Annotated in this window: 94 protein-coding genes and 21 pseudogenes (2 of these 115 running past the window's edge); 65 read left to right on the forward strand and 50 right to left on the reverse strand. The window is 61.7% G+C overall.

Annotation, left to right across the window (positions count from 1 at the left end; translation table 11 throughout):
- Window positions 1-751: pseudogene (locus L0Z65_RS03065) on the forward strand (TIGR00282 family metallophosphoesterase) (it extends 64 nt beyond the left edge of the window).
- Between the two features lie 278 nt (window positions 752-1029).
- Entirely contained in the window at window positions 1030-2808 is a 1779-nt protein-coding gene (locus L0Z65_RS03070) for an SLC13 family permease (protein ID WP_167385677.1), read from the forward strand.
- A 41-nt stretch (window positions 2809-2849) separates the two neighbouring features.
- Here L0Z65_RS03070 and L0Z65_RS03075 read toward each other — a convergent pair whose 3' ends face one another.
- On the reverse strand, window positions 2850-4520 hold the full coding sequence (locus tag L0Z65_RS03075; protein ID WP_405110660.1) for an FAD-binding dehydrogenase: 1671 nt from the start codon (window positions 4518-4520) through the stop codon (window positions 2850-2852).
- Between the two features lie 111 nt (window positions 4521-4631).
- Window positions 4632-6407 carry an SLC13 family permease gene (locus L0Z65_RS03080; protein WP_102896687.1) on the reverse strand — a complete coding sequence of 592 codons (1776 nt, stop codon included), beginning with the start codon at window positions 6405-6407 and terminating at the stop codon, window positions 4632-4634.
- Window positions 6408-6586: 179 nt separating this feature from the next.
- Here L0Z65_RS03080 and L0Z65_RS03085 point away from each other — a divergent pair, with 179 nt between their 5' ends.
- Entirely contained in the window at window positions 6587-7327 is a 741-nt protein-coding gene (locus tag L0Z65_RS03085; RefSeq protein WP_405110664.1) for a YebC/PmpR family DNA-binding transcriptional regulator, read from the forward strand.
- Between the two features lie 99 nt (window positions 7328-7426).
- Window positions 7427-7897, forward strand: coding sequence for a GNAT family N-acetyltransferase (locus tag L0Z65_RS03090; protein WP_405110667.1), 471 nt, complete (start codon window positions 7427-7429; stop codon window positions 7895-7897).
- A 10-nt stretch (window positions 7898-7907) separates the two neighbouring features.
- On the opposite strand, the gene L0Z65_RS03095 is transcribed toward L0Z65_RS03090, so the two are convergent.
- Both L0Z65_RS03095 and L0Z65_RS03100 read right to left on the reverse strand, forming a co-directional pair.
- Entirely contained in the window at window positions 7908-8825 is a 918-nt protein-coding gene (locus tag L0Z65_RS03095) for a hypothetical protein (RefSeq protein WP_096871736.1), read from the reverse strand.
- Window positions 8826-8844: 19 nt separating this feature from the next.
- Window positions 8845-9729 carry a LysR family transcriptional regulator ArgP gene (locus tag L0Z65_RS03100; protein ID WP_405110670.1) on the reverse strand — a complete coding sequence of 295 codons (885 nt, stop codon included), beginning with the start codon at window positions 9727-9729 and terminating at the stop codon, window positions 8845-8847.
- Window positions 9730-9843: 114 nt separating this feature from the next.
- On the opposite strand from L0Z65_RS03100, the gene L0Z65_RS03105 reads away from it, so the two are divergent.
- The 3 genes from L0Z65_RS03105 to L0Z65_RS03115 all read left to right on the forward strand — a co-directional run bounded on the left by L0Z65_RS03105 (window position 9844) and on the right by L0Z65_RS03115 (window position 12692).
- A complete protein-coding gene (locus L0Z65_RS03105; RefSeq protein ID WP_405110673.1) occupies window positions 9844-10449 on the forward strand; it encodes a LysE/ArgO family amino acid transporter in 606 nt (201 codons plus the stop codon).
- Window positions 10450-10574: 125 nt separating this feature from the next.
- Window positions 10575-11522, forward strand: coding sequence for a DMT family transporter (locus L0Z65_RS03110; protein ID WP_405110676.1), 948 nt, complete (start codon window positions 10575-10577; stop codon window positions 11520-11522).
- Window positions 11523-11588: 66 nt separating this feature from the next.
- Complete coding sequence (locus tag L0Z65_RS03115; protein WP_405110679.1) at window positions 11589-12692, forward strand: DUF1036 domain-containing protein; 1104 nt, start codon at window positions 11589-11591, stop codon at window positions 12690-12692.
- A 32-nt stretch (window positions 12693-12724) separates the two neighbouring features.
- Here L0Z65_RS03115 and betI read toward each other — a convergent pair whose 3' ends face one another.
- On the reverse strand, window positions 12725-13300 hold the full coding sequence (gene betI, locus L0Z65_RS03120) for a choline-responsive transcriptional repressor BetI (protein WP_096871732.1): 576 nt from the start codon (window positions 13298-13300) through the stop codon (window positions 12725-12727).
- A gap of 160 nt (window positions 13301-13460) precedes the next feature.
- On the opposite strand from betI, the gene L0Z65_RS03125 reads away from it, so the two are divergent.
- The 6 genes from L0Z65_RS03125 (at window position 13461) to L0Z65_RS03150 (ending at window position 20679) form a co-directional block, all read left to right on the forward strand.
- On the forward strand, window positions 13461-14669 hold the full coding sequence (locus tag L0Z65_RS03125; protein WP_096871731.1) for a BCCT family transporter: 1209 nt from the start codon (window positions 13461-13463) through the stop codon (window positions 14667-14669).
- A 183-nt stretch (window positions 14670-14852) separates the two neighbouring features.
- On the forward strand, window positions 14853-16361 hold the full coding sequence (gene betC / locus L0Z65_RS03130; protein ID WP_405110683.1) for a choline-sulfatase: 1509 nt from the start codon (window positions 14853-14855) through the stop codon (window positions 16359-16361).
- 62 nt (window positions 16362-16423) lie between these two features.
- Window positions 16424-17881, forward strand: coding sequence for a betaine-aldehyde dehydrogenase (gene betB / locus L0Z65_RS03135; protein WP_405110686.1), 1458 nt, complete (start codon window positions 16424-16426; stop codon window positions 17879-17881).
- Between the two features lie 210 nt (window positions 17882-18091).
- Window positions 18092-19747: a choline dehydrogenase gene (gene betA / locus L0Z65_RS03140; protein ID WP_405110689.1), complete on the forward strand. Its 1656-nt coding sequence runs from the start codon at window positions 18092-18094 to the stop codon at window positions 19745-19747.
- Between the two features lie 180 nt (window positions 19748-19927).
- Window positions 19928-20167, forward strand: coding sequence for a YdcH family protein (locus L0Z65_RS03145; protein ID WP_014875165.1), 240 nt, complete (start codon window positions 19928-19930; stop codon window positions 20165-20167).
- Between the two features lie 323 nt (window positions 20168-20490).
- Entirely contained in the window at window positions 20491-20679 is a 189-nt protein-coding gene (locus tag L0Z65_RS03150) for a hypothetical protein (RefSeq protein WP_040170432.1), read from the forward strand.
- Between the two features lie 104 nt (window positions 20680-20783).
- Here the strand turns inward: L0Z65_RS03150 and L0Z65_RS03155 are convergent.
- From L0Z65_RS03155 to L0Z65_RS03165, 3 genes and pseudogenes are all read right to left on the reverse strand, one after another.
- Window positions 20784-22173, reverse strand: a pseudogene (locus tag L0Z65_RS03155) (short-chain fatty acyl-CoA regulator family protein).
- A 137-nt stretch (window positions 22174-22310) separates the two neighbouring features.
- A pseudogene (locus L0Z65_RS03160) lies at window positions 22311-23523 on the reverse strand (multidrug effflux MFS transporter).
- A gap of 47 nt (window positions 23524-23570) precedes the next feature.
- The gene (locus L0Z65_RS03165) at window positions 23571-24800 is read right to left on the reverse strand and encodes a M10 family metallopeptidase (RefSeq protein WP_405110694.1); all 1230 of its coding nucleotides are present in this window, start codon (window positions 24798-24800) and stop codon (window positions 23571-23573) included.
- 217 nt (window positions 24801-25017) lie between these two features.
- Here L0Z65_RS03165 and L0Z65_RS03170 point away from each other — a divergent pair, with 217 nt between their 5' ends.
- The 7 genes and pseudogenes from L0Z65_RS03170 (at window position 25018) to L0Z65_RS03200 (ending at window position 31771) form a co-directional block, all read left to right on the forward strand.
- Window positions 25018-26550 (forward strand): acyl-CoA carboxylase subunit beta, encoded by a 1533-nt coding sequence (locus tag L0Z65_RS03170; RefSeq protein WP_040170441.1) that lies wholly within the window; start codon window positions 25018-25020, stop codon window positions 26548-26550.
- Between the two features lie 431 nt (window positions 26551-26981).
- On the forward strand, window positions 26982-27350 hold the full coding sequence (locus L0Z65_RS03175) for a DUF6497 family protein (protein WP_405112441.1): 369 nt from the start codon (window positions 26982-26984) through the stop codon (window positions 27348-27350).
- The gene (locus tag L0Z65_RS03180) at window positions 27350-27775 is read left to right on the forward strand and encodes a hypothetical protein (protein ID WP_405112618.1); all 426 of its coding nucleotides are present in this window, start codon (window positions 27350-27352) and stop codon (window positions 27773-27775) included. Before L0Z65_RS03175 ends, L0Z65_RS03180 begins: the two co-directional genes overlap by 1 nt.
- A 69-nt stretch (window positions 27776-27844) precedes the next feature.
- Entirely contained in the window at window positions 27845-28201 is a 357-nt protein-coding gene (locus L0Z65_RS03185; protein WP_405110697.1) for a hypothetical protein, read from the forward strand.
- Window positions 28202-28753: 552 nt separating this feature from the next.
- A pseudogene (locus L0Z65_RS03190) lies at window positions 28754-28959 on the forward strand (hypothetical protein).
- 200 nt (window positions 28960-29159) lie between these two features.
- Window positions 29160-31204: pseudogene (locus L0Z65_RS03195) on the forward strand (acetyl-CoA carboxylase biotin carboxylase subunit).
- A 9-nt stretch (window positions 31205-31213) separates the two neighbouring features.
- On the forward strand, window positions 31214-31771 hold the full coding sequence (locus L0Z65_RS03200) for a hypothetical protein (RefSeq protein ID WP_405110700.1): 558 nt from the start codon (window positions 31214-31216) through the stop codon (window positions 31769-31771).
- A gap of 54 nt (window positions 31772-31825) precedes the next feature.
- Here L0Z65_RS03200 and L0Z65_RS03205 read toward each other — a convergent pair whose 3' ends face one another.
- Complete coding sequence (locus tag L0Z65_RS03205) at window positions 31826-32431, reverse strand: DUF4174 domain-containing protein (protein ID WP_405110703.1); 606 nt, start codon at window positions 32429-32431, stop codon at window positions 31826-31828.
- A gap of 130 nt (window positions 32432-32561) precedes the next feature.
- Here L0Z65_RS03205 and L0Z65_RS03210 point away from each other — a divergent pair, with 130 nt between their 5' ends.
- From L0Z65_RS03210 to L0Z65_RS03240, 7 genes and pseudogenes are all read left to right on the forward strand, one after another.
- Entirely contained in the window at window positions 32562-33569 is a 1008-nt protein-coding gene (locus L0Z65_RS03210) for a hypothetical protein (RefSeq protein WP_405110706.1), read from the forward strand.
- Window positions 33532-35656: pseudogene (gene scpA, locus L0Z65_RS03215) on the forward strand (methylmalonyl-CoA mutase). The gene L0Z65_RS03210 and the pseudogene scpA overlap by 38 nt, the downstream one beginning before the upstream one ends.
- 142 nt (window positions 35657-35798) lie before the next feature.
- Complete coding sequence (locus L0Z65_RS03220; RefSeq protein ID WP_405110708.1) at window positions 35799-36389, forward strand: VOC family protein; 591 nt, start codon at window positions 35799-35801, stop codon at window positions 36387-36389.
- Window positions 36386-36910: a GNAT family N-acetyltransferase gene (locus L0Z65_RS03225; protein WP_405110711.1), complete on the forward strand. Its 525-nt coding sequence runs from the start codon at window positions 36386-36388 to the stop codon at window positions 36908-36910. Before L0Z65_RS03220 ends, L0Z65_RS03225 begins: the two co-directional genes overlap by 4 nt.
- A 9-nt stretch (window positions 36911-36919) precedes the next feature.
- Window positions 36920-37618: a TerB family tellurite resistance protein gene (locus L0Z65_RS03230; protein WP_405110714.1), complete on the forward strand. Its 699-nt coding sequence runs from the start codon at window positions 36920-36922 to the stop codon at window positions 37616-37618.
- A complete protein-coding gene (locus tag L0Z65_RS03235; RefSeq protein ID WP_405110717.1) occupies window positions 37599-38594 on the forward strand; it encodes an endonuclease/exonuclease/phosphatase family protein in 996 nt (331 codons plus the stop codon). Before L0Z65_RS03230 ends, L0Z65_RS03235 begins: the two co-directional genes overlap by 20 nt.
- A gap of 121 nt (window positions 38595-38715) precedes the next feature.
- Window positions 38716-39156, forward strand: a complete 441-nt coding sequence (locus tag L0Z65_RS03240) for a hypothetical protein (RefSeq protein WP_405110719.1) — start codon at window positions 38716-38718, stop codon at window positions 39154-39156.
- On the opposite strand, the gene L0Z65_RS03245 is transcribed toward L0Z65_RS03240, so the two are convergent.
- From L0Z65_RS03245 to L0Z65_RS03255, 3 genes and pseudogenes are all read right to left on the reverse strand, one after another.
- On the reverse strand, window positions 39153-40712 hold the full coding sequence (locus L0Z65_RS03245; protein WP_405110722.1) for a Ppx/GppA family phosphatase: 1560 nt from the start codon (window positions 40710-40712) through the stop codon (window positions 39153-39155). The two genes, L0Z65_RS03240 and L0Z65_RS03245, sit on opposite strands and share 4 nt — an antisense overlap.
- A gap of 47 nt (window positions 40713-40759) precedes the next feature.
- Entirely contained in the window at window positions 40760-41542 is a 783-nt protein-coding gene (locus tag L0Z65_RS03250) for a chromosomal replication initiator DnaA (RefSeq protein ID WP_405110725.1), read from the reverse strand.
- A gap of 8 nt (window positions 41543-41550) precedes the next feature.
- Window positions 41551-42619: pseudogene (locus L0Z65_RS03255) on the reverse strand (AI-2E family transporter).
- Window positions 42620-42848: 229 nt separating this feature from the next.
- Here L0Z65_RS03255 and proS point away from each other — a divergent pair.
- A pseudogene (gene proS, locus L0Z65_RS03260) lies at window positions 42849-44205 on the forward strand (proline--tRNA ligase).
- A gap of 131 nt (window positions 44206-44336) precedes the next feature.
- Complete coding sequence (locus L0Z65_RS03265; RefSeq protein WP_096871714.1) at window positions 44337-44852, forward strand: hypothetical protein; 516 nt, start codon at window positions 44337-44339, stop codon at window positions 44850-44852.
- Window positions 44853-44870: 18 nt separating this feature from the next.
- On the opposite strand, the gene L0Z65_RS03270 is transcribed toward L0Z65_RS03265, so the two are convergent.
- Entirely contained in the window at window positions 44871-45359 is a 489-nt protein-coding gene (locus L0Z65_RS03270; RefSeq protein ID WP_096873157.1) for an HPP family protein, read from the reverse strand.
- A 249-nt stretch (window positions 45360-45608) separates the two neighbouring features.
- Between L0Z65_RS03270 and L0Z65_RS03275 the strand changes: the two are divergent.
- Together L0Z65_RS03275 and L0Z65_RS03280 are read left to right on the forward strand one after the other, a co-directional pair.
- Window positions 45609-46902 (forward strand): annotated as a pseudogene (locus L0Z65_RS03275) (lipoprotein-releasing ABC transporter permease subunit).
- Window positions 46895-47611: an ABC transporter ATP-binding protein gene (locus tag L0Z65_RS03280; protein WP_405110728.1), complete on the forward strand. Its 717-nt coding sequence runs from the start codon at window positions 46895-46897 to the stop codon at window positions 47609-47611. Before L0Z65_RS03275 ends, L0Z65_RS03280 begins: the two are co-directional and overlap by 8 nt.
- A 10-nt stretch (window positions 47612-47621) precedes the next feature.
- Here L0Z65_RS03280 and L0Z65_RS03285 read toward each other — a convergent pair whose 3' ends face one another.
- The 3 genes and pseudogenes from L0Z65_RS03285 to L0Z65_RS03295 form a co-directional block, all read right to left on the reverse strand.
- Window positions 47622-48308, reverse strand: coding sequence for a hypothetical protein (locus tag L0Z65_RS03285; protein ID WP_405110731.1), 687 nt, complete (start codon window positions 48306-48308; stop codon window positions 47622-47624).
- A 62-nt stretch (window positions 48309-48370) separates the two neighbouring features.
- Window positions 48371-50452 (reverse strand): molybdopterin-dependent oxidoreductase, encoded by a 2082-nt coding sequence (locus L0Z65_RS03290; RefSeq protein WP_405110734.1) that lies wholly within the window; start codon window positions 50450-50452, stop codon window positions 48371-48373.
- A gap of 103 nt (window positions 50453-50555) precedes the next feature.
- Window positions 50556-51309 (reverse strand): annotated as a pseudogene (locus L0Z65_RS03295) (hypothetical protein).
- Window positions 51310-52065: 756 nt separating this feature from the next.
- Between L0Z65_RS03295 and L0Z65_RS03300 the strand changes: the two are divergent.
- Window positions 52066-53121: a hypothetical protein gene (locus tag L0Z65_RS03300; protein ID WP_405110737.1), complete on the forward strand. Its 1056-nt coding sequence runs from the start codon at window positions 52066-52068 to the stop codon at window positions 53119-53121.
- 5 nt (window positions 53122-53126) lie between these two features.
- On the opposite strand, the pseudogene parE reads toward L0Z65_RS03300, so the two are convergent.
- Window positions 53127-55086: pseudogene (parE, locus tag L0Z65_RS03305) on the reverse strand (DNA topoisomerase IV subunit B).
- Between the two features lie 200 nt (window positions 55087-55286).
- Here parE and L0Z65_RS03310 point away from each other — a divergent pair.
- The 3 genes and pseudogenes from L0Z65_RS03310 (at window position 55287) to L0Z65_RS03320 (ending at window position 57940) form a co-directional block, all read left to right on the forward strand.
- Window positions 55287-55661, forward strand: a complete 375-nt coding sequence (locus L0Z65_RS03310; RefSeq protein WP_405110740.1) for a hypothetical protein — start codon at window positions 55287-55289, stop codon at window positions 55659-55661.
- Between the two features lie 151 nt (window positions 55662-55812).
- Window positions 55813-57231 (forward strand): pyridoxal phosphate-dependent decarboxylase family protein, encoded by a 1419-nt coding sequence (locus L0Z65_RS03315; protein ID WP_405110742.1) that lies wholly within the window; start codon window positions 55813-55815, stop codon window positions 57229-57231.
- 99 nt (window positions 57232-57330) lie between these two features.
- A pseudogene (locus L0Z65_RS03320) lies at window positions 57331-57940 on the forward strand (peroxidase-related enzyme).
- 39 nt (window positions 57941-57979) lie between these two features.
- On the opposite strand, the gene L0Z65_RS03325 reads toward L0Z65_RS03320, so the two are convergent.
- Entirely contained in the window at window positions 57980-58714 is a 735-nt protein-coding gene (locus L0Z65_RS03325; protein WP_405110745.1) for a DUF2461 domain-containing protein, read from the reverse strand.
- A gap of 167 nt (window positions 58715-58881) precedes the next feature.
- Between L0Z65_RS03325 and L0Z65_RS03330 the strand changes: the two are divergent.
- Window positions 58882-60277 (forward strand): annotated as a pseudogene (locus L0Z65_RS03330) (MATE family efflux transporter).
- Between the two features lie 789 nt (window positions 60278-61066).
- Here the strand turns inward: L0Z65_RS03330 and L0Z65_RS03335 are convergent.
- From L0Z65_RS03335 to L0Z65_RS03345, 3 genes are all read right to left on the reverse strand, one after another.
- The gene (locus L0Z65_RS03335) at window positions 61067-61933 is read right to left on the reverse strand and encodes a delta-class carbonic anhydrase (protein ID WP_405110748.1); all 867 of its coding nucleotides are present in this window, start codon (window positions 61931-61933) and stop codon (window positions 61067-61069) included.
- Window positions 61934-62182: 249 nt separating this feature from the next.
- Window positions 62183-62605: a hypothetical protein gene (locus L0Z65_RS03340; protein ID WP_405110751.1), complete on the reverse strand. Its 423-nt coding sequence runs from the start codon at window positions 62603-62605 to the stop codon at window positions 62183-62185.
- 13 nt (window positions 62606-62618) lie between these two features.
- Complete coding sequence (locus L0Z65_RS03345) at window positions 62619-63821, reverse strand: pyridoxal phosphate-dependent aminotransferase (protein WP_405110754.1); 1203 nt, start codon at window positions 63819-63821, stop codon at window positions 62619-62621.
- A gap of 109 nt (window positions 63822-63930) precedes the next feature.
- Between L0Z65_RS03345 and L0Z65_RS03350 the strand changes: the two are divergent.
- From L0Z65_RS03350 to L0Z65_RS03360, 3 genes and pseudogenes are all read left to right on the forward strand, one after another.
- Window positions 63931-64327: pseudogene (locus tag L0Z65_RS03350) on the forward strand (helix-turn-helix domain-containing protein).
- Window positions 64324-64584 carry a succinate dehydrogenase assembly factor 2 gene (locus L0Z65_RS03355; protein ID WP_405110757.1) on the forward strand — a complete coding sequence of 87 codons (261 nt, stop codon included), beginning with the start codon at window positions 64324-64326 and terminating at the stop codon, window positions 64582-64584. The pseudogene L0Z65_RS03350 and the gene L0Z65_RS03355 overlap by 4 nt, the downstream one beginning before the upstream one ends.
- 73 nt (window positions 64585-64657) lie before the next feature.
- A complete protein-coding gene (locus tag L0Z65_RS03360; RefSeq protein ID WP_175304819.1) occupies window positions 64658-65155 on the forward strand; it encodes a MarR family winged helix-turn-helix transcriptional regulator in 498 nt (165 codons plus the stop codon).
- A gap of 566 nt (window positions 65156-65721) precedes the next feature.
- Here L0Z65_RS03360 and L0Z65_RS03365 read toward each other — a convergent pair.
- The 3 genes from L0Z65_RS03365 to L0Z65_RS03375 all read right to left on the reverse strand — a co-directional run bounded on the left by L0Z65_RS03365 (window position 65722) and on the right by L0Z65_RS03375 (window position 68650).
- Window positions 65722-66150, reverse strand: coding sequence for a VOC family protein (locus L0Z65_RS03365; protein ID WP_096706279.1), 429 nt, complete (start codon window positions 66148-66150; stop codon window positions 65722-65724).
- Between the two features lie 132 nt (window positions 66151-66282).
- Entirely contained in the window at window positions 66283-67707 is a 1425-nt protein-coding gene (locus L0Z65_RS03370; protein WP_405110761.1) for a hypothetical protein, read from the reverse strand.
- A gap of 4 nt (window positions 67708-67711) precedes the next feature.
- Entirely contained in the window at window positions 67712-68650 is a 939-nt protein-coding gene (locus L0Z65_RS03375) for a thymidylate synthase (RefSeq protein ID WP_096871701.1), read from the reverse strand.
- A 324-nt stretch (window positions 68651-68974) separates the two neighbouring features.
- Here L0Z65_RS03375 and L0Z65_RS03380 point away from each other — a divergent pair, with 324 nt between their 5' ends.
- On the forward strand, window positions 68975-69808 hold the full coding sequence (locus tag L0Z65_RS03380; protein WP_405112444.1) for a thymidylate synthase: 834 nt from the start codon (window positions 68975-68977) through the stop codon (window positions 69806-69808).
- Between the two features lie 12 nt (window positions 69809-69820).
- Window positions 69821-70297, forward strand: a complete 477-nt coding sequence (locus tag L0Z65_RS03385) for a dihydrofolate reductase (protein ID WP_405110764.1) — start codon at window positions 69821-69823, stop codon at window positions 70295-70297.
- A gap of 84 nt (window positions 70298-70381) precedes the next feature.
- On the opposite strand, the gene L0Z65_RS03390 is transcribed toward L0Z65_RS03385, so the two are convergent.
- From L0Z65_RS03390 to L0Z65_RS03410, 5 genes are all read right to left on the reverse strand, one after another.
- A complete protein-coding gene (locus tag L0Z65_RS03390; RefSeq protein WP_405110767.1) occupies window positions 70382-71539 on the reverse strand; it encodes a M24 family metallopeptidase in 1158 nt (385 codons plus the stop codon).
- Between the two features lie 91 nt (window positions 71540-71630).
- Complete coding sequence (locus tag L0Z65_RS03395; RefSeq protein ID WP_405110770.1) at window positions 71631-72425, reverse strand: arylmalonate decarboxylase; 795 nt, start codon at window positions 72423-72425, stop codon at window positions 71631-71633.
- A 51-nt stretch (window positions 72426-72476) separates the two neighbouring features.
- Complete coding sequence (locus L0Z65_RS03400) at window positions 72477-72899, reverse strand: carboxymuconolactone decarboxylase family protein (RefSeq protein WP_052465652.1); 423 nt, start codon at window positions 72897-72899, stop codon at window positions 72477-72479.
- Between the two features lie 11 nt (window positions 72900-72910).
- Window positions 72911-73204: a DUF1330 domain-containing protein gene (locus L0Z65_RS03405; protein ID WP_040170504.1), complete on the reverse strand. Its 294-nt coding sequence runs from the start codon at window positions 73202-73204 to the stop codon at window positions 72911-72913.
- On the reverse strand, window positions 73197-73907 hold the full coding sequence (locus tag L0Z65_RS03410; protein WP_405110774.1) for a GntR family transcriptional regulator: 711 nt from the start codon (window positions 73905-73907) through the stop codon (window positions 73197-73199). Before L0Z65_RS03410 ends, L0Z65_RS03405 begins: the two co-directional genes overlap by 8 nt.
- Window positions 73908-74007: 100 nt before the next feature.
- Between L0Z65_RS03410 and L0Z65_RS03415 the strand changes: the two genes are divergently transcribed.
- From L0Z65_RS03415 to L0Z65_RS03435, 5 genes and pseudogenes are all read left to right on the forward strand, one after another.
- Window positions 74008-74610 carry an amino acid synthesis family protein gene (locus tag L0Z65_RS03415; protein ID WP_405110777.1) on the forward strand — a complete coding sequence of 201 codons (603 nt, stop codon included), beginning with the start codon at window positions 74008-74010 and terminating at the stop codon, window positions 74608-74610.
- Entirely contained in the window at window positions 74582-75400 is an 819-nt protein-coding gene (locus L0Z65_RS03420; protein WP_405110780.1) for an alpha/beta fold hydrolase, read from the forward strand. The genes L0Z65_RS03415 and L0Z65_RS03420 overlap by 29 nt, the downstream gene beginning before the upstream one ends.
- Entirely contained in the window at window positions 75387-76310 is a 924-nt protein-coding gene (locus L0Z65_RS03425) for a flavin reductase (RefSeq protein ID WP_405110783.1), read from the forward strand. The genes L0Z65_RS03420 and L0Z65_RS03425 overlap by 14 nt, the downstream gene beginning before the upstream one ends.
- A 13-nt stretch (window positions 76311-76323) precedes the next feature.
- On the forward strand, window positions 76324-77361 hold the full coding sequence (locus tag L0Z65_RS03430; RefSeq protein WP_405110786.1) for an LLM class flavin-dependent oxidoreductase: 1038 nt from the start codon (window positions 76324-76326) through the stop codon (window positions 77359-77361).
- 11 nt (window positions 77362-77372) lie between these two features.
- Window positions 77373-78840 (forward strand): annotated as a pseudogene (locus L0Z65_RS03435) (aldehyde dehydrogenase).
- Window positions 78841-78937: 97 nt separating this feature from the next.
- On the opposite strand, the gene L0Z65_RS03440 reads toward L0Z65_RS03435, so the two are convergent.
- Window positions 78938-79144 carry a cold-shock protein gene (locus tag L0Z65_RS03440; protein ID WP_014875099.1) on the reverse strand — a complete coding sequence of 69 codons (207 nt, stop codon included), beginning with the start codon at window positions 79142-79144 and terminating at the stop codon, window positions 78938-78940.
- Window positions 79145-79364: 220 nt separating this feature from the next.
- Between L0Z65_RS03440 and L0Z65_RS03445 the strand changes: the two genes are divergently transcribed.
- Together L0Z65_RS03445 and L0Z65_RS03450 are read left to right on the forward strand one after the other, a co-directional pair.
- A complete protein-coding gene (locus L0Z65_RS03445; protein WP_405110790.1) occupies window positions 79365-79685 on the forward strand; it encodes an arsenate reductase family protein in 321 nt (106 codons plus the stop codon).
- Window positions 79686-79725: 40 nt separating this feature from the next.
- On the forward strand, window positions 79726-80094 hold the full coding sequence (locus tag L0Z65_RS03450; RefSeq protein WP_102896727.1) for a hypothetical protein: 369 nt from the start codon (window positions 79726-79728) through the stop codon (window positions 80092-80094).
- Window positions 80095-80173: 79 nt separating this feature from the next.
- Here L0Z65_RS03450 and L0Z65_RS03455 read toward each other — a convergent pair whose 3' ends face one another.
- The 6 genes and pseudogenes from L0Z65_RS03455 to L0Z65_RS03480 all read right to left on the reverse strand — a co-directional run bounded on the left by L0Z65_RS03455 (window position 80174) and on the right by L0Z65_RS03480 (window position 86046).
- Window positions 80174-80710: a DoxX family protein gene (locus L0Z65_RS03455; RefSeq protein WP_118068207.1), complete on the reverse strand. Its 537-nt coding sequence runs from the start codon at window positions 80708-80710 to the stop codon at window positions 80174-80176.
- A 3-nt stretch (window positions 80711-80713) separates the two neighbouring features.
- Window positions 80714-81469 carry a putative DNA-binding domain-containing protein gene (locus tag L0Z65_RS03460; protein WP_405110793.1) on the reverse strand — a complete coding sequence of 252 codons (756 nt, stop codon included), beginning with the start codon at window positions 81467-81469 and terminating at the stop codon, window positions 80714-80716.
- Window positions 81466-82314: a DUF692 family multinuclear iron-containing protein gene (locus L0Z65_RS03465; protein WP_405110796.1), complete on the reverse strand. Its 849-nt coding sequence runs from the start codon at window positions 82312-82314 to the stop codon at window positions 81466-81468. Before L0Z65_RS03465 ends, L0Z65_RS03460 begins: the two co-directional genes overlap by 4 nt.
- Window positions 82315-82381: 67 nt before the next feature.
- Window positions 82382-82688: pseudogene (locus L0Z65_RS03470) on the reverse strand (DUF2282 domain-containing protein).
- Window positions 82689-82922: 234 nt separating this feature from the next.
- On the reverse strand, window positions 82923-84869 hold the full coding sequence (thrS, locus tag L0Z65_RS03475) for a threonine--tRNA ligase (RefSeq protein WP_405110799.1): 1947 nt from the start codon (window positions 84867-84869) through the stop codon (window positions 82923-82925).
- A gap of 172 nt (window positions 84870-85041) precedes the next feature.
- Window positions 85042-86046 (reverse strand): DUF4105 domain-containing protein, encoded by a 1005-nt coding sequence (locus tag L0Z65_RS03480; RefSeq protein ID WP_405110802.1) that lies wholly within the window; start codon window positions 86044-86046, stop codon window positions 85042-85044.
- A 242-nt stretch (window positions 86047-86288) separates the two neighbouring features.
- Here L0Z65_RS03480 and L0Z65_RS03485 point away from each other — a divergent pair, with 242 nt between their 5' ends.
- The 3 genes from L0Z65_RS03485 (at window position 86289) to L0Z65_RS03495 (ending at window position 88500) form a co-directional block, all read left to right on the forward strand.
- A complete protein-coding gene (locus L0Z65_RS03485; RefSeq protein ID WP_405110803.1) occupies window positions 86289-87068 on the forward strand; it encodes an alpha/beta hydrolase in 780 nt (259 codons plus the stop codon).
- 106 nt (window positions 87069-87174) lie between these two features.
- Complete coding sequence (locus tag L0Z65_RS03490; RefSeq protein WP_405110805.1) at window positions 87175-87618, forward strand: VOC family protein; 444 nt, start codon at window positions 87175-87177, stop codon at window positions 87616-87618.
- Window positions 87619-87624: 6 nt separating this feature from the next.
- Window positions 87625-88500 (forward strand): alpha/beta fold hydrolase, encoded by an 876-nt coding sequence (locus L0Z65_RS03495; protein ID WP_405110808.1) that lies wholly within the window; start codon window positions 87625-87627, stop codon window positions 88498-88500.
- Between the two features lie 20 nt (window positions 88501-88520).
- Here the strand turns inward: L0Z65_RS03495 and L0Z65_RS03500 are convergent, their stop codons facing one another.
- Both L0Z65_RS03500 and phaZ read right to left on the reverse strand, forming a co-directional pair.
- Entirely contained in the window at window positions 88521-89093 is a 573-nt protein-coding gene (locus L0Z65_RS03500) for a DUF6151 family protein (protein WP_405110811.1), read from the reverse strand.
- A gap of 74 nt (window positions 89094-89167) precedes the next feature.
- Window positions 89168-90442, reverse strand: a complete 1275-nt coding sequence (gene phaZ, locus L0Z65_RS03505) for a polyhydroxyalkanoate depolymerase (protein ID WP_405110814.1) — start codon at window positions 90440-90442, stop codon at window positions 89168-89170.
- Between the two features lie 145 nt (window positions 90443-90587).
- Between phaZ and phaC the strand changes: the two genes are divergently transcribed.
- The 8 genes and pseudogenes from phaC to L0Z65_RS03545 all read left to right on the forward strand — a co-directional run bounded on the left by phaC (window position 90588) and on the right by L0Z65_RS03545 (window position 100058).
- Window positions 90588-92426 (forward strand): class I poly(R)-hydroxyalkanoic acid synthase, encoded by a 1839-nt coding sequence (phaC, locus tag L0Z65_RS03510; protein WP_405110817.1) that lies wholly within the window; start codon window positions 90588-90590, stop codon window positions 92424-92426.
- 132 nt (window positions 92427-92558) lie between these two features.
- Window positions 92559-93002 carry a hypothetical protein gene (locus L0Z65_RS03515; protein ID WP_040170543.1) on the forward strand — a complete coding sequence of 148 codons (444 nt, stop codon included), beginning with the start codon at window positions 92559-92561 and terminating at the stop codon, window positions 93000-93002.
- A 274-nt stretch (window positions 93003-93276) separates the two neighbouring features.
- Window positions 93277-93837, forward strand: a complete 561-nt coding sequence (phaR, locus tag L0Z65_RS03520) for a polyhydroxyalkanoate synthesis repressor PhaR (protein ID WP_096789376.1) — start codon at window positions 93277-93279, stop codon at window positions 93835-93837.
- A gap of 209 nt (window positions 93838-94046) precedes the next feature.
- Window positions 94047-95056: pseudogene (locus L0Z65_RS03525) on the forward strand (XdhC family protein).
- Window positions 95053-96057 carry a molybdopterin-binding protein gene (locus L0Z65_RS03530; RefSeq protein ID WP_405110822.1) on the forward strand — a complete coding sequence of 335 codons (1005 nt, stop codon included), beginning with the start codon at window positions 95053-95055 and terminating at the stop codon, window positions 96055-96057. Before L0Z65_RS03525 ends, L0Z65_RS03530 begins: the two are co-directional and overlap by 4 nt.
- A gap of 118 nt (window positions 96058-96175) precedes the next feature.
- Window positions 96176-96661, forward strand: a complete 486-nt coding sequence (locus L0Z65_RS03535) for a (2Fe-2S)-binding protein (RefSeq protein ID WP_405110825.1) — start codon at window positions 96176-96178, stop codon at window positions 96659-96661.
- Between the two features lie 154 nt (window positions 96662-96815).
- Window positions 96816-99183: pseudogene (locus tag L0Z65_RS03540) on the forward strand (xanthine dehydrogenase family protein molybdopterin-binding subunit).
- An 86-nt stretch (window positions 99184-99269) separates the two neighbouring features.
- Window positions 99270-100058, forward strand: a complete 789-nt coding sequence (locus L0Z65_RS03545) for an FAD binding domain-containing protein (protein WP_405110827.1) — start codon at window positions 99270-99272, stop codon at window positions 100056-100058.
- Window positions 100059-100125: 67 nt separating this feature from the next.
- On the opposite strand, the gene L0Z65_RS03550 is transcribed toward L0Z65_RS03545, so the two are convergent.
- From L0Z65_RS03550 to infC, 3 genes are all read right to left on the reverse strand, one after another.
- The gene (locus tag L0Z65_RS03550) at window positions 100126-100440 is read right to left on the reverse strand and encodes a methyl-accepting chemotaxis protein (protein ID WP_405110830.1); all 315 of its coding nucleotides are present in this window, start codon (window positions 100438-100440) and stop codon (window positions 100126-100128) included.
- A 100-nt stretch (window positions 100441-100540) separates the two neighbouring features.
- Window positions 100541-100768 carry a hypothetical protein gene (locus L0Z65_RS03555; RefSeq protein ID WP_405110833.1) on the reverse strand — a complete coding sequence of 76 codons (228 nt, stop codon included), beginning with the start codon at window positions 100766-100768 and terminating at the stop codon, window positions 100541-100543.
- Between the two features lie 201 nt (window positions 100769-100969).
- Window positions 100970-101518 (reverse strand): translation initiation factor IF-3, encoded by a 549-nt coding sequence (gene infC / locus L0Z65_RS03560; protein ID WP_040170869.1) that lies wholly within the window; start codon window positions 101516-101518, stop codon window positions 100970-100972.
- A gap of 310 nt (window positions 101519-101828) precedes the next feature.
- Between infC and L0Z65_RS03565 the strand changes: the two genes are divergently transcribed.
- Both L0Z65_RS03565 and L0Z65_RS03570 read left to right on the forward strand, forming a co-directional pair.
- Window positions 101829-101951: a hypothetical protein gene (locus tag L0Z65_RS03565; RefSeq protein WP_405110836.1), complete on the forward strand. Its 123-nt coding sequence runs from the start codon at window positions 101829-101831 to the stop codon at window positions 101949-101951.
- Window positions 101935-102621, forward strand: a complete 687-nt coding sequence (locus L0Z65_RS03570) for a hypothetical protein (protein WP_405110839.1) — start codon at window positions 101935-101937, stop codon at window positions 102619-102621. Before L0Z65_RS03565 ends, L0Z65_RS03570 begins: the two co-directional genes overlap by 17 nt.
- Before the next feature lie 82 nt (window positions 102622-102703).
- Here L0Z65_RS03570 and L0Z65_RS03575 read toward each other — a convergent pair whose 3' ends face one another.
- The 8 genes from L0Z65_RS03575 to cobA all read right to left on the reverse strand — a co-directional run bounded on the left by L0Z65_RS03575 (window position 102704) and on the right by cobA (window position 110117).
- Window positions 102704-103357, reverse strand: coding sequence for a metal-binding protein ZinT (locus L0Z65_RS03575; protein ID WP_405110841.1), 654 nt, complete (start codon window positions 103355-103357; stop codon window positions 102704-102706).
- Between the two features lie 220 nt (window positions 103358-103577).
- Window positions 103578-104879: an MFS transporter gene (locus L0Z65_RS03580; protein ID WP_405110844.1), complete on the reverse strand. Its 1302-nt coding sequence runs from the start codon at window positions 104877-104879 to the stop codon at window positions 103578-103580.
- 226 nt (window positions 104880-105105) lie between these two features.
- The gene (locus L0Z65_RS03585; RefSeq protein WP_040170874.1) at window positions 105106-105984 is read right to left on the reverse strand and encodes a ferredoxin--NADP reductase; all 879 of its coding nucleotides are present in this window, start codon (window positions 105982-105984) and stop codon (window positions 105106-105108) included.
- Between the two features lie 148 nt (window positions 105985-106132).
- Window positions 106133-106531, reverse strand: coding sequence for a DUF934 domain-containing protein (locus L0Z65_RS03590; RefSeq protein WP_040170555.1), 399 nt, complete (start codon window positions 106529-106531; stop codon window positions 106133-106135).
- Window positions 106532-106534: 3 nt separating this feature from the next.
- Window positions 106535-107314, reverse strand: coding sequence for a phosphoadenylyl-sulfate reductase (locus L0Z65_RS03595; protein WP_040170556.1), 780 nt, complete (start codon window positions 107312-107314; stop codon window positions 106535-106537).
- A gap of 4 nt (window positions 107315-107318) precedes the next feature.
- Entirely contained in the window at window positions 107319-108983 is a 1665-nt protein-coding gene (locus L0Z65_RS03600) for a nitrite/sulfite reductase (RefSeq protein ID WP_405110849.1), read from the reverse strand.
- A complete protein-coding gene (locus L0Z65_RS03605) occupies window positions 108976-109284 on the reverse strand; it encodes a DUF2849 domain-containing protein (protein ID WP_024096783.1) in 309 nt (102 codons plus the stop codon). Before L0Z65_RS03605 ends, L0Z65_RS03600 begins: the two co-directional genes overlap by 8 nt.
- Window positions 109284-110117 (reverse strand): uroporphyrinogen-III C-methyltransferase, encoded by an 834-nt coding sequence (gene cobA, locus L0Z65_RS03610; RefSeq protein ID WP_405110853.1) that lies wholly within the window; start codon window positions 110115-110117, stop codon window positions 109284-109286. Before cobA ends, L0Z65_RS03605 begins: the two co-directional genes overlap by 1 nt.
- A 146-nt stretch (window positions 110118-110263) precedes the next feature.
- Here cobA and L0Z65_RS03615 point away from each other — a divergent pair.
- Together L0Z65_RS03615 and L0Z65_RS03620 are read left to right on the forward strand one after the other, a co-directional pair.
- Window positions 110264-110744, forward strand: a pseudogene (locus L0Z65_RS03615) (Lrp/AsnC family transcriptional regulator).
- Between the two features lie 181 nt (window positions 110745-110925).
- Window positions 110926-112026 (forward strand): MFS transporter, encoded by a 1101-nt coding sequence (locus L0Z65_RS03620; protein WP_405110856.1) that lies wholly within the window; start codon window positions 110926-110928, stop codon window positions 112024-112026.
- Window positions 112027-112196: 170 nt separating this feature from the next.
- Here L0Z65_RS03620 and L0Z65_RS03625 read toward each other — a convergent pair.
- Window positions 112197-113382 (reverse strand): annotated as a pseudogene (locus L0Z65_RS03625) (cytochrome P450).
- Between the two features lie 61 nt (window positions 113383-113443).
- Here L0Z65_RS03625 and L0Z65_RS03630 point away from each other — a divergent pair.
- Window positions 113444-115248: pseudogene (locus tag L0Z65_RS03630) on the forward strand (ATP-binding protein).
- On the forward strand, window positions 115245-115343 hold the 5' portion of the coding sequence (locus L0Z65_RS03635) for a sigma-54 dependent transcriptional regulator (RefSeq protein ID WP_040179941.1). It continues 1137 nt past the right edge of the window; 99 of the gene's 1236 nt are visible here — the first part of the coding sequence; its start codon is at window positions 115245-115247; the stop codon falls past the right edge of the window. The pseudogene L0Z65_RS03630 and the gene L0Z65_RS03635 overlap by 4 nt, the downstream one beginning before the upstream one ends.

Consider the following 115343-nt stretch of genomic DNA (forward strand, 5'->3'; position numbering starts at 1 on the left):
TCCCGCAGATGCGCAAGGACTGGCGACTGGATTTTGTCGTGGTCAATGGCGAGAATGCGTCCAATGGCATGGGGCTGAATGGCGAACATGCCAAGGCGCTGCTGGATGCGGGGGCCGATTGTCTGACCCTTGGCGACCATGCCTTTGATCAAAAGGACATGTTGCAGGCCATCGAGAAAGAGCCGCGCATTATCCGGCCGCTGAATTTTGCCAAAAACGCACCGGGGCGCGGCTACCGGCTGTTCAACGCCCCCGGCGGGCGCAAGGTGCTGGTGGTGCAGGCGCTGGGGCAGGTGTTCATGAAACGCGCCTATGATGATCCCTTTGGTGCGGTTGAGGCGGTGCTGAAATCGCATCCACGTGGCGGTCTGGCGCAGGCGGTGATCGTCGACATGCACTGCGAAGCCACGTCTGAGAAAATGGCCATGGGGCATTTCTGTAACGGCCGCGCCTCGCTGGTGGTGGGCACCCATACCCATGTGCCAACGGCCGATGCCCAGATCCTGTCTGGCGGGACCGGGTATCTGACAGATGCTTCGGCATGTGCGGCGATTATAACTCCGTGATCGGGATGGAGAAATCCGAACCGATGCGCCGTTTCCTGACCGGCATGCCCAAAAACCGCTTCACCCCCGCCGAAGGGCCAGCAACGCTCTCCGGTGTTTTTGTGGACACCGATGATCGCACCGGTGCGGCGAAATCGATCCGCATGATCCGGGTGGGTGGCTTGCTGGAAGAGGCCGCGCCCTGACGCTGGCTTTGTCTCGGGCGGCTCGCAACGTGCCTAGCTCCGCAAAAATACACGCAGGGCAGGGGGATACTTGCCTGTCTATATGCGGAAAATCCAAACCCTGTTCGCAAACAGCCGGTAAATCAGGACCATGCCAACCGGTTGCACCGCGAAACACTTGCCTCGGGTGGCGGGATCAGGTTCACTCGCTTGGGCCGTGCGCTGTCTGATGCGGTTCCAGCCGGTCTTGCAGGTCACCGATGACTGATCTTTCAACCTCATGGATGTCGTTACCCTTGATGCAGTTTCTACCCCTTGGCGAGACCGGCGGCGCGGTTCTGACACTGCTGATCGTGGCGGCGATGTTTGCAGCCTTCCTGCGAGAAACCTTCCCGACTGAGGTGGTGGCGCTGGCAGGTGTCTCAACAATGCTGGCAACAGGCGTGCTGCCCTATCAGGCGGCGCTGCCGGTGTTGTCAAATCCGGCGCCCTGGACCATTGCGGCCATGTTCATCATCATGGGGGCCCTGGTGCGCACCGGGGCACTGGATGCCTTTACCGCGCAGGCGCGCAAGCAGGCGGAGGTCAGCCCGAAGCTGGCCATCGCGCTCTTGATGGTCTTTGTCGTTGCCGCCTCTGCCGTTGTGTCGAACACGCCGGTAGTTGTGGTGATGATCCCTGTGTTCATCCAGATTGCCCGCACGATGAAGGTTTCGGCCTCTAAGATGCTGATCCCGCTGAGTTATGCAGCCATCTTGGGTGGCACGCTGACGCTGATCGGCACCTCTACGAACCTGCTGGTGGACGGGGTTGCACGGGCGCAGGGGCTGGCGCCTTTCACTATTTTCGAGGTCACGCCGCTGGGCATCATTCTGGTGATCTGGGGCATGATCTACCTGCGCTTCGTCGCACCGCGCCTGTTGCCGGACCGCAGCAGCATGGCCAGCTTGCTCAGCGACCGCTCGCGGATGAAATTCTTCACCGAGGCGGTGATCCCTCCGGACAGCAATCTGATCGGGCGCGAGGTCACCGGCGTGCAATTGTTCAAACGCCCCGGCGTGCGGCTGATCGACGTCATTCGCGGCGATATCTCGCTGCGCAACGCGCTGAAAGGCGTGGAGCTGCAGGTCGGTGACCGGGTGGTCCTGCGCACCCAGATGACCGAACTCCTCAGTCTGCAACGCAACAAGGAGCTGAAGCGCGTCGATCAGGTCTCCACCGTTGAAACCGAAACCGTTGAGGTGCTGATCACCCCCGGCTGCCGCATGGTCGGCCGCTCGCTTGGCGCGATGCGTCTGCGCCGCCGCTATGGCGTCTACACGTTGGCGGTGCATCGTCGGAACCAGAACATCGGCGTCCAGCTGGAGGATCTGGTGGTGCGGGTGGGCGATACCCTGCTTCTGGAGGGCAACACCGAAGATATTCAGCGCCTTGCGGCAGATATGGATATGGCGGCGGTGTCGCAGCCCTCTGTGCGCGCCTACCGGCGCCGCCACGCGCCCATTGCCATTGTCGCGTTGATCGGCATCGTGCTTCTGGCGGCTCTGGGTGTGGCCCCGATCTTGATGCTGTCGGTCCTGGCTGTCTCACTGGTGCTGATCACCCGCTGCATTGATGCCGACGAGGCGTTTTCTTTTGTCGACGGTCGCCTGCTCACGCTGATCTTTGCCATGCTGGCCATCGGTGCCGCACTTGAAAGCTCCGGCGCTGTGCGGCTCATTGTGGACGCCATTGCGCCGTCACTCTCTGTTCTGCCGCCGTTTCTTCTGGTCTGGGCGGTCTATCTGCTGACCTCGATCCTGACAGAGCTGGTCTCCAACAATGCGGTGGCCGTGGTGGTGACCCCGATCGCAGTGGGGCTGGCGCAGGCCATGGGCATTGATCCACGCCCCCTTGTGGTGGCGGTGATGGTGGCGGCCTCAGCCTCCTTTGCGACACCGATTGGCTATCAGACCAACATGCTGGTCTACGGTCCGGGCGGATATAAATTCACCGACTTTCTGCGGGTGGGCATTCCGCTGAACTTTAGCGTTGGCCTCTTGGCATCCATCCTGATCCCGGTCTTCTGGCCACTTTAACAGCGGCCAGTAAGGTTCTGTTAATCATGATTTATGCCAGTTCAGGCAATCGCACGTGATTGCCCGGCTTGGCGACCGGTAAACAGACACCCACCAAGGAAACTGCCCTCCAGCGCGTTATAGCCGTGATAGCCACCACCGCCAAAACCCGCGACCTCTCCAGCGGCAAACAGCCCTGGTACAGACGTGCCATCCGCGCCAATCAGCTGCCCGTCCAGATCGGTCTGCAAACCGCCCAGTGACTTGCGCGTCAGGATGTTCAGCCGCACTGCAATCAGCGGCCCATTGGCATGGTCCAGCAGGCGGTGCGGCTTGGCGGTGCGGATCAGACGATCGCCCCGGTAGTTGCGCGCGGCATGGATCGCAATCAGCTGCGCGTCCTTGGCAAAGGGATTATCCGCCTGCGCATCCCGCGCCTCAATCTGCCGACGCAAATGGCTTTCCTCCAGCGGCAGCTCCCCCAATTCATTCATGCCCTTGACCAGATCACTCAGCGTGCCGGCGACGACGAAATCCGCACCATGTTTCTTGAACGCCTCCACCGGGGCCGGGGCCTTGCCCCGCGACAACAACCGCGCGCGAAGCACCTCGCCCCATTTGCCAGAGGTCAGATCCGGGTTCTGTTCGGATCCGGAGAGGGCAAATTCCTTTTGGATGATCTTCTGGCTCAGGATGAACCAACTGTAATCCTGCCCGGTCTTCAGGATTTCGCGCAGGGTGCCCAGCGTGTCGAACCCCGGCAAATAAGGCGCGGGCAGGCGGTCGCCTTTGGCGTCAAACCACATCGAAGAAGGCCCCGGCAGGATGCGGATGCCGTGGTTGGGCCAGATTGGATTCCAGTTGCGCAGCCCCTCGGTGTAGTGCCACATCCGGTCGGCATTGATGACATGGCCGCCAGCGGCCTCCGCGATGGGGATCATGCGGCCATCCACGTGAAGGGGCACACCCGACACCATGCGGCGCGGCGCCGGGCCGAGCCGCTCCACCGGCCAGTTCTTGCGCACCGCATCCAGATTGCCGCCAATCCCGCCCGAGGCGACCAGCACCGACGGCGCATAGACCTCAAACTCGCCGATTTCCTGCCGATTGGTGCGTGCGCCCTGCGGGGCCTCATCTGCGGCCAGAACCTCGCCGGAGACACCTTTGACGATGCCGCCCTGGGTGATGATATGGCTGACCTGATGGCGAAACCGCGGCTGGATCAAACCAGCCTCAATATGGGCCTCAACCCGCGCGGCAAAGGGGGCGACCACTCCGGGTCCGGTGCCCCAGGTGAGGTGAAAGCGCGGCACTGAATTGCCGTGGCCTTCGCCATCGCCGCCGCCGCGTTCGGCCCAGCCCACCACCGGAAACCAGCGCATCCCCAGCCCGTGCAGCCAGGCCCGCATCTCGCCACTGGCAAAGTCCAGATAGGCCCGCGCCCAGCGTTGCGGCCAGTGATCCTCGGGGCGATCAAACTGGGCGCTGCCGAACCAGTCGCGCCGCGCCAGATCGGGGCAGTCGCGAATGCCCATGCGGCGTTGCTCTGGCGTGTCGATCATGAACAACCCACCAAGGCTCCAATGCGCCTGACCGCCCAGGAAATGCGCAGGCTCCTGATCCAGCAGGATCACCCGCTTGCCCCGGTCGCCCAGTTCGGCTGCCGCCACCAGTCCGGCCAGCCCGGCGCCGATAATGATCACATCTGCGCTGTTGTCCGTTGCCTGTCCCATGGTGTGCCTCCGCTATTGGTCCCCGTGGTGGGATCAGCCTAAGCGTGCAGAGGGCACAGGCGCAAACCCTGCGCGCCCTGCCGTTGGGTCATATCCGCGTGATCCGCCCGTTCAAAGCGGCCAGAACAGCAAGATTGACGGGATAGAGACGGCGATGATCAACACCTCAAGCGGCAGGCCAATGCGCCAGTAATCACCGAACTGATAGCCGCCCGGGCCCAGCACCAGCGTGTTGTTCTTATGCCCGATAGGGGTGAGGAAGGCCGCAGAGGCCGCGACAGCCACTGCCATCAGGAACGGATCAGGTGACACCCCAAGGCCATTGGCCATCTGTATGCCGACAGGGGCTGCAACAATGGCTGTGGCTGTGTTGTTCAGCACATCCGACAGCGTCATGGTAACCACCATCAACACCGTCAGAATGGCCCAGGCGGGCATCCCATTGGTCAGTGTGAGCAGGCTTTCAGCAATCAGAGCCGTTCCACCGGCGCTGTCTAAGGCTGCTCCCAATGGGATCATGGATCCCAGCAGCACAACCACCGGCCATTCAATGTGGTCATATAATTCCGCCAGCGGCAGGATCTTGGTCAACACATAGGCCACCACCACCAGCCCCAGCGCAATCGGCAGATAGATAATCCCCAGCGAGGCGGCGAGCACCGCCCCCGCAAAGAGGCCAATCGCCAGCCAGGTCTTGTCATTGGCGGTTACCGACAGGCCACGCTCGGCCAGCGGCAGGCAGCCCAGCCATTCTGTCACATCGGCGCCCCGTTCCCGCGGGCAGAGCAGCAGCAGGATATCCCCGGCCTCAATCTGTTCCTGGCGGATATGGCGGGTCAGGCGGCGACCCTGCCGCGCCAGCCCCATCAGAACTGTGTTCTGCCGCCAGGCCAGCCCCAGCGCCTGCGCGCTGCGCCCCTTGATGCGGGCGGTTTCCGGCACCACCACCTCAACCAGTTCAAGCCCATCGCCTGCGGCCGCCAGTTTCTCCTGGCGCGCGGCATCGGCAAAATCGAGGGAGGCGGCGCTGCGAAACTCATCCAGCGCTTCGGGTGTGGCCTCCAGCACCAGAGCGTCACCAGCCCGTAGCATCTGACCTGCCGCCCGCCCATAAAGCCGCTTGCCGTCGCGGATCAGCCCGAGAATGGCGACATCGGCTTTCTCCGCTTCCTTGTCGAATTCTCCCAGCCGCTGACCGATCATTTCGGAGCCTTCGGGCACCGTCAGCTCGGCAATATACTGGGACAGCTGTGCCTCTGACGCGCCCGCCGCATTCTGGCGTAGCGGGATCAGGCGCCAGCCGATCAGTGCGACAAACAGCAACCCCGCCAGCGCCGCAATCCCGCCCACCGGGGCGAAGTCGAACATCCGGAACGGTTCTCCCAGGGTCTCCTCGCGGATTGAGGCAATGATGATATTGGGGGGTGTCCCGATCAGCGTCGCCATACCGCCCAAGATGGTGGCAAAGGATAGCGGCATCAGGCTCATCCCCGGTGTGCGCCCGGCCTTGCGCGCGGTCTGGATGTCCACCGGCATCAGCAGCGCCAACGCCGCTACATTGTTCATGAAGGCCGACAGAACCGCGCCGATCCCGCCCATCAGCGTGATATGTGCGCCCAGATTGCGGCTGCTGTCCACCAGCGTGCGGGTGATCAGAAACACCGCGCCCGACCGAACCAGCCCAGCCGAGACCACCAGCACCAATGCCACTACCAAGGTGGCCGGGTGGCCAAACCCGGCAAAGGCGTCGCTGGCGGGCACGACGCCCAGAACCACCGCCACCATTAGCGCTGAAAACGCCACGATATCATAGCGGTACTTTCCCCAAAGCAGCAGGCCAAAGACAGCGGCAAAGAGGGCGAATAAAACGGTCTGGTCAAATGTCATGGCGCCACTCTAGCCGCTGAGGCGGGTTGGGCAACCGTCGCAATGCACCCTTCTGTCGTGGCGCGTGCCCAGGATCCGGCGGCGCTGGTAGGGGCAGGGTGCATATGGGGCGCTTGAAAGCCCCCACATGTCGGGGCTATATGGGCGCCAGATCGAAATTGAAGCAGCAAGGATGCACCATGGCAGGCCATTCCAAATGGGCGAATATCCAGCACCGCAAGGGCCGTCAGGACGCCGCGCGGTCGAAATTGTTCTCGAAACTCTCCAAGGAAATCACCGTCGCCGCCAAAATGGGCGACCCCGATCCTGAGAAAAACCCGCGTCTGCGTCTGGCGGTGAAGGAAGCCAAGAGCCAATCCGTCCCCAAGGATGTGATTGATCGCGCGATCAAGAAATCCACTGCCGGTGAAGGCGATGATTACGAAGAAATCCGCTATGAGGGCTATGGCCCGAATGGCGTGGCCGTCATCGTCGAAGCCATGACCGACAACCGCAACCGGACCGCCTCCACCGTGCGCTCCACCTTCTCCAAGAACGGCGGCAACCTCGGCGAGACTGGCTCCGTCGGCTTTATGTTCGACCGCAAGGGTGAGGTGACTTACCCGGCAACGGTCGGCGATGCGGACACCGTGATGATGGCTGCGATTGAAGCGGGCGCTGAGGATGTCGACAGTTCCGAAGATGGCCACATCATCTACTGCGCCGATACCGACCTCAACGAGGTGTCCAACGCGCTGGAAAGTGAACTGGGCGAGTCCGACTCGACCAAGCTGGTGTGGAAGCCCACCACCACCACCGAGCTGGATCTCGAAGGCATGCAGAAGCTGATGAAGCTGGTGGATGCGCTGGAAGACGATGATGACGTGCAGCGGGTCACCACCAACTTCGAAGCCTCGGATGAGGTGATGGAGCAGCTGTAAACCGCGGCTGCGACAACGAGAAAGCCTGAGGCCCGCCGGACTGGCGGGTCTTTTTGTCTGCGCAGTCCCCTTGGGTCCAAGCCGCATAAGGATGAAACGATGAAAATCAGAGGTTTCCGCGCCGAAGATGCCGCAGCGCTGGCGCAGATCTTTCATGCGGCCGTGCATGGCGTAAGCGCGCGGGACTACAGCCCGGAGCAATGTGCCGCCTGGAGCCCGGAACCGGCCCCGGCAGAGGCATGGCAGGGCCGCGCAGATGACGGGCGATTTGTCTTTGTCGCAGTAGACGACACGGATCAGCCGCAGGGCTTTATTGAGCTGGAGCGGGACGGCCACATCGATTGCTTTTATTGCCATCCGAAAGTTGCGGGCACCGGCGTAGGTCTTGCGCTTTATCAGCAGTTGGAGGCACAGGCGCGGGATTTGGGGCTGAACAGCCTATATGTTGAGGCAAGCGAGGCCGCGAAGCGGTTTTTCTCCCGGCAGGGTTTTACTGACGAGGGGCGCCGCGAGATCGAACGCCGGGGCGTCGGGCTTCACAACTACCGCATGACCAAGGCCCTGAGCTGATCTGAGACGATCAGGGCTGCGTCAGCACGCCTTCCCGTCGCAGTTCATCTGCGTCCGGCATCCACAGGTCGTGGCTCGCGGTGGCAAACAGCCGGTCGGCAAACCCTGCGCTGATGCCCTGTTCGATCAGGAACGCCCGATCGCGCGCCTGTTCGCGGCCCAGATCCACCTGTGGCAACCCACCGGGGAAATTCAGCGCATAGGCGTGAAACCCCAAGACGCCCTGATCGGCCAGCCTGCGCTGTTGCCCCGCCGCGAAGATCAGCGTGCAGGCAGAGGCGCAGGTGCCCTCCGCCACCGTGTCCAGCGCCCGCTCCCGGATCAGCCGGGCCACACCGCGTGCCTCATAGATCAACCCGCCCGGACCGCTCAGGGCGACCTCACGCAGGGCCGGGGCCTCTGCCATCATCGCCGCCACACGGCGGGTCAGCCCATGCGGGATTTCCCCGACAAAGACCAGCCGCCGCCCATCAGGGGTGATCGACAAGTCATAAAGCGCCTCGCGCGCCAGCCGTTCCTGCTCGGCATAATCCGGCTCATCCGGGGTCGTCGCGATCAGCACCGCGTCCCACCACAGGGTGACGGTGGCAAAGCCGGCAAAGAGAATGGCCAGATATCCACCCCAGACCGGCGCCAGATGTCCGGTGTCGCGGATATGGGCATCGGCGCTGCGCAGGAAGCACCGCGCCTGCCACAACAGCAGCAGCGCGTCGATCAGAACCAGCGCATAGAGCAACCGTATCGGCAGCACCACGACCGTATTCAACAGTGCCCATGTCAGCAGCACCACCAGCCGGGGCAGGATCAATTGCCACAGGAAGCTGCGCCCCAGCGACAGGATGCGCCTGCGCACTGGCGATCTGCGCGCAGGATCGGTTGCAAGACCGGTGGCGGCTCCCGGTGTCTGGCTGTCGTGGTCCTCTGGCACCTTGATGTGAACCCGGTGGTTAGATCGGCGTCAGATGCCGACGCGCTGATTTGAGCACAGCACGTGTTACATCGGCAAGGGCCGGGGCCAGTACCCGGCTCACCTGCCAGGTCAATGGCACATCCAATGAGGTGTCCGGGATCAGCGGGCAGAGTTGCTCTGCCGTCAGATAAGGTGCTGCCAGTTGTTCAGGGTTCATCCCCCAGCCCACGCCTGCCAATGCGGCATCGACAAAGGCCTGACTGGACGGCAGGAAATGGACGGGCGGTGCAATCCCGCTGCCGACATGTGCGCTGAGCCAGCGCCCCTGCAGCTGATCCTTGGCATTAAATATGAGACAGGGCGCGCGCGTTGCGGCCTCTTGTGTCACGCCCTTGGCAAACCAGCGCTCCCGAAACCCTGGTGAGGCCGTCGCAATATAGCGCAGCGCCCCTAATGGGTGGGCATCGCAGCCAGCCACCGGCTTGGCGTGGGCTGTTACCGCCGCCGAAACCTCGCCCCGGCGCAGCCAGTCGGCGCTGTGATCCTGATCGTCGATCACCAGATCAAACAGCAGCCCGTCGCAGGCGGCCATCACCGGAACAAACCAGGTCGCCAGACTGTCCGCATTGATCGCCACTCGCAGGCGCGAGGCACCGGGCGTGCGCTCCAGCCGCAGATCCTCTGACACAGCCGCTTCCAGCAAGGCCACATCCTCGGCGTGTTTGGCAATGCGAAGCCCGGCCTCGGTGCCAAGGCACGGGCTGCCACGTTGCACCAAGCTGCTGCCGATCCGATCCTCCAGCGCCTTGATCCGCTGCGAGATCGCTGAGGGCGTGACCAGCAGCGCCTGCGCCGCCGCCTCAAAGGAGCCAAGCCGCAGGACCGCCGAGAGCGCGGCAAGGTGATTGGGATCAAATTTCATTAGCTCTGCTTAATTGAGGTTATTCGGATTAATTTGCGTACAGCACTAAGGCGGCGTAGTCAAAGTCGCAGATGCGGAGATCGGTCCGCGCAGACACCACCAAAGGATATCCCCATGCCCCCCAGCCTGATCGCCGGTTTCTTTCTGGGCCTCAGCCTCATTATGGCCATTGGTGCGCAAAACGCCTTTGTGCTGCGGCAGGGGCTGCGGCGACAGCATGTGTTTTGGATCTGCTTTACTTGTGCCAGCTCCGATGCGCTGTTGATCGCTGCCGGTGTTCTGGGGTTTGGCTCTCTCGCATTGGCGGTGCCGTGGTTTGAGATGGCGATGCGCCTGGGCGGGGCGGCGTTTCTACTGTGGTACGGCGCGCGCAGCCTGATGGCGGCCTGGCGTGGCGGGGCGCATCTGGACAGTGCCGACGGGCAGGGGGCGCCGGTCACACTCTGGCCGGTGCTGGCAACGGTTCTGGCGCTCACCTGGCTAAACCCCCATGTCTATCTGGATACCGTGGTGCTGCTCGGCTCAATCTCGGCGCAATATCCGCAGCCGCTGGTGTTCGGCTTGGGAGCAGCGGTCGCGAGCTTCGTGTTCTTCTTCACGCTGGGCTACGGCGCCAGCTTTTTGGCGCCCGTCTTTGCCCGTCCTCGGGCGTGGCAGGTGCTGGATGTGCTGGTGGGTCTGACCATGTGGGCCATCGCGCTCAAACTGCTGTTGATGTAGGGGCTGTCTCCTCACTCCTGCCGTCACGAGGATCTGCGCGTTATCCGACCAAACCCGCACCCATCGCCCCAGCCTGAAGATATTTCATATGTGAAGGGTTGTTCTGCAGCGACCCGGGTGGTCTCATGCCCGCCATGACCACAACACCCCAAGACGCCCCGTCGCCCGCACCACGCACTGCCGCCAATCAGCCCTTGAGAGGCGTGTTCTGGATGCTGATGACGGGCTTCTGCTTTGTAGCGGTGACGGCGCTGGTCAAATACCTCGGCGACCGTGTCCCGCCAGCGGAATCTGCGTTCTTGCGGTATCTGCTGGGGCTGGTGTTCCTGTTGCCGATGATTGGCGCGCTGCGCCGGAGCCAGCTGACACCGCGCCTTTGGGGGCTGTTTGCCATGCGCGGGTTTGTCCATACCCTGGGGGTGATCCTGTGGTTTTTTGCCATGACCCAGATCCCCTTGGCAGAGGTCACGGCGATGAACTACCTCTCGCCGATCTATGTCTCCATCGGGGCGGCGCTGTTTCTGGGAGAACGCATGGCGCTGCGCCGGGTCGGGGCCATTCTGGTGGCGTTGATCGGCGCGCTGATCATCCTGCGGCCCGGATTTCGCGAGGTGGAGGCAGGCCATATTGCCATGCTGTTCACCGCGCTGGCCTTCGGCGCGTCTTATCTTCTGGCCAAAACCACTGTGGACGGCACCAGCCCGGTGGTGGTCGTGGCGATGCTGTCGATCTGGGTGACGGTGTTTCTTGCGCCCTTCGCCGCTGTGGTCTGGGTGACACCCACGCTGTGGGAATTGGCGGTCCTGTTTGCGGTCGCCTGCTTTGCCACCGCTGGACATTATACAATGACACTGGCTTTCGCCTCGGCACCGGTGACGGTCACTCAGCCGGTAACGTTTTTGCAATTGCTTTGGGCCACACTGCTCGGGGCGCTGGTCTTTGGTGAGGCGGTTGATATCTGGGTGGTCGCCGACGGCTGCCTGATCCTGGCGGCTGTCAGCTTCATCACCTGGCGGGAGGCGGTGCTGAAGCGACGGGCCCTGACACCGGCCAGCCTCGCCACAAAAGTCTGATTTCGCAAAACCGTCACATAGCGCTGCTAGGGACCTCGAACGGCTTCGGTAACAAAGGTGGAACTCATGCGTGCCCGACTGATCTTGGCGTTTCTGCTGGCACCGCTGGGGCTGGCGCTGCCCGCCCAGGGGCAGGCCGCAGGCGCGGGGGGATCAGACGGTCCGGGCTACGCAGGGCTGGAGATCTGCAACGATACCGCTGTGCCCCAGTCGGTCAGCCTGGCCTATCGCGACGACGGGCGGTGGATGTCTCACGGCTGGTGGGGGCTGCCACCTGAAACCTGTGAACGCGTGCTCGACGGGTCGCTCAAGAACCGGTTCTACTACTTCCGCAGCGAGGCGCAGAATTGGCAGTTTCTGGACGAGCGGATCTCATTCTGCACAGCGCCAGGTGACTTCACGATCTACGGCGACCGGGATTGTGCCATCCGTGGCTATGACAGCGCATTTTTTGCCAAGATTGACACCAATATTGCCACCGCTCCGTCCGCCAGTGATCAGCCGACGGTGGCTTATGTGACCCGGCTGAGCCTCCATTCCCGCCCCAAGGCCGACGGCGCTGGTCCGCTTAGCACGGCGATACCGGGGGCGGGCGCGACGGCGGACCTCGCCTTTGATCAGGACGTGACCTTTCAGGGCTGCGAGGAGCGCGGCGATGGTCGGGTGATTTGCAAATTGGTGATGGGGGCGGGGCAGCTTTGCGTGACAAATGACGGGATGACGGATCCGGCCATCATTGACCGGCTGCAGGCGCTGGACCCCGGCACGCCGGTGCGGGTGTCGGGAGAGAGCCTGACATCCGGCGATCGCGTGACCTTTGCCAGTTTAAATTCCCTGACAGAGCGCGCAGAGACCCGGCATGATCTGATGTTGGATGATCTGGCTGGCCGATGGGTGTCGCAGGCGGATGCCTATGATCTGTTCATCATTGAAGGCGCCTCGCGGCATAATTTCTACGGGTCGGTTGAGACCATGACTGAGCTGTTGTCGGTTCAGACCGCCTGCGATGATGCCTCAGGCGCAGGACTCTATATGGTGGCTCAGGCTGAGGACGGCGGCCCCACCCATTGCTACCGGATCATCTCCCTGACGGAGGGCGAACTGGTGCTGTCCTACATGCCGCGCGGAACTGAGCTGCGCTATCACCGCCAGGATCAGCCCTTGCACTGACCGGCGGGACCCCCGGTGCGGCGGTGGCGTGGTCAGTTCAACGCCAGATCCACCACCCGGTGGGCAGCGCGGCGGGCCTGGGCGGAATCCAGCGGTGTTTCGGACTGGGCAGCCTGCAACCAGACCCCGTCCATATAGCATTGCAGGGCGTGGCGGGCCGTCTCCACCCGATCCTGCGGCAGCAGGCCGTTCAACTCCGCCAGAAAATGGCTGCGCACCCGGCTGCGATTGATTCTGTGCAGCCGCGACAGGCGCGGCGAATAGGGCGCGCTGGCCCAGAACTGCATCCAGAGACTGCATTGCGCGACGCTGAATAAATCATCGTCAAAATTGGCATCCATCACCGCATAAAGCCGCTCTTTCGGGCTATTGGCAGTGGCATATCCCCGGATCATTGCCTCGCGCAGCTTGTTCAGAAGATGGCGCATCGTGGCTTCCATCAGCCCCTCCTTGGAGCCGAAGTAATAGTTGATCGAGGCCGCCGAGGCCCCGGCCTCCTTCGCGATTTCTGCCATGGTAACAACACCATACCCGCGTCGGTGAACGGCGACGATGGTGGCTTCGATCAGCTCTTCATTGCGGATGTCGCGAATTCTTTTTCTACCCATTCTCCAGTCTTGCGTCAGGTCGCTCTGCGTTTCAACTCCTGTTATGCGCATTCCGGATCTTGAACGGCCATTTAAAAATAGGTTTAGAGATGACCATTTTTCTGCTATGCCTGCCGCACACGTCAAAAGGGCGATCAACGCCCATCCAAGGGAGGGACGTATGACAACAATCATCTCAGCCGGGATCTTGCTGGCCTTTGCGCTGGTGATTTTCTGCGTGATCAAGTGGTGGAACATGCGCATTGTCGGGGTTACCCCGGTGCCATTGTTCACCTTCATCGCAATCCTGTTCACCTCGGGTCTGGATGTGGGGCTGATCATGTTCCCGCTGGCCTTTGACTATCCGCTATATGCGGATACTGCGGCAGAGCCTGCCTATGCGTTCACCAATCCGTTGGCGCTTGAATTCGGCTTCTGGGGCTTTCTGATCTGGGCCTTCTACTTCCTGACCTCATTCTACTTCTGCGCCATCGAACCGCGGGTGAAGTTCTTTGAGATCGGCATCGTGAAGCTGCTGAACAATCTGGTGATCATCACCACCTGTGCCTTCACCGGCGCGCTGTTCCTGATCTACATGCCTTATTACATCGCCGAAGTCGGCGACGGCGAGACGGTCATCCCGGCCTTCTATGTGATCTGCTTCCTGGTGATCCTGGCGGCGGCCTATTCCTCCACCGATATCAAATATGTGCGCATCCTGTCGGTCACCTCGACCTTCCTGTTCTTCGCGCTGATCCTCGGCATGTGGGCCTATGCAGGCATGGGGCTGGGTGAATTTGCCACCACCGCTGGCAATATCGGCGGCTACTTCGCCAACATCCACAAATTCGTCCTGCCGCTGACCGACTATCATGAGTTCTACCTGTTCTGGTGGTTTGCATGGTCGATCATGATTGGTCAGTTCACCTCGCGCTTTGTCGGCGGTCTGACCACATGGCAGCTGCTCGCCGCACTTCTGGTGTTCCCGTCGATCCCGCTCGCGGTGTGGTTCTCGGTGCTCTACTTCTATCACCTCAACACCATCCCGACCGCAGGTCTGATCAACTGGTCCATGACTGTCGTTGGCATCCTCTTCGTGATCAACTCGTTTGACTCGCTGATCCGCCTTTACACCGACAACATGAACCTCAGCGCCGAACGTCTGGGCAAGCTGCCTTATGTGCTTGGCAATGCGGTGGCGCTGTTTGCCCTGACCCTGGCCTTCCAGAGCCAGTGGCTGCAGATCCAGTGGGTGGGAACCGTGGTCATCGGCATCTACATCGCCTGCCTGATCTACATCTTCGCGAAGAAGCGCAGCGAAGTTGCCGCGATCACCACATCGCCTGAGGAAAACACCCTCGACTTTGATCGTATCAAAACAGCCCACTAAGTGAGACTGGGCGCCCCGGCCCGCCAGATGGCAGGGCCGGGGCCTTTCGCGGCCTCGCCGCCCCGAGATTTCAGACAGCTTCGGTTTCAGACGCCATGGTTCCCACCCTGTGCAGGATACCGCTCGCCGTAACAGTTTACCCGGCCAGAGGCCGCATCGCAGAGACCAGGAGACGTTGGAAAGATGACTGCCCCGAATATCCTCATCGTGATGGTTGATCAGTTGAACGGCACGCTGTTCCCCGACGGTCCCGCCGATTTCCTGCATGCGCCCAATCTCAAGAAACTGGCAGCCCGCTCCACCCGATTCAAAAACGCCTATACCGCCTCGCCGCTCTGCGCGCCGGGCCGTGCCTCTTTCATGTCCGGTCAGCTGCCGTCGCGCACCGGCGTCTACGACAACGCGGCTGAATTCCGCTCCGATATTCCCACCTATGCGCATCACCTGCGGCGCGCGGGTTACTACACCTGCCTGTCGGGCAAGATGCACTTCGTCGGCCCCGACCAGATGCACGGGTTTGAGGACCGCCTGACCACCGATATCTACCCGGCCGATTTCGGCTGGACGCCGGATTATCGCAAACCGGGTGAGCGGATCGACTGGTGGTATCACAACATGGGATCCGTCACCGGCGCAGGGGTGGCAGAGATTTCCAACCAGATGGAATATGACGATGAGGTCGCCTATCACGCCAAAGCCAAGCTTTATGATCTGGCGCGCGGTAAGGATGAGCGCCCCTGGGCGCTGACCGTCAGCTTCACCCATCCGCATGACCCCTATGTGGCGCGCAAGAAATACTGGGATCTATACGAGGATTGCGAGCATCTGCTGCCACAGGTCCCGGCGATGGACTATGCAGATCACGACAACCACTCCAAACGGATCTTTGACGCCAATGACTGGCGCAGCTTTGATATCTCGCAAGAGGACATCAAACGCTCCCGCCGCGCCTATTTCGCCAATATCTCCTACCTTGATGACAAGATCGGCGAGATCCTTGAGGTGCTGGAAACCACCCGGCAGGAGGCGATCATCCTGTTTGTTTCTGACCACGGCGACATGCTGGGCGAGCGGGGATTGTGGTTCAAGATGAGCTTTTACGAAGGCTCCGCCCGCGTACCGCTGATGATTTCTGCACCAAATCTGCCTGCCGGGCTGATCGAGACGCCGGTGTCCACATTGGACGTGACCCCAACGCTGGGCGCGCTGGCCGGTGTGGATATGGCGGAGATCGAACCCTGGACCGACGGGCAGAACCTGCTGCCGCTGGCGATGGGCTCCGAGCGCAGCGAACCGGTCGCCATCGAATACGCAGCGGAGGCCTCTTATGCGCCGTTGGTGTCGCTGCGCTACGGCAAATGGAAATACAACCGCTGCGCGCTGGACCCCGACCAGCTGTTCGATCTGGAGGCCGACCCGCAGGAACTCAACAACCTGGCGGACGATCCGGCCCATGCAGGCACGCTGGAATCCTTGCGCGCCAAGTCAGAGGCCCGCTGGAACCTGGACACTTTCGACGCAGAGGTGCGCGCCAGCCAGGCCCGCCGCTGGGTCGTCTACGAGGCGCTGCGCCAGGGCGGCTACTACCCCTGGGATTACCAGCCGCTGCAGAAGGCCTCGGAGCGCTACATGCGCAACCACATGAATCTCGACACCCTCGAGGAAAGCAAACGCTTTCCCCGCGGTGAATAACCCGAAACAAACATCACGCCAGTTCATCTGGCCCCAAATATCCCCGCCGGAGGCATGAAATTATGACCCACCCCGCACAACCCAAAGCCAGCCACTTCATCAACGGCGAATACGTTGAAGATACCGCAGGCACCCCGATCCCGGTGATCTATGCCGCCACGGGTGAGCAAATCGCCACCGTCTACGCCGCCACCCCGGCGATCGTGGAACAGGCGCTCTCCACCGCCAAGGAAGCGCAAAAGGCTTGGGCCAAGATGACCGGCACCGAGCGCGGCCGCATTCTGCGCCGTGCCGCCGATATCATGCGCGAGCGCAACCATGACCTGTCTGTTCTGGAAACTTACGACACCGGCAAACCGCTGCAGGAAACTCTGGTCGCTGACGCCACCTCTGGCGCTGATGCGCTGGAATACTTCGGCGGCTTGGCCGCTAGCCTCACCGGCGAGCATATCCCGCTGGGCGAGGACTGGGTTTACACCAAACGCGAGGCGCTGGGCCTCTGCGTCGGCATCGGTGCCTGGAACTACCCGACCCAGATCGCCTGCTGGAAAGGCGCGCCCGCGCTGGCCTGCGGCAACTCGATGGTGTTCAAGCCGTCCGAGACCACGCCTTTGTGTGCCTTGAAAGTCGCCGAGATCCTGATTGAGGCTGGCGCCCCTGCAGGTGTCTTCAACGTCGTTCAGGGTATGGGCGAAGTGGGCGGCGCGCTGGTCACTGATCCGCGCGTCGACAAGGTCTCGCTGACCGGCTCCGTTCCGACCGGCAAGAAGGTCTATGTAGCCGCTGCCGAAGGCATGAAGCACGTCACCATGGAACTGGGCGGCAAGTCGCCGCTGATCATCTTTGATGACGCCGACATCGACAACGCCGTCGGGGGCGCCATCAACGGCAACTTCTACTCCTCCGGCCAGGTCTGCTCAAACGGCACCCGCGTGTTCGTGCAGAAGGGCATCAAGGAGAAATTCCTCGCCCGTCTGGCAGAACGCACCGGCAACGCCATCCTGGGCGACCCGATGGATGAGGCCACCAGCTTCGGCCCGATGGTCACCGAGAACCAGATGAACATCGTGCTGGGTTATATAGAGAAGGGCAAGGAAGAAGGCGCCCGCCTGATCTGCGGCGGCAACCGCGCCGACAAGGACGGCTACTTTATCGAACCAACAGTGTTCGCAGACGTGACCGACGATATGACCATTGCGCGCGAGGAAATCTTTGGCCCGGTCATGTCCGTCCTCGATTTTGAGACCGAGGAAGAGGTCGTGGCTCGCGCCAACGACACCGAATTCGGCCTGTCCGCGGGCGTTTTCACCAAGGACTTCACCCGCGCCCATCGCGTGATCGGCAACCTTGAGGCCTGCAGCTGCTTCATCAACTCCTACAACGACGCGCCGGTCGAGGCGCCGTTCGGCGGCGTGAAGGCATCGGGCGTTGGCCGCGAGAACTCGAAAGAGGCGATCAAGCACTTCAGCCAGGTGAAATCCGTCTACGTCCGCATGGGCGACGTCGAAGCGGCGTTCTGATTGCCCTTTTGGGCCACGCCCACCCACCCGCCCCGTTGCCCAAAAGGGCAAAAGGGAAGGGGTTGCTGAGAGGTCGCTGAGGGCGCTTTGCGTCCTCAGCAGACCAGAACAATGATGAGGCAGATTCGGGGTGCCTCAAGGACAAGCCGCGCCAGGGCGCGGTGCCACAGGCATCCTTGACCCAGCCCGAATCCGCAATGGAGAGACGCAATGAACGCGGATTATGTGATTGTTGGCGCCGGATCAGCCGACTGTGCCATGGCTTACCGGCTGTCAGAGGCCGGTAAATCGGTGCTGGTCATTGAACACGGGGGCACAGATGCAGGCCCCTTCATCCAGATGCCCGGCGCGCTGAGCTATCCGATGAATATGTCGATGTACGACTGGGGCTATAAATCCCAGCCGGAACCGCATCTGGGCGGGCGTGAACTGGTTTGCCCGCGCGGCAAGGTGGTTGGCGGGTCGTCGTCGATCAACGGGATGGTCTATGTGCGCGGCCATGCAGGCGACTACAACCACTGGGCCGAGTCAGGGGCTGCGGGCTGGTCCTATGCCGACGTGTTGCCCTATTTCAAACGCATGGAAACCTGGGATGATCGCGGTCATGGTGGCGATCCCGATTGGCGCGGCACCGACGGCCCGCTGCATGTGACCCGCGGCCCCCGCGACAACCCGCTGCATGCGGCCTTCGTCAAGGCGGGGGAACAGGCTAGCTACCCGGTGAGCAAGGATTACAACGGCGAGCAGCAAGAGGGCTTTGGCCCGATGGAAATGACGGTCCACAAGGGCCAGCGCTGGTCCGCAGCCAACGCTTATCTGAAACCCGCCCTGAAGCGCGACAATTGCGAGATGATCCGCGCCCTGGCGCGCAAGGTGGTCATTGAGGACGGGCGCGCCGTCGGCGTCGAGGTCGAGCGCGGCGGCAAGATCGAAGTCATCCGGGCAAATGCGGAGGTCATTCTTGCGGCGTCTTCGCTGAACTCGCCCAAACTGCTGATGCTGTCGGGCATTGGTCCGGCAAAACACCTGGCCGAGCATGGTATTGATGTGGTGGTTGACCGTCCCGGCGTCGGGCAGAACCTGCAGGACCATCTGGAGTTCTATTTCCAGTTCGCCTCGAAACAGCCGATTACCCTGTTCAAATACTGGAACCTCTTTGGCAAGGCACTGGTGGGCGCGCAGTGGCTGTTCACCAAAACCGGTCTTGGCGCCTCCAACCAGTTCGAAAGCGCCGCGTTCATCCGCTCTGACAAGGGCGTGGACTACCCGGATATCCAATACCACTTCCTGCCGATTGCCGTGCGCTACGACGGGCAGGCCGCAGCTGAAGGCCACGGGTTCCAGGCCCATGTCGGCCCGATGCGCTCGGACTCGCGCGGGGAGGTCACGCTGGCCTCTGCCGACCCCAAGGACGCGCCGAAGATCCTGTTCAACTACATGTCCACGGAGAAGGACTGGGAAGACTTCCGCAAATGTATCCGCCTGACCCGTGAGGTTTTTGCGCAGGATGCGATGAAACCCTTCGTCAAACATGAGATCCAGCCCGGCGACGCGCTGCAGTCTGACGAAGAGCTGAACGGCTTCATCAGAGAGCACGTGGAAAGCGCCTATCACCCCTGTGGCACCTGCAAGATGGGTGCGGTTGAGGATCCGATGGCGGTGGTTGATCCGGAATGCCGTGTCATCGGCGTTGAGGGGCTGCGTGTTGCCGACAGCTCAATCTTCCCCCGGATCACCAATGGTAACCTCAATGGTCCCTCGATCATGACGGGCGAGAAGGCCTCTGACCATATTCTGGGCCGTCGCCTGCCGTCGTCCAATGCGGAACCCTGGTTCAACCCGAATTGGGAAGGCTCACAGCGCTAACCACTGTACGGCGATCCCGGTATCATGATCGCCCTTGGTAACGATCCCTGAAACGCCCGCTGCACAATGTTGCGCGGGCGTCTTTTTTATGCGCTGCCGCCCGGCGTTTGATCCGCGTCAAAGTGGGTGGCAGACCGTCGCCTTAAGCTCTGGCTGACGCTGAGAAAAAGGAGCGAACAGATGTCCAACACCCCACATGAGCTGGCCGAAGAATTCCCCGATAAAACCGCGCAGATCAGCCAGCTGAAACAATCTGACGCGCATTTTGCCAAACTTTCGGATGAGTATCACGCGGTGAACCGCGCGGTGCATCGTGCGGAAACCAATGTGGAACCGGTCAGCGCCGAGGCCGAAACCGGCCTGCGCAAACAGCGCGCCGCACTGAAGGATGAAATCTGGGGCATTCTGTCCAAGGCGTGAACTCTGCCGAAAGAACAGCACGGAGGGGCGCCTCGGGCGCCCTTTTGTTTTGGAGGCGGCAATTCTGAAGGTTCAACGAAGGGGCCTTATTGGTCATGAAGCCTGCAGAAAACGGACCCAGCACGCCACGGCTGCACGGGTTGTGGAAACAATGCGGCAATAGGGGGTGACTGTTTCCGCCTCACCGCGAAGATTAACCAAATTTCATCAAATTTGAGGCAAAATAGGGCGATCTCCCACGCTTTCGTATAGTCTGGATACAGCGAACGAATGGGCTTCGGCGCGGATCATTGCCGAAGCGGTCAGAGTTGAGGAGACGCCAGATGGAACAGAGCTGCCAGACTGTTTTTGGTGAGGACATGCACGGAACCGCTGGGACTGACAGCGATGCCGAAATTCTGGCGGCTGTGCGCCGGGTCCTGACCGCCGAGGATATCAGCCATCCGGATGTTGTGGAGCCGCCCCGGAAAGCCTCCTTTGTGTCCACACTTCTGACCCGGCTGCGCGGCTGATCTGCCTGCCTCGCGTGCAGGCCGCTGCGCCACCCGGGGACCAGGAACCCTGCGAACCCCTTAGCAACGCCCTTTTGTAAGGCATTGTGCCGCAGCCGACACGGTCAGCTCACCTCGTAGGGCAGCACGCCGCGTTGGTCGGTGTCGATGCTCAGCCGGCTGTTCCAGCGGCGGCACCGACCGCTGATGACAGTCGCGCCGCTCGCAGATGCGACAGGAAATCCCGATCGGCTCATAGGCGCTGTCCTGGCTCACATCCAGCGTATCCGCATAGACCAGCGCATCGGCGTGGCGCACTTCACATCCCAGCGCGATGGCATACCGGCGTACCGGTGAGCCAAAGGAGCCGCCGGGTTTTGAGACATCCCGCGCCAGCGAGATATAGCGCACCCCATCCGGCGTTTCCGCCAATTGCCGCAGGAACCGCCCCGGCGTTTCAAACGCGCGGTGCACATTCCATAAGGGACAGGCGCCGCCGAAACGGGCGAATTGCAATCTGGTGGCCGAGTGGCGCTTGGTGATTGTGCCCGCCTGATCCACCCGCACAAAGAAAAACGGCACCCCCTTGGCGCCGGGGCGCTGCAGCGTCGACAGCCGGTGGGCCACCTGCTCGATTGAGGCGCCAAAGCGCGTGGAGAGAAGTTCCAGATCGTGGCGGCATTCGACCGCCGCTTCCAGAAACTGCCGATAGGGCATCATAGCCGCCCCGGCGAAGTAATTGGCCAACCCGATCTTGGCGATGGAACGGGCCGCGTCGCTGTGGAATTTTGCAAAATCCAGCGTCGCCTCCAAGAGGTCATTCTGATGCAGCAGTGCCACCTGCAACAGCAGCTGAAACAGCTGTGTCTGCGGCGAAGCCCGGTTGGACAGTCGCAGCACCTTTCCCGCCGGATCAAATTTGCGCAGCCCGTCGATATCGCCGAATACCACGCTGATCCCGGCCTGATCCAGCGCCGCGATTGCCGCGCTGCGCGCATCCAGCCGCCCGCAGAAATTCTCTGCCGCGCGGTCGACCGCGTCGATATAGTTGTCACAATAATGGAAGAAATCACGGACCTCTTCCCAAGGGGAGGCCTGAATGCGCGCATCCTCCCGCCCTAGGGCTTCATCGAGTGAGGCCAGCCGTTCATGGGTCTGTCGATAGGCACGGTGCAGGGTCAGCAGCGCCCGCGCCAGGGCTGGTGCGTTGGAAGCCGTCAGCCGCAGATCGGCCATCGGGGGCGTGTCATCGGCAAAAACCGGATCAGCCATCACTTCGCGCATGTCACTGACCAGCCGCTCACTGTCGCCGGCAGACAGCTCTGTCACATCCAGACCGAACTCCTGCGCCAGCGCCAGCACCACAGTTGTCGATACCGGCCGGTTGTTGTTTTCCATCTGATTGAGATAGGGCAGGGAGACGCCCAGTTTGGCGGCAAACTCCTTTTGCGTCAGCGACAAGCGCAGCCGCATTTCCCGCAGCTTGGCCCCGGCATAGAGTTTCTGTTGCGCCATGTGAGCTACCTTTGCAAACTGAGAGTGTCACAATTGTAGAATTGCAAATCAATTGGCGCAATAGGGGGCTGGACTGGGGTCTTGAGCGCCCCGGCTGCGGAACGGCTCCTTTCAGATACCCGGTTCAGATACCCGGTTCAGATACCCAGTGATTTCTCGCGACGGATTACCACCCGGATCGAGACGAATCCCAGAACGGCGGTCCCCAGCATGATGGCCAGCAGGGGCACCGGGGTTGATCCCGGCACCAGCAGATAGCCTGGCATAAGCGCTGAGACCCGCGCCCACCCCAATCATAATCGCCCCTGCCAGGCCAGAGGCTGTCCCCGCCAGATGCGGGCGCACAGAAATGGCACCCGCCGTGGCATTGGGGATCGCCATACCGTTGCCTAACCCGACAAACGTCATAAAGCCAAAGAAGGAATAGACACTATCTGCGCCAACCAGCGCCAGTCCCAGCGACAGCGCGACGCCAACCCCGTTGATCAGGCAGCCCCAAAGTACCATCTGATTAAGACCAATTCGCACAGAGTAGCGCCCGGACAGGAAATTGCCGACGAAATAGCCAACAGCGGGGGAGGCGAAATAGACCCCAAGCTGCGCCGCCGACAGCCCATAGACCTGTGTCCCCATAAAGGGCGCGCCGCCCAGATAGGCAAAAAACGCCCCTGACGACAGGCCTGAGGCCAGCGAATAGCCCCAGAATCGCGGCGACCGCAGCAATTCCGGGTATTCACGGAACTGCGCCATCAGCGTCTTGCCACTCTTGCGCGCGGTTTCGCCCAGATCCAGATAGGCGATCGCAAATGTGCCAGCACCCAGCGCCATCAGCAGCCAGAAATTGGCTTTCCAGCCCAGCGTTTCCTCCAACGCGCCGCCAATCACCGGGCCGATCATCGGCACCACCGCCATGCCCATGGTGACATAGCCGATCATGCTGGCGGCCTGATCACTGTCATAGATATCGCGCACGGCGGCGCGGCTCAGCACCATGGCCGAGGCAACGATGGCCTGGCACATCCGAAACAACAGGAAAATCTCGGCCGAGGGCGCGTAAAGACAGCCCAGCGTTGCCAATAGGAACAGCGCCACCCCCCAGAGGATCACCGGGCGCCGTCCCAATTTGTCCGATATCGGTCCGACAAAGATCTGGACCACCGCGCTCACCGTAAGGTAGAGCGCGACCGACAACTGCATCAGGCTGTAGTCGGCATTGAAATACCGCGCCATCCCGGGAAGGGAGGGCAGAAAGATATTCATCGCCAGCGCCGACAGTCCTGATAGCAGGATCAGCGTGCCGATATTCGGGTTGGACCGGCGGTCCAGAAATCGCCGCGGAATGGTTCGCATGTGAACGAGTTAGGTCACACCGCAGCGATTGTCCATATTTAGTGGCTTCAGACCAGCAGATCGTCGCTGATTTGATCCAGCGTCATATTACGCAGGGTGATGCTGTGGTTGCCCTCAAGATCGAAGTAGAGATCGTCACCCACCTCACTGGCGCGGGCCAGCACATCCGCTTTGCTGCCGTGGCCGACGATCCGCAGGGTGTCGATATCATCCTGAAAATCTCGGATCGTGTCATTGCCGCCCTTGCGGGCAAAGATGAACAGATCCGCGCCGCTATTGCCCACCAATCGGTCATTGCCGCCAGCGCCGTTCAGCCGGTCATTGCCGCCACCGCCGACCAGCAGATCCACACCGCTGTTGCCGTTCAGCGCGTCATTGCCGCCGTCGCCGCGCAGCGTGTCGCGCCCGCCGCCGCCCACCAGCCGGTTATTTGCATCATTGCCGGTGATGCGATCGCGTCCGCGGCCGCCGATGGCATTCTCAATGGTGACCCCCTCGGCAATGGTCACATCACTCTCGGCATCAAAACTGGAGAAATGCATCTCGCGCAGGTCCAGCGCCACCGCAGTGGTGCGGTTGCTGGCGTTGAAGGTATCCGTCCCTCCTGTGTCCCAAACCACATCCACGGTATCCGTGCGCGATCCGCGATACGTGGTGTTGCCGGTGTTGAAATCCGCAGCCCCCCAGACGTCCTGCAGGGCCAGCACGTCAAACAGCATCATCGCATCGCTGTCCTGGCCGTTTACCGGATTCTCCCGGTAGGACATCACAGAATAGAGGTTGCTGTCATAGTCTTCGGGTAAGTTTGAGTCATGGGTGTGCTGCAGGCCAAGAGCATGTCCCAGTTCATGCAGGATCAGGCTCTCGCGATTGTCTTGTGACATATCCAATGTGTTATCAAACACCGCATAGCCATCCCAGCGGGTAATATCATCGCCGCGGTAGCTCATGCTGTAGCCACCGATGCCGACGGTGCTGCCCGGTATCGTTACCGAGCCGAGGTTGAGGTCTGGGTCACTGGAGCCTTGGACCTCGACAAAATCGACGTTGAGAAAGGTCTCGATATGGTCGAAAGCCTCAGCGAAGGCGGCTTTCTCGGCGGCGCTGAAGTTTTGCCAGCCGGAGTAGCTCGAACCTGTGGGCAGGTCGCCCGGCGCGGAGGTGCCCGCGAACTGATAGGTGATGGTGAGGCGGGGTGCGTTGTCGGTATTGACCGGGTTGCGGGTGTAGAACCCGTCGAACTGCATGGCCTGAATAATCTGGGAAGGTTGTAACATGGGGGGTGTTCCGTTTCCGTTAGTCGACCCCGGTGATACGAGTTCCCCCGTCAGCACATCAAGAACGCCCGCCGCTTCGGCAGTTTCTGCGCGGTTCTGCGCTGATTTGCAAATTAGCGCATCCTCTACGCAACTGCTTTGCAAATTTGCCATTATTGCCTTTGGCTTCGCGTGTTCAGCGTCTATGGTCGCCTGAAATTCAACAGGGGGCATGGCCATGAAAGATATCCTTTCCGAGCTGGAAGACCGTCGCAACGCAGCGCGACTGGGTGGCGGACAAAAGCGGATCGACGCCCAGCACGGGCGCGGCAAATTGACCGCGCGCGAGCGGATCGAACTGCTGCTGGACGAGGGTAGTTTCGAAGAATTCGATATGTTCGTGGCGCACCGCTGCACCGATTTCGGCATGGAAAACCAGCGCCCCGCGGGCGATGGCGTGGTCACCGGCTGGGGCACCATCAATGGCCGAATGGTCTATGTTTTCAGCCAGGATTTCACCGTGTTCGGCGGCTCCCTGTCGGAGACCCACGCGCAAAAGATCTGCAAGATCATGGATATGGCGGTGCAGAATGGCGCGCCGGTCATCGGCATCAACGATTCCGGTGGCGCGCGCATTCAGGAGGGCGTCGCCTCGCTCGCCGGATATGCCGAAGTGTTCCAGCGCAACATCATGGCGTCCGGCGTGGTGCCGCAGATTTCCGTCATTATGGGCCCCTGCGCTGGCGGCGCGGTCTACTCCCCCGCGATGACCGATTTCATCTTCATGGTGAAAGACACGTCCTACATGTTCGTGACCGGCCCCGACGTGGTGAAGACCGTTACGAACGAGGTCGTCACCGCCGAAGAATTGGGCGGGGCCTCGACCCACACCAAGAAGTCCTCGGTGGCTGATGGGGCGTTCGAAAACGATGTAGAAGCCTTGGCAGAGGTCCGCCGACTGGTCGACTTCCTGCCGCTGAACAATCGCGAAAAACCGCCGGTGCGCCCCTTCTTTGATGAGCCGGGCCGCGTTGAGACCTCGCTCGACACGCTGATTCCAGAGAATCCCAACACGCCCTACGACATGAAGGAGCTGATCCACAAAGTCGCGGACGAGGGGGATTTCTACGAAATACAGGAAGATTTCGCCAAGAACATCATCACCGGTTTCATCCGCCTTGAGGGGCAGACCGTGGGTGTTGTCGCCAACCAGCCGATGGTTCTGGCGGGCTGCCTCGACATCGATTCCAGCCGCAAGGCCGCACGGTTCGTTCGCTTCTGTGATTGTTTCGAGATCCCGATCCTGACGCTGGTGGATGTGCCGGGGTTCCTGCCGGGCACCAGCCAGGAATACGGCGGCGTCATCAAACATGGCGCGAAGCTGCTCTTTGCCTATGGCGAGGCGACGGTGCCCAAAGTGACCGTCATTACCCGCAAGGCTTATGGCGGTGCCTATGACGTGATGGCCTCCAAACATCTGCGTGGCGATTTCAACTACGCCTGGCCGACCGCGGAAATCGCGGTGATGGGCGCCAAAGGGGCGACCGAGATCATTCACCGCGCCGATCTGGCGGATGCAGACAAGATTGCCGAGCATACGAAGGACTACGAAGAGCGCTTTGCCAATCCGTTTGTGGCGGCGGAGCGCGGCTTCATCGATGAGGTGATCATGCCGCAATCCACCCGCAAACGCGTCAGCCGCGCCTTTGCGTCGCTGCGGGGCAAGCAGCTGAAAAACCCGTGGAAGAAACACGACAATATCCCTCTTTGAGCTCCGGACCATTCCGGAATTCCTGAACCCAGACCCTTGCGGCCAAAGGTAAATATCGCCTTGGTTGCGAGGGGAGATGAGGATGCAACCCTGATGTCAACGCCACGATTTGCCGGGATATGCTGCCGCGATGGCGGGGAAAGCCTGTGGGAAATCAGGGGTCTGGAACCAGTCCTCGGCGATCAGGGTGGATTGTTCGCAAAATGCGATCAATTTGAGCGACCACATGCGTTAGCGCCCACATTTGCGTCTTTGTTTGACACCGGAACCGAATCTGCCCCATGATCCGCGCCAGCTCATATCGGACAGCGCGCACCGCGTGTGCAGCGCCTGCAGCCCCGACAGGAGGAGCCCATCGTTTTTGGGGTCGGGGCTGCGGTATTGGGCCTGTCATCACATCTGTTTCCTGCGCCGCTCTGACCGCGTCGGCCCTGTGCCTTGGCACTGCGGGGCGGGCGGATGCCGTAACCTTTGATGTGCCCTCCGGGCAGAGCGTCGACCTCCATGAGGTGCTGCTGGATGAAACCACTGGTGAACTTTGGGTGCGCTTCCGTTTCCTGGCGCCACAGATCGCGCGCGATCTGGCCGCAATCAGCTATGAGCAGGCGGCGCCGGACATGGATCACCTTTGCCAGACACTTGCCCTGACCTATCTGCAGCAGCACCAGCTGGCGCCCGCCCGCGTAGTGATTTCGCTGTCGGACCGCGCGGTGCCTTTTGGTCAGGCGGATGCCGCCGCAACCCAGTTCTTCGAAAGCTACCGCCCCGAGGGTGAGAACTGCATCTGGGAGGCCTTCTGATGATCTCCTGTTTGCCACCGAATGTAACCATCCGCGCTATGGCGACCCCGCGGCGCGATCTGGTCGCGCCCGGCGTCACAAATACGCCGATCAAGGCTGAAAACTGGCGCTTTTTTGCAGCTTTATCCCGCGAACTGCCGCCGTGCTCGGCTTTGGGATGTGAAACCGCGCGCATCTCGGCTATTCTCGCGTCAGATCACATGCGTGTGATCTGTTATTTGAGGATGAGGCAGGCGCTAAGCCGTGGCCAGCGCAGGTTTCAAAGACACAATTGGGAGACAGAAATGTCCAAGAGCATCAAACTCGTTGCCCTCGCGGGCCTGCTTGCAGCCGCCGCAGCCTGTGCACAGCAGGAAGAAGAATACGTCGTTGTCGAGCCCGAGCCGATTTCGGCTGAGCCTGTCTACACCGGCAAATACAAGTAATCACTACAGGGGTCCGGCCCTGCGGCCGGACTCCACCGTCCCGCGGGGTGCCGGATCGGAGGCACCATCATGCTAAAACACCGCGGCTTCCCCGGTCGTCTGCCGGGCACCGATTTTCAGTTCATCATCCGTCGACCCAACCCCAAAGGGGTCACGCCGATCACCCGGCGCGAGCGGTTTCGCGACCGCCGACCGGCGGACCGGCGCGCCGATGCCGGCTTTATGCAGGCGCTATGGGACTGCTTTGGCGATCAGCCCTTTGAACGGGGCAATCTGGATGCCGGTCGTCTCAGCTGGCTGTTTGGCCGTGAGGTCATCGCGGCAGAAGACCCGTTTGATCCCGAAAGCTATGACGCACTGCTGGTCATCGACGTTGATGCCGCCCAGCTGTCCTTTCCCGAAGTCTTCGACGGAAGCGCCCGCTAGGATGTTGGCCGGGATCCTCCATAGCCCTCTTTGCCGTGACCGCCTTTTGGGACGGTTGCGGCGCAGCGGTGGCGACAGGAACCTGGCGAATCTGTTGTTGGCGCCATCTATGGTTCTGGCTGTTCCGCGGGCCGTAAAACGGCCTGCCGGACTGCGGGGCGGTGACACTAACTGGCGGTCAAATGGGCCTTTTTGGGCGGATTTCGGCGTAATTCTGCAGGGGACTTCCCGGTTTGCGCGACTTCTCGCCAAATCCGCGTGGTTTGCAACTCAGGGGATGTTTCTGCGCCGCGCTGGGGGCAATCTGACTGGGACAGGTCAGCCTGTCGTGCATCTGATCCAGCCCCTTCGCCTGGAAGGGCAGGTTTGCCCCCCCAATCGCGGCCTGCCCATTTTTTCCTTGGATGCAAAGGCGGAAGCTTGCCAATTGCCCCCCAGTGTTTGGCAGGCTTCTGCGCATCCCCTTGATGCAGATCGGATATCCTTGCCTCCTGTCCGGGGGGCTGCAAACAGTTGTGCAGAGCTTGGATCACACAACGAAGGATCACCCCCATGCAGGCAAAACTCATTCTCGCGGCCTTTGGCCTCTGCACCACACTTGCCGCCTGTGGCGATACCACGGGCGAACAGGTCGTCTATGGCGCTAAGCTGCCGGCGCGGTCGGCTCGGCGCTTCTCAACGGCAATCTGGTCACAGGTGCCGCTGTTGGTGCCGCCGCCAATGTCATCTACTGCAAGGAAAATCCGCGCAAGTGCTAAGGCCACGTGCCCGCAGACAGGTCTGACGTCTGACCGCTTGCCCCGCGTGGGCATGCGCCAGAACCGCATATCCATCACCGCACAAAGGCTGCGCCCGGAGATCTCTCCGGCGTGGCCTTTTTTGTGCTCCGACGAAGCCAAGACCGTGGCGGGGCATGTCCTCGCGCCTCACGGAAGACACCGAAGACAAGGGACAGCCAATGTTTGAGAAGATCCTGATCGCCAACCGGGGCGAGATCGCCTGCCGCGTCATCAAGACCGCCCACAAGATGGGCATCAAGACCGTCGCCATCTATTCGGACGCCGACAAGCAGTCCCTGCATGTGAAGATGGCGGATGAAGCCGTCCATATCGGCCCGCCGCCCGCCAACCAGTCCTATATTGTCATCGACAAGGTGATGGAGGCGATCCGCGCAACCGGCGCGCAGGCGGTGCATCCGGGCTATGGTTTCCTGTCGGAAAACGCCAAATTCGCCGAGGCGCTGGCCGCTGAAGGCGTCGCCTTTGTCGGCCCGCCGGTCGGCGCGATTGAAAGCATGGGCGACAAGATCACCTCGAAGAAAATCGCGCAGGAGGCTGGTGTTAGCACCGTTCCTGGCTACATGGGGCTGATTGCCGACGCCGATGAGGCGGTGAAGATCTCCAATGAGATCGGCTACCCGGTGATGATCAAGGCCTCCGCTGGCGGCGGTGGCAAGGGGATGCGGATCGCCTGGAGTGACGCCGAGGCCCGCGAAGGTTTCCAGTCCTCCAAGAACGAGGCCGCGAATTCCTTTGGTGATGACCGGATTTTCATCGAGAAATTTGTGACGCAACCGCGCCACATCGAAATTCAGGTGCTCTGCGATGCCCATGGCAATGGCATCTATCTGGGGGAGCGGGAGTGTTCGATCCAGCGCCGCAACCAGAAAGTGGTGGAAGAGGCGCCGTCGCCGTTCCTCGATGAAGACACCCGCCGCGCCATGGGCGAACAGGCCGTGGCGCTGGCGAAGGCTGTGGGATATGCCTCCGCGGGCACCGTGGAATTCATCGTCGATGGCGAGAAGAACTTCTACTTCCTGGAAATGAATACCCGCCTTCAGGTGGAACACCCGGTGACCGAGCTGATCACCGGTGTCGATCTGGTCGAACAGATGATCCGCATCGCCGGGGGGAGCCGCTGTCGATCACCCAGAACGACGTCAAGCTGAACGGCTGGGCCATTGAAAACCGCCTTTATGCTGAAGATCCCTATCGGGGATTCTTGCCCTCCATCGGGCGTCTGACCCGCTATCGTCCGCCGCAGGAGGTTGCCGCAGGCCCGTTGCGTGACAGCGGCAAATGGCAGGGGGATGCCCCGGCCGGTGAGCTTGCTGTGCGCAATGACACTGGCGTTTTTGAGGGCGGCGAAATCTCGATGTACTACGATCCGATGATCGCCAAGCTTTGCACCTGGGGGCCCACCCGCGAGGCGGCGATTGCGGCAATGCGGGATGCGCTCGATGGGTTTGAGGTTGAAGGGATTGGCCACAACCTGCCGTTCCTCAGCGCGGTGATGGATCACCCGATCTTCATCGCGGGCACCATGACCACCGCCTTCATCGAGGAGCAGTATCCTGAGGGCTTCAACGGGGTCGAGCTGCCGGAACAGGATCTGCGCAAGATTGCAGCCGCCTCCGCCGCCATGCACCGGGTTGCCGAAATTCGCCGCACCCGCGTATCGGGCCGGATGGACAACCACGAGCGCAAGGTCGGCAGCGACTGGGTCGTGACCCTGCAGGATGTCGCTTTCAACGTGACTGTTGATGCGGATCGTGACGGCTCCACCGTGCGCTTTGACGATGGCAGCGCGCTGCGCGTCGCCTCCGACTGGACGCCCGGAGACCAGCTGGCTCGGCTCACCGTGGGCGATGACAGTCTGGTGGTCAAAGTTGGCAAAATCTCAGGCGGTTTCCGCATCCGTTCGCGTGGTGCCGATCTGAAGGTCCATGTCCGCACCCCGCGTCAGGCCGAACTGGCCAAGCTGATGCCCGAAAAAATCGCCCCCGATACCTCCAAGCTGCTGCTCTGCCCGATGCCAGGTCTGGTGGTGAAACTGGAGGTCGAAGTCGGCGATGAGGTGCAGGAAGGCCAGGCGCTTTGCACGATTGAGGCGATGAAAATGGAGAATATCCTTCGCGCCGAGAAAAAAGGCGTGGTCAGCGCGATCAACGCCGCCGCTGGTGACAGTCTCGCCGTTGACGAAGTGATCATGGAATTCGAATAACACGACATGATGTCGGTGCAGTCATATTACAAACTGGCGCGTGTCGCCTGTGTGGCGCTGGCCCTTTCGGGGCTGGCGGGCTGCGCTTTGCAAGATGAGGCGGCGGCCCGTGCCGCCGTCGGCGACTGGGTGCAGCTGGGGGAGACGCAATATTACTTCTCCCGCCGCAATTGCGCTGCTGGCGTGTTTGAAGTGAAGGCGACCCGCATTTCATCGCTGCTGACCAAGGCGCGGTCGATCCGCGCGGGGCTGCGTCATCTCGACAACAACCGACCCGTTGCCTTTGAGGTTGAGGGCCTGTCGCCCAATATGGTCTCGGTTCAGGTGATGACGATGGATCAGGGCCGTGGCAATGGTATCTTCGCTGCCGGTATCGTTGGTAAGGACTGCATGTTGGAGGAGGTTAGCCGCGCTTATCTCATCGCACTTCTCGACCCCACATCGGTGCTGATCTACGAACCCCGCGCCCGCTTCATGGCGGTGGTAGATCGCAGCAACCGCCGCCTGTTCTACGCGCAGGGCGGGGGGCGTGATGCGCTGTCGTTCTCCCCTTCGTGCTCAGCATAGAAGTTCCAGCGGCATCCGCAACGGCGGCGCCAACCTGCATCGGACCGTGCCTGATCAGCTGCCGCGCCGCTCCTCCACCTCGCGCAGGCGGGAGGGGAATTTGTCAATCGTCCGGCTCAGCTCACGCACGGTCCAGGGTTGCGGTTTGCGCAGTTTGACGCCGCCATCCTTGCCGATCAGCACCAGCATGAACCCCCGTGGGCGCAGCTTCTTGCGCAGCGCAGATTTCACGCTGGGGTCGGTGTCGGTCAGCACGACGACATCCCGGTCCAGCAAGGCCTCGGCCCCGTCCGTCAACCGCTCCATCTGTTCATGGAAGCGGGGATCAGCAGGGCTGTCGGCGAAAACCACGATGGGCCGGTGCAGCCACATCAGATCGTCCAGTTCAACACTAGCGCCAGGGCGCACCAGCTGCACCAGAGGGTCGGCAGGCGGATCCGCAACCTCCACCAGCGCCTCAGCGTCGCTTGCCCCCGGTGATGTGGTCTCTTCCGTGATGAGCCCGGTATCTTCCGCGGCGGCAGCAGCGGCTTGTTGTGCGACGCCCGCAGATGGGGGCCCCATGGCAAGCAGAGCCACCAGCCCCAGTATCCCAGCCGATCCAATCCGCGGTTCGGCTAGCCCAAAACGGTTTTTTCCAAAGACAAACAAGTGTTTCATCAGCTCTCCTGTAGCGATGAATATATGTCCCATCCCGGCAATTGCGATGGGCAATTCCGCGCTTGGGGCAAAAAAAACGCGCCCCCGCAACAGCCGCGCACGGTGCATTAACCGCATCGTCAGCCTCCCTGTGGCACGCTCTTGGCCTCTGCAAACCCGGCTGTCCGCCCTGCGCGACGCCACCATCGGGACGACATTGGCCATGGATATCATGCTGCATATCGGCGCGCATCGCTGCGCGACGGGGTATTTTCAGGGCTTCCTCGCCCATCACGCGGAGCGGCTGCGGCAGGACGGGCTTGCGATCTGGGGGCCGGAGCAGACCCGCAATGGGCTGTTCCATGGCATCCAACCCGGCCCGGCGCCGGTCACCGGTCGTGATCTGGCAACCCGCGCGCGGGGCCGTCTGCGGCTGCGCATCGCAACAGAGGCCGCCGCCGGCGCCCAACGCCTGCTGATCAGTGACACGGATCTGATGGGCGGCGCCCATGACCTTCTGCAGCAGCGCCAGCTCTATGCCGGGATCGGCGTGCGTCTTGCCCGCTTTGATGCCGCCCTTGACGGGCAGGTGCGCGATGTGATGCTGAACCTGCGCAGCCCGGATCGTTTCTGGACCTCCCTGTTGACCCAGATGGTGGCCAATGGGCACCCGCTGCCCTCGGCTGCGGTGCTGGGACAGATCGCCGCCCATCCGCGCAGCTGGCGCGACGTCATCACCGATATCGCCTGCGCCATGCCCAATGCCCGTATCCGGGTGATGCCTTATGAAACCTATGGCGACCGCCCCGAGGTGCAGCTGGCCCTGCTTGCCGGTCCACGTCTGGCGCGGGTCTCGCTCTCGGATCGGCTCAACCGTTCCGACGGTCTGCCGACCCTGCGCCATCGCCTGGCGCCCAATGTGGCCTGCGATTTGCCGCGCGGGGAGGGCCGCTGGAACCCGTTTCCCGACATTCAATCCGCAGCGCTGCGCGAGCGCTACGCCGACGATCTGATGTGGCTGCAAGGCGGCGCCGATGGTCTGGCAGAGCTGATGCGCGACCCTGACAAACACGCGGTGGGCTCGAACCCGCCGCCCTACGACCTGACAAGAGGAACTTCCGATGACGACCAAAACCGACGATTGGCGGGCTCTGGCTGAAAAGGAACTGCGCGGCCGCCCGCTGGACGCGCTGACCTGGAACACGCTGGAAGGTATTGATGTCAAACCGCTCTATACTGAAGCGGATACCAAAGACCTGCCCCATATGGGCACCATGCCTGGGTTTGGCCCCTTCACCCGCGGGGTGAAGGCCACGATGTACGCAGGCCGCCCCTGGACCATCCGCCAATATGCGGGCTTCTCCACCGCTGAAGAATCCAACGCCTTCTACCGCCGCAACCTCGCTGCCGGTCAGCAGGGCGTCTCAGTCGCCTTCGACCTCGCCACGCACCGTGGTTACGACAGCGATCACCCCCGCGTTGTCGGCGATGTCGGCAAGGCTGGCGTGGCCATCGACAGTGTCGAGGACATGAAAGTCCTGTTTGACGGCATCCCGCTGGATCAGGTCTCGGTCTCCATGACCATGAACGGCGCGGTGATCCCGATCCTGGCCAACTTCATCGTCGCAGGCGAAGAGCAGGGCCATGACAAATCACTGCTGGCGGGCACCATTCAGAACGACATTCTGAAGGAGTTCATGGTCCGCAACACCTATATCTATCCGCCCGAACCCTCGATGCGGATCATCTCGGACATCATCGAATACACCTCGAACGAGATGCCCAAGTTCAACTCCATCTCGATTTCCGGCTATCACATGCAGGAAGCGGGCGCGAACCTGGTGCAGGAGCTGGCCTATACCCTTGCGGACGGGCGCGAATATGTGCGCGCCGCGATGGAGGCGGGCATGGATGTGGATAAATTCGCAGGCCGTCTGTCGTTCTTCTTCGCCATTGGCATGAATTTCTTCATGGAAATCGCCAAATTGCGTGCTGCCCGCACGCTCTGGCATCGCGTGATGACCGATTTTGGCGCGCAGAACGACCGCTCCAAGATGCTGCGCACCCACTGCCAGACTTCGGGGGTCTCCTTGCAGGAACAGGATCCCTACAACAACGTGATCCGCACCGCCTATGAGGCCATGTCGGCGGTTCTGGGTGGCACGCAATCCCTGCACACCAACGCGCTGGACGAGGCCATCGCGCTGCCCACCGATTTCTCTGCCCGCATCGCCCGCAACACCCAGTTGGTCCTGCAAGAGGAAACCGGCGTCACCAATGTGGTCGATCCGCTGGCTTAGCTCCTACTATGTCGAAAGCCTCACCAACGAGCTGGTGGAAAAGGCCTGGGCGCTGATGGAGGAGGTCGAGGAGATGGGCGGCATGACCAAGGCTGTCGCCTCCGGGATGCCGAAACTGCGCATCGAGGAAAGCGCCGCCAAACGTCAGGCGATGATCGACCGCGGCGAAGAGGTGATCGTCGGCGTCAATAAATACCGCAAGGAGAAGGAAGACCCGATCGACATTCTGGATGTCGACAATGTCGCCGTCCGTGAAAGCCAGATCGCCCGTCTCGAAACCCTGCGCGCAGACCGTGACAACGCCGCCTGCGAGGCCGCGCTGGACAATCTGACCCGCGTCGCAAAGGAAGGCGGCAACCTTCTCGCTGCCGCTGTCGAAGCTGCGCGTGCGCGCGCCTCAGTCGGAGAGATCTCCATGGCAATGGAAAAGGAATTCGGCCGCCACAGCGCCGAGGTCAAAACCCTCGCCGGGGTCTATGGTGCCGCGTATGAGGGCGACGAAGGCTTTGCCGCCATTCAGAAATCCATCGAAGACTTTGCCGAGGCAGAGGGCCGTCGCCCGCGTCTTCTGGTGGTCAAGATGGGGCAGGACGGTCACGACCGCGGCGCCAAGGTGATCGCCACCGCCTTTGCCGATATCGGTTTTGACGTGGACGTCGGACCGCTGTTCCAGACCCCGGATGAGGCCGCGCAAGACGCCATCGACAATGACGTGCATGTGGTCGGGATCTCTTCACAGGCGGCGGGTCACAAAACGCTGGCCCCGCAGCTGGTCAAGGCGCTGAAGGAGCAGGGCGCAGAAGATATCATCGTGATCTGCGGCGGGGTCATTCCGCAGCAGGACTACCAGTTCCTCTATGACAATGGTGTCAAGGCCATCTTTGGCCCCGGCACCAACATCCCCGAGGCGGCGCAGGACATTCTGAAACTGATCCGCCAGAGCTGATCTGCCTGATCTGCCTGCCGTTTGAGCAATGACACACCCGTCCCGGACTGCCGGGGCGGGTGTGTTTCTTTCCCGCTTGCACCTGTGCCCCTGCAGGCTAGTCTCCCCGCAGCATGATCCGCAGGAACAAGGGGGAGACGTCATGGAGCTCGATCATCTGGCCGTGGCCGCAGACACGTTGGACGCGGCTGTCGCCCATGTCGAAGACAGCCTTGGCGTGCCGATGCAACCCGGTGGCAGCCATGCGGTCTTTGGCACGCACAACCGGCTCCTTGGCCTTGCCGATGGGCTCTACCTTGAAGCCATTGCCATTGACCCCGCCGCGACACCGCAGCGCAGCCCGCGCTGGTTCGATCTGGATCGCCGTGCGGGGCCTGCGCGGATCACCAACTGGATCTGCCGCTGCGATGATCTGGTGGCGGCGCTGGACAACGCCCCGCAGGGGGCAGGCGAGATCGTTGATCTGCAACGTGGCAATCTGCGCTGGCAAATGGCGGTGCCTGCGGATGGCGTTCTCCCCTTCGACAATATGTTCCCAGCGCTGATGCAGTGGCACTGCCCCCATCCTGCTGCCGCGCTCACCCAGCAGGGCTGCACCCTGCGCCGTCTGCATCTGTCACATCCGGGCAGCATGGCGCTGCCGCTTGATGATCCGCGGGTGGAGATCCACCGCGGCCCGGCCGGTTTCGAGGCAGAATTTGACACCCCCCATGGGCCACGGGTGCTGCGATGAATGTCCGACAGGCGCGCCCGGCAGATGCCAGCGCCATCGCAGCGATCACCAATCAGATCATTCGCGACACGCTGATCACCTTCACCACGGATGAGAAGACGGCGGCAGAGGTCGCGGCTGAGATCACCGCAAAAGGTCCGCATATGCAGGTGGCGGAGGAGGCGGGTGAGATCCTCGGTTACATCAGCCTTGGTACCTTTCGCAGTGGCCCCGGCTATGCCCGCACCTGTGAACACGCGATCTATCTGGCTGAAACCTCCCGTGGTCGCGGGGCGGGGCGGGCGCTGATGGCCGGCATTGAGGCGGTCGCGCGTGCCGACGGCATCCATGTGCTGGTTGCAGGCATCAGCGCAGCCAATCCCGGAGGGCTGGCCTTTCACGCTGCCATGGGCTTTGCCGAGGTGGGGCGGATGCCGGAAGTGGGGTACAAACGGGGCCAGTGGCTGGATCTTGTGCTGATGCAGAAAATTCTCTCCCCCAAAGAGGTTGGCGCCGCTGACAGCCCGGCCAAACCGCGATAGTCTGCCCTTATGTCACTCTGGACCCGCATCACCGAAGCGCTCTCTGCGCTGGCCTCCGGTCAAAGCCTCTCCGAGGTGTTCGACAGTCTGCGCGCGCCGCCGGAACGCAGTGTCGCCTTTGCCATTGCGGTGATCGCGCTTGGCGCCAAAATGGCAAAGGCTGACGGGCAGGTCACCCGTGATGAGGTCACCGCCTTTCGCGAGGTGTTTCAGATCGCCGCCGAGGATGAGGCAGGTGCTGCGCGGGTCTTTGACCTCGCGCGGACGGATATCGCGGGCTATCAGGACTATGCCGCCCGCATTCAGAAGATGTTTGCCAATGACCCCCAGACGCTGTGCGATCTGATGGAGGGGCTGTTTCACATCGCCATGGCGGACGGGTTCTATCATCCCGGCGAAAACGAATTCCTGTCAGAGGTTAGCCGTATCTTCGGCCAGAGCGAACAACAGTTCATGGCCCTGCGCGCGCGGTTCGTGGCCGATGCGCCACGTGATCCCTTCACCGTGCTGGGCGTGTCCCCGGATATGCCGCGCGATGAGATCCGCAAACACTGGCGCAAGCTGGTACGTGAGACCCACCCCGATGCAATGATGGCGCGCGGCGTGCCTGAGGAGGCGGTTCGCCTTGCGGAAAAGCGGATGATCGACATCAACCGTGCCTGGGACGAAATCAACGGATGCGGTGGCCATGCGGCTCGTCACCTATAACGTTGAATGGTTCTCCTCGCTGTTCGGCGATGACGACACGCTGCTGATGGATGGTGGTACATCCGGCCGCCACGGGGTTGATCGGGTGGGCCAGACCCGCGCGCTGGCGCAGGTGTTCAAACACCTTGACGCCGATGGCATCATGGTGATTGAGGCGCCGGATACCAGCACCCGCCGCAAAACCCTGCGTGCACTGGAGTATTTCGCGCAGGAGGCTGGTCTGCGCAGCACCAGGGCGGTGATCGGCTTTGCCAATGACACCCAGCAGGAGATTGCCTTCCTCTACGACCCCGACGTGCTGACGGTGGCCCATACGCCGCGGGACAGCACAGAGGCACCGCGGTTTGACGGCGTGTTCCACATCGATCTGGATGTCGATGCGCATAAAGACGCGGTGCGGTTTTCCAAACCGCCGCTGGAGCTGACCGTGACCACGCAGAGCGGCCGCGAGGTCTCGCTGATTGGCGCCCATCTGAAGTCAAAGGCGCCGCATGGCGCGCGTTCTGATGATCATGCTGTCACCCTGTCGATTGCGAACCGGCGCAAACAGTTGGCACAGGCGATCTGGCTGCGCCGCCGGGTTGAGCAGCTTTTGGCCGAGGGGCGGGATGTCGTGGTGATGGGCGATCTCAACGATGGGCCGGGGCTGGATCAATATGAGCAGCTGTTCAACCGCTCCTCGGTGGAGATCGTGATGGAGAGCGATCTTTACGATCCCAACGCCCAAAGCCTGCTGCAACCCCGGCTGCGGGTGATGCCAAGTTCCGCGCGTTTCTATGACAAGGCAAACAAACGTTATTTCAGTGCTTTGCTCGATTATATCATGGTGTCTTCCCGGCTGCGCCAACCGGCAGGCAATTGGCGGATCTGGCACCCGTTTGAGGATGCCGCCTGTTATGAAGACGTGGCGTTGCGCGAGGCGCTGCTGGCGGCTTCGGATCATTTCCCGGTCAGTCTTGATCTGGAACTGGAGTGACGGTGGTCCGCTGCGCTGCAACACGTCGCGCATGCGGACTGAACCGCGCCTATTCAATCCAGACGTGTTTCACCTATATTGGCAGCAGATGATGCATGTTCAGCGATAAGGGAGCAATCACATGAGGTCTTGGGTCCGAATGACACCGCAGCTGTGTGGCGCTTTGGCGTTGGCTGGGCTGTTGATGCTGCCGCTGGCGCCAGCCGCACAGGCGGACACTGTGCCGACACAGAACGACGAAGGCAGCAGCCTGATGCAGCGCGGGGCAGAGCTGTTCTGGGAAGGGCTGCGTCAGGAAATGGCCCCGGCACTTGATGATTTACAGGCGCTGGCGGATGACTTCGGGCCAAGCCTGCAAGGGTTCCTGTCCGAAATGGGGCCCGCGCTGGCCGAGATCGCGAACAAGGTTGAGGATTGGAGCGTCTATGAACGCCCCGAAATCCTGCCCAATGGCGATATCATCATGCGCCGAAAGCCAGAAACCACCCCGGATGAAACACCGGATGCCACACCCGAAGGGCAGCAGGATGACGGTTTGCCCGAGGGCACAACCGACCTTTAGGGTGCCGAGGTGCCCTTGCGGATCTTCACCCGTACTTCCGCCTCCAGCGAGCGGGCGAGGGAGGTCAGTCGCGCCTCGGCCACCTCGCCGAACAGCGGCTCCGCCTCGCGCGGCAGTTCCAGCAGCAGATGTTTCTTGCGCGGTTGCCAGACCAGCTTGCCGATGTCGCCATCCTTGCTGACCATCAGCATGGCGCCAAACCGCATCGCCTTGCCAAGGATCTCGGCCTCTTTCTTGCCGCGCTCATCCAACAGATCATAGAGGTATTCAAACGCCGTGCCCTGCCGCTTGTTGCGATAGCGGTGCAGCAGCGCGAGACCCAGAAACACCCGTTCGGAATGCTTCAGACCGCCCAGATTGGCGCGGGTGGCATTGTCGAAACAGACCTCGGCGCGGTAGTCGGGGTGGGCGCGCCAGCTGACGTCATGCAGCAGGCAGGCAGCCTTCACCAACCGGGTTTTCGCATGATCGGAGGCTTTGAACAGGGGCGACACAAATTCATAGAGCGTGCGGCCAAAGCCTGGGATGCGGGCGTCCTTCTTCTCGGCAAAGCGGCTGGCCTCGATCAGCGGATCCCGGTTGCGCAGCCGCTGTGGCATCTGCTCATATAACAGCCCCTCGCGGATTCCATAGCTGGAGACGGCAATATCTTTGGGTTTGAAGGTCTTGACCAGCCGTGACAGCACATCGGCGGCATAGGGCACCAGCGACATCCGCGCGGTGGAGATACCACATTCGCTGCGTAACGCTTCAAGATCATGGGTCTCGATATAGCGCAGGGTTTCGCGCACGTCCTGCGCGTTCATGCGGTATTCATGCAGCACCCGCAGCGGGTAGCCCCGCCGCGCCATGTCAATCCGCGCAATCGCCCGCCAACTGCCGCCGACCAGAAACAGCCGGTCGTTCTGCTGGCCCATCTCGGCGCGCAAGCCTTCCATCACCTCGGTGATATGCGCCTTGCGGCCCCGTCTGCCGCCGGGAATGTCGCGCAGTTTCAGCGGGCCAAGCGAGGAGGTCACCCGTTTGCCGACCTCGCCATCATGGATCTCTGCCAGCTCCATGGAGGAGCCGCCGATATCGCAGACCAGACCATAAGATCCGGGCCAGCCCAGAAGGACCCCCTGCGCGGAGAGGCGCGCCTCTTCCTGACCATCGATGACATGGATTTTCAGCCCGGTGTCGCGCAGCACCTCATCGCAGAACTCCTGCCCGTCGCTGGCATCGCGCACCGCAGCAGTGGCCACCACGGAGAGCGGCGGCATGTCCATGCCCTCCGCCAGATGCTGAAACCGGCGCAGCGCCGAGAGCGCACGAGCGCGCCCTTCAGGGTTCAGGCGACCGGTCTCAGACAGGCCAGCCCCCAGCGCACACATGATTTTCTCATTGTAGAAATAGGCCGGGCTGCGGGCAGCACCGTCAAAAATCACCATCCGCACCGAGTTGGAGCCGACGTCGACAACCCCCACCCGCGACAGGGCGCGGGCACCCGGATCGTCAAACAAGGGGCGCTCAAATGGCCCCCAATCGGCGGTGGCAGGCTCCGGTGTCACGTGCATGTTGGCTCCGTTACGTGTCGTCAGGATGGGGGATCGCAGGGCGCGGGTCAATCGCCGGATGCGGCAGGGCGGGCGGCATCTGCGGCATCTGATTTCGGATCGGTCTCTGCGGTGGCGCGCGCCTCTACCGGGATCTCTGCCGGTGTTGGCATTGGCCGGGCAGGGCGATCGGACATCAGCTCCACCGCCAGCATGCGCGACACCATCCGCCCTTCGGTGAGGGAGAGGCGATCCAGCTCCTCCACGATCTGCGAGGCAGCGGCAAACGACCGGTCCATATGGGCCACCAGATAGGGGATCACATCCGGTTTCGGGGTGATCTGGCGGTCATTGAACAGCTTGGCCAATACCACCGACAACAGCGCGTCATCGGGGGGTTGCAGCTGCGCGTGGGGGGCGCCTTCGATCCGGCTTTGCAGATCGGGCAGCGACATGCCCCACAGATGCGGCGCCGCGCGGCCCGTCAGCATCAGCGCGTGGCCATTGGCCAGCACCAGATTGTGCAGGTGGAACAACGCGTCCTGCGCAGGCGCGCTATCGGCGATATCCGGCACATCCTCTACCGCGATTGGCCCATCAGCCAGATGCGGTACATCTTCCTTGGTCAGCTGCCAGGCGGGAATTATCTGGGCGCCTGAATTGCTGGCCCAGACATGCACCAGATGGGTTTTTCCAGAGCGTTTTGGCCCGCTCAGCACCAGCTTGCCGCCGGGCCATGCGAACGAGGGATCCAGCATCGCCACCGCCATCGCATTGGAGGGCGCGACAAAGAAATCATCCCGCCCCAGCGCCGGTTTCGCCGGGAGATCAAAGCTCAGCTGCTGGGCCATGGGTCCGTTCAGTCCGCGTCGTTATGGGCTTTGCCCTGATAGAGTCGGCTGTCCAGATACTGTTCAACAAGGAAACGTGCAATCACCCCGAGTGCGGCCGCCACCGGCACCGCGATCAGCATGCCCACAAAGCCAAACAGTGCGCCAAAGACCGACAGCGCCAGCAGCAACCAGACCGGATGCAGCCCGACCGAGTTGCCCACCAGTTTGGGGGTGAGGAGGTTGCCCTCAATCACCTGACCGATCATGAAAATGCTTAGCCACCATACCAATCGACCACCAGTCGCCCCAGAATTGAAACAGCGCCAGACCAATCGCCAGCGCGCCGCCGATCAGCGCGCCCAGATAGGGGATGAAGGTGACCAGCCCGGCGATGAAGCCAACCGCCAGACCAAAATTCAACCCCACCACCATCAGCGCGACGGCATAATAGGTGCCAAGGATCAGGCAGACCGTGCCCATGCCGCGGATGAACGACGCCAGCACCTTGTCGATGCGGCTGGCCAATGTGCGGATGGTCGGGGCGTGGTCGCGGGGCAGCAGCTCATCAATGCGGGCGACCATGCGGTCCCAGTCCAGCAGCAGATAGACGGCCACCACTGGAACGATCACGAACAGCACCATCACATTGACCAGCGACACTGCGGATCCCACGACGCCTTCCAGAACGCTGATGGCCTTGCTCTGCAGGGTTTGCGCGATGGAGACGATGGTCTGCTGCGCGCGGCTGCCCTCGTCAAACAGGGACGGCGCCTGTTTCTGGGCGAAGTCACGCAGGTTCTGGAACGCCTCCGGCAGAACCCGTGCCAGATCAATCATTTGATAGATCAGTGTCGGCACCACCACCAGCAACATGACCACGAACAACAAGACCGCCGCCACAGTGATGACAGCCGTGGCGGCCGTCCGGCTGAGGCCCAACGCCTCCAGCCGGTCGGCAATCGGATCAATCAGATAGGCAATCGCCGCACCCAGCACAAAGGGCAACAGCACATCGCCCAAGGCCCATAGGATGACCGCAAAGACAACGGCGGCAATGCCCCAATAATTCAACTGCTTCTGTGCCGGAAGTGCCATGTGTTGGTCCCTGCTCTCAGCCCGATCCTGTGGCGTCTGTTTGACAGAAGTCTTCGCTGATGCACAGGCGCGATGCAAGCCCAATGACCGGTTGCGGGGGTCACCGCGATGGGCGGCGGCCTGTGGCCCCGCTCTGCCGCCGCAAAAGCCACAAGGACAAAGCACGATTGCCCAAGGCGCGCCGATGGCTTAGACCGCTTGCGAACCCAGATTGACAAATGAGACCGCCATGCGCCTGTCCCGCTATTTCCTGCCTGTTCTCAAAGAGAACCCTTCCGAGGCCCAGATCGTCAGCCACCGCTATATGCTGCGGGCTAAGCATGATCAAACAATCCGCCGCCGGGATCTATTCCTGGCTGCCCTTGGGCTTCAAGGTGCTGAAAAAAATCGAAGGCATCGTCCATGATGAGCAGATCCGCGCGGGCCATATTCCGATGCAGATGCCGACCATGCAATCCGCCGACCTATGGCGCGAGTCTGGCCGCTACGAGGCCTATGGTCAGGAAATGCTGCGCATGAAGGACCGGCATGACCGCGACATGCTGTTCACCCCTACGGCAGAGGAGCTGATCACGGATATCTTCCGCAGCCATGTAAACAGCTATAAGGATCTGCCGCTGACCATGTATCAGATCCAGTGGAAATTCCGCGATGAGATCCGCCCGCGGTTCGGCGTGATGCGGGGGCGCGAATTCTACATGAAGGATGGTTATAACTTCGACCTGACGAAGGAAGACGCGCTGCACGCCTATAACCGCCATCTGGTCAGCTACCTGCGCACCTATGAGCGCATGGGTCTGCAGGCGATTCCGATGCGCGCCGACGGCGGGCCGATTGGCGGCGACTATACCCATGAATTCCTGGTGCTGGCCGATACCGGCGAGTCGGAAGTGTTCTATGACAGCGCGGTCACCGATCTGACCTTTGGCGACCGTGAGATTGATTACGACAGTGTCGAGCAATGCCAGGGCGTGCTGGAGGAGTTCACCTCCAAATATGCCCGCACCGACGAGACCCACGACGCGGCCCTGTTTGACGAGATCCCCGAGGAACGCCGCCGCGTCGCGCGCGGTATCGAGGTTGGTCAGATCTTCTATTTCGGCACCAAATACTCCGAAGCGATGGGCGCCAATGTTCAGGGCCCCGATGGCAAGCAGTCGCCGGTCCACATGGGGTCGCATGGCATCGGTGTGTCCCGCCTGCTGGGTGCGATCATCGAGGCGAGCCATGACGACAAGGGCATCATCTGGCCCGAGGGCGTGACCCCGTTCCACTGCGGGATCGTCAACCTCAAGCAGGGCGACGATGAGGCGGATGCTGCTTGCGAGGCGCTCTATCAGGCGCTGACAGCGGCCGGGCTGGAGCCGCTTTATGATGACCGCAAGGAACGGGCGGGCGGCAAGTTTGCCACCATGGACCTGATCGGTCTGCCTTGGCGCATCACCGTGGGCCCGCGTGGGCTGAAAAACGGTGTGGTCGAACTCACTTCCCGCCGCAGCGGCGAAAGCGAGGAACTGTCGCCTGAGGCGGCGGTGCAGAAGATCATCGAGATCTACGCCAAACACCCCTCCAGCCGCGGTTTCTGAACCCATTCGGCAGTTTGAAACAGACAGCCCCGCCAGCCCCCGCTGGCGGGGTTTTCCTTTGTCATGCGGGGCGATGACAGCCGTCAGGTCAGTTGCTAGTCTGGTCAACAACCACGGCAGGGAGGGCAGGGATGGCCAATTTCAGCGGTATCGCAGCGGACAGCGGGCTGAGCCATGTTCTGTCGACTTTCCCGGCGCATTCCGAACAGCTGCTGCAGCTTCTTGACAGTATTATGTGCGACACAGGCGCACTGTCGCGGGGCGAACGCGAGGCCATAGCGGCCTATGTTTCCAGCCTCAATGGCGTCGCCTATTGCGTCCATTTTCACAGCCTGTTCTCTGAGGTTTTCTGCGGTCCGGTTGCAATGACACAGGCGCGTATCCGACCCCTTTTGGACTACGCTGATGCGTTGCACGGGGCGGCGGGAGCGGGCATCGCGCAGGCCTTTGAGCTGGCCATTGCCGCAGGCTGGAGCGAGGCGGCACTATACGAGGTGGTGGAGGTCTGCGGGATCTTCGGCTTTATCAACACCATCGTCGCAGCAGCCGGGCTTGATGAACCGCAAAAGGCACCAGAGCCACGCCCCACGGCAGAGGGACTGGAAAACTCCTATGCCGCAATGGCAGAGGCCCTGCGCGGCCCATAAGCCCTTCCGGTGGGGATGTCAGCCGTGTCTCAGCGGGTAGTCATGGCCGGAGATCCGGTGGAACAGCGTTGCAATCGCCACCAGCGCCACGGCGCCAATCAGCACCGGGAACAGCAGGAAAGAAATGCCGGGGTCGGTGGCAAAGACCACCAGCGGATCGGCGCCTGCGGGCGGATGGGTCAGCCGCAGCGCCGCCATCAGGGCGATTGACAGCCCCACAGCGAGGGCCAGCGCCCACCAGGCGTCCGGCAGCAACGCGTTCAGCGCCAGTGCCACGGCAGTTGCCAGCAGATGGCCGCCGACCACATGCGCAGGCTGCGACAGCGGGCTGGCGGGCACCGAGAACAACAGCACGCAGCTGGCGCCAAAGGGGGCGATCAGCAGCAGGAGGTTGGCATGGGTTGTCAGCAGCGACAGCGCCGCAATCGCCAGAAAGGCACCAAGCCCGGCCATGACCACCGCGCGCAGCGACGGATGTGGCAGGGCGCGTTTGAAATATCGGTCCATCGTCATCCCCATTGTGACCTCGCAGGAGGTTCGGCAAACCGATATCACCGGGGAAGGGCAATGCAACGGGCAATTGCACCAGGTCACGATTCGGTGACGCCATATGCAGGCCCGCGCCCAAGAGTTTTGCAGCCAGCGATGTGCGCTGAGTGATGGAACGAGCGGATTATCGGGCAGATCCGCCACCACACCTTGACCCCGGACCTTCCACAGCACAGGTTGCAGACAAATTTTCCGGGCAGGACCACCATGGCCACACCACTCCCTTTTTCCCGTTTCGAATGGCTGATCGCCTGGCGTTATCTGCGGGCGCGTCGCGCCGAAGGGGGCGTCAGCGTGATGACCTGGATCAGCCTCATCGGCATTGCATTGGCGGTGTTTGCACTGATCGCGACCCTTGCGGTGCGCACCGGGTTCCGATCGGAATTTGTCGGCACCATTCTGGGGGCCAATGCACATGTGACGCTGTATTCCCACGGCACGGTCACCGATCAGGGTCGGATTGACCGCAAGCTGACAGAGTATGACGCGCTGGCCGAGGCCACCGCAGCGGTGCCCGGTGTGATCCGTGCAGCGCCGTTGGTGAAGGGGCAGGTGATGGCGAGCCTCAGGCAGCGCAGCGCCGGGGTTGAGGTCTTTGGCATCTCCGCCGCCAATATCGCCACGCTGCCGGGTGTTGCCCAGAGCGAGGCCGCAATTGGTGATCTGTCGCGGTTTGACGAGGGCGTTGCGCTGGGCTCCGGCGTGGCCCGTGAGTTGGGTGTGCAGGTGGGCGACCGGATCAAGCTGATCTCCCCCGATGGGGTCAAGACTGCTTTTGGCACCAGCCCGCGCGTGAACGCCTATGAGGTGGTCTATATCTTCACCGCCGGGCGCTATGACATCGACCGGACCCGGCTTTATATGCCCTTTGCCGAGGCGCAGAGCTATTTCAATCGCGAAGGCTTCGCCGATGAGATTGAGGTGATGGTGGAGGATCCCGAAACCGTGGACCGCATGGTGTTGCCGCTGGTGCAGGCGGGGGATGCGGTGGCGTCCAATATCGGGGTCTGGACCTGGCGCGATGCCTCCGGCGGCTTCCTGCGCGCATTGGAGGTGGAGGACAATGTGATGTTCATCATCCTGTCGATCCTGGTGCTGATTGCCACGATGAATATCGTCTCTGGCTTGATCATGCTGGTGAAGAACAAGGGCCGCGACATTGGCATTCTGCGCACCATTGGCCTCAGCGAAGGCTCGGTGATGCGGGTGTTTTTCCTCTGCGGGGCCTGTACGGGTGTTGTGGGCACCCTGTTGGGCGTGATCCTTGGCTGTCTCTTTGCGATCTATATTGATCCGATTTTTTCCTTTGTGAACTTTGTGATGGGGGGCGGGGTCTGGGGCCGGCGATCCGGGGCATCTATGCGCTGCTTAAGCGGAGCTGCGGCTGGCGGATGTGCTGTCGGCGGTGGCGTTGTCGCTGACGCTGTCCTTTGTCATCACCATTTTCCCGGCACGGCGTGCGGCGCGCATGAACCCGGTGGAGGCGCTGCGCTATGAATAATCCCGAAACGCAAACCGCTGGCGCACAATCGGCCGTGTTGCAGCTGAGTCAGGTCGGAAAATCCTACAATCACGGTCTGCCAACGCAGGTGGATGTGCTGAGCGGCATTGATCTGACGGTGAAGCCGGGGGAGATCGTGGCGCTGGTGGCGCCCTCTGGTGCGGGGAAATCGACGCTGCTGCACACGGCTGGTCTGCTGGACACGCCTGACCGCGGCACCGTGCGGATTGGTGGTCAGGATCTGACCGGCAAATCCGAGCGACGGCGCACGGCGGTGCGGCGGCAGGATGTAGGTTTTGTCTATCAGTTCCATCATCTTCTGGCGGAATTCACCGCGCTGGAAAACATCGTCCTGCCGCAGCTGGCCAATGGTATCAGCCAGACCAAGGCGGAGGCCCGCGCGCAGGATCTGCTGGCGCGGGTTGGTCTGCAGGACCGCGCCGGGCATCGCCCTGCGGCCATGTCGGGCGGCGAGCAGCAGCGGGTGGCGTTTTGCCGGGCGCTGGCCAATGGGCCGCGTCTTCTGTTGGCGGATGAGCCCACGGGCAATCTGGATCCCGGCACGGCGGATCAGGTCTTTGCCGCGCTGATGGAGCTGGTGGCGGCCACGGGCATGGCGGCGGTGATTGCCACCCATAACCTTGAGCTGGCGCAGCGGATGGACCGGGTGGTGCGGCTTGAGGGCGGCCAGCTGCACGCCGGGATGTGACTGGCGCAGCTCAGGCGCAGATGCCGGTCACATCGACATCTTTCCAGGGCAGGTAGACATCGCTTTCGCGGCTTTGCGGCAGGTCGGAGACCGGCATCGCGCCCTTCAGCATCCGGTGTAGCCGTTTGGTGCGCGCGCCGGTGGGATCCAGCGCACGGCAGCAGACGTATTCCTCAACAATGGCGCCCTGCTGTTCATAGGCAAAGTCGATGAATCGGTCATTGCCTTTCAGATCAAATAGATAGGGGTCGTCGCTCACGCGATGTTCAGCGGCGGCGCGCAGCGGGTGATACCCGGTCTTGGCGCGTTGCTGCCATTGCCAGACATGGGTGGCCTCATGCGCAAGCAACATCGCTTCCACCAGATAAAGCCGGTCCGGGTAGGCGGGCATATAGTCGTCGATATACCAGTCGCGCACAAAGAAGATGCGGTTGAACAGCGCCAATGCAGCCGGGGAGGAGGTGACGATCTCCTCCTTCACCGGGGGCAGAATACGTTCGCGGCAGGTGACGCGCGGGCGTGGTTTGCGGCGGAATGTCACCTGCGACAGCGGCGCGCCCTTGACGATGCGCAGGCGATCCAGATCCAGCTCCGGCCCATGGATGCGGGTCAGAAACTGCCGTTCTCCCTCTGATGGCGGGCGCCCACAGGACTGGAGGGCAAGGCAGGTGAGGAGGAGACAGAGACGCGCAATCATGGCCCCACCCTAGGTAAGTTAGACAAGGGTGGGAACCGGTTTTGCAGGCGTGGCGTCGCGCGTCAATTGGTGGCGGGGCGCAGGTCCACGAAGGTTTCGTTGTAGCAGGCACCATCCTCGGTATCGGTGCGGATGTCTGCGGGGATCAGCGCATTCACGGTGAAGCCAGTGGCGCTGCTGGCGCGCCATGTGCCCTTGGGACTGTAGAGCACACCGGGGCGGGTGGCATCGCTGATTTTCAGCCGCAGGGTCACCACGGCCTGATCGTTGAACAGCTCCAGCAGCGCACCGTCGCTGAGGTGGCGGCTGGCGGCATCCTCGGGGTGCATTTCGACCAGTTCAACCCTGTCGGAGGGCGGTTGATCGCCAAAGGTGGCATTGGTCCGCTTGCTAGAGGAAGGGGTGATCAGCACAAAAGGCGCGCTGCGCGGCACCGGGTCATAGCGCGGCACGCCAAAGCCGTAGCGGGCCTCGTAGTCTTCGCTGAACAACTCAATCTTGCCCGAGGCGGTGGTAAGCACAACCGTATCACACAGGATCGGTGCAGCGCCCTCAGGGGCGGTGATCTCCAGCGCCCGGTCCAGCGGGATCTCACTGGGGCGGTGGCCCTGGAGCTGGGGGTGATCGCCGTCCAGCGCCTGATCCATCAGCTCGGCGTCGCTGACCTGAAACAGCGGATCATCATAGCCAAACCGCGCCGCCAGACGGCGGAAAATCTCGGTATTGGGCAGGCTGTCGCCCACCAAGGGGATCACCGGTGCGGCGCGCTGGATGTAGTTCTGGCCATAGGCGCCATAGACGTCGTCATATTCGAAATGGCTGGCGGCGGGCAGGATCACGTCACACATCCGCATGGAGTCTGTCATTGCCACATCGCTGCCCGCGATGAAGATATCCTCCTGGCTCAGCGCCTCAATCAGCCGCGCCTGATCGGGGTGGGTGGCGACCGGGTTGTGGTTGTAGATCATCACCGCCTTCACCGGGATGCGCATGTTGCGATCCAGCAGTTTGCGCGCCACATCAACGATGTTGAAGACACGGGTATCCGGGTCAATCAGGTGGCTCGCCTGCAAGCGGTCAGTCGTCTTTGGGGCGGCAAGGCCGGGTTTGGCGAGCACACCAGCCCCCAGGCGTCCATGATGACCGGTCAACGCCTGAAGCGCCATTGCCGCGCGCAGGCCGGACCCGCCGGAGCGGCCCCGTTCGATCCCGTTGCCAAGGGAGGTGGACATATTGCATGCCTGCGTGATCCAATCGGCGAGCTGGTGGAACTGCGCCAGCGGGATGCCGCAGATCTCCGCCACCTGATCGGGGGTATAGCCGCGCGCCGCTTCCAGGTATTGCGCGGACCCCGTGGTCCATTGGGTGATGAAGGCATGGTCCAGCGCATCGCGGCGCTCCAGCTCCGCCGCCAGCGCCATGGCCAGCACCACATCAGTGCCGGGCACCGGTTGCAAATGCAGGTCGCAGTGTTCGGCAATCTTGGTGCGCTTGGGGTCGATCACCACCAGCCGCGCGCCCTTGGCCCGTGCCTGTTTCAGCAGCGGCGCCATATGCAGGTTGGAGACGGTGACATTGTTGCCCCAGACCAGCACCAGATCGGACTGCACCACCTGTTGTGGCGGCATGCCGGGGGCGGGACCGAACAGGCTCTCATAGGCGCCACCGCGCACCCCGCCACAAAGCGGTCCCCGGTTCAGCCGGGTGGCGCCCATGTGGTAGAAAAACCGCCGGTCCATCGATCCACCTGCCAATTGGCCATGGGGGCCTGCGTAGTTGAAGGGCAGCACCGACTGCGGGCCATGGGCCTCAATCGCGCGCATGATGCCTGCATGGATCAGATCCAGCGCCTCCTCCCAACTGATCGGTTCATAGCTGCCGCTGCCGCGTGGGCCACTGCGGCGCAGGGGCTGGGTCAGGCGGTTGGGACCATGCACGAAGCCAGCAAAACTGCGCACCACCTTGTTGCAGATCACCGCATCGGTCAGCGGGTTGGCGCGCGATCCGCGCACGGCGGTGATCTGATCATCGGTCACGCTGACGCTGAGGCTGCAGGTGTCCGGGCAATCCAGCGGGCAGACGCTGGGCAGCTGGGTGGTCGGGCTATGGCTCGATTGGCTGTTGGGCGGAGGGGTGTCGCGCATGGCTGGGCTCACAAATCTGAAAATGTCTGTTGCGGTTAGCCTAGCGGCCCATGTGACCTTGTATAAATGGCCAGATAAGGAGAATTTGGTAAGGCCAAAACCCTTAGCGCAGATCCACCACGGATTTACCCAACCGGAATGGCGCGGCAAAGGCCACCATGCAGAGCGCGAGGATCTGCAAGATCAGAATATGCGCATTGTCCTGCAGATATTCCCATTCGCTCTTCAGCTGGGTGACCTGCGTGATCAGCGCATCATAGGCGCGCGCCAGGATCAGAAAATCGCCCGCAATGGTCGGCACCTTGCGACGCAGGCTGTCGACGGCGGCCTCGGTCGGGGTGTCGAGCGCTGTAAAGACGGTGAAGGCGGCGGGATCAAACGCGTCCGCCTTGGCGGCCATCTCCATCACCTCGCTGGTGTTTTCGGCGCGGCCAAAGATCAGCTGCAGCCCCTGTAGCGGTGTGACCTGATCGGTGACAGCGATGAACAGGGGCAGCTCAGCATTGCTTAGCGGTGGAGGCGGAGAGGAATTCGATCTTCTCGCACAGAATGGCGATATCCGCGTCATAGGCCGGATCGCAAAACCGCAGACGAAACCGCGCGGCGTCGCGGTCAAAAGAGGCGGTGGCGGCATAGGCGATATCGATCTGCCGCTCCAGCCGCCCGGTGTCGGCCTTGTAGATGCCCGCCAGCACAGCCACCAGCGCGCCGATCCCGCCCAGAACCACCCAGCCCAGATCCGCAAGCCGCCAGACGCGGTGTCCGGCAGGGTGGCGAAACAGCAGTGCGGTGCCAAGGCTGCCCGCACCGAAACACAGGAGGATCAGCAGCAGCTGATTGTCGGCGATCATCATCATGGCGGCGGCTCCTGCGGGTGGGGGCGAGTTTGGGCTGGCTCTGGGAAGTGTAGAAAGACCAGCGCCTTGCAGGCAAGCGCTATCACCGCGCGGACCGTGGTGCCTAGGGGCGCGGCGAGGGATGCCCTGATTGTGATGTCACCCGCGTTGTCGGGAGCGGGTCGGTGCTGCGGGCAGCAAAGAGCAGGCGGCGCCGCCAAGGGCCCAATGTCTCCACTGGGGCCAAAGGCGGAGGGTGGGATGGGGATTGCCCATCTTCGCGAGATATCTGCGAAACCGCCCCGGTTGGTGGTCGGGGCGTCCAATCTCCAAGTGGTGGGGCAGGGTGTCAATCCGCCCCGGATGTCGCGACCGGATCAGTCTGGCAGATCGGGTTTAAGCGAAGGTGGCGGCGGCGTGCGGTGGGGGCGCAACAGGGCGGTGAGGGGGAGCGTTTGAGGGGCGGACGGGCGGAGCCCTTCGCGCTACCGGTGCCTTGGGAAGTAACGGCGTTGGCAGAATGCCCCCTTGGGACGTGGCGCGTAGCGGCACGGCCCGCGCCTGACCTTCCCCCGGGAAGGCGCATGCGCGCCCTCCCAAGGTCAGGCGCGGGCCTTGTGGTGTGGGAGGGTGGCCGGACAGCGCGTCTTGGACCTCAGTACAGAAAGCAGAGTGAGGTAAATCAACGCAGCAAAGTACTCAACTAGAGCGGTTTTGCCGATTGACGTGGATTTGTTTTTTGTGAAAGTTGAATGATGACTAATAAGGGTTAGTGCCTTGAGCCAAATACAAATACGGTTTGAAGTGCCAAACCACTATATGAGCGTCAATGCCTTTGTAGCATCGGCTAAGTCGGCTCAACGAGCACTGAATACCCTCAATTGCGAACTCTTCGACGACCAGTTGGACCTAGAGCTTGTTGTCTTTGCTCCTGAGCCTGGCAGTGTTCGTCAAATCCTGAAAGTTGTGGTGAAAGGAGCGAGGGCAACTGCATGGGGGGTGGCTGGCACCTACGGAATACTCTGGACAGTTGTACAAGGCCTAGAAACGGACATTGCAAAGGAAGTTGTCAAAGAGTTGACAGGTAAGCTTCCCGCGCAGATCGCGGCTGATGTAGTAAGCGACTTCCGAGAACGTATCGAACAGGCGAATACTGAGAAGGAGCGAGAAAAACTTGAGAAGGCAGCGACAGAACAAGCTTGCAAAGAAATTGCAGAAGTAATGTCACAGGCTTCGTCGTCGGCACTGATTGTACCGCGCGAAAGATTGGAACGACTGCCGGTATCGGAGAAGACGATTTTTGAGTTGTCCGATGCTCAAGCAGAAATGTTTGAAGGGTGCATAGCCGACCCCGCAATCTCGTCCGTGGAGATAGAAAACAACGGCCACCCTCCGATTCCTAGACATGAGTTTCCGAGAAGGGCAATTCGCCCCAAGAGGCCTGATCCTGAGCGGGATGAAAATGAGGAATGGAGAGTGAGTTTGGAAACCATTACTGTTACCTCTCCAAACCTTGAGGAAGAGGACCAGCAAGCCCGGCAATGGAAGGGCAAGACTGCCAACGACAAAAAGGCTTTGTTTACTGTCGAAGATCGTGAATTTTGGGACCGGTTGCACCAAAAAGAACTAAGTTTTTCGGAGAACACAGAGATTGTCGCTCAAGTTGCTACACGCTTTCTAGACGGGAGAGCAAAGCAGTCCAAAGTTCTAAGAGTACTAAAATTTGAAGGTAGAGAAATAGCCCAGCCCATTGACGAAAATGGGCTGAAGGCAATTCTTGGAGAGCTTAAATCTGTCACAACTGATGACGGGTTTGGTCATCTGTTAGGTTAGTAACTTCAAACATCCAGCTCCTCCACGAACTTCGCGTTCTCCTGAATATACTGGAAGCGGAGTTCGGGTTTTTTGCCCATCAGGCGCTCGACCAGATCGCCGGTCTCACCGGGTTCGTCCTCGTCGATGGTCACCCGGATCAATTTCCGGGTGGCGGGGTCCATGGTGGTTTCCTTCAGGTCCTTGGCGTCCATTTCGCCAAGACCCTTGAAGCGGCTCACATCAATCTTGCCCTTGCCGCCCAGACCCTTTTCCAGCCAGAGATCCCGCTCGGCCTCGTCCAGGCAGTAGACGCGTTTCGCGCCTTGCGTCAGGCGGAACAGCGGCGGGCAGGCCAGATACAGGTGACCGCCGTCAATCAGCGGGCGCATCTGGGTGAAGAAGAAGGTCATCAGGAGCGAGGCGATATGGGCGCCGTCGACGTCCGCATCGGTCATGATGATGATCTTGTCATAGCGCAGATCGTCGAGGTTGAACTTGCTGCCAAGGCCGACGCCAAGCGCCTCGCACAGATCATTGATCTCGGCGTTTGAGCCAAGCTTGTTGGAGGCGGCGCCCAGGACGTTGAGGATCTTGCCCTTCAGCGGCAGCAGCGCCTGATTGACCCGATTGCGCGCGCCCTTGCCGGAGCCGTCGGCGCTGTCGCCCTCGACAATGAACAGCTCGGTGCCCGCGCGGTTCTTGGCGGTGCAGTCGGTGAGCTTGCCGGGCAGGCGCAGCTTCTTGGTGGCGGATTTGCGCTGGGTCTCTTTCTCCTGCTTGCGGCGCAGGCGTTCCTCGGCCCGCAGGATCAGGAAGTCGAGGATGGCGCCGGCCGATTTGGTATCCGCCGCCAGCCAGTTGTCGAAATGATCGCGGACGGAGTTTTCCACCATTTTGGCGGCAGCCTCGGTCGACAGGCGATCCTTGGTCTGACCGACAAAGGCGGGATCCGCAATGAAGCAGGAGACCAGCGCGCAGCCGCCGGTCATCAGGTCGTCGCGGGTGATTTGGCTAGGCCTTTTTGTTGCCGACCAACTCGCCGTAGGCCTTGATCCCCTTGAGGATGGCGGACCAGAAGCCCGCAACATGGGTGCCGCCCTCCGGCGTGGGGACGGTGTTACAGTAGGACTGGGTGAAGCCGTCGCGGGACGGGGTCCAGTTGATCGCCCATTCCACATAGCCCGGCGCGTTGAATTTCTCGCGGAACTCGACCTTCCCGGCGAAAGGCGCATCGGCATAGACGGAGGATTTGCCAAGCACCTCAGTCAGATAGTCTTTGAGACCGCCGGGGAAGTGGAAGGTGGCCTCGGTCGGGGTTTCACCGTCGTCGATTTCCGATTTCCAGCGGATTTCGACGCCGGAGAACAGATAGGCCTTGGAGCGCACGAGGGTGAACAGGCGCTTGGGCTTGAAGCGGTGGGAGCCGAAGATCTGCTCATCGGCGTGGAAGGTGACGAAGGTGCCGCGCTTGTTCGGGGCGGCGCCGATTTTCTCCACCGGGCCCTGGGGCAGGCCACGGGAGAAGCGCTGTTCGAACAGTTCCTTGTTCTTGGCGACCTGCACCACCATAGAATCCGACAGCGCGTTCACCACCGAAGAGCCAACCCCGTGCAGACCGCCCGAGGTCTGGTAGGCCTTGCCGGAGAATTTGCCGCCCGCGTGCAGCGTGCAGAGGATCACCTCAAGCGCGGATTTGTCCGGGAACTTCGGATGCGGATCAATCGGGATGCCGCGGCCATTGTCGGAGATGGTGACGGCGTGATCGGCGTGCAGCGTCACCTCGATCCGGTTGGCATGGCCCGCGACCGCCTCATCCATGGAGTTGTCGAGGATTTCAGCGACCATATGGTGCAGCGCGCGCTCATCGGTGCCGCCGATATACATACCGGGGCGCTGGCGGACCGGTTCGAGGCCTTCCAGGACCTCAATCGAGGAGGCGTCATAGGTCTCAGAATCGGGCGTGCTGAGGAGGTCGTCGGCCATATGCGGGGCTGCTCTTGCTTGGTTTTGGTTGAGGTCATTATGGCAGGTGTTGGGGCCGGGTGGAAGAGGCACGCAAGGGGCTGTGGATAAGGCGGGCGAGGGCTTGATTGCGGGTCATAACCTTTGAAACAGAGAGGCAGATGTGGTAGTGTCGCCGTGTTATCCATTCACCTTTTATCAGTATTAGTAGGGAGGGAGCCATGCAGACTGCAGGGGCAATTTCCGCGTTTTTGGTAGCAATTTCTTTAGCGTTGCCAGCAGCAGCCGGACCGTCGTTTTCAAAAAAGGAGGTCAGGAAGCTGCTGATCGGCAATACCTATCCGCTGGGACGGAACAACGAGGGGGCGATGTATGTCAAACCCGACGGGACCATGGATGTGGTTTGGGAAGGTAAAACCGAGACGACGGCGTACAAACTGAGGTCCAGTGGCCGCATCTGTTATGAACTCAAGATGTTTGGCGAGACTGAATGCATCGGGTTTGAAAAGATCGACGGCGAAAGTTTCTATCAGGTCTTTGGTGACGCCAAACGTAAGATGGCATTTTCAGACATTAAACCGGGCAAAGCGTTTTGATCCTCCGCTTTCGGGCCGAACTGTCGCTATGAGTGCGGTTTGGTTTTTCCCAGGCTGACCTCTGACACTCAGCCTGCGGCGATATTCTCCGTGCGGTGCCGGGGCTTGCGGGCTACACCTGCTGCCAGAGGTTGGCAGGAGGAGAGCGCAGGTGACTGGGACTGGGATCAAGACGCAGGATTGGGCGGCGTTTCGGGCGGAGGCACAGCGGATGCTGGAGGCGGCGCTGGATCAGATGCAGGAGGCGGCAGAACGCCCGTGGCAACCGGTGCCCGGCGACATTGACGCGCGTTATGCCATCAGGGCGGAGGCGCAGGGGCCAGAGCAGACCGTCGACCGGATCATTGCGGATGTGCTGCCGTATCATGGCGGCAATATTCATCCCCGGTTCTGGGGCTGGGTGCAGGGATCTGGCTTGGCCAGCGACCTGATCGCCGCGCTGGCGGCGGCAGCGGTCAATGCCAATATGGGCGGGCGGGATCACGGTGCGAACTATATGGAACGTGCGGTCGTTGACTGGACGCGGGCCAAGATGGGGATGCCGGAGGGCGCCAGCGGCATCTTGGTGACCGGCACCTCGCAGGCGACGGTGATTGCCTGTCAGGCGGCGCGGCTCAGGGTCATGAAGGATCTGCGCAAACAGGGACAGGGCGATGTCCGGCTCACGGCCTATGCGGGGGAAGGCGTGCACAACGCCACGCTGAAGGCGGTGGAACTGTTGGGCATCGGCTCGGACAATCTGCGCAAGGTGCCTTTGGTCGGTGGGCAGATGGACTGTGCTGCATTGGCCCGGATTGTGGCAGAGGACAGGGCCGCAGGGGCGCTGCCCTTTCTGGTGGTGGGCACGGCGGGATCGGTGGATCTGGGGCTGTTTGACGATCTGAACGCGCTGGCGGATGCGGCGGCGGCGCTGGGGCTGTGGTTGCATGTGGATGGGGCGTTTGGCGCCTGGACACGAATTGCGGATGAGCCGTACCGGTCGTTGTCCGACGGGATCGGGCGGGCTGACAGTATCGCGCTGGATTTTCACAAGTGGATGTATGTGGGCTACGACTGTGGCATGGCGCTATTGCGCAATGAGGATGAGCACCGGGCGGCCTTTGCCGCGCGGCCATCCTATCTGGAGGGGGCCGAGCGCGGGCTGGCAGGTGGCGAGCCTTGGTTCTGCGACTACGGCATTGATCTCAGCCGGGGCAATCGGGCGTTGAAGGTCTGGACCGCATTAGAAACCTATGGCGAGGCGGCATTCTGCGAGGCGATCACTGGCAATTGTGCGCTGGCCGCAGCGATGGCGGCAGAGGTGGAGGCGCAGCCGCTGATGGCGCTTGGCGCGCCGCTGGTTTCCAATATCTGCGTGTTCACGGCGCGCAGGGATCTGGCGCCAGAGACGCAATCGCAGGTGAACGCGGAGATTGCCCAGACCCTGCAGGAAAGCGGCGAGGCGGTGTTCTCCACCACACGGATGGACGGTCGGGTGATGCTGCGCGCCGCCATCACCAACCACCGCAGCCGCCCGGCGGACGTGGATGCAGCCATTGCCGCCGTCTCGCGGGAGGCCGCGCGGGTCTAGCGGCCGAGCCCAGAGACATCGGCGGCAGGATCGGTGTTTTTCGCTTCCATCGCGGTGGGCAACGGCTACTCTGCGCGACGGACAAGCAGGGAGAGCCACATGGCCTGGATCAAGACCATTCCGTTTGACGCAGCAACCGGCAAGCTGAAGGCGCTGTACGACCGGGTGACCGGCCCCGGCGGCAATGTCGATAACATCATGATGATGCACAGCCTGCGTCCGCAGTCGATGGAGGGGCATATGGCGCTGTATAAGGCGGTGCTGCACCACAGCGGCAACAGCCTGCCGAAATGGTATCTGGAGGTGCTGGGCGTCTGGGTGTCGTCGCTGAATGACTGCGGCTATTGCGTTGAGCATCACTTTGCCGGGTTGCAACGGCTGTTGCGGGACGCGCCGCGCGGCGCGGCCATCCGCGCCGCCATCGAAGCACGCAACCCACAGCTGGCACCGCTTGAAGCTGCAGAGCGGGCCGGTATGGTCTATGCGCGCAAACTGACCGAGGCGCTGAGCTGCCGTGATTGAGGCGGATATCAACGCCCTGCGCGCGGCGGGGCTTGATGATGGGCAGATCCTGGAGATCAATCAGGTCACCGCCTATTTTTCCTACGCCAATCGCACCGTGCTGGGGCTTGGCTGTTCGACCAGGGGTGATGTGCTGGGGCTGAGCCCCAACAACAGCGAGAACCCGGAGGATTGGGGCCACAGCTGAGCGCGTCTGACTGGCTGGCCTAGGCCGCGTCAGACCGGGCTAGGCCGCAACAGGATCGGCAAGGATCGGCTGCAGCAGCGCAAACAGCGGCGCCAGCACAAGGGCGGCGCTGCAGACTGCGGCCACGGGATCCGGCGGCGGCGCAAGCGCGACATCGCGCCAGAGCGTCAGCGATTTGCGTCGCAGCAGATCGGCATGGGGGTGGCTCTGCCCATGCGGTGAGGGCACGCGTTTCAACTCTGGTGCCTTGGGCTGAAACCCCTTGAGGGCGAGGATATCCATCAGCGCCGCCATTTCATCGGCAAAGCCACTGTCGCGGGGGGTGGGATGCCCCGCAACCTGCGCCAGCCCGGCGGTGGGATAGCTCCGCGTCAGCGGCTGCCCCGCAACGGCATCCCGCCAACGGCTGAGCGCGCTGCCTTTCAGGCCCATGATGCCGCCGCCGATGCGCGCGCCACCGGGGTCAATGCCAAAGAACACCCCGCAACCGGGGGTCTGCGGCAGCTGCCACAGCAGATGCAAATGGGTGTGATAGGGGGTCTTGTCCTTGGAAAAACGCAAATCGCGCTGGGGGCGGAAGAGTTTGCCTCGAATGCCGGGATGATGCGGGCGCAGATAATCCACGACCGCTTGCAAAAGCGCCTCAGCCGGGTGGCGCAATTCCGCCTCGTAGCGCGCCTTGTGGGACTGGAACCAATCCCGCGTGTTACTCTCCGCCAGCTCCGCGAGAAAGGCCTGTGCGTCGGGGATCAGCTGGCGTGTGATATCGGACATGCAAAGGCTCCTTGCGTTGGGCTGGCTCTGGCAGAAGCCTAACACAGGTGCGGCACAGCGCGGGCATTGGAAACTGCAATCCCGGACCGGCTGAGAGCAAGAGGCCGACAGCAACCATCGGTAAGATCAGACTTGCCGTTGTGCCGGTCGATGCCTAAGGCTGGGGTATGACACAGAGAATACCCCCGCCCGCCCCGAATACCCTTTTTGGCCACAGCCGCGCGATTGCGGTGCTGGGGCTGCCGTTGATCGGCGGCCATGTGGCGCAGTTCGCCATCGGCCTGACCGATACGGTGATGCTGGGCTGGTACGGGGTGGAGGCGCTGGCGGCGGTGACGCTGGGGTCGACCTATTTTTTCACGATTTTTCTGTTGGGTTCCGGCTTTGCCTTTGCGGTGATGCCGATGGTGGCCGCTGCCGCAGGCGCCGGTGAGGAGCGCCAGATCCGCCGAAGCACCCGTATGGCGCTGTGGCTGTCGCTGGCCTATGGGCTGTTGGTGATGCCGCTGTTATGGTGGTCGGAGCCGATCCTGTTGCTGCTGGGCCAGGAGGCCGAGGTGGCCCATGGCGCGGCGGAGTATCTGCGGATCGCGGGCTGGGCGTTGTTTCCGGCGCTGCTTTATATGGTGCTGAAGAGCTACTTGGCCGCGCTGGAGCGGACCCAGATCGTGCTGTGGGTGTCGGTTCTGGCGGCGGCGCTGAATGCGCTCATCAACTATATGCTGATCTTTGGCAATTGGGGGGCGCCGGAACTGGGGGTGACCGGGGCAGCGCTGGCCTCGCTGGCGACCAATGTTTTTGCCTGCATCTTTGTGCTGATTTACGCGCTGAAGGCGCTGCCAGAGCATGAGCTGTTGAAGAATTTCCAGCGTCCCGACTGGGAGATGCTGAGTCGGGTGCTGCGTCTGGGCCTGCCAATTGGTCTGACCAACCTCAGCGAGACCAGCCTGTTTGCCGCCTCGGCGATGATGATGGGCTGGCTTGGTACTGTGGCGCTGGGCGCGCATGGCATTGCGTTGTCTCTGGGCGGGCTGGCGTTCATGATGCATCTGGGGCTGTCCAATGCGGCGACGATCCGGGCTAGGCAATGCCTTTGGTCGTGGCGATCGGGACCATATGGCGCGCGGCGCGCGCGTGGTGATGGCGATGTCGCTGGGGCTGTCGGTGCTGGGGATGATCCTGTTTCTGGCAGTGCCCGAGACGCTGATTTCGCTGTTCCTGTCGCCGGATGACCCGGACCGGGCCGAAATCGTGCTGATTGGCAGCGTGCTCTTGGCGGCGGCGGCGCTGTTTCAGCTGATGGACGGGATGCAGGTGATCGCGCTGGGGCTGCTGCGCGGGGTGCAGGACACCGGCGTGCCGATGGTGATTGCCGCGCTCAGCTATTGGGCGGTTGGGATCCCGGCGTCGTATCTCCTCGGCTTTACCTTCGACATGGGCGGGCTTGGGGTCTGGCTGGGTCTGGTGCTGGGTCTGACGGCGGCGGGGGTGTTCCTGATGATCCGGTTCTGGCGCCGCTCGATCAAGCTGGTCGGCACATCGAAAACCGCCGCCGCGCGGTAGCGGTCAGCGCATCAGGCCACTGTGCTGTGGAGGTGCGCGCCCCCTGTGCCATCGCGCCGGTATTTCGAGCCGAGATTTGCGAGGAGACCTGTGGGCGCCGTTTGTGCTGAATGTCGGAAGTGCGGACAAAGTGAGCTTGCCCTGCGGCTGCGCCAATGTCGGCATCTGAATTTTTCAACACACCGAACATGACAGACAAATCCGGCGAAAAAGCTCTTCAATCTGCTAGCGCCGGTGTATGTCGCGCCAATTTCTACCTTCGATCCGTTCGTTCTCGGAGTTTGTCTTATTCACCAAGTCGAGATCCATTGCTTCCATTCCTAGCGGAGGGTTCTTTGGATCATAAGTTGGAGGCCGGAAAAATGCGATCAATTTCCGGAAGAATTCAAACATTGATTCAGCCTCTCTGTTGCCAACCTGCCCGCGCGAAACTCGCCCCGCCCCACCTTTGATTTCAGCATTGCCACTACAGCGCATTGTTGCTGAATGAGTTCATGATGTCGAGGCTCTCTGTTAACTTAGGTAGGGAGCGATGGCGCGGCAAGCGCTGAGCCCAGAATCTCCGCAAAACTGGTCCAGTAGATGTTTCAGGAGGCGGCCTGCGTGGTTTCACTGCAAAACAGACTTTCGCCGACTTTGCAGCATCTGTCAAAATGGGCTCAAAGCCAACAATGTGCTCTGAGCCCAGACTGTCATGTCCCAGCGTCCTATCCTGTGGAGCGCAGCTTTTTCTGCGTTCCCTTTGTAGGAAGGTGTTTCGCTGCCGCCTTTGGTGGCAGCTGCGATGGGTCAGTTGTTGATGGGGGACAGCAGATCCGGGTTGGTGACCAGATTGCGGACGCCGTGAGCGTGGGTTTCGTCGAAATGATTGTGCTCCAGCCAGGCGCCGACGCTGTGGATATTGACGCGGATCACCTTGGGTCGGACGCTCCAGGTGACCTGAAACGGGGAACCCTTGGTGTTGTAGCCCGGCCCGGTGGTGGAGCCTGCGTAGCGCACCGGGGTGCCGGTGTTGCTGGGGATGTTCTGCGCCTGATAGAGGTTGTTGCGGACCGTCAGGCGGGTCAGCTCCTCGAAATCGGCGGCGCTGGGGTCATTGACCAGGACATAGACCTGTGCCTCCACCCGCAGTTGCGGGTTGCCAATGGCCTCACTCAGGCAGGCGCCAAGCGTCGGGCCGGGGGTCACCTGCGCGGTGGTGTGGACATAGTGCACCTCAATCGTGTCGCCGGGCACCAGATCGCCATGGCCGCCCTCCGCCCCGATGGGGCTGTCCAGCGGGGCCAGTTCCGCCGCTGACAGGGTGCCGTCGAATTGATAGCCGCTGCCATACCCCTTGCCATCGCCATTGCCTGCGTAGGTGGTGAATTCACCGCCGCGATGTTCGGCATTCTCATGAAAGTGAATATTGCAGAGGTTCATTTGCGATGCCGGTGGTGCCTCTGCGAAGAAGCGCAGGTTATGTCCCCCGGCGTCGTCGATATCGCGGGGCGATTGCGGGCCAAAGCCTGCGCCAAAGGTGGACATGGCCAGCGCGGCGCGTTGCCTGTCCATCTCGCCATCTTTTGCTGTTTCCGATGTGTCGGCGGCGGTTGCTGCACCATGCGAAAGGGTCAGGGCGGCAACGATGGGAACGATCAAACGATATGATGGCATCATGAATCCTGTTTTGACTGAGGTCACTGGTAACGGTGGCGGCAGGCGTGGACTGGCGCGAAACCAAACAGGGGCGAGGTGATCACGTCACAATCGGCATTGCCGCCTTTGGTTCTTAATTCGAGTGTGTGACGATAGTCTTAATCGACCTATGGTTGCGGATCAATGCCTCGCCGGACGGCCGTGTCCGGGATCGCTGTGCCAAAGATGCAGGATGTTGCGCGAGGTCTTGGATCTGGTGGGATCAGATCAGGAGCCGTCGCTGTCCTTGGCGGCTTTCAGCAGCCGGTCGGCCTTCTTGCGCACCAGAACCGAGCGTAAGTCATGCATCGCCAGCAGCATCTGGTCGGTGATCTCGTCCAGCTGTGCGTCGCTGGCCTTGCTCTGGGCCCAATGGGCGGTGAGGTTCAGGTGGTCGATCGCGCGGTGGATGTCATCCATATCCCGCGCTGCCAGGGTGCGACTGCGTTGCGCCATCCAGTCACGGATGGCGCTCAGATCCTCGGCGCTGAGGATGCGGTCGCCATGCGGGCGGATCTCGCCATTGCGCAGCTTGACCACGGCGATCTGATCCATGTCCAGCCGCCGCTGCCGGTTTTCGCTGTCGACGCGGAACACAAAGGCGCCGTTGTCGCGCACGCGAAAGTAATAGTCTGGCAGGGCGGCGGGCATGTGGGGCCTCCGGTCAGCGCAACGCGGCGCAGAAGGCCTGAATGCGGCGGCAGGCCTCGGTCAGGGTTTCATCGGCAGCGGCGTAGCTGATGCGGAAGTTTGGTGACAACCCATAGGCCGCGCCATGCACCACCGCGACGTCGGCTTCTTCCAGGAGCGCCTTGGCAAAGGCCTCGTCATCGGTGATCGCAACGCCCCCGGCCGATGTCCGCCCGATCAGCCCAGCAATCGACGGGTAGACATAGAAAGCGCCATCCGGCACCGGGCAGGCGACGCCGTCGATCTGGCTCAGCATCGAGATCACCAGATCCCGGCGGCGGCGGAACACGGCGGTATTGGGCAGAATATAATCCTGAGTGCCGTTCAGCGCCTCAACGGCTGCCCACTGACTGATGGTGCAGGGGTTGGAGGTGGACTGCGACTGGATCTTGCGCATGGCGTCAATCAGCGGCTTTGGCCCCGCCGCATAACCGATGCGCCAGCCAGTCATCGCATAGGCTTTGGAGACGCCATTACAGGTGAGCGTGCGATCATACAGCTGCGGCTCAATCTGCGCCGGGGTGCAGAAGGTGAAATCGTCAAATACCAGATGCTCATACATGTCATCGGTCATCACCCAGACATGAGGATGGCGCAGCAAAACATCGGTCAGCGCCTTCAGCTCATTCGGGTGATACCCGGCGCCAGTGGGATTGGAGGGGGAATTGAAGATGAACCATTTGGTTTTAGGCGTAATGGCCGCCTCAAGCTGGTCCGGGGTGATCTTGAACCCGGTTTCCAGTGTGGATTCCACGCAGACAGGGGTGCCGCCCGCCAGCCGCACCATATCAGGGTAAGACACCCAGTAGGGGGCAGGAATGACCACCTCGTCACCGGGGTTCAGCGTCGCCATCAGCGCATTATAGAGGATCTGTTTGCCGCCGGTGCCGACTGAAACCTGCGCGGGGGTATAGTCCAACCCATTGTCGCGGGAGAATTTATCGCAGACCGCTTGCTTCAGCTCGGCGATGCCATCGGGGGCGGTGTATTTGGTCTTGCCTGCCTGGATGGCGCGGATCGCCGCCTCCTTGATATTGTCGGGGGTGTCGAAATCTGGCTCCCCGGCGCTCAGCCCGATTACATCGCGGCCCGCAGCGCGCAATTCCCCGGCCAGCGTGGTGATCGCGATGGAGGGGGACGGTTTGACGCGGGCGAGGCTATCGGACAGGAATTGCATGGAAAGACCTCTGTTTGAATGTCATATAGAACTGTCATAGGGTGCCGCTAACTGTCGATCAAGCGCGATCAAAGGGCAGGCAAACCGATAGGCCAACAGGAGCGGGCAAATGAGCAACGACGACATGAATTGGTATGGTCCGGAGGCCGCAACCTTTGGTGACCGTGTGGCGGCTGCGCGGGATGCTGCGGGCATGACACAGGCACAGCTGGCGCGCTCAGCTGGGGATCAAAAAGGCGACGCTGGCGGGCTGGGAACAGGACCTGTCGGAGCCGCGTGCCAACAAGCTGTCGATGATGGCGGGGCTGTTGAATGTATCCATGCGCTGGCTTCTGACCGGTGAGGGCGAGGGCATGGAAGCCCCGGCTGGCGAACAGGTGCCGCAGGATCTGGCAGCGGTCATGACTGAACTGCGCCAGCTGCGCGAAGAGCTGCGTGGCAATGCTGATCGGGCGGCGCGGCTGGAGAAACGTCTGCGTCTGGTGATGGAAGGCAGCGCCCAATGAGTGAGCTGCCCGCCCATCGTCTGAAACGGCTGCAGATGCGGTCCATGCGCCGGGGGATCAAGGAGATGGACATTCTCCTGTCGGCCTATGCCGAACGAAATCTGGCTGTGATGGCCCCGGCTGAGCTGGATCTCTATGATCTGCTGTTGCAGGAAAACGATCAGGATCTCTACCAGTGGGTGACGGGTCAGGTGGCCGCCCCGGCGCAGTTCGCTGCGCTGGTTGGCGACATATCGCAAACCCATCAAAAAGAATAAAATTTCAGCTTAACGGATTTTTCGGGAATTTTCCGCATTGTGGCTCGCAGACACCATCGAGTCGGAGATGCGGATGAGTATGGAAATGCCAATCGGCCAGCAGGACACCAAGGGGTTCATGACTGGCTATCTTGAGGCGCTCGCAATGGTTGAGCGTCTTCACCGTCTGCTGCTGGACGTGATCAAGGACGAGTTTGAGCGCGTCGGCGTGCTGGAGATCAATGCGGTCCAGGCGCTGTTGCTGTTCAATATCGGCAATAATGAAGTCACGGCAGGCGAACTGAAATCACGCGGCTATTATCAGGGCAGCAACGTCAGCTACAACCTGAAGAAACTGGTCGAAATGGGCTATATGCACCACCAGCGCTGCGAGATTGATCGCCGTTCGGTCCGGGTGCGCCTGACAGAGCGCGGTCGCGAAATCCGCGATATCGTCGCGGCCCTGTTCTCGCGCCATGCCGAAGGGTTGGAAGGCAAGGATGTGATCAGCAGCGAAGGGATCGCGGATATCACAGCCTCGCTGAAGCGGGTGGAACGCTACTGGTCTGACCAGATCCGTTACATCTACTAAGCCTTTGGTTTGCAGGCCTGAATGGTTTGCACCTTATCGGTCGCAACGCATATTTCGCACCGGCAGAATGCCGTATCTCTGGGATATGCCTGACCCATTTGATTTGCTGCCGGGCAGCTGATCTGACCAAGCCACACCGACGCAGACCAGGCAGAACGCCGGGGATGTGACCGGATCCGGGACTAGAAGGGCCATCAGGCTTGGCATATGTTTTGAGTGACCACAGCGTAGCTGAAACACCACCGGGGCAACCGGCTGGTGCGTTTTGGCGTGGGGTGATGTGCCCTTGCCGAGTGTGTCGGTGAGGTACTGACTGATCTCTGGCCCTATCGGCGCATATTAGGATCTGAGAGTGCGATGGCAGACAGATTCGGATCATCAGGATCTGCACGGGTATCCGGCCTGATCCGCTGACGCGCCTGTGGCTGATCGCAGCCGTGACAGCGCGGTGCATGATACCACAGGGCAGGTCGAAAGCGCGATCCGCCCTGTGGTTTCAGTGATCAGCAGCTCTAAGCAGACCAGCAGTCAGACTTACCAACTGCCAGGCTTGCCAACTGCTAAGCTCACCAGCTGCCGGTGTTTTCCATGCTGGCCCAAGGCTCTGCCGGGTCCAGCGAGTCGCCGTTTTGCAGCAGCTCGATCGAGATATTGTCGGGAGAGCGCACAAAGGCCATGTGACCATCGCGCGGGGGGCGATTGATGGTCACGCCATTGTCCATCAGATGCTGGCAGGTGGCGTAGATATCATCAACACCGTAGGCCAGATGGCCAAAATGGCGGCTGTCGCTGGGCAGCGCGTCGTCGCCATCCCAATTATAAGTCAGCTCAATCGGGGTGTCCTCCTGACCTTCGGCCGCCATGAAGATCAGCGAGAAGCGTCCCTTTTCGCTGTCATAGCGTTTGGTCTCCTTGAGGCCCAGCAACTCGTAAAAGGCCATGGATTTTTCCAGATCTTTGACGCGAACCATTGTGTGCAGATATTTCAGCGGCATAGGTGTCTTCCTCATGTCAGGACGGCTGGCCCAAGCGGCGCGGCGCCCGTGTCGTCTATCTCAGGCCCCAGACCATAATGCGTCCGCTGCCAGTGACCAGAGCGATTGCGGAACCCAAGCGCGAATTAGAATTTAAAACTTGGACTGGATGCCGAGGGAGATAGACAATTCACGGGACTGGAAGCGGCTGTGATTGCTATCTTTCTTGCCAGCGCGCAGGCGCAGTGTCGGGGCAAAGCCCGCGTAGTCATACTCCTCAAAGAACAGGTTCACATCGGCATAGAGCGACGTGTCCTCGCGCCCGTCAGGCAGGTAGCGGGCGGGAAAGCCCGCAATAAACTGCGGATAATCAGAGCGGCCCAGGATCAACCCGGTGCTGATTTTTGCCGGTCCCAGAGGTTTGGCAAACTGGTACCCCAACCGCAGCGTCGCGGTGTAATTGGAGGTGTTCACATGGCCTGAACGGGTGTCGCGCAGGGCGACGCTCAGATTGATCTGATCGCCGTTCAGCAGTTTGCGATTGACCCGCGCGCCAAGGCCGAACACCTCGCCATCTTGAGACGGGCCGCGCGCATCCAGCCGCTGCTCTGCCATACCATCTAGCGTCAGGCCGGTACGGGCCGAAAGCTGCCAGCTGCGCCGGGCGGTCAGCTTGACCAGATCGTAACTCTTTTCGCCGCCATACCAGGCGGTGCCAAAGCTGAGGCCAAGCGCGGCTGAGCCCTGACGCTCCTGCGGGCCAACAGCAAAGGCATGGGTCAGAGAAATCTCGCCATAGGTGGAGCCAAACTCGCTGTTGCGGGGCACCGTGGTGCCGGATTGCTGCGCAAGGGTGGCGGCCTTGGCCTTGGCATCCGAGGACAGCGCCACCCGCTGCACATAGGTGCGGGCGCTCAGCGTGGTGAGGCTGGTGCTGCTTTGCTGCAGGCGGCGGCTGAGCGACATGTCGAGCACCCCCACCGTGCCCTCCAGCGCGACCGAACGCGGCCCAAAGCGGCCCAGCGTCGGCACCCCGTCGATCACCTCCAGCGTGCTGTCGGCGCCATTGTTGACGTTGTTGGAGGGCTTCAGCTCGCCGCGCAGCTGGAATGACCAGGGGTTGATGCGCCGCAGCACCTTATAGTCAGCTGCAATGCGTTTTTCGCTAATCTCATCAGGGGCGTGAACAGCGGTGCGGCGCAGCCAGACCTGGGCGAGGGTGGGGCGGGCGTCCTGCACGGCCAGTCGCGCTGCCAGCTGTGCGGCGCGGAATTTCCCGGCGCTGTCCGGCGCAAAGCGGTAGGCGCGCGCGGCGGAGCGGCGCCCCGCGCCGGGCGATTTCAGCTGCGCCTGGGCGGCGGCGCGCAGATACCACGCCAGATGATCCTGCCGGTCCGCCCGCAACAGGGCGCGGGTCAGATCCAGCGTCAGCTCGGGTTTGCCGGTGCCAAGGGAATGCGCCGCCAGCAGGCGACCCTGCTCCAGGCTCAGATGCTGTTCGGGGGTCGGCTCTGCCGCAGCGGCTGGCGCCGCAGCAAGCAGCGCCAGAGTGAGGGCTGCGGCCAGGCGGCGCCGCATGGGATCAGGGAACCGGCTGGTCGCAGACGGCTGAGCTGTCGGCGGTGCCGCATTGGCCCAGAACGAAGATCCCGTATTCCTCGATGCCGTCAATGCCTTCGACGTGGTTCTGAGCGAACACCGATCCGGCAACGGATGTGGCGTCGGTCCCGGCAAAAATGCCACCATAGGTGCCGACATTGGTGCGGGTACTGTTGACGATCTGCGATGCGGTCCCGGTGAAGGTGCCATTGGCATCAATCGCGGTGGGGGCCAGATCCAGTGTCACCAGCGTTTGCGGCGCGCCGCCATCGACGACTGGCTCAATCTGGCGGTTGTAGATGGTACCATTGACGATGTTGTCGCCGAAATCCGCGTTGACGAAGGCATCGCCGGTCACCTCAGCGGTCTGGGCCGGGCGCACATCAGCGGGGGTGCCGGGGGTGACTGGCAGCAGATCGCCGCCGTCGCCTGCGATATTCATCAGGCCCACATAGGTGCCGGCATAGCTGACCACACCGCCGGAGGCCACATCACCGGTTGGGGCGGAATAGCCGCCGCGACGGCCATAGCTGGTACCGGCGAAGTAGTAGGAGAACTGACCGCCGGTGGCGACCGCTACGGCAAAGGCGCCGTCTTCGATTTCGCGGACATAGGCGGTGACGTGACGGTCAAGCGAGCTGTCCTGCGCGGTGTAGGCCTCATAGCCCTGCCGGTCGAGCGCCGGGCGGCGGCGGTAGCTGGCGGAAAATGGGGTGTCATCGAGGCTGAGCCCGGAGATCACCAACGTGCCCGCAGCCGCGTCATAGGCAACGCTGTCGACATCGGAGGCCAAGACTTCGGGGACAATCGGATCGGTGGTGGTGCCCCCATCGGTGCCGTCATCGGTGTCAAAGGGGTTTGTCCCCCCGCCACAGGCTGACAGAAGGGTAGCTGCCGCAAGTCCTAGCATTGCCCGCTTCATTTGTACTGACCTCAAATTTTCTTAGTTTGCGGCAGTGTCTTGTCATGGTTGCGGAAAGTCAATTGAATTGCCGCGCCGGTCGCGCGGTTGCCGCGCGAGCGTGGCGGTTCGGTGACCTTTTTTCGCGCAGGTGCTGCGGCGCGCGCAGCCCGGCTTGGGTTCGCGGGGCTTGCGCGACGGGATCGGTCAATAAGCCACCGTGATCCGCCCTCCTGGCCCTTGAGATCAGAGGTGCGGGCAGGCTAGACAGGAGGGATCTTGCGGGTGCGATCAGCACACCGTGCGGAGACGATCAGCGGAGACGATCACGAGGGGGAGGTCACCATGCGCCAGTACCACGAGGCCTTGCAATATATACTGGATCACGGCGAGGCGAGCAGCGACCGGACCGGCACCGGTACCCTATCCTGTTTTGGGATGCAGACCCGGTATCCGCTCGCGGATGGGTTCCCGCTGGTGACCACCAAGAAGCTGCATCTGCGCTCAATCATCCACGAACTGCTGTGGTTCCTGTCCGGCGACACCAATATCGGCTACCTCAAGGACAATGGGGTGTCGATCTGGGACGAATGGGCGGATGAGAATGGCGATCTTGGTCCAGTTTATGGCCATCAGTGGCGGCATTTCCCACGGCTGGAGCTGGCGGAGGGCACGACCGGGGAGGAGCCGCTCTATCGCGCGGGCACAGTGGATCAAATCGCCAATCTGGTAGATATGATCCGCAACAGCCCCGACAGTCGCCGCCTGATTGTGACCGCCTGGAACCCTGCGGATGTGCCCGATATGGCGCTGCCACCCTGTCATACGCTGTGGCAGGTGCGGGTGCAGGGGCGGCGGATTCATCTTCAGCTGTATCAGCGGTCTGCGGATATGTTTCTGGGGGTGCCTTTCAACATCGCCTCTTATGCGCTGCTGTTGAAAATGCTGGCGCATGTGACCGGCTATGAGGCGGGGGATTTCATTCACACCATCGGTGACGCGCATATCTATTCCAATCATATGGATCAGGTGGACCTGCAATTGTCACGCGAGCCGCAGCCGCTGCCGGAGCTGCGCATCAACCGTGAGGTGCCGTCCATTTTTGAGTTCAAATACGAAGATTTCGACGTGCTGAATTACACCCCGGACCCGGGCATCAAGGCCCCGGTCGCGGTTTGAGAAAGGACTGAGATGATCACGCTTATTGTTGCCCGCGACCAGAATGGCGCCATTGGCAAGGACAACACGATCCCCTGGCATGCGCCGGAGGATCTAAAGTCTTTTCAGCGCGAAACGCTGGGCGGGGCATTGATCATGGGGCGCAATACCTGGGATAGCCTGCCGGTGAAGCCGTTGAAAAACCGGCTTAATCTGGTGGTGTCCTCGGATCCTGAGGCCGCCGATCTGGTCTATCCCAGCATTGAGGCGGCGCTGGCGGAGGCGCGCGCACAGGGCTATCACCGGATTTATGGCGTTGGCGGGGCTGGCATTTACAAGGGCATGATGGATATGGCCGACAGGATGCTGATCACCGAGGTCGAGACTGAGGTGGCGGGCGCTGATACCTATTTCCCTAAGTTCCGGGCCGGTGAATGGGGAATCGCCAGCCAGACCCAGATCCGCAGTGAGGCCCCGGCCTGTGTGGTGGTGGAATATCTGCGCCGTTAAGGGCTGACGGGCGTTGAGGCCGCTGGGACAGCGGCCTCTGACCCGCACAAGTTTGGGCCAGCTTCGCTTACCGTTGGGTGGTCGTTAGATCACCGGCAGCTCAGCGGGGGCGCGGGTGCTGAGCAGGCGGCCCCCTTCTGGTGTCACTACGATGTTTTCCTCATGTACCATCATCAGCCCGTCGCCGTATGACAGCGAGGGTTCCAGCGTCAGCACCATGTTTTCTTGCAGCTCGGTGGTGTCGAAGGCGGCGTGTGAGGGCTGTTCGGTCAGCTGCAACCCCAGCCCATGGCCCAGACGGCCAATATCACCGCCGCTGTCGTCCATTTCTGCAATCACGGCGGACATCGCCTGAAACAGATCGCGGCACCTGTTGCCGGGACGGGCGGCAGCCAGCCCGGCTTCGGTAGCGCGCCACAAGACGTCATAGGCGCGCCGGGCGGTGTCATCGGCCCGGCCAATGGCCCAGTTGCGGTCGAAATCGCAGTAATAGCCATCAAGCACCATGCCGCTGTCCAGCATCAGGATATCGCCTGCCGCCAGAGGCGTGGCATCAGGGGGTGAAATCACATCAGCGTAGCCGCCCGGCGCGCTGGCCCCGACCACATAGGGCGCGCCATCGGCGCCCTGCGCCAACGCCTCGCGGCGAAAGGCGCGGAACACCTCGTCCAGCGGCACGCCTTCGCGGGCGAAGTCCGGCACCGCGGCAAAGGTGGCCGAGCCAATGGCGCAGATCCGGGCGAGTTTCTCGATCTCAGCTGCGGATTTCACCATCCGAAGGCCCTGCACGAGATGCGTGGCATCGTGGATATGCAGATCGGGCAGCGCGGCCATCAGCCGTTCCCAATCGCCGAGCGGCATCCTCAGATGGGTTTCATGCCCCTTCATAACGCCCAAGTTGCGAAGCGGAGACAGCGCCTCCGTGAGCAGGCTGATGCCATCATCCTGAGGGGCGGGCGCAGACCAGGTGCGGATATCGTCGATCCAGCTGCGGCGCATCAGGCTGGCGCCGATTTCGGGAATGAGGGCAATCGGCTTGCCACTGGCGGGGATCAGCACGAACCACGGGCGCGTCGGGCTTTGCCAGAACAGGGTCTGAAAGCCGGTAAAATACTGCACTTCCGGCTCGCTCATCACCAAAATTGCGTCCAGACCGGCCTCCGCCATGCGGCTCTGGGCAATCTGGGTGCGGGCGGCGTATTCGGCCTCGGGAAATCCGCGCAGGGCAGGGGCTGGTGTCATGGGGGCCTCATTGGTGGTGCGATAGTGGTGCAATTGCCTGTCGGGGCGCTGTCCCCGCAAGAGGGGCCAGCGTGAAGGGGAGAAAAGCGGGCTAGAGTGTTGGCGTCAGCGCCCGGCCCGGATGGTTGAACAGCTGGCCAAAGCCACTGAGCTGATCCGCGATCCCGGCCCGGCGCAGGCAGGACCACATCAGCGCCTGATTGGAGGTGATCACCGGCTTGCCTGCGGCCTGTTCAATCTCCTCCACCACTTCCAGCGTGCGCGTGCCGCTGCAAGAGAGGAAGATCGCATCCGCGTCCGGCTGGTCGATTTCCAGCGCGAATTCCTTCCAATAGGCGGGTTCCACCTGACCAAATTCCACACCGGTTTCCAGCTGCAGCCCCTGAATGTCGAGGATATCAAACCCTGCCGCCAGCAGATACTCGGCCTCGGCTGTGTTGATATCATCAAGGTAGGGTGTGCCCACCACGATCCGTTTTGCACCCACCTCGCGCAGGGCATCCATCACGCCGGTGACGATGGACATGGGCCGGGTATAGGGCGCGCCCTTGTGGATCTCGCGGAAGACGTTTTCCTCCCGGCAGACGATTGAGCCTGAGGTGCAGCAATAGGCAATCACCGCAGGTTTCATGTCCGGTTGCAGACGCCCGGCTGCGTCGGCCATGTGATCGATATGGCGCGCCAGTGTTTCATTGGTGGTATAGTCATCCGTTCTGAGCCGGGTGATATGTACGCCGACGCCTTCGGGTGCCATGGCGAAGAGATCCGCCTCACAGGCCAGATCCGTGGACATCAGAATGAAGCCAAGACTGGCGCGATGGGCCGTGCCTTTGCCCATCAATGGTGTGCGGGGGCGGGACTGAACGGTTTGACCGGATCTGAACATTAGCAGAGTACGCTCCTGCGTGGGGGTGGATGAGGGGCTAGCCGATGTGGCTCAGGGCTGCTCATGTTGATCGAGAACGGCTTTGGCGGCACGGAAACATTCAAGACCCTGCGGGACGCCGCAATAGATCGCAACCGCATGGATGATGGCGCGGATTTCTTCGCGGCTGACCCCGTTGTTCAGCGCGCCCCGGCAATGCAGTTCCCATTCGTGCATCTTGCCAAGGGCGCCAATCATGGCGAGGTTCATCATCGACCGGGTCTTGGCGTCAATCGTTTCATCGCCCCAGCCAAACCCCCAGCACCAGGCGGTCATGGCTTCTTGGAACGGGCGGGTAAAGTCATCGGCGGCGGCGAGGTTGTTTTCGACATACGCGGCACCAAGGGTCGCCTTGCGTTGCTCCAGACCTTTCAGGAACAGGTCTTCGTCAAAGCTGCTGGTTTGCGGCGCGGCGTCAGAGGGCGTGTTGCTCATTTGGGCGTCCTTTAAGTGTCCAATCCTTCGACGATAGCGATCTGCGCGGAGCAGGCGGCCTGTCGATGGGTGCGGGCGGATTGATATTCGGGCGAGTGGTAGCAGGCGAGGGCGGTGGCCTTGCTGTCGAATTCGATGACGACATGGCGTTGATAGGCTGTGCCCTCCAGCGTCTCCGCCGCGCCACCCCGCGCCAGAAACCGCGCGCCATATTTGGCAAAGGCCGCAGGCGCCTGCTGTTGATAGCCCGCATAGCGATCAGGATCTGTGACTGTGACAAAGGCGATCCAATATCCTTTAGCCATTTGGCGTCTCTTCAGCTGTTGGCGCAGGGTCTTTCAGGAACCGCTGCGCAGTTTGGGCCGCGTCGGCAATATGCGCTTCAACCGCTTTGCGCGCCCTGTCCGGGTCGCGGCTGAGAATGGCATCATGGATCGCGGTCATATGGCTCATCCCTGAGGTTTCGCGGTCCTTTGCCGCGATGGTCAAGGCCCGCAACCGGCTGATCCGCCCATTCAGGCGCTGCACGATCTCCCAGGCAATGCTGTGGCCCGCCTCCATAAAGATAAGCTGATAAAAATCAGTGGTTGCGCGCAGCAGGTTGCTCCACTCGGTATCGGCCATTGTGGCCTCCACCGTATCAAGCGCGCGGGTCAGATTGCCAGCGAATGCCGGTCTTTGTTGCATGGCGCAGCCGGCAGCAGCGGACCCTTCCAGCTGGCGGCGCACGTCGTAGATCTGGCGGGCCTGATCCCAAGAGAGCCGCGCAACGACCGGTCCGCGATTGGGGATGATCTCGACCAGCCCCTCTGCCTCAAGATAGCGAATCGTTTCGCGCACGACGGTCCGGCTCACGCCGAGCTGATCGCAGAGCGGGCGCTCTACCAACCGTTCACCGGGCGCGAAATGTCCGTCGATAATCGCCTCGCGCATCCGGTCCTGCACAATATCTCGCAGAGTTTGCGGCGCCTTGTCGATTTTTCGGAGCGTTGTCTGAGGGCTGTCCATGACTTTCTCTTAGCAACCGACTCTGGCTGCGGCAAGTATGATTGACATATCGTATAATGGTATACCATGATACCAGAAGATTGCCGCTCAGGAGACTCTCATGCCCGCTGCCATTCGCAAAACGCTGCTTCATGTCGAGAACACGTTGATAGAAGGGGGCAGGGAGGCCACCAGCCCGCTCACCATGATTGCGGCGATGGCTGTTATTAAGAACCCCTGGGCCGGGCAGGGCTTTGTTGAGGACCTGGGTCCGCAGATCCGCGACTGCGCGCCGGGCTTGGGCCTTTTGCTGACGGAGATGATTCTGGAGGCGGCAGGCGGCGGTGACCGGGTTGAAGGGTACGGGAAATCCGCGATTGTCGGCCTCAATGGAGAGGTCGAACATGCCTCGGCGCTGATCCACACGCTGCAATTCGGCAACCATTATCGCAACGCGGTGGGGGCAAAATCCTACCTGTCATTCTGCAACACCCGCGGACCTGCCAATGCGCCGTTGATGATTCCGTTGATGGACAAGAACGACGGGGGCAAGCGATCCCATTACCTGACGATCCAGACGTCTGTCGCGGATGCGCCAGCCGCTGATGAGATCCTGATTGCGCTGGGAGCCTCTATCGGGGGCCGTCCGCACCACCGGATCGGCGACCGCTATCAGGATTTGAAAGAGCTTGGCCATGACCTCGACAATCCTGCAGCTGTCTGAGGCTGGGCGCACGGTCGCCCTGCGGGATACGGGGGCGGGCGCGCCGCTGGTCCTGTTGCATGGCGTCGGTATGCAATCCGCCGCCTGGGGGCCGCAGATTGCGGATCTGGGCCGGAGCCACCGGGTCATCGCGCTGGATCTGCCCGGACATGGCGGCAGTGATCCGCTGCTTATAGGGAGTGAGCTGCCGGATTTTGTCGCCTGGCTGAAGGCAGTGGTGCAGGCGCTGGATCTCGGTTCTGTCAGTCTGGCAGGGCATTCAATGGGGGCGTTGATCGCGACTGGTTTTGCTGTAGAGCACCCTGCAATGACCCGTCGGGTGGCGCTGTTGAATGGCGTCTATCGGCGCACGTCGCAGGCGCGGGCGGCTGTGCTGGCCCGTGCTGCCGAAATCGGGGCCGGTCAGCTGGATCTGGCAACGCCGTTGGCACGCTGGTTTGGTGAGACGCCTGCTGACATCAGCGCCCGCGACCGGGTTGCGGGCTGGCTGGGGACGGTTGATCCGGCAGGTTATGCCACCGCCTACGGCGCTTTTGCGCGGGGAGATGCGACCTATGCCCACCGTCTGAGAGAGATCGCCTGCCCCTTCCTCGCCGTCACCGGCGATGGTGATCCCAATTCCACCCCGGCCATGGCGCAGGAGATGGCCGCGCAGGTGCAGCACGGACGCGCCATCGTCATCACCGGCCATCGCCATATGGTGAATCTGACGGCGCCTGATGTGGTCACGGCCCATCTGCGCGACTGGCTGGCAACCGCCCCTGAGGAGACGTATCATGACATCGCTTGATCCGCGCGCCTTGCGCCATGCCTTTGGCAGTTTCATGACCGGTGTAACGGTTGTGACTTCCCATGGCCAAAGCGGCCAGCCGATTGGCTTTACTGCCAACTCTTTTACCTCCGTCTCGCTTGATCCGCCGTTGGTGCTGGTGTGTCTGGCCAACCAGTCGCGCAACTATGATGCGCTGGTCAACGGCGACGGGTTTGCCGTCAATGTGCTGGCGGAAACTCAGACGGAGATATCCAACACCTTTGCCCGACCGGCCGAAGATCGCTTTGCCGGAGTCAACTGGCACAAGGGGCCAGCGGGATCGCCTTTGATCGACGGGGTGTCTGCTTGGTTCGATTGCAGCCTGCACAAGACGGTTGAGGCGGGCGATCATGTGATCCTGATTGGTGAGGTGAAAGCCTTTGACGTCAGCCCGCATCCGGGTTTGGGCTATGCGCGCGGCGCCTATGTCACGGCCGCGACCACTGCAGAACCGGCTGGCACCGGGCCTGATCTCGTGGTCTCCGCCCTGATCGAACGCAACGGAGAGGTGCTGCTGGTCGATGATGGCCAGGGCGGTGCGACCCTACCGGAGGCGCTGGCTGGTCCCGATGGGGCCTCTGCCACGGTGCGCCAGTTGATCGCCGAGACCGGGCTCACGGCAGAGCCGGGCTTTGTCTATTCGGTATTTGAGGATGTCGCGCGCAAACGCCAGCATATCGCGTTTCTCTGTCAGGCAGGGGCAGGTGCGCCGACGCGCGGAACCTTTGTGCCGCTGGCGCAGGACGGGGCGGTTGAAGCAGGTCTTGAGGACATCAGCGATCCGTCGATCCTGACCATGCTGGAGCGGTTCGCCCGCGAGGCAGCATTGGGGGATTTCGGGATCTATTCCGGCAATCAACGCAGCGGCGAAATCCGCCAGATCGCATAACGGCAGGTGACACATGCGCTTTTCTCTTTTTGTTCATATGGAACGGACCTCGGCGGACCAGGATCAACAGCGGCTCTATGACGAGTTCGTCGCGCTGGCCAAGATTGCCGACGATGGCGGTATGCACGCAGTCTGGACCGGAGAGCATCACGGGATGGATTTCACCATCGCGCCGAACCCGTTTCTGAACCTTGTCGATCTGGCGCGCCAGACCAGAAATGTGCGGTTGGGAACCGGCACGATCATCGCGCCGTTCTGGCATCCAATCCGTCTCGCGGGGGAGGCGGCGATGACCGATCTGATCACCGAGGGGCGGTTGGAGCTTGGCATTGCGCGCGGCGCCTATAGTTACGAATACGAACGGATGGTGCCGGGGATGGATGCCTGGGACGCAGGCCAGCGGATGCGGGAGCTGATCCCGGCGATCCAGGGGTTGTGGCAGGGTGACTACGCACAAGAGGGCACCTATCATTCCTTCCCGGCCACGACATCCTCACCCAAGCCGCGACAGGAAAACGGCCCCCCGATCTGGGTCGCAGCACGCGACCCCAACAGCCATGAATTTGCCGTCGCCAATGGCTGCCATGTGCAGGTGACGCCCTTGTGGCAAGGGGATGAGGAGATCACCCGGCTGATTGAGACGTTCAACGACGCCTGCGCCAAACACCCTGATGTGCAACGCCCGGATATCATGCTGTTGAACCATACCTATATTGCCGCAGATGCCGCCGATGCGCAGCAGGCGGCGGAGGAAATCAACCGGTTTTATTGCTACTTCGGCGCCTGGTTCAAAAATGAGCGCCCGGTGTCGCAGGGGCTGATCGCGCCGCTGAGCGAAGCGGAAATCGCGGCCCATCCGTTCTATTCGCCGGAGGCGATGCTGCGTGACAATGTGATCGCCACCGCCGAAGATGCGATTGACCGGATCCGGGGCTATGAGGCGCTGGGGTATGATGAATACAGTTTCTGGATCGACAGCGGGATGAGTTTTGAGCGCAAGAAAGCTTCGCTTGAGCGGTTCATCCGCGATGTCATGCCAGCCTTTGCCTGAAGGGGATCACCATGCAGCAGTTCCAGCAATATATCGGCGGGGTGTTTTCCGACGGCTCTGCCCGTTTTGAGAGCCGCGATCCAGCAAGCGGAGAGGTTTGGGCGATGATGCCTGAGGCCCGCAAGGCGGATGTGGAGGCCGCGGTTGCAGCAGCGCGGGCGGCCTTCCACGCGCCGGGTTGGGCGGACATGACCGCCACTGCGCGCGGCAAGCTGCTTTTTCGGCTGGCCGATTTGATTGCCGAAAATGCAGAGACCCTGGCCCGGTTGGAGACCCGTGATACTGGCAAGATCATTCGCGAAACCTCCGCCCAGATCGCCTATGTGGCCGACTACTACCGTTACTATGCTGGACTTGCAGACAAGATCGAAGGCGCCCATCTGCCGATTGATAAACCCGATATGGAGGTCTGGCTGCGCCGTGAACCGCTTGGGGTGGTGGCAGCTGTGGTGCCGTGGAATTCGCAGTTGTTTTTGGCGGCGGTCAAGATCGGCCCGGCACTGGCAGCAGGCTGTACTGTTGTGCTGAAGGCATCTGAGGAGGGGCTCAGCACCGCTGTTGGAGTTTGCCCGGATCTTTGATCAGGCCGGGTTTCCGGCGGGGGTTTTAAACGTCATCACCGGATTTGGCGCCGATTGCGGCGCGGTGCTGACCTCCCATCCTGGGATTGATCACGTGGCATTCACCGGCGGGCCGGAGACCGCGCGCCATGTTGTGCGCAATTCAGCCGAGAACCTCGCCTCCACCTCTCTGGAGCTGGGCGGAAAATCTCCCTTCATCGTGTTTGAGGACGCAGATATCGACAGCGCGGTCAATGCGCAGGTCTCTGGGATTTTTGCCGCGACAGGGCAAAGCTGCGTGGCCGGGTCTCGACTGATCATATCCAATCAAATCAAGGCGCAGTTTCTGCACCGGTTGAAGGAAAAAGCCGAGAACATCCGCATTGGTGCGCCAGAGCTACCCGAGACCGAGATTGGACCGCTCTGCACCGGTGCCCAGCTCAGCCGGGCCGAGGAACTGATCGTTGCCTCCTTGGCCGCTGGGGCGCAGCTTGTCACAGGCGGTCAGCGGCTCGAGCAAGGGGGGAATTTCTTTCCGCCGACCATACTCGATTGCTCTAAGGCACCCGAGGCGCCCTGTTTGCGGGAGGAATTCTTTGGTCCGGTCCTGTCGGTGCGCGGGTTCGACACCGAGGCCGAGGCGCTGGCGCTGGCCAATGACACCGCCCATGGTCTGGCCTCCGGCGTCTTCACCCGAGATCTCACCCGCGCGCATCGGATGATACGGGGCATTCGGGCCGGCATTGTCTGGGTCAATACCTATCGTGCCGTCAGCCCGATTGCGCCCTTTGGCGGGCAGGGGCTGTCAGGCCATGGGCGCGAGGGCGGATTGCAGGCTGCGCTGGATTACACAAGGGTCAAGACGGTCTGGCTGCGCACCAGTGACGCGCCCATTCCGGATCCCTTTGTCATGCGGTGACCGTCAGACGGCCGACGAACAGGCGGATACTGACGGGGCCATTTGGTGGTGCGGCAGGCTGCGCCCGAGGGTCACCCTCGGCGCAGCCGTATCGCGATCATTGGGGGCGAATGTCGCTGGCCATCTGGCGACCATCGCGCCCTTCGGTCATCTCGAAATCAACTTTTTGATTATCCGCCAGGCCGGTCAGCCCCGACCGTTCAACCTGTGAGATGTGCACAAACACATCTTTGCCGCCGCCTTCCGGCTCGATAAAGCCATAGCCCTTGGTTGTATTGAACCATTTCACGGTGCCACTCGCCATGTTCCCGTGTCTCCTTCCTTCTAGTGAGCCGCCATGAACACACGATAATTTCGTGTTTTCGGGCGACATGATCGGTTCCGCCGCAGTGCGCTGACAGAACAGGCCAGGGAGATTGTCCCAACCCGGTTTTAACTTTTGCACGGACCATGTAAAAATCAAGCAAAACAGTGCAGCTCTACCATAAATTGTGCTGAGCCGCCCCCTCGGGAAAGGAAAAAACGTGCAACTCTTTGGATTGAAGACCTGTGACACCTGCCGCAAGGCGCTGAAACAGCTGCCGGAGGCGGAGCTGGTCGATGTTCGGGCCGATGGTGTGCCGGAGGCCATTCTCACAGCGGCGCTGGCGCAGTTTGGCGACCGCCTGGTCAATACCCGCTCCACCACATGGCGCGGGTTGAGCGAGGCGGAGCGGGCGGGGGAACCGCTGGATCTGCTGAAGGCCCATCCGACGCTGATGAAACGTCCGCTGATCAGATCAGGGGACGATCTGCACCTCGGCTGGGACGCCAAAACCAAGGCGTCCCTTGGCGTTGAGGGCTAGGATCCCCATGTCAGTTCCGGAGTAGATGAGGAGAGCGGCAATGCGCAATGCAGCGCTGGTGCTGGGCATCGTGGCCGGGCTGATTGGCATGGTGGTTGGGTTTGCGGGATATGGCTATACCGCCGCCGTCGAGTATTTTGGCGAGGTCGACGGGATTGCCCGGCAGGTCGAGAATGTCGATCAGCTGCGGCTCTTGGCGGTGATCTCGCCCATTCTGGCGCTGGCGGGTGGCGCGATGGCGATCTCCCGCGCGCTGTGGGGCGGGGTGCTGCTACTGGCGTCGGCGGCGGGACTTTTTGCCGGGTTCGGGTTGAATGTCTTTACCATCTTCCCGATTTCACTGGCGCTGCTGGCTGGGTTGCTTGCCTTGGCGGCGGGCAAACCGGATGAGCCGAAAGCGCATTTCTGAACCGACATGAATAATGGTCATGAAAAAAGGCGCCGCTGCGGATGCAGGGCGCCTTTTTTGGATTTGAAAGCAGATCAGATCAGGCGGCGGCAGGCGCCGTGGCGCGTCGCGCCAGCGCATCCAGCGACAGCGGGCCTGCGCCCTTGAATACCAGAACCAGCAGCAGGAATGTCCACATCACCCGCTGATCCACCAGACCTATGGCATTGTCAAAAAGACTGCCCAGTTTGACGCCATGGCCGGTCACATCGACGATGGTCTGCACCCAGATGAAGCCAATGGTGCCAAGGGCGGCGAGCCGGGTGAGCAGCCCGACCAGGATCAGTGCGGGCAGAACATATTCTGCCACCGTCCCGGCAAAAATCACCAACCGCTGAAAGATATTGAGCTGCGAGACATCATAGAGCACGGCCTCAGCCGCATGCGGGAAGATCTGGCCGAAGGCCCCGGCGGAGGGCGAGAAGATCGACCCATCCGTCTTCAGCCCGGCGGAGTTCCAGTAGTAAACCAACAGAACCGCCGCAAAAACCAGCCGCGCCAGGGTTGGGACGATGAACGCCGACAATCTGTCGGCCCTGCCGGTGAGAGAGGTGTAGGAGGAAACAAGCGCGTGCATCGGTTATCCTTTGCGATCTAGGTCAATGATTGCACCGCCTTGCAGCAACAGGGCGAGCGGGTGTGAGAGGTCGAAATCCGGGTGGTCGGCCTGAACCTTGGTCAGCGCCTCTTCCAATGTGGCGCCACCTGCGATGGCGGTGATCCAGTCGGCACCACCCGCAGGCAACTCCTGCAGAACTGGATCGAATTCGGGCCGGGTGATCAGCACATCCTGCGCCATATGCCGGGGCTTGGGGGCGTTCTCTTCGGTATTGAAGCGCCAGATGTCATAGATTGGCCAGGGTGAGCGCAGCAGGGCAACGGCGGGGGCCAGCGTCAGCCGGGTCGCCATCAGCGCCGCCGGGGGCAGGGCTGCCAGACGCGCCGGGTCAACCGGCGTGGCGTCGCCCGCGTGATACGCCCGGCGCAGGGCCAGGTCGAGCCGCGCCGCATCCGGCAGATAGCCGAGGTGTTTCAGCTGCTCCATCCCGGCAAGAAAATCTGGAAACTCCGCCCCATAGTGCATCATCAGCGGCGAGGAGGGCGGATGGGTGCGCAGATACAGACCGGCCAGCCCATCAAGGTTCTGTTTGCCCAACAGCTTGGCAATCAGGGGAAAGGCGCTGTGCATCGCCTCCGTCAGGGAGACGGCGACATTGTTGCGATAAACGCTAAACCGCCGCCCGGCAGGCTGGCCGGTCGCATCCAGCAGCCCCTCCGGCACTGGCTGGGCCGCGTCCATCATGGCGCGGGTGAAATCTGTTTGCGAGACAGTCATGCCGGGACGCGCTCCAGCGCGAATGCGGCGCGCTCTGCCTCGGCGGCCAAGACGGGCCAGTCGGGCACATCGGTGTCCCATTCAACCAGGACAGGTTTGGGGCCGGATTTGGCCAGCGTATAATCCAGCAGCGCCCAGACAGGATCCACCACCTCAGCGCCGTGGCTGTCAATCAGCAGCGGCTTGCCGTGGTCGTCCTCATCCTCGTCATGGCCGCCCAGGTGGATCTCGCCGACCTGATCCAGCGCAAAAGCATCGATATAGCCCTGCGGCGAGAAATCGAGATTGGTGGCAGAAACAAAGACGTTGTTCACATCCAGCAGCAGCCCGCAGCCGGTGCGGCGGGTGATCTCTGCCAGGAACTCCGGCTCCGACCAGCTGCTCTCGGCAAAGGCGAGATAGCTGGAGGGGTTTTCCAGCAGCATCCGTCGGCCGATGCTGTCTTGCACCTGATTGATATGATCACAGACCCGCGCCAGCGTGGCATTTGTATAGGGCAGCGGCAGCAGGTCGTTGTAGAAATGGCTGTCATGGGTGGACCAGGCGAGATGCTCAGAAAAACTCGCCGGATTGAGCCAGCCGACCAGATGTTTCAGCCGTGCCAGATGATCGGCATCCAATGCCCCCTCGCCACCGATGGAGAGGCCGACGCCATGGACGGAGATGGCAAACTCTTCGCAGAGGTGGCGCAGCTGCGCCAGCGGGCGGCCACCGTCGCCCATGTAGTTTTCGGCGTGGATTTCCAGCCATTTCACTGGGCCAGCATCGGCAAGGATATCGGCAAAATGCTGCGGCTTGTAGCCAACACCGGCTGCGGCGGGCAGGGAAGGGGCGGCGTCCAGCATGGCAGGTCCTCTGGTCCGGTTACAAAAAGGGCGGGAGACCTCCCCGCCCTTGGCCTTAATCCTCTGCTTATGCAGGCAGGTCACGCTCCAGCGGCTCCAGCGAGCCCTTGCGGTCGCTGCCATCCGCCATCGCTGGCAGATCCATGCCTTCGCAGCTGCTCGGCGTCCACGAGGGTCCAGGCATTGCCCTGATAATCGACGGTCGAGGTGCCGGCGCAGGTGGTGCCGGGACCGGCGGCGCAGTCGTTTTGACCGGCGAGGGAGACGCCATAGCATTTCTCTTTGGACTGGGCAGCAGCCGGGGTGACCATGGCAGAGGTCAGCGCAGCAGCAACGGCACCAGCGACGGCGAGGGATTTTGCAGTGTTGGACATTGGTGTCTTCCTTCTTTGGAAATTGGTTGCGAGGGCGGTGTTACAAGTCAGACATTAGCTCAGGCCGGGAAGTCTTTGAATTCACGAGCCTGTGTCTCACGCGGGCGTCAGCAGCTGTGACCGTATATTACAACCTTCTGGCTGCCGAACCCTTAAAACCATGCGCAAAAAGAAACCGGCCCCGCAAGTGGGGGCCGGTAAATGGGTAAAGATCAGCAAAAGACCGCAGAAATGTTACAGAAGATCCGGCGGCGTTGCCTCAACCGCCAAGGTCTTTGTTACAGCGTCCAGCGCTTCGACCTTGGTCTGTTTCTCGCCCAGACGCCGGACGGAGACGGTGCGCTCTTCGACCTCGCGGTGACCGACGGCCAGAATGACCGGCACCTTGCCCACGGAATGCTCGCGGACCTTGTAGTTGATCTTCTCGTTTCGGATATCGGCCTCGGCGCGCACACCGGCGGCGCGCAGGGTTTCAACCACTTCGTTCACATAGTCATCCGCGTCCGATGTGATGGAGGCGACAACCACCTGACGCGGGGCCAGCCAGAACGGCAGCTTGCCTGCGTGTTCTTCGATCAGGATGCCGATGAATCGTTCAAAACTGCCAAGGGTGGCGCGGTGCAGCATGAACGGGCGGTGCTTGCTGCCGTCCTGACCGATGAAATTCGCATCCAGACGTTCCGGCAGGTTAGGATCCACCTGCAGGGTGCCGCACTGCCAATTCCGGCCAATCGCGTCGGTCAGGGTGAATTCCAGCTTGGGACCGTAGAAGGCACCTTCGCCCTCCAGCAGTTCATAGTCATAGCCTGCCGCCTTGCAGGCATCGCCAAGCGCCTTCTCCACCAGATCCCAGCTTTCATCGCTGCCGATCCGCTTTTCCGGGCGGGTCGAGAGCTTGATGGTCCAGTCGTGGAAGCCGAGGTCGGCATAGACCTTGGACAGGAAGGCGATGAACTTGGCGGTTTCAGATTCGATCTGATCCTCGGCGCAGAAGATGTGACCATCATCCTGAGTGAACCCACGCACCCGCATAATACCATGCAGCGCGCCCGAGGGCTCATAGCGCGCACAGGAGCCGAATTCGGCCATGCGCAGCGGCAGATCGCGGTAGGATTTGAGGCCCTGATTGAACACCTGTACGTGGCAGGGGCAGTTCATCGGCTTCAGCGCGTTCACGGCCTTTTCACGGGCGTGATCCTCGTCCACCTCAACGATGAACATGTTTTCCTGGTATTTGTCCCAGTGGCCGGAGGCCTCCCACAGTTTGCGGTCCACCACCTGCGGGGTGTTTACCTCGACATAGCCGTCGCGGTCCTGCATGCGGCGCATGTAGTCCTGCAAGGTGGTATAGATTTTCCAGCCGTTGGGATGCCAGAAGATCTGGCCGGGTGCCTCTTCCTGCATGTGGAACAGGTTCATCTCGCGGCCCAGCTTGCGGTGATCGCGCTTGGCAGCCTCTTCCAGCATGTGGAGATGGGCCTTGAGCTTCTCCTTGCCGGTGAAGGCAACGCCATAGATCCGCTGCAGCATGGCGCGGTCGCTGTCGCCGCGCCAATAGGCGCCTGCGATGGACATCAGCTTGAAGGCATCACCCGGCAACTGGCCGGTGTGTTGCAGGTGCGGGCCACGGCAAAGGTCCTGCCAGTCACCGTGCCAGTACATGCGCAGCGGCTCATCGCCGGGGATGCTCTCGATCAGCTCGACCTTATAGGGTTCATTGTTGTCGGTGTAGTGCTGAATCGCGCGGTCGCGCTCCCAGACCTCGGTGCGCACCTCGTCCCGCTTGTTGATGATCTCTTTCATCTTCTTTTCGATGGTGCCGAGATCTTCGGGGGTGAAGGGCTCTGCGCGGTCGAAGTCGTAGTACCAGCCGTTTTCAATCACCGGGCCGATGGTGACCTTGGTGTCGGGCCAGATCTCCTGCACCGCGCGCGCCATCACATGGGCCAGATCGTGGCGGATCAGCTCATTGGCCTGCTCTTCGTCCTTCATAGTGTGAAGCGCGATGGAGGCGTCGGTGTCAATCGGCCACTGCAGATCCCAATGCGCACCATTGACGGTGGCAGAGATCGCTTTTTTGCCAAGTGAGGTAGAGATGGAGGATGCGACCTCAGCAGGGGTGATGCCTGCGTCATAGGATCGTGCATTGCCATCGGGGAAGGTGAGAGAGACTTGGGCCATATATCGGCACTCCTCGTCGGTTTGGCGCCCACTGAACGCCCGGTTGCGGGTTATGGTGTTGTGCTCATTTGGCAGGGGCGCGCGAGGCTGTCAAGCGGGCGAGGGGCCAGCCCCGCGCGCGCTCCGGGATATTTTGTGCCAGAAAATGTAGAAGCAGGATCAGGGGCCTGGATCAGGGGGTAGGGGCTGGCACACCTGCGCGGATCAGGGCGGAGTAGTCTTGCGTGATGCCCTGGGCTTGCGCTTTGGCGGTGATACTGCCGCGTTCGCGCAGCTCCTCAGTGCTGTAGCCTGTGGCCAGTACCCCCTGATCATGGGCGTATTCGGGCAGGTAGCCATTGGCCAGCACCCGCCAGTCCAGCGGCACGTCCTCAACGATGGTGCGGATCATCGTCATCACCACGGTGGTGCAGTTTGAGGTCAGTGAATTATACCACTGCGGCTGCGCGGCCAGCCTGTTGGCGGCCTCGACATATTGCATCAGCAGCGCGCGGGCGGTGTCCGGATCAGTGTCGATGCGAAACAGCTGCACATCCTCACCGCGGGCATTGGTGCGGGTGCCGACCACGTCGCGTTCGTCTGCGGCGATCAGCACCAGCGTATTCGTCTTGAACAGATCCGCGATGGGGGAGAAGCCACCACCAACCTGACGCCGCACCTCCACCGACCAGGCGATATGCGCGCCATCTTCAAAGCCGAAGCTGACAATCATATGCGCCATCTCCGGCCCGGCCCAGTAAGACATAAAAAGATCGACGGTTTCCAGCTGGCTGAGGTCATAGCTGCGGGTTTCCCAGCGGGGGGTGAATTCGGTTGGGGTGGTCCAGTCGAAATTGCGCACATCTGTCAGCGTCAGGATATCGCCGTCGCGGGTGCCAGTGACCTGCCGCGCAACATCGGGCGACCAATTCGCCTCTGCCGGAGGTGTGAGGCTCGCCCACCACCAGATCAGCGCCGCAAGCGCGAGACAGAAGGTCGACAGCCCGCGCAAGGCCCGCCCCCGGATCACCGCCCAGAGGGTGGCCAGACCAAGACCGGCAAAGCCGGAAGCTGCGGCTGTGCGCCAGAGGCTGTCGACGGGCAGCCGGTACCACAATGCCATGGCCCCCCAGACGGTGGTCAGCAGGATCAGCAGACAGAGGAGGCCGAGACAGAAAAGACGAAGGGCACGGGGCAAGGGCTGGCTCCTGATCGTGGGGCAAAGAGGGATATCGCGCGGACCCTAGGCATGGCGGCGATGGGTCGCAAGGGTGTTGCGTCGGTCAAAAGTCGCCAAGTCTGAAGGCGTTGCCGCGCTGCACCTTGGCCGATCTGTGCCGGGATCCCATGCGGCTGCGGTCAAACACGCCATTGCCGTCGCGCCGTTGCCGTGGCAAATCTGAAGGCCTGTGATTTGGCACGATACCAACGGGGGAAAGTATGACCGCAACCCAATTTCTGGACACTGATACCGGCCGCCGCCTGGCCTATCATCTGACCCCCGCAAGCGGCGAGACAGCGGCGCCGACGGTGGTGTTTCTGGGCGGGCTGAAATCCGACATGGAGGGCACCAAGGCGATACATCTGGAAGCCTGGGCGCAGGCGCGGGGGTTAGGCTTTCTGCGGTTTGATTACTCCGGCCACGGTGAGAGCACCGGCACATTTGAAAACGGCTGCATTGGCGACTGGCATCAGGACACGCTGGCAGCGGTTCAGGCGCTGACCACGGGCAAAATTGTTCCCGTCGGCTCCTCTATGGGCGGCTGGCAGGCGCTCTTGCTGGCGCGGACCCTGCCGGAGCGGGTGGCGGGTCTGGTCACCATCGCTGCCGCACCTGATTTTACCGAGGATGGCTATTGGGCCAATTTCACCGATACCCAGAAGGCGGAGCTGGAGGCACACGGACAGGTCGAACTGCCAAGCGACTATATGGAGCCTTATGTGATCACCAAACGCATGATCGAGGACGGGCGCACCCATCTGGTGTTGCGCGATCCGCTGGTGTTGTCGATGCCGGTGCGTTGCCTGCAAGGCACCGCCGATACCGCCGTCAGCACGGAAACCGCACTGCGATTGCTGGATCATGCCACCTGCGCCGATATGCGCCTGCAACTGGTCAAAGATGCCGATCACCGGTTTTCGGATCCCGCCTGTCTTGCCCTGATCGAAACAGCTGTTGCAGAGGTTCTGGGGCTATCTGGCGCGGATGGGATCCGCTAAGCTGAAAGGAGAACGCCCTTCGCAGGGTGCAATCTAACGCGCACCACGAGCTGTTAAAAATACGAGGCCTCCCTCATCAGGGGTGTCATGGGCAGGAGAGGAACCGATGGACCAACGCATCAGCCTGATCACCCTCGGGGTGCCCGACATGGCGCAGGCCGCCGCCTTCTACGAGGCGCTTGGCTGGCAGCGCGCGGAGAGCCCCGATGGCGTCATTGCTTTTGACCTGATCTCACAGACGTTGGGGCTGTATCCTTTGGCGGCGCTCGCTGAGGATATTGGCCTGCCGGTGGAGGAGCTGGGCACCGGGGCGATGACCCTCAGCTACAACACCCGCAGTGCTGCGGATGTGGCCACGCTTCTGGCCAAGGCCGAGGCGGCAGGCGCCACAATCCTGCGCCCGGCGGGGGAGGTATTCTGGGGCGGCACTATCGGCTATTTTCGCGCGCCCGACGGCCATATCTGGGAAATCGCGCATAATCCGTTCTCGCCGCTGTCTGACGACGGCGCGTTTCGCTGGAACGGCTACGGGACCGAGGCAGGAGGATAGGCGCGGGTGGCAGATCAACTGGGCAGAGCAGGGCAGACCGAGACGCGCGCAGGCGGGCCGGGTAGTGCCCCTCTGGTGATGCTTCCGGGGCTGATGGGCACGGCGGAAGTCTTCGTGCCGCAGCTGCGGGCGCTTTCCGGCGTGCTGCCAACCATGGTGGCGCCGCTTCTGGGCGGCGACCGGATTGAGCGCATCGCCGATCATCTGCTGACACAACTGCCAGCGCGGTTTGCGCTGGCAGGGCTGTCGATGGGCGGCATCGTTGCGATGGAAATCCTGCGCCGCGCACCGGAGCGGGTCAGCCGGTTGTGTCTGATGTCGACAAGCCCCTTGCCCGATACGCCGGCGCAGGCCGCCGAGTGGGAGCCGCTGATCATCGCAGCCCGCAGTGGACGGCTGGAGGATGTTCTGCGCAGCTGCCTGCCGGTGGACTGTCTGGCGCCGTCGCCGCAGCGGCTTGATATCCTCAACATGATCTACCAGCAGGGCTGCACACTTGGGTCGGAGCTGTTCGTGGCGCAGGCGCGGGCCTTGCAGCGGCGCACCGATCAGCAGGCGGCGCTGCGCCGCTTCAAGGGGCCGACCCTGATCCTCTGCGGGGCGCAGGATCGGCTGACGCCGCTGAAACGTCATGAATTCATGGCTGCCCTGATGCCGAACGCCCGGTTGTGCGTGGTTGAGGAGGCAGGCCATCTGCCAACGCTGGAACAACCGGATCAGGTGACCGGTGCCATGGCCGCATGGCTGGCCGAGGTTGCCCCGGATCAGGACGAGAGACCGGACCCGTCGCGGGAGACTGCACCTACCGCTGCGGGCGGGGCACAACCGGCAGCGCCGTCGCTACCGCCACTGACCCTGACAAACCCGCTAAAGACCAGCTGAATCAGCTATTTATACGGAGGTTAGCGGAGCAGGGCTGCGCGCTCTTCCTTGCTAATCACCTCTGGCTTTGACACTGGCTCACCGCTTTCGACGTCGAAAAACGGTGTCTCCCGCCACCGGCCTGACAGCCGCGCCGAGATCATTCGGCTCAACAGCGACATGACCATCCGTGCGGCACCTTCGGTGCGGGGCTGTTTGCCCTGTTTCGGAACAAACGCCCGCGCGCGGACCTTGCCCAGCGCATCTTTATCGGCAAATCGATCCGACCGCAGCCCAGTAAAGGGCAGCGTGGGTTTGGCCAGCGTATTGGCCATTGGGGTGCCGCAGCAGCCCGCGTACCAGCGAAACAGCCCCTTCGGACTGAGCCGCATGAGCCGCAACAGATCTTGTCCCTGATGGAACCGGACCCCGTCGGGATTGACCTGAAACAGATCAACCGGGCCGGGCGCCGGGTCGGGCTGGTTGTGGTAAATTTCATTGGCACGGCAATCGGCGCAGAAGCAGACAATACGGGTGCCCGCCTTGCGCGCCTCTTGCGACAGCTCGCCACGGATTTTGCCGCAGTCACATGCGAAACTCAGCGGATCGGCCATTCTGGGCGCTCCTTTGTGTCATCGTCCGATTGGGTCAAACCCCTGTCCAGCCTGGTCCAGCTGTTGGCAGTGCGTCAGGCGGTTGCCTTGGCGCGTTTCGCGGCCGGTTTCTTTGTCTTGCGGGCGTTGGCGTTCATGAATTCGATCACCAGAGGGCGGATATTGTCACGCCAGCTGCGCCCGGCAAAGATGCCATAGTGTCCCGCCCCCGGCTCCACATGGCTGGCCTTTTTCGTCTCCGGCAGGCCAGTGCAGAGATCCAGCGCGGCGATGCACTGACCGGGCGCCGAGATATCATCATTGGCGCCTTCGACGGTTTTGACCGCCACATCGGTGATCTTGCCGATATCCACCTTGTGCCCGGCGACGACAAATTCATTGCGCGCGATTTCGCCCCCTTTGAAGACACGCTCCACAGTGGAGAGGTAGAACTCCGCCGTCATGTCCATCACGGCGAGATATTCGTCATAGAACCGGTTGTGGGCGTCGTGATCCGACGCCTCACCCCGGCTGACGCGCTGGATCTGGTCCATAAAAGCCTTGGAATGGCGCTCACCGTTCATCGACATGAAGGAGCTGAGCTGCAACAGGCCTGGGTAGACCTTGCGGCCCACACCCTTATACTTGAAGCCGACGCGCTGGATCATCGTTTCTTCCAGCTGGCCCATGGTGACCCGGCGGCCAAAATCCGTCACATCGGTGGGGGTCGCATCGGGATCTACCGGCCCGCCAATCAGCGTCAGCGAACAGGGCTGGGCGCCGGGATCCTGTTCCGCCAGATAAGCGGTGGCCGCCAAGGTCAGCGGCGCCGGTTGGCAGACCGCAATCACATGGGTGTCCGGCCCCATCTCGCGCATGAAATCAACCAGGTAGAGGGTGTAATCTTCAATATCGAACTTGCCTGCGGAGACCGGAATATCGCGCGCGTTATGCCAGTCGGTGACATAGACTTCGCAGTTTTCGATCAGGCTTTTGACGGTGGAGCGCAGCAGGGTTGCGTAGTGGCCCGACATCGGCGCCACCAGCAGCACCTTGCGCGGCTGTTCGGCGCGGCCTGCCACACGGAAATGGAGCAGATCGCCAAAGGGGCGTTCCACAACCGTGTCGATTTCCACCACGTGATCGCGGCCATCGGCGCAGGTCTGGGTGTAAATGCCCCAGTCCGGTTTGGTCACCATGCGCTGGAAACTGCGTTCCGTGACCTCGCCCCAGGCGGCCATCCAGCTGAGCGCCGGATTGGGGATCGCGGCAAAGGCGGGGTTCGACGCCATCGACAGGGCCGTTGCGCCAAGCCACTGGTTGGTGTTGCGCATGGTTTCCATCAGATCGTACGACATCATGTAACGCATGTTATATCTCCATTGCGTTGGCCGCTTGGATCCGATCTGAATCCACGTGCGGTTGTGTCACAACCCATCGGACGTTTCACTGCTTTGTCGTATGATGGGCGGACAGTATTCTGCATAGCAGAAAGATTACGGGGGATTTGTTAAGATGACAACAAGTGAGAGCAGGGATCCGGACGTCTCACCGGAACATATTGAACGAATTAAAAAAAATATGGAGCAGGTTGAGCAACTTTCAAAACGTCTGATGGATGTTCTGGCTCAGAAAAAATCTCACCCCGCTTCGCTGGATGGTCCGAATCAAGAGCTTTTTGCACGCGCAGCAACGGCCTATTGGTCGGAAATGGCGAAAAACCCGGCAAAGCTGTTGGAAAAACAAGTGGCTTACTGGGGCCAGGCGGTGGTGAATTTCGCCGAAGCTCAGTCGCTTTTGGCGAAATCCCTGGAGGGCGACAGCCCTGACGAGACCGCGCCCACTGCGTCTACTGCGCCAGCGGATCGCCGCTTTGCCAATCCGATGTGGCAATCAAACCCCTATTTCCACTTTATCAAGCAGCAGTATCTCACCAATGCCGAGGCGATCCGCAACGCCGTGGCCGAGGTTGAGGATATCGACGACATCGACAAACGGCGGCTCGGCTATTTTGCCGACCAGATCGTGCAGATGATGGCGCCCACCAATTTTCTGGCGACAAACCCCGACGCGCTGGAAAAGGCGGTGGAGACCGAAGGTCAGTCGCTGATCAAGGGGTTGGAGAATCTGGTTGCCGATCTGGAGGCCAATGACGGCGAACTGGTGGTGCGACTGGCGGATGAGAGCGCCTTTGAAATCGGCCGCAATATCGCCACGACACCCGGCGAAGTTGTGTTCCGCAACGAGATGATGGAGCTGATCCAGTATCGCCCCACCACGGAAACCGTGCATGAGACCCCGATCGTGCTGTTCCCGCCCTGGATCAACAAGTTCTATATTCTCGACCTCAAGGCGCAGAACAGCCTGATCAAATGGGTGACCGAGCAGGGCTATACGCTGTTTGTGGTGTCCTGGCTCAACCCCAGCGCGGAGCACGCCGATCTGGGGCTGGAGGACTATATCGAGAAGGGCTATCTGAGCGCGATCGAGACCGCCAAGTCGATCTGCAAGGTCAAACAGGTCAATGCTGTCGGCTACTGTATTGCGGGCACCACTCTCAGCCTGACTCTGTCGCTGCTGAAACAGCGGGGCGATACCTCGATCAAATCGGCGACGTTTTTCACCGCGCTGACAGATTTCTCCGATCAGGGGGAGTTCACGCCCTTCCTGCAAAACGACTTCATCGACGGGATTGAGGAGGAGATTACCAACAACGGTCTGCTGCGCTCTTATATTATGGCGCGGACATTTTCCTTCCTGCGCTCCAACGATCTGGTCTACGGCCCGGCCATCCGCAGCTATATGATGGGGGAAACGCCCCCGGCCTTTGATCTGCTGTATTGGAATGGCGATGGCGCCAACCTGCCCGGACGGATGGCGATGCAGTATCTGCGCGGCCTGTGCCAGCGCAATGAATTCGTGCGCGAGGGGTTTGAGCTTATGGGCCACACGCTGCATGTGCGCGACGTGACTGTGCCGGTGATGGCAATCACTTGCGAGACCGATCATATCGCGCGCTGGAAAGACTGCTATCGCGGCGTGCAGCAGATGGGATCGCGCTCAAAGACCTTTGTGGTTGCGCAGTCGGGTCATATTGCAGGCATCGTTAACCCGCCGACCCGCAACAAATACGGCCATTACACCAATACCGATCTGAAGGTGGATGCCGAGGCCTGGCGGGAGGGGGCCACCTTCAACGAAGGATCCTGGTGGCCACGTTGGGAAAGCTGGCTCAAGAAACGGTCCGGCAAACAGGTTCCGGCCCGTGATCCCGGCGATTCCCAGTATCCGCCGCTGACGCCAGCGCCGGGAGACTATGTGCGGGTGAAGGCCCGCCGTCAGGCAAGCGATTGATTTTAGGTCGTTCCTAAAAATATTCTGCATTGCAGCAATAAAAATCTTGAAATGCTGCGATGCAGAAACAATATTGGGGTCATGCGAAGGCGGCAGAACGATCTGGCCGCGTAACCAAGAGGAACCAGTACAATGGCTAAGACCCAAGATTTTACCGCGATGATGAAAGACATGATGGGTGCGTTTCCGGTTGACACAACCGCGATGGAAGATGCGTTCAAAACCACCGCAGCCCTGAACGAAAAACTGTCCAACGTTGCCCTGCAGGCCGCTGAGAAGTCCGCCGAGATTTCCAACAGCTGGGCCAAAGAAACTCTGACCAAGCTGAGCGACGTCTCCAAAGCACAGGCTGAGCCTGCGGATTACGCCAAAGCGGCAACTGATTTCGCGTCCGCCTCCGCTGAAGTGGCTGCCGAGAACATGGCCGCCTTTGCTGAAGTTGCGAAAAAGGTTCAGATGGACACCGTTGAGCTGTTGATGTCGGCTGGCAAGGACATGTCCGAAGAGGCGTCCGCCGCTGTGAAGAAGGCCACCAACGACGTGACCTCCGCTGCGAAAAAAGCCGCCGCTAAGTAAGCGCCGCGCGTATTTGCAAAGGGGTTTTATACTCCTCCCAATAAAATCTCTTTGCACCTAAGGGGGCAGGTCATCGGACCTGCCCTTTTTCGTTGTTCCATTCCGGTTGCCCAATCAGGGCTTGCGAGGGGGCTAAGCAGCCCAGCTCCGGAAACGGGGTGGGCCGGTTATTGGATCCGACGATCAATTGTTGCGCTGCTTGGCGTAACGCTTCCCTTTTGTTCTGCGCTCGCATAGGCTTTGCTGCAACGCATCATGTCTGGGGAGAAGTGACATGTCGGATCAGGATAAACCCTTGTTGATCAAACGATATGCCAGTCGGCGGCTCTATAACACGCAGACCAGCGACTACGTGACGCTGGAGGATATCGCCGGCTTCATCCGGGAGGGGCGCGAGGTTCAGATTGTCGACCTCAAGACCGGGGACGACCTGACCCGTCAGTATCTCCTGCAAATCATCGCCGAACACGAAAGCCGGGGCGAGAATATCCTGCCGGTGAATGTGCTCAACGATCTGGTGCGCAGCTATATGGTGCCGGGCGGCGGTGTGATGCCGCAGTTCCTGCAAAGCTCGTTTGAGATGCTGCGCGAGAACCAAAGCAAGATGGTTGAGAACATGAATGCGATGAACCCGATGGCACAGATGCCGGGGTTTGAGGCGATCAAGGCGCAGCAGGAAGCTTTTCTGAAGGCGATGGCCGGAGGATTCTCCGGCGGCTGGCCTGCGGCGAGCCAATCATCCGGTGACGCCGAGAGCGCTGAGGACGGTGACGGGCTGGATGATATCAAACGCCAATTGGCCGAGTTGCAGGACAAACTGTCCAAGCTGAAGTGATCCGACGCACACCCTGCGCGCCTTCCTGCGACCAAAGTCGCAAGGGCGCGCGAGTGTTTTTGATCCCGCTGTCTGCGCTCCGGCGCTAGACTAAACCCGTCAGGTCACGGCCCGTTCTGTCTATCGTCGGCCTTGCCCGCCCTGTCTGCGGCGGGACTTGTCCGGTTATGGACCACCACGCGGCGATCGCCCCAACCCAGAGGTTTCAGATGTCGGCACCCGGATTGCAGCGCTTTGATAACATTCCTGAAACGGCGCTCGACTGGCACCGTGCAGGCAAGGACAGTGGCCAGCAAGGCGGCCGAGGCGCGGCACTGGCCACGGTGGTGCAGACATGGGGATCCGCCCCACGCCGCACCGGCCCCAACTGGCGGTCGCCAGCGATGGCCGGATCGAAGGCTCCGTTTCAGGCGGCTGTGTCGAAGGTGCGGTGATCCTTGCGGCGCAGGAGGCGATTGCCGACGGGCGTCACCGGCTTTTGGAATTTGGCGTCAGCGACGAAGATGCCTTTGCCGTTGGGCTGGCCTGTGGCGGCACCATCCGCATTCTGGTTGAACCCATCGGCGGCACACTCGCCGAAGACACGTTGACCGATCTGGTCGCCGCCCGCGCCGAACGCCGCGCGGTGTCTTATGTGGTGGACCTCGACAGTGGCGCGGGGCATCTGGACGCGGAGGGCTATACTGATCGCAAACGCATGGACCAATCAGGGGTTGAGGCGGACGGTGCGACCTTCGTTGCGGTGCATAATCCGCCTCTGCGGCTGATTGTGGTGGGTGCGGTGCATATCGCGCAGGCGCTGGTACCGATGGCGCGCATTGCAGGCTATGACCCGGTGATTATCGACCCGCGCGCGGCCTTTGCCTCCGCTGAACGCTTCCCGGGGGAGACCTTGGTGGAGGATTGGCCGGACGAGGCGATTGCGGTCCTCGGCCTTGATGCCCGCACCGCTGTTGTGCTGCTCACCCATGACCCGAAAATCGACGACCCCGCGCTGGAGGCCGCTCTGCGCTCTGGGTGTTTTTACATAGGTGCGCTGGGATCAACCCGCACCCACGCCAAACGGGTCGCGCGGATGCAGGAGGCCGAGTTTGACGCAGCCGCCATTGAGCGCATCCATGGCCCCATCGGGCTTGATATCGGTGCGGCTGGGCCAGCTGAAATCGCTGTGTCCATCATTGCCGAGATGACGGCCGTGCTGCGCGGACGCAGATCATGATCTTTGGTGCAGTGCCCCTGAATGAGGCGGCGGGCTGCTATCTGGCGCATTCTCTGCAGGGCGCGGAGCATCGTATCGCCAAGGGCACCCGACTGGCGGCGCAGGATCTGGCCGATCTTGCCGCCGCTGGGCATCGTCAGCTGACCGTGGCGCAGCTGGAACCGGGTGATATCCACGAAGACCGCGCGGCAGAGATGCTGGCAGAGGCGCTGCTGCCCGACGCCGCAGCCCTGGGTCTGCGGATATCCGGTGCCGGGGCAGGGCGGGTCAACCTTCATGCGCTTGGCCCCGGTTTGATCCGAGTGGATGCCGAACGGATCAACGCGCTGAATGCGGTCGATCCGATGATCACGCTGGCGACCGTGCCCGATTATCACCGTGCAGATGCGGGCGGCATGGTGGCCACGGCCAAGATCATCTCCTACGCGGTGGAGGAGGCCGCGCTTGCAGCCGCCACCTGCGACGTGGCCGGGGCGATCCGTCTGATCCCACCTCAGCTGCGCCGCGCCACCTTGATCGAAACCCGCACCAGCGCGGAGACTCCGCCAGACAAGGGGCGCGCCGCGATGATCGGGCGGCTTGACCGGTTCGGCATGTCGATGGCCCCCCGGCAGGTGGTGGCGCACCGCGAGGCAGAGCTGGCGACCGCCCTGCAATCGGTTGGTGCAGACAGCGATCTGATCCTGATCCTCACCGGGTCGGCTACCTCGGATCCGTTAGATGTGGCCCCTTCTGCGCTTCGGGCGGCTGGCGGTGAGGTCGCCCGTTTTGGCATGCCGGTGGATCCGGGCAATCTGTTGTTTCTGGGTGATCTGGCAGGGCGTCCGGTGCTGGGCTTGCCGGGCTGTGCGCGCTCGCCTGCCTTGAACGGCGCCGATTGGGTGCTGGAACGGCTGGTCTGCGGGATCGATGTGAGCAGCGCTGATATCGCCGCGATGGGGGTTGGTGGCCTCCTCAAAGAAATCCCCACACGGCCCCGCCCACGCCGCAGCGACGTCTGAGCGAGGTCTGGCAGCGCCCTGCGACTTTAGTCCAAGCCCTGCGAATAATGCTTCGCGCCGGCTGTTGCGCCGTGCTTAACTTCTGCCAGCGAGTTTACGCGAGCCAAGGGAGGAGTTGATGGTGAAAGTCACAATGACCGTAAACGGTCGGACTGCCAGCGGAGAGGTCGAGGGGCGCACGTTGCTGTCCGGTTTCCTGCGAGAGGAATTGGGCCTGACCGGCACCCATGTCGGCTGCGACACCAGCCAATGCGGCGCCTGTGTTGTGCATGTCGATGGCAAGGCGATGAAATCCTGCACCATGCTGGCGGCAGAGGCTGACGGCGCAGAAGTTGCCACGATCGAGGGGCAAGCCGCCCCGGATGGTACCTTGAACACAATCCAGCAGGCGTTTCAGGATCATCACGGGCTGCAATGCGGCTTCTGCACGCCGGGCATGGTGATGTCTGCGGCAGCGCTGTTGAAAGACAACCCAAAGCCCAGCGAACAGGAAATTCGCGAATACCTTGAGGGCAACCTGTGCCGCTGCACCGGCTACCACAATATCGTCAAGGCGATCATGGCGGCTTCGGGTCAGGACGTCTCTGCCGTCGCGGCAGAATAGCGCCAGCCCCCCCAGACCCCGCCTCAATGGGAGCCACAGCACCGTGGCCGGGAAGACAGGCGGGCACGGAGGTCGCACAGGCGGCCCAGTTCAGAACCAAAGCATGACCAAGAGGTCTGCCGCGTGCAGACCGTCCAGGGAGGAGATTTGGACAATGCCAAAGGATAGCGGCATCGGCGCCAGCCCAAAACGGCGCGAAGACGTGCGGTTCCTGACCGGAACCGGCAATTACACAGATGACATTAACCTGAACGGCCAGGCCTATGTGCATTTCCTGCGCTCGGATGTGGCCCATGGTCGGCTGACCTCAGTCGACACCGCTGATGCCGCCGCCATGCCCGGCGTGGTGCGGATCTTTACCGGTGCGGATTTTGAAGGTGTCGGCGGGCTGCCCTGCGGCTGGCAGGTGACCGACCGTCACGGTGAGGTGATGCAGGAGCTAAGCCCATCCGGTGCTCGCTCAGGGCAAGGTGCGCCATGTCGGCGATCCCATCGCTGCCGTTGTCGCTGAAACGGCCGAGCAGGCGCGCGATGCCGCGGAGGCCATCGCCGTTGAGATCGAGGACCTGCCTGCGGTCATCAACATGAAAGAAGCGGTCAAGGATGGCGCCACAAAGGTGCATGACGACCTGACCTCAAACCTCTGCTATGACTGGGGATTTGTAGAAGAAAACCGCGATGCCGTGGACAAGGCCATCAAGGATGCGGCCCATGTCACCACGCTGGAACTGGTCAACAACCGTCTGGTCGCAAACCCGATGGAGCCGCGCGTGGCGGTGGGGGATTTCAACCGCGCCACTGGCGACAGCACGCTTTATACCACCTCGCAGAACCCACATGTGATCCGCCTTCTGATGGGCGCCTTTGTGCTGGGCATCCCGGAGCACAAACTGCGTGTTGTGGCCCCGGATGTGGGGGGCGGTTTTGGCTCCAAGATCTTCCACTACGCCGAAGAGGCCTTCTGCACCTTTGCTGCCAAGGCCCTCAATCGGGCGGTGAAATGGACCTCCTCCCGGTCGGAGGCGTTTATGTCTGACGCCCATGGCCGCGATCATGTGACCAAGATCGAACTGGCGCTGGACGCGGACAACAACTTCACCGCGCTGCGCACGGAAACCTATGCAAATATGGGCGCGTATCTGTCGACCTTTGCGCCCTCGGTCCCGACCTGGCTGCATGGCACGCTGATGGCTAAGCAATTACAAAACGCCGCTGATCTATGTGAACGTGAAGGCGGTGTTCACCAATACCGTTGCTGTTGATGCCTATCGTGGCGCTGGTATAGCCGGAGGCGACCTATCAGCTGGAGCGGGTCATTGATAAGGCCGCGCGCGAGCTGGGCGTGGATCCGATTGCGCTGCGCCGACAGAACTTTATCACCGAGTTCCCCTATGCCACGCCGGTTGCGGTGGAATATGACACCGGTGACTATGTGGCGACCATGGACAAGCTGGAAGAGATCGCCGATCTCAGCGGCTTTGATGCGCGCCGCGCCGCCAGCGAGGCCAAGGGCAAGCTGCGCGGGCTTGGCGTCAACTGCTATATCGAGGCTTGCGGCATCGCGCCGTCGAACCTCGTGGGGCAGCTGGGGGCCCGTGCTGGTCTCTATGAAAGTGCGACGGTGCGGGTGAATGCCACTGGCGGTATCGTCGTCATGACCGGCAGTCACAGCCATGGGCAGGGGCATGAGACGTCCTTCCCGCAGGTGATCGCCGATATGATCGGCATCCCGGAGGATATGGTCGAAATCGAACATGGCGATACCGACAAGGCACCGATGGGCATGGGCACCTATGGCTCGCGTTCGCTGGCAGTCGGCGGCTCTGCCATGGTGCGCGCCACCGAGAAGATCATCGCCAAGGCGAAGAAGATCGCAGCCCATATCCTGGAGGCCTCCGATGCGGATATCGAGCTGAAGGACGGCCAGTTCACTGTTGCTCGGCACAGATAAATCGCTGGCCTGGGGTGATGTGACCCTTGCGGCCTATGTGCCGCATAATTACCCGTTGGAGGATATCGAACCGGGGCTGGAGGAGACTGCGTTTTACGACCCGGCGAATTTCACCTACCCGTCAGGCGCCTATGCCTGCGAGGTAGAGGTGGATCCCGACACGGGCAAAGTCACCATCGAAAGCTTTGCCGCGGCTGATGACTTTGGCAATATCGTCAACCCGATGATTGTCGACGGCCAGGTCCATGGTGGCATTGGTCAGGGCATCGGTCAGGCGCTCTTGGAGGGGTGCGTCTATGATGACGAGGGGCAGCTGCTGTCGGCGTCCTTCATGGACTACGCCATGCCCCGCGCCGATGATCTGCCGTTCTACAAAGTGGATCATTCCTGCCAGACGCCCTGCACGCATAACCCATTGGGCGTGAAGGGCTGCGGTGAGGCTGGCGCCATTGGCACGCCGCCTGCGGTGGTCAATGCGGTGGTAGATGCGCTGCAATCGGCTGGCAAGGATGTCACCCATATCGACATGCCCCTGAGCCCGGCACGGGTCTGGGCGGCGATGAATGGCTAAGGGTTCATGGGGGCGCTGCCCCCATACCCCCGGAGTATTTTCGGAAAGATGACAGCCGGTCAGCCGGTTTTCGGAAAGGATACGACATGTATGAATTCGAGTTCGAGAAGCCCTCGACCATCGCGGATGCGGTGAAGGCCCTGGGCGCGGAGGACGCGCAGGCGCTTGGTGGGGGGCAGACCCTGATCCCGACGCTGAAACAGCGTCTGGCGATGCCCAGCACCTTGGTGAGCCTCAGCGGCATTGCCGAGATGCGGGGCGTCTGCCCGGATGTCGACGGGCTGGCCATTGGCGGCGCCACCACCCACGGCGAGGTCGAAGCCGCCACCGCTGACAGCTACCCCGCCCTGTCGGCGCTGGCGGGGCAGATCGGCGATCCTGCGGTGCGCAACCGGGGCACCATTGGCGGCTCGCTCGCCAATAACGACCCGTCAGCCTGCTACCCGGCGGCAGCACTCGCCAGCGGTGCCACCATCGTGACCAACAGACGCGAAATTACAGCGGATGATTATTTTCAGGGGTTGTTCACCACCGCGCTGGAGGAGGGGGAGATCATCACCAATATCCGCCTGCCGGTGCCACAGGCGGCGCATTACGAGAAATTCGTTCAGCCGGCCTCGCGCTTTGCCCTTGTTGGGGTGTTCGTTGCGCGCTTTGCAGACAGTGTGCGTGTGGCCGTGACCGGCGCTTCCGAGGAAGGTGTCTTCCGCTGGAGCGCGGCAGAGGCGGCGCTATCGGCGAATTTCTCCCCCGATGCCATTGAGGGCCTCAGTGTGGATCCGGATGGGATGATCGGCGATCTGCATGGCACCAAGGCCTACCGGGCGCATCTGGTTGGGGTGATCACCAAACGGGCGGTGGCTGCTGCGGGATAACCCCGCCATTTTGGAACAAGAACCAGCCCCGGCGCCGCGCCGGGGCTGGTTCTTTTATCTGGAGGGGTCAGGCGCGCAGATAGCCTGACATCGTGTCGAGCAATGTCTGTGTGCGCCCCGAGAGGTTGCGGATTTCCGACGCGATCACTGCAAACCCTTTGCCCTGATCGCCAATGCGCGCCGCCTCGATCGAGGCATTGAAGGCAATCAGCTGAATATGACGGCCCACGGTTTCTGCGTTCTCAATGGCATCACGCATCCCCTCGTCGCGGGCGCTGTCGCGGGATTTCTGTGCCTCAAACATATTCTTGGTCATGTCGATCAGGAACTGCGACACAATTGGTTCGACCTTGTAGAGCGCCTGCGCGGTGAGCGACGGCATCTCGCGCACGCGCTCCAGGATCTGGCCATCAGATTGTGTGCTCAGCACCTCGGCGAAAGGGGCCAGCGCATCAATGGATTTCTTGCGCTGGCTGCCAAGATCAGCTCAGCAATTCATATTCACTTTCCGCCAGCAATTTATCGAGCCCGGCAGTCAGCATCTCATAAGCGGCCCTGATCCGGTGTACCGACTGATCCAGCAGCTCCTTCATGGTGTCTGGGGCGTGCTGGCTGTCTTCATTGGCCAGAACCACCAGCGCCAGAGAGGCGGCACGGCAGGGGGCGATGGCCATGAAGGCACTGTTTTGGACGTCGCTGAGAGGCTTCAAGGGAGGCTCCATATTTGCGGTTGTTTTTTGTCGGAAGCGACCGAACTCCCTTCAGGAGCTAAGGGGGGAGCGTAAAGAAAACGTGAGTATTGAATGCACCAAACACAATTCCGGAGGAAATCTCCCCATGGGCGACGCAGGCACAAAAAAACCCCGCACCGGAGGGGGCGGGGTTTTGCATAACAGATGTTGCGGCAGGGATTATTTCTGCGGCAGCGGGCCGATCATCATGATCATCTGACGGCCTTCCATCTTGGGCATGTTTTCGACTTTGCCCAGTTCCTTGATATCCTCTGCAACACGCAGCAGCAGCTCACGGCCCAGGTTCTGGTGGGCCATTTCGCGGCCACGGAACCGCAGGGTGATCTTCACCTTGTCGCCGTTTTCCAGGAACTTGTACACGTTGCGCATTTTCACGTCGTAGTCATGGGTGTCCGTGTTGGGACGGAACTTGACCTCTTTGACCTCGATGATCTTCTGCTTCTTGCGTGCTTCGCTTTCCCGCTTTTGCTGTTCATATTTGAACTTGCCGTAATCCATGATCTTGCACACGGGCGGGGTGGCGTTGGGCGAAATCTCGACCAGATCGAGACCGGCCTCTTCTGCCATCTGCATCGCCTTGGCGGGGTGAACCACGCCGACGTTTTCTCCTTCGGCGCCAATCAGGCGAATTTCAGGAGCACGGATTTTTTCGTTGGTGCGCGGGCCGGTGTCGCGTTGCGGCGGCGCATTATGGGGTCTGCGGGCTATGACGTCTATCCTTCTGTCACTTCGGAAAAGTGCCCGGAAAATAACGGTCCCGGGCCTGCGATTCAAGTCAATTGCGGGTATGACCGCGCATATCGCGGTTTTCAAGGTTTGTTTGCACCTCAGAGCGTCAGCAAAGGGTTAATTCTGCGCTGCGCTGATCTTGGCAGACCGGCAATGCCAGACTGGCAGGGTTTGGCCGATGCGGCGGTTCGGCGTTTATTCCCCTTGTAGTTTCAGGCCCCTAAGCCCAAGTGCTATGCCGCAAGCTGCGCCCATGTGCGTAGCATTTGGAGAGAGAAGGAGATCTATCATGAAACCGATCGTCATTGGCCTGGGTGTGGGAGCCGTCGCATTGGGCGGATATTTCTACGTCTCCTCCATGGAGACCAGCGAGCTCGGCGCCGGAAACCGTTATCGTGACGCCAGAAGCTGAGACCGCCGCAGAGGAGACGGCCGCCTCCGCTGGCGAGGTTGCCGCAGAGGTGGAGAGCGATATCGCCACCGCGGCTGAAGAAGCCGAAAGCGCAATCGAAAGCTCCGTTGAGGCCGCGACAGATGCGGTGAATGATGCCGCGGCCGCCGTGAGCGAGACGGCCGAGGAAACCGTGAACGAAATTGCCGAGGGGCTGACCGACAGTGCCAACCAGCTGCAGGACAGCGCAGCGGCTGCGGTTGACGAGGCCAACGAGGGTGCAGCGGCGCTGAGTGAGGAGGCCACCGCGACAGCGGAGGCGGCTGGCGATGCTGTTGCGGATACCGCAGCTGCGGCAGAGGATGCGGCAGAAGGCGCCGCGGATGAGGTTGCAGAGACCGCCAATGACGCTGCGGAGACCGTGAGCGAGACAGCTGAGGCCGCGACAGACGGTGTGGCGGACGCTGCCGGTGACGCCACCGCCGCCGCAGAAGAGGGCACCGAGGCCGCCAAGGATGCGCTGCTGACACCGGAAGGTTTCAACTACGACAAGGTGATCACGATGATCGAGGAGTCCTCAATCGAGGCGACGCAGAAGGCGCTGCTGATCACCACCTTGGGCCAGGCCCGCGACAACCCGGCACTGCTGGAAGCGACGCTGAAACGCATCAAGGACGCGCTGCCGCAATAAGCGGACAGAGACAGCTCTCAAACACCAAGGCCCCCGTCAGAGAGTGACGGGGGCCTTTCTTTTCCGCCGACAGCGCTGGCGTTTAGTGGGCCATCATTCCGGCTGCAATCTCCGCGCCGCTTAATTCGACAGGGAAATAGGTCGGCCAGTTGGTCACCTCAGTCAGCAGTTCCGCGCGGTCATCGCCCCAATACAGGTGATAATGATCGACTTTGGTTGGCACGATTTCATGGTCGCTGAACTGAATGAACTGAGGTGCTGCCGCGTCTCCGCCTGACTTTTCAAAAATGAAGCGGACCCCCTGATTGCCTGATGCGTAGGTCAGGATTTCATATCCGTCATTGGTGTACTGGCCCTGCACAGGCTGGCCATCGCGGAAGAATGTGACGCTGGAGCCGTCAATCAAAATGCGCTCCACATCCGTTTTGTAGCCAGCCTCGTAATACGCGCGATAGTCTTCGGCGGACTTCTTCCCGCTCTCTGCTTTGTGCGCCATCACCGGATCCAGAGTGCCGTCTTGCAGAAACGGATAGACCGATTGCCAGTCGGCCTCCCAGTCAGAGAGGTCACGGGGCTGGATCTCTGCTTCGTTGATCAGGACAGGCTCTTTGGCCTGATGGCTGTGATTGTGGGTCGAGGTGGAGCTGGTCGCGGTTTGGGCCGGTGCCTGCGTGGACAGGGCAACCAGCGCGGCCACGGCAAGGAGGTCAGGTCGTTTGAGGATTGTACGTAGCATTTACGTCTCCAGCGGTTTTTGAATGAGTGAATGTAATGTTACAACATAACAATTGCCGTTTAAGCTGAAAGCCGATGTTTGGCAAGGCCCGCGAAAGCATCAGAGCGCGGCATGGCATGATCGGCATTTTACCGCCTGCCGCAGCGTCGTTTCTGCCGCGCAGCCAAACGTCGCGCCGAGGGCCGGAACGGGTAAGATGGCGCCCAGCAGGTTTCGCTTGTCAGCGGGGGAGAGTTACCGGCCCTGCCGTCAATCGCTTGGCCAGCAGCAAACTCAGCACCGTCGCCATAAGCAGGAACACGGCGCCGACACCCCATGCGACAGGCGTGGAATAGACATCGGCCACGGCTCCGGCCAGCACCAGTCCCAATGCCGCCCCCAGTTGCTGTATGAGAGATCGCAAGGACAGCATCGTGGATCTCTGCCGATCGTCCACGCAGCGATGCAGGATGCTACTAGCAGGCGTCTCGCTTGCTCCAAGAAGGATGGAGAACAGAAGGAAGACACCGACAAATCCCACGATATCGCCCTGCATCGCCAGCGCCAGCTGAACACCGGCAAGACAGGAAAAAAGCACCGCAAGCGTGACCGCATGGCGACGCCGGAAGAGACGGCTGATATAGGGTGACAGCGCCGCACCAAACGCGATTGCAAAAAAGTAACCCGCGGTCAGGGTGCCAATGGCGGTGTTGGCGTAGCGCTCGTCCAGCATGGGTTTTGCGTAGGTCGGCCAGATCACCTCAACCGGATTGGTGGCCATCAGGAACAAGGCCAGTGCTGCCAGAAGCATGGAAAGTGTCGGGTGTTTCAAGGCAAGCGCGCCCGCCTGTGCGATCACGGGCGGGACGCTGGTGACCCCTTGTCTCAACGCGCGGGCATTCAACGGGCGTGGCTCTTCGGTGATGGCAAACATCGTGTAGATCAACACTGCGATCATCACAGCAAAGCTTGCCACATAGGACACATCATAGATGCTGACCCCATACCTCAGCGCGGTCATGCCAAACAGATCTGGGAGCAAACCTCCCAAAATTGCACCAAAGGCGAGGCCCATGGCATTGGCCCCTTGCGCCTTTGCAAGAGCGGGCTGAACATCCACATTTGGCGCCGCGGTCCTGAATGTCTCAACAAACCAGGCATCAAGCGTGCCTGACCGCAGGGCACGCCCGAACCCGATGCAGGCGAAGGAGAGAGCCAGGACAGTGAAATCACTCGACGACAGAAACAGCACGAGCGAAATCAGACTGGCGATGACCGCTGCCAGAAAGACCGGTTTGCGGCCAATGTTGTCGGCCAGACCGCCAAACGGCAATTCCATCGCCATCGTCGTGAGCGAGTAGACCCCGAAGAGCAGCGAAATCTGCAACAGATCCATGCCCCGGTCCGTCAGCGCAAGCGCGACGACGGCCACAGTCAGACCCATGGCAAACCGGTCCAGAAACTGGTGGATCTGAAACACCCGGATGTGCCGTTGTGCGGTGCCGGTCAAGGTTTTGAAAGAGAACTCAATTTCCGTTGCCATGGCGCTACCATGTGCCTTTGCACCTCCCTGCGCAATAGCGGGACCGTAGGAGGGGCGATTGAACAGGCATAGAGCCAATCACGCGCGCAGTTGCAGCGAAGGGGCCATGTTCCGCGCTGCAACCAGAACAGGTCATGACGCCTGATCCAGTCGGCCCAAATAAAAAGCCCCCATCAGAATATGACGGGGGCTTTTTGTCACTTGAAGAGCATAGGACGACCTGGGATCAGTCCAGAAACGCCTTTTCCACCACGAAATGCGCGGGCTTGGAATTGGCGCCTTCTTCCAGACCATAGGTGTTTTCAAACAGATCCTTGAGCTCCAGGTTGAAGGCCAGGTTGCCGCAGATCATCGCGCGGTCGCTTTCGGGGTTCAGCGGCGGCACGCCAAGATCGGCAAATGCCTCGCCGGAGCGCATCAGGTCGGTGATGCGGCCCATCTTGGCGCTCTCTTCACGGGTGGTGGTCGGGTAGTACTTGATCTTCTTCCAGAAGCCTTCGCCGATCACCTCGTTCAGGAGTTCGTCGTCCTTCAGGCTCTCGATCAGCTCACGACCATAGGTCAGCTCACCGGCTTCGCGGCAGGTGTGGGTGATGATCACCTCGTCGAATTTCTCATAGGTTTCCGGCTCGCGCAGCAGGCTCGCAAAGGGCGCAAAGCCGGTGCCGGTGGCAAAGAACCAGATGCGTTTGCCGGGGACCAGCGCGTCATGCACCAGCGTGCCGACCGGCTTGGGGCGCAGGATGATTTCGTCGCCGGGCTGGATGTGCTGCAGGCGCGAGGTCAGCGGGCCGTCCTCGACCTTGATCGAATAAAACTCCATTTCCTCATCCCAGCTGGGCGAGGCGATGGAATAGGCGCGCAGCAAGGGCTTCACCTTGCCGGTCTTGGGGTCGGGATCGTTCATCAGACCGATCATCACAAACTCGCCTGAGCGGAAGCGCAGGGAGGCAGGCCGCGTGCAGCGGAAGGAAAACAGCCGGTCGGTCCAGTGCTTGACCTCGGTCACGGTCTGGGCGTCGGGCAGGGCGGGCACGGCCTTGGCCGGTTTCGGGTCGGTTGCAGTGTCGGTCACAGCTTCGGTCACGGGTGTCATCTCGTTCATCGGATCCATTACCGGAGGAATATCCGGCACCTCTGATTAATCTTTGATACAGGTCAGGAAAACCCCTGTTTTCAGAAACCGGCTCCGCGCAGGGCGCAACGGAACCGGGTCTGAGGGGGGATTTCCAGAGAAGCGGAGGCTGGCTGGCTTAGCGTGCGGCGGTGCCACGCAGGCGGGCCTGGTAATCATGCGCCTGCCAATTGGCACGGGCAAGCCATTGCTCCTGCGGCTGACGCGCGGCGAGATCCTCGCTGATCTCGACCTCGTCAAAGCCGGAGCGGCGCGCCATCGCATATTGATCCGCCAGCACATGGCCATAGGCCCGCAAGCGCCCGGTGTAGCCCGCCAGCCGCAGCCGCCGCGCCAGGGTAAAGCCCCGGCCATCGGCAAAGCTGGGGAAATGAATACGGATCATCTCCAGCCCCGGCAATTGGTTGGACAGGGCCGCCGGATCGGCATCCGGCTGCATCTCAATGGCGGTGTCGCTGTCAAAGCCCGCCGTCCAGCTGTCGGGGCCAAAGCCCGCATCGGTCACAATCACACTCATCTGTCAGGCTCCTGTGCGAATGAATTTGCCATCCACCACGTGGATGCCGCATTCTTCCTTGTCTTGGTTGCGCCAGCGTCCGGCCCGCGGATCTTCGCCTTCCTTAACGGGCGAGGTGCAGGGGGCGCAGCCGATTGAGGGGTAGCCCTTGGCCACCAGCGGGTGACGGGGCAATCTGTTTTCATCCATATAGGCGCGCACGTCCTGCGGCGCCCAATGGGCCAGCGGGTTGATCTTCAGCCGACCGGTGGGGCCAGTGGCGGTCTCTTCCACCTCGAAGAAGTCCAAAGCCGCGCGCGATCCGGCCTGAAACCGTTTGCGCCCGGTGATCCAGCCATCAAACCCCGCCAGCGCCTTTTGCAGCGGCGCGGTCTTGCGCAGGGCGCAGCAGGCGTCGGTATCCGAGAAGCGCAGCGCGCCATAGGGGTCTTTCTCGGCGATGTCGGCGGCGCGGATCACCTGCACATTGCGCAGGCCCAGCCGCTCGCTCACCTCCTGCTGATAGACCAGCGTTTCGGTGAACAATAACTCGGTGTCGACAAAGACCACTGGCGTCATCGGATCAATCACCGCCGCCATATGCAGCAGCACAACGGATTCCGCGCCAAAGCTGGAGACCAGCGCGATATGGCCCGCATCCTTGAGTGCGCCCTCCATCACGGAGGTGGCAGAGTGGTGGCGGAAGCGCGCATTGAGCGCATCCACCTGTGTTGCCAGTGCCTCAAGATGCGCACTGCTCGGGCCTTGGCGTGTGTCAGTCGGTAGTGCCGCTGCATTGACCATGGTGCTAAGCAACCTTTTTCTGGGCCTCGGGGTAAAGCGCGGCCTTGAACGGATCCATGCCGACGCGACGATAGGTCTGGAGGAAGGTTTCCTCGGCGCTGTCGCGCAGAGAGAGATAGGCGGTGATCAGGCGTTCCACCGCAGGCACGATTTCATCATAGGCAAAACCGGGTCCGGTACGGGTGCCAATCGCGGCGGTCTCAGTCGCGTCGCCGCCCAGGGTGATTTGGTAGTTTTCCACCCCAGCCCGGTCGAGGCCAAGAATGCCGATGTGACCAACGTGGTGGTGCCCACAGGCGTTGATGCAGCCCGAGATTTTGATCTGGAGATGGCCCACGTCATGTTCCAGCTTCAGCTCATCAAAACGGCTGGCGATTTCCTGCGCCACCGGGATCGACCGGGCGGTGGCCAGCGCGCAGTAATCCATGCCGGGGCAGGCGATGATATCGGAGATCAATCCGACATTGGCGGTGGCCAGCCCGTGCTCTTTCAGCTTGGCATGCAGCGCGGGCAGGTCCGATTTGTGGACATGGGGCAGGATCACGTTCTGCTCATGGCTGATGCGCAGCTCGTTATAGCCGAATTCTTCAGCCAGGTCCGCCATCCCGCGCATCTGCGCGGCGGTGGCATCGCCCGGCGTCTGGCCATGCGCCTTGATCGAGATGGTGACGATGGCGTGGTTGTCATCGCGGTGCGCCGCCAGATTGGTATCCGCCCAGGAGCGGAACACCGGATCCGCTTCATAGGCGGCCAGATAAGTCTCCACATTGCCACCGCGCAGCTGGGGCGGGGTGAAATGCGCCTTGATCTCCTCCAAGAGCTGCTGATCGGTACCGTCAAAGGCTTTGCGGCGCTCTTCAAACCGCTCCTCCACCATCTCGCGGATGGTGTCGATGCCGTTTTCCAGCACGGTGATCTTGATGCGGGCCTTGTATTTGTTGTCGCGCCGACCCAGCAGGTTATAGACCGCCAGAACCGACTCCAGATAGGGCAGAAGATCCGCCTGCGGGAGGTAATCGCGGATCACCTTGCCGATGAGCGGCGTGCGGCCAAGGCCACCGCCCACGATCACCTCAAACCCTGCCAGACCGTCGCGCTCAACCATGCGCAGGCCGATGTCATGGGCCTTGGTGACCGCGCGGTCGGTGGAGCTGCCGGTGATGGCGATCTTGAATTTGCGGCCCAGGAACTGGAACTCCGGGTGATCGGTGGACCACTGGCGGATCAGCTCGGCATAGGGGCGGGGGTCGGTCAGCTCATCCTTGGCGGCGGCGGCAAAATGATCCGAGGTCACATTGCGGATGGTGTTGCCGGAGGTCTGGATCGCGTGCAGACCAACCTCAGCCAGCGCGTCCAGCATATCAGGCACGTCGCGCAGCTTGGGCCAGTTGTACTGGATGTTCTGACGGGTGGTGAAATGGCCATAGCCCTTGTCCCACTTCTCCGCCAGCAGCGCCAGGGTGCGCATCTGGTCAGAGTTCAGCGTGCCATAGGGGATCGCCACCCGCAGCATATAGGCGTGCAGCTGTAGATAAAGGCCGTTCATCAGGCGCAGCGGCTTGAACTCATCCTCGGTGAGAGAGCCGTCAATGCGGCGCTCGACCTGGGCACGGAACTGGGCGTTGCGTTCGGCCAGAAAGGCGGTGTCGAAGTCGTTGTATTTATACATTTGCTGCGGCCTCCTGTTTGCCGTGGCGATAGTTGGATGGGCCGGTGCGGCGGAAGTCTTCGCGGAAATGCGTCGGCTCGGGGCCGTTGTCGCCGGATTTCGCATCGGTGAGGTAGATGCCGACCACCCGCAGGGCGTCTTTCTCCGCTTCCAGAAGCCGCAGCTGCGCCTCGGCCTCATCCTCGATCAGCTCAGCCTCCTGCAGCTCACGGCTCCAGCTGTTGGTGTCGGTGAAATAGATCACGTCACCCTCAAGCAGGTCGTTGGCGGTTATGATTTTCGGGGTAAAGGGACGGGGCATCAGGCAAGCTCCAGTTTCAAATCTGTCAGGGCCTGGGCGCTGGCGCGCGGGGCAAGGCCAAGGAATGTCAGCGCCGGGCCGGTCAGTTCGGCGGCGGCAAGATCGGTGGGCAGACGCTCCAGCGTGGTTTCAATCACCCGCTGATTGGCGCGTGAGGCGTTTTCGACAATGGTCATCTGTGTGGCGCGATCAGCGCCGTGCATGATCAGGCGGCCCTGCACGAAACGCGCGGATTTCTTGCCCATGTAGATGGCGGCCACCTCACCCGGACGGGCCAGCGCAGCCCAGTCGTGATCGGCAAAGCCTTTCATGTCGTGGCCGGTCAGAAATCGCACCGAAGCATTGCGCCCGCGCTGCGTCAGGCTCTGGCCGATGGAGGCGACGGCAGCTGAGGCCGCAGTAATACCCGGCAGGATCTGATAGGCGATCCCGGCAGCCTCGCAGGCGGTGAGTTCCTCATCGAGACGGCCATAGACGGTGGGGTCGCCGGATTTCAGGCGCAGGACTTTTTTGCCCATACGGGCATGGGCCACCATGCGGGTGCAGATCTCTTCCTGGCTGACCTGCGGGCCAAAGCCCTCCTTGCCGACGTCTTCCAGCTGGGCCTGCGGGCCCGCCAGTGCCATGATCTCATCGCTGACCAGCCGGTCAAAGAGGATCACATCCGCCTGCAACAATGCGCGCGCCACCTTCAGGGTCAGAAGATCAGGGTCCCCGGGGCCAGAGCCTGCAAAGGCAACCTCACCCGCCACCAGCGCTGAGGAGACAGGACCACAGATGTTGCCCCGCATCGGGTGCGGTGCATGGGGTGTGGTTGGGGCTGGACCGGTCATCTGGGGCCTCATCTGGTTTGTTTGACTTACCCTTGAATATAGGAAATATTCCCCCTTATCCGCTATATGGCGCGGCAAATAAGGAAGATTGTTCCAGCTGGTGTCAGATGCAGGCGGGTTGATCCCCAAACAAGGAGAAAACAGGGATGACAGTGCGGATCGACGGCACGGACCGGAAAATTCTGGCGGAGCTGCAACGCGATGCAGGCCAGTCGCTGGACGAAATCGCCCGCCGTGTGGGCAGTTCCAAGACCCCGGTCTGGAATCGCATTCGCAAGCTGCGCGAGGGAGGTGTCATTGGCTAGGCAGACCATGGTGCTGGATGCTGAGGCGCTGGGGTTTGAGGCCTGTTTTTTCGTCTTGATCCGCACCTCGGCCCATGAGGCGGAGTGGCAGGCCAAGTTTCTGAAGGCGTTGCAGGACCGCCCGGAGGTGCAGGAGGCGCATCGGCTGGCGGGGGATATCGATTATATCCTCAAGGTGCGGGTGAAGAACGCGCGGGCCTATGACAATTTCTATCAGGCGCTGATTTCTGAGGTGCGGGTGCATAATGTGACAGCCCTGCTGTCGATGGAGGAGATCAAATCCACCACCCTGCTGCCGCTTGAGGCCATCGCTGAGGACTAGGCACGCGGTGGTCTGGTGCTGCCAAAGGAAAGGGGGCGCTGCCCCCTTTTTTGTGACCTGTCCCTGTGGCACAGGTCACATCCCCCGGAGTATTTTGGGAAAGGTGACGGGACGGCGGTCTGCGCTTGCGCGATGGGTGGACGTCTGGGAGAACGGGGGCGTTTGATGATCGGGTTTGCGCATGTCGTTATCGTCTGAGCCGTCTGAACAGTCTGAGGGGCGGCGTCCGGTGATGGCGCGCCTGATGTTTCTGCTGCTGTTGTTCTGCGGCACGCTCTGCACCGCGATGATAGTGCCTTTCATGAGCTATTTCCTGGTCGAGGGGCTGGGGCATCAGCCTTGGATCATCAGTGTTTATGCAGCGATGGCCATCAGCCTGACGCTGGTTGCCAACCGGCAGTTTGCCCGGCGCATTGATGCGGGCGCGCGGGTGTTTCCGCTGGTCGGACTGGCGGCGGCGGGGTTTGTGTTTGCCGCCGGATCGCTGGCGCTGATGCCGACGCTCTGGGTGGTGCTGAGTGCTGGGGTGCTGGGGTTCGGGATCAGCTCCAGCGCGGTTTCGACCATGTTCAGCCTCGGCGGCAGTATCGCTGAGCGGCAGGCGATGGACCGGGTGCGGTTCAATGCGCATATGCGGGCCACCACCTCCACCGCCTGGATGGTTGGGCCTGCGCTCACATTTGTGATTGCGGATGGCTTTGGGCTGCGGGCGGTGTTTGGCGCCGGGCTGCTGGCAGCTGCGGCCTGGATTGCGCTGTGGTGGACCAGCCTGCCTCGCGATATCACGGCGCGCGCGGGGGGACAGGCCGCGACAGCTGAGGCGGAGGCTGTGCCGGGACAATTGGCCCGGCTGCCGCGCGAGGTCTGGCTGGCGGTGGGGTTTGTCTTCTGCCTCTCCACTGCGCATTCGCTGACGTTTTCCGCCTTGCCGGTGTTCTATGTGCAGGAGGTGGGCTTGCCTGGTTCTGCGCCCGGATTTGCCTTCAGCGTGAAGACATTTGTTGAGGTCTTTGCCATCTTCTCAACCCCGTGGGTGATTGCCCACATTGGCATGTGGCGGGCACTTCTGGCGGTCACCGGCCTTGCTATTGTGACGATCCAGCTGCTGGCGATGGTGCAGAGTTTTGGCCAGATGCTGGCGGCAGCGGCGCTGGAGGGGCTGTACTACGGGTTCTATGCAAGCCTCGGCATCAGCTATGTGCAGTCCTTTGCCAAGGCGATGCTGGCGCGGGCGACCGCGCTGTATTGGAATGCGCTGATGGTGAGCGGGGTCATGGCTTAGCCCTGCTGTGGGGCTGATCGCGCAGGCCTATGATTTTCAGACGGTGATCCGCAGCGCGTCGGTGATGGCCGTGGTGGCGGGGGCGGTACTGATGGCCGGGCGACCTCCCAGGCGCCAGCCTGTCTGAGCCATGGTAGGGGGCGGGCCGGGGTGGCCCGCCGCAGGGGGCCTTAGACCGTGACCATGAGACGGGTCAGCCCGTGGAAATGGTAGGTGTTGTTGTATTCGGGCGCGGCGGCCAGTTTCAGGTCCGGGCAGCGTTCAAACAGGATCGGCAGCGCGATCTGCATTTCCATCCGCGCCAGCGGCGCGCCGACGCAGAAGTGCAGGCCCGCCCCAAAGGAGGTGTTCACTTTGGCTGGGCGCGTGGGATCGAAGCGTTCGGGATCCTCCAGCATTTCTGGGTCGCGGTTGGCAGCGGCCAGCAGCAGTGCCACCTCATCGCCGCGCTGGAAGGTATGACCGAACAGCTCAATCTCCTCGTAGGCGTAGCGGGTGAACATATGCAGCGGCGGGTCGTAGCGCAGGATTTCCTCCACCAGACCGTCGATGCCATCAGGGGCAAGCCAGCTTTGGTCCCAGCCCTGTTGCAGCATGGTTTTCACGCCATTGCCCAGCGAATGCACCGTGGCCTCATGGCTAGGCATTGAGCAACAGGATACAGGTGCCGATCAGCTCATCCGTCGACAGGCTCTCGCCGTCTTCCTCGGCTTGAATGAGGCGGGTGATTAGATCCTCGCCTGGGGTCTTGCGGCGTTCGTCCACATAGGTTGTCAGGAAGTCGATGAAGTCCTGGCTGGCGCGGGCGGCGGCATGTTCTGTCTCAACCGTTTTGGAGGCCTGATACATCGCCACCATCTTGTGCGACCAGTCCAAGAGCTGCGGCGCCATCGCCGTGGGCACGCCCAAGAGGCGACAAATCGCGATCACCGGCACCTGCGTGCAATAGGTGGTCAGGAGATCAAAGGGCGCATCCGCGGGGAAGGCGTCGATCAACTCATGGCAGAGCGTTTCGAGCCCCGGCGCCAGTGCCTTGATCTCGCGGCTGGTGAAGGCGCGCAACACAAGCCGGCGCAGGCGGGTGTGGCGGGGCGGTTCGGCGTCCAGGAGCGAATGCGCCTCAACCTGCAGGAAGGGGGCGAGATGGGCCGGGCTTTCGCGGGCCATCTCCGGCGGGATTTCGCGGCCAAAACGGCGGTCGCGCAGCAGGGTATGCACAGCGGGGTGCGAAAAGGCCGCAACCATATTGTAGTCCTGCCAATGATGCAGATGTCCCATCGCGCGGGCCTCGGCGTAAAATCCGTAGGGCGATTGGACAAAATCGGGATCGGTGGGGGATTGGGTCAATGTCTTCATCCGCGCAGCTTTTGCCAAGGCGGCTGGTCAATGCAAGGGGTGCTTTGCTACTGTGCGGCCAATGACGCAGTTTCACGCACATCGGTGGATCATTCTGGCGCTTCTTCTGGGGGCGGTGGCAGCTGTTGCGGGCGGTGTCTATCGGTTGGGCTATCGCCAAGCGCTTGATTCTGCTTGCCGAACGCAGCGCGGCGGATCTGGCGCTGGCCTCGGACCGGGTGACAACGCAGTTGCAGGTCTATCAGGAGCTGGCGGTTTTGATGGCCGATCACCCGACGCTGAAGCGTTTGGACCGGGCGGAGGCGCGGGTGGCGGCGCAGGGGCTGTTGCGCGAGGTGGCCGACAAGACAGCGGCGCTGGATGTGTTCTTTGTCGACCGGGCGGGCCGGGTGGTGGTCGCTGCTGAGGGGGTGATGGGGCGCGATGTGACCCAGAGCAGCTATTTCCACCGGGCGATGCAGGGGGCGCTGGGCACTGGCTACGGGGTGCTGCAACCGGATGGGCGGCGCGCCTATATCTATGCGGCACCGGATTTCGATGTGGATGGTCGGGTGCGCGGTGCCTTGGTGGTGGTCGCCGATGTCGAGGATGTGGAGCAGACCTGGCGCGGGTCGCTGCCTGCGGTGTTTTTCACCAATCGCGGCGGCGAGGTGTTCATTGCCAACCGGCGGGAATTGTTGTTCTGGCAGCGCAGCGCGGAAGGACCGGGGCTGTCGCCGCCGGATGGGCGGCAGGTGGCGCTTCGGGCCTGGATGGAGGGTCCGCATGAGATCTGGGATCTGCGCTGGTCGCCCTATCTGCCGGAGCGGGCGCTGCATCAGGCGGTGAACCTGCCGCAGATCGGCATGGTGGGCGAAATTCTGGTCGATGTGGCCCCGGCCCAGCGGCTGGCGGGGCTGCAGGCGGCAGCGATGGCGGCGATTGTGCTGGCGCTTGGGGCGATGCTGGCCCTGGCGCTTGAACAGCCGGCGCACGCTTGCGGAGGCAAATACGGTGCTGGAAAGCCGGGTTGCGGCGCGCACGCGGGCGCTGTCGGCGACCAATATGCGGCTGACCCGCGAGGTGCAGGAACGTCAGGAGGCCGAAGCGGCGCTGAAGCGCGCGCAGCAGGATCTGGTGCAGGCGGGTAAGCTGTCGGCGCTGGGGCAGATGTCGGCGGGGATCAGCCACGAGCTGAACCAGCCGTTGATGGCGATTCAGCAATATGCCGAGAACGGTGAGGCCTTTGTGGCCCGCGGCAAGCCGGAGCGGGCGGGGGAGAACCTTGGCCGGATTGCGCAGATGGCAGGACGGATGGCGCGGATCATTAAGAACCTGCGCGCCTTTGCCCGCAACGAGAGTGAGCCGATGGGACGGGTGGATCTGGGGCAGGTGATTGCCTCGGCGATTGAGCTGACAGAGCCTCGCCTGCGGCAGGATGGCGTGCATCTGCACTGGCAGCCGCCTGCAGAGCCAGTTTTTGCCTGGGGCGGCGAGGTGCGCCTGTCGCAGGTGTTTGTGAACCTGATCAACAATGCCGCAGATGCCATGCTGGAGCAGGAGCAGCGCGAGATACGGATTGCGATTGAGACACGCGAGGGTGAGGCAGGCACGGAGGCAGGCGCGCGGCTTGCGGTGAGTGTGCGCGACATCGGCCCCGGCCTGAAAGAGCCGGAAAAGATCTTTGACCCTTTCTATTCGACCAAGGCGGTCGGCAGTTCCGAGGGGATGGGGCTGGGGCTGTCGATCTCCTACGGGTTGGTACAGAGCTTTGGCGGTCATATCCGGGGGAGAAATACCGGTGATGGCGCAGAGTTCACGGTGGAACTGGATTGTTGGCGCGCGCAGGCGGACGCTGGTCCGCAACAACAGGATGAGGTTGCATGACCAATCGGGTTTTGGTGGTGGATGATGATGCGGCCGTGCGGGCCGCATTGGGCCAGACGCTGGAGCTGGCGGAGTGTGATGCCATCACGGTGGGG

Source organism: Phaeobacter sp. BS52, from assembly GCF_045040595.1.
Lineage (GTDB): Bacteria > Pseudomonadota > Alphaproteobacteria > Rhodobacterales > Rhodobacteraceae > Phaeobacter > Phaeobacter piscinae.

Coding starts and splice junctions, on each gene's coding strand:
- L0Z65_RS03240 (WP_405110719.1), top strand. CDS start 38,716: ATGAGGTCTTGGGTCCGAATGACACCGCAGCTGTGTGGCGCTTTGGCG.
- L0Z65_RS03580 (WP_405110844.1), bottom strand. CDS start 104,879: ATGGCAACGGAAATTGAGTTCTCTTTCAAAACCTTGACCGGCACCGCA.
- betI (WP_096871732.1), bottom strand. CDS start 13,300: ATGGGTAGAAAAAGAATTCGCGACATCCGCAATGAAGAGCTGATCGAA.
- L0Z65_RS03565 (WP_405110836.1), top strand. CDS start 101,829: ATGAAACCGATCGTCATTGGCCTGGGTGTGGGAGCCGTCGCATTGGGC.
- L0Z65_RS03600 (WP_405110849.1), bottom strand. CDS start 108,983: ATGTATAAATACAACGACTTCGACACCGCCTTTCTGGCCGAACGCAAC.
- L0Z65_RS03220 (WP_405110708.1), top strand. CDS start 35,799: ATGGAGCTCGATCATCTGGCCGTGGCCGCAGACACGTTGGACGCGGCT.
- L0Z65_RS03535 (WP_405110825.1), top strand. CDS start 96,176: ATGGTGAAAGTCACAATGACCGTAAACGGTCGGACTGCCAGCGGAGAG.
- L0Z65_RS03575 (WP_405110841.1), bottom strand. CDS start 103,357: ATGCTACGTACAATCCTCAAACGACCTGACCTCCTTGCCGTGGCCGCG.
- L0Z65_RS03380 (WP_405112444.1), top strand. CDS start 68,975: ATGCGCCAGTACCACGAGGCCTTGCAATATATACTGGATCACGGCGAG.
- phaC (WP_405110817.1), top strand. CDS start 90,588: ATGACAACAAGTGAGAGCAGGGATCCGGACGTCTCACCGGAACATATT.
- L0Z65_RS03385 (WP_405110764.1), top strand. CDS start 69,821: ATGATCACGCTTATTGTTGCCCGCGACCAGAATGGCGCCATTGGCAAG.
- L0Z65_RS03115 (WP_405110679.1), top strand. CDS start 11,589: ATGCGTGCCCGACTGATCTTGGCGTTTCTGCTGGCACCGCTGGGGCTG.
- L0Z65_RS03620 (WP_405110856.1), top strand. CDS start 110,926: ATGTCGTTATCGTCTGAGCCGTCTGAACAGTCTGAGGGGCGGCGTCCG.
- L0Z65_RS03345 (WP_405110754.1), bottom strand. CDS start 63,821: ATGCAATTCCTGTCCGATAGCCTCGCCCGCGTCAAACCGTCCCCCTCC.
- L0Z65_RS03085 (WP_405110664.1), top strand. CDS start 6,587: ATGGCAGGCCATTCCAAATGGGCGAATATCCAGCACCGCAAGGGCCGT.
- betA (WP_405110689.1), top strand. CDS start 18,092: ATGAACGCGGATTATGTGATTGTTGGCGCCGGATCAGCCGACTGTGCC.
- L0Z65_RS03465 (WP_405110796.1), bottom strand. CDS start 82,314: ATGCTGGACGCCGCCCCTTCCCTGCCCGCCGCAGCCGGTGTTGGCTAC.
- L0Z65_RS03100 (WP_405110670.1), bottom strand. CDS start 9,729: ATGAAATTTGATCCCAATCACCTTGCCGCGCTCTCGGCGGTCCTGCGG.
- L0Z65_RS03590 (WP_040170555.1), bottom strand. CDS start 106,531: ATGAGTGTGATTGTGACCGATGCGGGCTTTGGCCCCGACAGCTGGACG.
- thrS (WP_405110799.1), bottom strand. CDS start 84,869: ATGGCCCAAGTCTCTCTCACCTTCCCCGATGGCAATGCACGATCCTAT.
- L0Z65_RS03090 (WP_405110667.1), top strand. CDS start 7,427: ATGAAAATCAGAGGTTTCCGCGCCGAAGATGCCGCAGCGCTGGCGCAG.
- L0Z65_RS03455 (WP_118068207.1), bottom strand. CDS start 80,710: ATGCACGCGCTTGTTTCCTCCTACACCTCTCTCACCGGCAGGGCCGAC.
- L0Z65_RS03310 (WP_405110740.1), top strand. CDS start 55,287: ATGCAGACTGCAGGGGCAATTTCCGCGTTTTTGGTAGCAATTTCTTTA.
- L0Z65_RS03110 (WP_405110676.1), top strand. CDS start 10,575: ATGCCCGCCATGACCACAACACCCCAAGACGCCCCGTCGCCCGCACCA.
- phaZ (WP_405110814.1), bottom strand. CDS start 90,442: ATGCGTTACATGATGTCGTACGATCTGATGGAAACCATGCGCAACACC.
- L0Z65_RS03145 (WP_014875165.1), top strand. CDS start 19,928: ATGTCCAACACCCCACATGAGCTGGCCGAAGAATTCCCCGATAAAACC.
- L0Z65_RS03545 (WP_405110827.1), top strand. CDS start 99,270: ATGTATGAATTCGAGTTCGAGAAGCCCTCGACCATCGCGGATGCGGTG.
- cobA (WP_405110853.1), bottom strand. CDS start 110,117: ATGACCGGTCCAGCCCCAACCACACCCCATGCACCGCACCCGATGCGG.
- L0Z65_RS03425 (WP_405110783.1), top strand. CDS start 75,387: ATGACATCGCTTGATCCGCGCGCCTTGCGCCATGCCTTTGGCAGTTTC.
- L0Z65_RS03070 (WP_167385677.1), top strand. CDS start 1,030: ATGCAGTTTCTACCCCTTGGCGAGACCGGCGGCGCGGTTCTGACACTG.
- L0Z65_RS03460 (WP_405110793.1), bottom strand. CDS start 81,469: ATGACTGTCTCGCAAACAGATTTCACCCGCGCCATGATGGACGCGGCC.
- L0Z65_RS03340 (WP_405110751.1), bottom strand. CDS start 62,605: ATGCCCGCCGCCCTGCCAGACTATTACTTTCGCGTGCGCGACAACGGC.
- L0Z65_RS03485 (WP_405110803.1), top strand. CDS start 86,289: ATGACCGCAACCCAATTTCTGGACACTGATACCGGCCGCCGCCTGGCC.
- L0Z65_RS03405 (WP_040170504.1), bottom strand. CDS start 73,204: ATGGCTAAAGGATATTGGATCGCCTTTGTCACAGTCACAGATCCTGAT.
- L0Z65_RS03440 (WP_014875099.1), bottom strand. CDS start 79,144: ATGGCGAGTGGCACCGTGAAATGGTTCAATACAACCAAGGGCTATGGC.
- L0Z65_RS03080 (WP_102896687.1), bottom strand. CDS start 6,407: ATGACATTTGACCAGACCGTTTTATTCGCCCTCTTTGCCGCTGTCTTT.
- L0Z65_RS03530 (WP_405110822.1), top strand. CDS start 95,053: ATGATCTTTGGTGCAGTGCCCCTGAATGAGGCGGCGGGCTGCTATCTG.
- L0Z65_RS03265 (WP_096871714.1), top strand. CDS start 44,337: ATGGCCAATTTCAGCGGTATCGCAGCGGACAGCGGGCTGAGCCATGTT.
- betB (WP_405110686.1), top strand. CDS start 16,424: ATGACCCACCCCGCACAACCCAAAGCCAGCCACTTCATCAACGGCGAA.
- L0Z65_RS03225 (WP_405110711.1), top strand. CDS start 36,386: ATGAATGTCCGACAGGCGCGCCCGGCAGATGCCAGCGCCATCGCAGCG.
- L0Z65_RS03230 (WP_405110714.1), top strand. CDS start 36,920: ATGTCACTCTGGACCCGCATCACCGAAGCGCTCTCTGCGCTGGCCTCC.
- L0Z65_RS03245 (WP_405110722.1), bottom strand. CDS start 40,712: ATGCACGTGACACCGGAGCCTGCCACCGCCGATTGGGGGCCATTTGAG.
- L0Z65_RS03325 (WP_405110745.1), bottom strand. CDS start 58,714: ATGTCCGATATCACACGCCAGCTGATCCCCGACGCACAGGCCTTTCTC.
- L0Z65_RS03355 (WP_405110757.1), top strand. CDS start 64,324: ATGAGTGAGCTGCCCGCCCATCGTCTGAAACGGCTGCAGATGCGGTCC.
- L0Z65_RS03410 (WP_405110774.1), bottom strand. CDS start 73,907: ATGGACAGCCCTCAGACAACGCTCCGAAAAATCGACAAGGCGCCGCAA.
- L0Z65_RS03550 (WP_405110830.1), bottom strand. CDS start 100,440: ATGCCGTCGCTCACCGCGCAGGCGCTCTACAAGGTCGAACCAATTGTG.
- L0Z65_RS03205 (WP_405110703.1), bottom strand. CDS start 32,431: ATGAAACACTTGTTTGTCTTTGGAAAAAACCGTTTTGGGCTAGCCGAA.
- L0Z65_RS03420 (WP_405110780.1), top strand. CDS start 74,582: ATGACCTCGACAATCCTGCAGCTGTCTGAGGCTGGGCGCACGGTCGCC.
- L0Z65_RS03400 (WP_052465652.1), bottom strand. CDS start 72,899: ATGAGCAACACGCCCTCTGACGCCGCGCCGCAAACCAGCAGCTTTGAC.
- L0Z65_RS03450 (WP_102896727.1), top strand. CDS start 79,726: ATGCGCAATGCAGCGCTGGTGCTGGGCATCGTGGCCGGGCTGATTGGC.
- L0Z65_RS03605 (WP_024096783.1), bottom strand. CDS start 109,284: ATGCCCCGTCCCTTTACCCCGAAAATCATAACCGCCAACGACCTGCTT.
- L0Z65_RS03415 (WP_405110777.1), top strand. CDS start 74,008: ATGCCCGCTGCCATTCGCAAAACGCTGCTTCATGTCGAGAACACGTTG.
- L0Z65_RS03395 (WP_405110770.1), bottom strand. CDS start 72,425: ATGTTCAGATCCGGTCAAACCGTTCAGTCCCGCCCCCGCACACCATTG.
- L0Z65_RS03250 (WP_405110725.1), bottom strand. CDS start 41,542: ATGGCCCAGCAGCTGAGCTTTGATCTCCCGGCGAAACCGGCGCTGGGG.
- L0Z65_RS03180 (WP_405112618.1), top strand. CDS start 27,350: ATGATCTCCTGTTTGCCACCGAATGTAACCATCCGCGCTATGGCGACC.
- L0Z65_RS03170 (WP_040170441.1), top strand. CDS start 25,018: ATGAAAGATATCCTTTCCGAGCTGGAAGACCGTCGCAACGCAGCGCGA.
- L0Z65_RS03365 (WP_096706279.1), bottom strand. CDS start 66,150: ATGCCGCTGAAATATCTGCACACAATGGTTCGCGTCAAAGATCTGGAA.
- L0Z65_RS03235 (WP_405110717.1), top strand. CDS start 37,599: ATGCGGCTCGTCACCTATAACGTTGAATGGTTCTCCTCGCTGTTCGGC.
- L0Z65_RS03595 (WP_040170556.1), bottom strand. CDS start 107,314: ATGGTCAATGCAGCGGCACTACCGACTGACACACGCCAAGGCCCGAGC.
- L0Z65_RS03335 (WP_405110748.1), bottom strand. CDS start 61,933: ATGCCATCATATCGTTTGATCGTTCCCATCGTTGCCGCCCTGACCCTT.
- L0Z65_RS03185 (WP_405110697.1), top strand. CDS start 27,845: ATGCTAAAACACCGCGGCTTCCCCGGTCGTCTGCCGGGCACCGATTTT.
- phaR (WP_096789376.1), top strand. CDS start 93,277: ATGTCGGATCAGGATAAACCCTTGTTGATCAAACGATATGCCAGTCGG.
- L0Z65_RS03290 (WP_405110734.1), bottom strand. CDS start 50,452: ATGCGCGACACCCCTCCGCCCAACAGCCAATCGAGCCATAGCCCGACC.
- betC (WP_405110683.1), top strand. CDS start 14,853: ATGACTGCCCCGAATATCCTCATCGTGATGGTTGATCAGTTGAACGGC.
- L0Z65_RS03500 (WP_405110811.1), bottom strand. CDS start 89,093: ATGGCCGATCCGCTGAGTTTCGCATGTGACTGCGGCAAAATCCGTGGC.
- L0Z65_RS03200 (WP_405110700.1), top strand. CDS start 31,214: ATGTCGGTGCAGTCATATTACAAACTGGCGCGTGTCGCCTGTGTGGCG.
- L0Z65_RS03270 (WP_096873157.1), bottom strand. CDS start 45,359: ATGGACCGATATTTCAAACGCGCCCTGCCACATCCGTCGCTGCGCGCG.
- L0Z65_RS03150 (WP_040170432.1), top strand. CDS start 20,491: ATGGAACAGAGCTGCCAGACTGTTTTTGGTGAGGACATGCACGGAACC.
- L0Z65_RS03375 (WP_096871701.1), bottom strand. CDS start 68,650: ATGAAGCGGGCAATGCTAGGACTTGCGGCAGCTACCCTTCTGTCAGCC.
- L0Z65_RS03165 (WP_405110694.1), bottom strand. CDS start 24,800: ATGTTACAACCTTCCCAGATTATTCAGGCCATGCAGTTCGACGGGTTC.
- L0Z65_RS03585 (WP_040170874.1), bottom strand. CDS start 105,984: ATGAACGAGATGACACCCGTGACCGAAGCTGTGACCGACACTGCAACC.
- L0Z65_RS03105 (WP_405110673.1), top strand. CDS start 9,844: ATGCCCCCCAGCCTGATCGCCGGTTTCTTTCTGGGCCTCAGCCTCATT.
- L0Z65_RS03370 (WP_405110761.1), bottom strand. CDS start 67,707: ATGCGGCGCCGCCTGGCCGCAGCCCTCACTCTGGCGCTGCTTGCTGCG.
- L0Z65_RS03390 (WP_405110767.1), bottom strand. CDS start 71,539: ATGACACCAGCCCCTGCCCTGCGCGGATTTCCCGAGGCCGAATACGCC.
- L0Z65_RS03125 (WP_096871731.1), top strand. CDS start 13,461: ATGACAACAATCATCTCAGCCGGGATCTTGCTGGCCTTTGCGCTGGTG.
- L0Z65_RS03490 (WP_405110805.1), top strand. CDS start 87,175: ATGGACCAACGCATCAGCCTGATCACCCTCGGGGTGCCCGACATGGCG.
- L0Z65_RS03515 (WP_040170543.1), top strand. CDS start 92,559: ATGGCTAAGACCCAAGATTTTACCGCGATGATGAAAGACATGATGGGT.
- L0Z65_RS03430 (WP_405110786.1), top strand. CDS start 76,324: ATGCGCTTTTCTCTTTTTGTTCATATGGAACGGACCTCGGCGGACCAG.
- L0Z65_RS03360 (WP_175304819.1), top strand. CDS start 64,658: ATGAGTATGGAAATGCCAATCGGCCAGCAGGACACCAAGGGGTTCATG.
- L0Z65_RS03280 (WP_405110728.1), top strand. CDS start 46,895: ATGAATAATCCCGAAACGCAAACCGCTGGCGCACAATCGGCCGTGTTG.
- L0Z65_RS03285 (WP_405110731.1), bottom strand. CDS start 48,308: ATGATTGCGCGTCTCTGTCTCCTCCTCACCTGCCTTGCCCTCCAGTCC.
- L0Z65_RS03075 (WP_405110660.1), bottom strand. CDS start 4,520: ATGGGACAGGCAACGGACAACAGCGCAGATGTGATCATTATCGGCGCC.